Annotated in this window: 109 protein-coding genes (2 of these 109 running past the window's edge); 57 read left to right on the top strand and 52 right to left on the bottom strand. The window is 49.4% G+C overall.

Annotated features, from left to right (window positions below):
- Positions 1-260, bottom strand: the 5' end (the start) of a protein-coding gene (locus ACYVI9_RS02050) for a UDP-3-O-(3-hydroxymyristoyl)glucosamine N-acyltransferase (RefSeq protein WP_460759969.1). Its footprint begins 703 nt before the window's first position; only the first 260 of its 963 coding nucleotides appear in the window; its start codon is at positions 258-260; the stop codon falls past the left edge of the window.
- A gap of 637 nt (positions 261-897) precedes the next feature.
- Here ACYVI9_RS02050 and ACYVI9_RS02055 point away from each other — a divergent pair.
- The 5 genes from ACYVI9_RS02055 (at position 898) to ACYVI9_RS02075 (ending at position 4,981) form a co-directional block, all read left to right on the top strand.
- Positions 898-1,773, top strand: a complete 876-nt coding sequence (locus ACYVI9_RS02055; RefSeq protein WP_460759973.1) for a YicC/YloC family endoribonuclease — start codon at positions 898-900, stop codon at positions 1,771-1,773.
- Between the two features lie 73 nt (positions 1,774-1,846).
- A complete protein-coding gene (locus tag ACYVI9_RS02060; protein WP_460759975.1) occupies positions 1,847-2,299 on the top strand; it encodes a gliding motility lipoprotein GldH family protein in 453 nt (150 codons plus the stop codon).
- Positions 2,289-3,275, top strand: coding sequence for a sensor histidine kinase (locus tag ACYVI9_RS02065; protein WP_460759978.1), 987 nt, complete (start codon positions 2,289-2,291; stop codon positions 3,273-3,275). The genes ACYVI9_RS02060 and ACYVI9_RS02065 overlap by 11 nt, the downstream gene beginning before the upstream one ends.
- A 28-nt stretch (positions 3,276-3,303) precedes the next feature.
- Positions 3,304-4,014, top strand: a complete 711-nt coding sequence (locus ACYVI9_RS02070) for a response regulator transcription factor (protein ID WP_460759980.1) — start codon at positions 3,304-3,306, stop codon at positions 4,012-4,014.
- Between the two features lie 73 nt (positions 4,015-4,087).
- Positions 4,088-4,981, top strand: a complete 894-nt coding sequence (locus tag ACYVI9_RS02075) for a hypothetical protein (RefSeq protein ID WP_460759983.1) — start codon at positions 4,088-4,090, stop codon at positions 4,979-4,981.
- 13 nt (positions 4,982-4,994) lie between these two features.
- On the opposite strand, the gene ACYVI9_RS02080 is transcribed toward ACYVI9_RS02075, so the two are convergent.
- Positions 4,995-6,635 (bottom strand): amidohydrolase, encoded by a 1,641-nt coding sequence (locus ACYVI9_RS02080; RefSeq protein WP_460759985.1) that lies wholly within the window; start codon positions 6,633-6,635, stop codon positions 4,995-4,997.
- A gap of 205 nt (positions 6,636-6,840) precedes the next feature.
- On the opposite strand from ACYVI9_RS02080, the gene gnd reads away from it, so the two are divergent.
- Entirely contained in the window at positions 6,841-8,295 is a 1,455-nt protein-coding gene (gene gnd, locus ACYVI9_RS02085; protein ID WP_460759988.1) for a decarboxylating NADP(+)-dependent phosphogluconate dehydrogenase, read from the top strand.
- Between the two features lie 85 nt (positions 8,296-8,380).
- On the opposite strand, the gene ACYVI9_RS02090 is transcribed toward gnd, so the two are convergent.
- The 4 genes from ACYVI9_RS02090 to alaS form a co-directional block, all read right to left on the bottom strand.
- Positions 8,381-8,902, bottom strand: coding sequence for a glutathione peroxidase (locus ACYVI9_RS02090; protein ID WP_460759991.1), 522 nt, complete (start codon positions 8,900-8,902; stop codon positions 8,381-8,383).
- Positions 8,903-9,192: 290 nt separating this feature from the next.
- Positions 9,193-10,188, bottom strand: coding sequence for a PDZ domain-containing protein (locus ACYVI9_RS02095; protein WP_460759993.1), 996 nt, complete (start codon positions 10,186-10,188; stop codon positions 9,193-9,195).
- Between the two features lie 136 nt (positions 10,189-10,324).
- Complete coding sequence (locus ACYVI9_RS02100; RefSeq protein WP_460759996.1) at positions 10,325-11,257, bottom strand: ion transporter; 933 nt, start codon at positions 11,255-11,257, stop codon at positions 10,325-10,327.
- 55 nt (positions 11,258-11,312) lie between these two features.
- Positions 11,313-13,949, bottom strand: coding sequence for an alanine--tRNA ligase (gene alaS, locus ACYVI9_RS02105; RefSeq protein ID WP_460759999.1), 2,637 nt, complete (start codon positions 13,947-13,949; stop codon positions 11,313-11,315).
- A gap of 185 nt (positions 13,950-14,134) precedes the next feature.
- Between alaS and ACYVI9_RS02110 the strand changes: the two genes are divergently transcribed.
- The 3 genes from ACYVI9_RS02110 to ACYVI9_RS02120 all read left to right on the top strand — a co-directional run bounded on the left by ACYVI9_RS02110 (position 14,135) and on the right by ACYVI9_RS02120 (position 18,128).
- Complete coding sequence (locus ACYVI9_RS02110; RefSeq protein ID WP_460760001.1) at positions 14,135-16,669, top strand: zinc-dependent metalloprotease; 2,535 nt, start codon at positions 14,135-14,137, stop codon at positions 16,667-16,669.
- 164 nt (positions 16,670-16,833) lie between these two features.
- Positions 16,834-17,526 carry a MerR family transcriptional regulator gene (locus ACYVI9_RS02115; protein WP_460760004.1) on the top strand — a complete coding sequence of 231 codons (693 nt, stop codon included), beginning with the start codon at positions 16,834-16,836 and terminating at the stop codon, positions 17,524-17,526.
- Between the two features lie 83 nt (positions 17,527-17,609).
- Positions 17,610-18,128, top strand: a complete 519-nt coding sequence (locus tag ACYVI9_RS02120; protein WP_460760007.1) for a thioredoxin family protein — start codon at positions 17,610-17,612, stop codon at positions 18,126-18,128.
- Here the strand turns inward: ACYVI9_RS02120 and ACYVI9_RS02125 are convergent.
- Positions 18,073-19,218, bottom strand: a complete 1,146-nt coding sequence (locus ACYVI9_RS02125; RefSeq protein WP_460760010.1) for a mechanosensitive ion channel family protein — start codon at positions 19,216-19,218, stop codon at positions 18,073-18,075. The two genes, ACYVI9_RS02120 and ACYVI9_RS02125, sit on opposite strands and share 56 nt — an antisense overlap.
- Positions 19,219-19,311: 93 nt before the next feature.
- Here ACYVI9_RS02125 and ACYVI9_RS02130 point away from each other — a divergent pair, with 93 nt between their 5' ends.
- From ACYVI9_RS02130 to ACYVI9_RS02175, 10 genes are all read left to right on the top strand, one after another.
- Entirely contained in the window at positions 19,312-20,187 is an 876-nt protein-coding gene (locus ACYVI9_RS02130) for an LpxL/LpxP family acyltransferase (protein WP_460760012.1), read from the top strand.
- 62 nt (positions 20,188-20,249) lie between these two features.
- Positions 20,250-20,669 (top strand): 3-hydroxyacyl-ACP dehydratase, encoded by a 420-nt coding sequence (locus tag ACYVI9_RS02135; RefSeq protein WP_460760015.1) that lies wholly within the window; start codon positions 20,250-20,252, stop codon positions 20,667-20,669.
- Positions 20,669-21,091, top strand: a complete 423-nt coding sequence (locus ACYVI9_RS02140; RefSeq protein WP_460760018.1) for an acyl-CoA thioesterase — start codon at positions 20,669-20,671, stop codon at positions 21,089-21,091. The genes ACYVI9_RS02135 and ACYVI9_RS02140 overlap by 1 nt, the downstream gene beginning before the upstream one ends.
- Positions 21,092-21,095: 4 nt before the next feature.
- The gene (locus ACYVI9_RS02145) at positions 21,096-22,223 is read left to right on the top strand and encodes a beta-ketoacyl synthase N-terminal-like domain-containing protein (protein WP_460760020.1); all 1,128 of its coding nucleotides are present in this window, start codon (positions 21,096-21,098) and stop codon (positions 22,221-22,223) included.
- Between the two features lie 52 nt (positions 22,224-22,275).
- A complete protein-coding gene (locus tag ACYVI9_RS02150; RefSeq protein ID WP_460760023.1) occupies positions 22,276-23,349 on the top strand; it encodes a methyltransferase in 1,074 nt (357 codons plus the stop codon).
- A gap of 75 nt (positions 23,350-23,424) precedes the next feature.
- Positions 23,425-24,696, top strand: a complete 1,272-nt coding sequence (locus tag ACYVI9_RS02155) for an NAD(P)/FAD-dependent oxidoreductase (protein ID WP_460760025.1) — start codon at positions 23,425-23,427, stop codon at positions 24,694-24,696.
- A gap of 3 nt (positions 24,697-24,699) precedes the next feature.
- Positions 24,700-25,305 carry a hypothetical protein gene (locus tag ACYVI9_RS02160; RefSeq protein ID WP_460760027.1) on the top strand — a complete coding sequence of 202 codons (606 nt, stop codon included), beginning with the start codon at positions 24,700-24,702 and terminating at the stop codon, positions 25,303-25,305.
- Positions 25,306-25,308: 3 nt separating this feature from the next.
- Positions 25,309-25,581 (top strand): phosphopantetheine-binding protein, encoded by a 273-nt coding sequence (locus ACYVI9_RS02165; RefSeq protein WP_460760030.1) that lies wholly within the window; start codon positions 25,309-25,311, stop codon positions 25,579-25,581.
- 32 nt (positions 25,582-25,613) lie between these two features.
- A complete protein-coding gene (locus tag ACYVI9_RS02170) occupies positions 25,614-26,855 on the top strand; it encodes a beta-ketoacyl-[acyl-carrier-protein] synthase family protein (protein ID WP_460760032.1) in 1,242 nt (413 codons plus the stop codon).
- A gap of 165 nt (positions 26,856-27,020) precedes the next feature.
- Positions 27,021-29,105, top strand: coding sequence for a family 10 glycosylhydrolase (locus tag ACYVI9_RS02175; RefSeq protein WP_460760035.1), 2,085 nt, complete (start codon positions 27,021-27,023; stop codon positions 29,103-29,105).
- Positions 29,106-29,107: 2 nt separating this feature from the next.
- On the opposite strand, the gene ACYVI9_RS02180 is transcribed toward ACYVI9_RS02175, so the two are convergent.
- The gene (locus ACYVI9_RS02180; protein ID WP_460760037.1) at positions 29,108-30,472 is read right to left on the bottom strand and encodes a TrpB-like pyridoxal phosphate-dependent enzyme; all 1,365 of its coding nucleotides are present in this window, start codon (positions 30,470-30,472) and stop codon (positions 29,108-29,110) included.
- Between the two features lie 337 nt (positions 30,473-30,809).
- On the opposite strand from ACYVI9_RS02180, the gene ACYVI9_RS02185 reads away from it, so the two are divergent.
- The 4 genes from ACYVI9_RS02185 to ACYVI9_RS02200 all read left to right on the top strand — a co-directional run bounded on the left by ACYVI9_RS02185 (position 30,810) and on the right by ACYVI9_RS02200 (position 34,377).
- Entirely contained in the window at positions 30,810-32,087 is a 1,278-nt protein-coding gene (locus tag ACYVI9_RS02185) for a Gfo/Idh/MocA family protein (RefSeq protein WP_460760040.1), read from the top strand.
- An 85-nt stretch (positions 32,088-32,172) separates the two neighbouring features.
- Positions 32,173-33,249, top strand: coding sequence for a beta-ketoacyl synthase chain length factor (locus ACYVI9_RS02190; protein WP_460760042.1), 1,077 nt, complete (start codon positions 32,173-32,175; stop codon positions 33,247-33,249).
- Positions 33,250-33,266: 17 nt separating this feature from the next.
- Positions 33,267-34,016 carry a polysaccharide deacetylase family protein gene (locus ACYVI9_RS02195; RefSeq protein ID WP_460760045.1) on the top strand — a complete coding sequence of 250 codons (750 nt, stop codon included), beginning with the start codon at positions 33,267-33,269 and terminating at the stop codon, positions 34,014-34,016.
- Positions 34,006-34,377, top strand: a complete 372-nt coding sequence (locus ACYVI9_RS02200; protein WP_460760047.1) for a 3-hydroxyacyl-ACP dehydratase — start codon at positions 34,006-34,008, stop codon at positions 34,375-34,377. Before ACYVI9_RS02195 ends, ACYVI9_RS02200 begins: the two co-directional genes overlap by 11 nt.
- Before the next feature lie 40 nt (positions 34,378-34,417).
- Here the strand turns inward: ACYVI9_RS02200 and ACYVI9_RS02205 are convergent, their stop codons facing one another.
- The 4 genes from ACYVI9_RS02205 to ACYVI9_RS02220 all read right to left on the bottom strand — a co-directional run bounded on the left by ACYVI9_RS02205 (position 34,418) and on the right by ACYVI9_RS02220 (position 37,977).
- Entirely contained in the window at positions 34,418-35,005 is a 588-nt protein-coding gene (locus ACYVI9_RS02205) for a TetR/AcrR family transcriptional regulator (protein WP_460760050.1), read from the bottom strand.
- 187 nt (positions 35,006-35,192) lie between these two features.
- The gene (locus tag ACYVI9_RS02210) at positions 35,193-35,705 is read right to left on the bottom strand and encodes a hypothetical protein (RefSeq protein WP_460760052.1); all 513 of its coding nucleotides are present in this window, start codon (positions 35,703-35,705) and stop codon (positions 35,193-35,195) included.
- A gap of 176 nt (positions 35,706-35,881) precedes the next feature.
- Positions 35,882-36,898, bottom strand: a complete 1,017-nt coding sequence (locus ACYVI9_RS02215; RefSeq protein ID WP_460760055.1) for a zinc-binding alcohol dehydrogenase family protein — start codon at positions 36,896-36,898, stop codon at positions 35,882-35,884.
- A gap of 65 nt (positions 36,899-36,963) precedes the next feature.
- Entirely contained in the window at positions 36,964-37,977 is a 1,014-nt protein-coding gene (locus ACYVI9_RS02220) for an aldo/keto reductase (RefSeq protein ID WP_460760058.1), read from the bottom strand.
- A 462-nt stretch (positions 37,978-38,439) separates the two neighbouring features.
- Here ACYVI9_RS02220 and ACYVI9_RS02225 point away from each other — a divergent pair, with 462 nt between their 5' ends.
- Together ACYVI9_RS02225 and ACYVI9_RS02230 are read left to right on the top strand one after the other, a co-directional pair.
- The gene (locus tag ACYVI9_RS02225) at positions 38,440-38,652 is read left to right on the top strand and encodes a hypothetical protein (protein ID WP_460760061.1); all 213 of its coding nucleotides are present in this window, start codon (positions 38,440-38,442) and stop codon (positions 38,650-38,652) included.
- A gap of 55 nt (positions 38,653-38,707) precedes the next feature.
- Positions 38,708-39,796, top strand: a complete 1,089-nt coding sequence (locus ACYVI9_RS02230) for a metallophosphoesterase (RefSeq protein ID WP_460760063.1) — start codon at positions 38,708-38,710, stop codon at positions 39,794-39,796.
- A gap of 4 nt (positions 39,797-39,800) precedes the next feature.
- Here the strand turns inward: ACYVI9_RS02230 and ACYVI9_RS02235 are convergent, their stop codons facing one another.
- The 9 genes from ACYVI9_RS02235 to ACYVI9_RS02275 all read right to left on the bottom strand — a co-directional run bounded on the left by ACYVI9_RS02235 (position 39,801) and on the right by ACYVI9_RS02275 (position 48,701).
- Complete coding sequence (locus ACYVI9_RS02235) at positions 39,801-40,388, bottom strand: hypothetical protein (protein ID WP_460760066.1); 588 nt, start codon at positions 40,386-40,388, stop codon at positions 39,801-39,803.
- A 170-nt stretch (positions 40,389-40,558) separates the two neighbouring features.
- Complete coding sequence (locus tag ACYVI9_RS02240; protein WP_460760068.1) at positions 40,559-41,593, bottom strand: beta-ketoacyl synthase chain length factor; 1,035 nt, start codon at positions 41,591-41,593, stop codon at positions 40,559-40,561.
- Positions 41,593-42,789: a beta-ketoacyl-[acyl-carrier-protein] synthase family protein gene (locus ACYVI9_RS02245; protein ID WP_460760070.1), complete on the bottom strand. Its 1,197-nt coding sequence runs from the start codon at positions 42,787-42,789 to the stop codon at positions 41,593-41,595. The genes ACYVI9_RS02240 and ACYVI9_RS02245 overlap by 1 nt, the downstream gene beginning before the upstream one ends.
- A 9-nt stretch (positions 42,790-42,798) precedes the next feature.
- Positions 42,799-43,068 carry a phosphopantetheine-binding protein gene (locus tag ACYVI9_RS02250; protein WP_460760072.1) on the bottom strand — a complete coding sequence of 90 codons (270 nt, stop codon included), beginning with the start codon at positions 43,066-43,068 and terminating at the stop codon, positions 42,799-42,801.
- Between the two features lie 82 nt (positions 43,069-43,150).
- Entirely contained in the window at positions 43,151-43,615 is a 465-nt protein-coding gene (locus ACYVI9_RS02255; protein WP_460760075.1) for a response regulator, read from the bottom strand.
- Entirely contained in the window at positions 43,602-44,708 is a 1,107-nt protein-coding gene (locus ACYVI9_RS02260) for a hybrid sensor histidine kinase/response regulator (RefSeq protein ID WP_460760077.1), read from the bottom strand. Before ACYVI9_RS02260 ends, ACYVI9_RS02255 begins: the two co-directional genes overlap by 14 nt.
- A gap of 22 nt (positions 44,709-44,730) precedes the next feature.
- Positions 44,731-46,836, bottom strand: a complete 2,106-nt coding sequence (locus ACYVI9_RS02265; RefSeq protein ID WP_460760080.1) for a sensor histidine kinase — start codon at positions 46,834-46,836, stop codon at positions 44,731-44,733.
- A gap of 18 nt (positions 46,837-46,854) precedes the next feature.
- Entirely contained in the window at positions 46,855-47,559 is a 705-nt protein-coding gene (locus ACYVI9_RS02270) for a hypothetical protein (protein ID WP_460760083.1), read from the bottom strand.
- A gap of 20 nt (positions 47,560-47,579) precedes the next feature.
- A complete protein-coding gene (locus ACYVI9_RS02275) occupies positions 47,580-48,701 on the bottom strand; it encodes a ThiF family adenylyltransferase (RefSeq protein ID WP_460760086.1) in 1,122 nt (373 codons plus the stop codon).
- A 73-nt stretch (positions 48,702-48,774) separates the two neighbouring features.
- Between ACYVI9_RS02275 and ACYVI9_RS02280 the strand changes: the two genes are divergently transcribed.
- Positions 48,775-49,245 carry a response regulator gene (locus tag ACYVI9_RS02280; RefSeq protein ID WP_460760089.1) on the top strand — a complete coding sequence of 157 codons (471 nt, stop codon included), beginning with the start codon at positions 48,775-48,777 and terminating at the stop codon, positions 49,243-49,245.
- Positions 49,246-49,454: 209 nt separating this feature from the next.
- Entirely contained in the window at positions 49,455-49,670 is a 216-nt protein-coding gene (locus ACYVI9_RS02285) for a YtxH domain-containing protein (protein ID WP_460760092.1), read from the top strand.
- A gap of 307 nt (positions 49,671-49,977) precedes the next feature.
- Here ACYVI9_RS02285 and ACYVI9_RS02290 read toward each other — a convergent pair whose 3' ends face one another.
- Positions 49,978-50,670 carry a zinc metallopeptidase gene (locus tag ACYVI9_RS02290; RefSeq protein WP_460760095.1) on the bottom strand — a complete coding sequence of 231 codons (693 nt, stop codon included), beginning with the start codon at positions 50,668-50,670 and terminating at the stop codon, positions 49,978-49,980.
- 484 nt (positions 50,671-51,154) lie between these two features.
- On the opposite strand from ACYVI9_RS02290, the gene radA reads away from it, so the two are divergent.
- The 4 genes from radA (at position 51,155) to ACYVI9_RS02310 (ending at position 57,341) form a co-directional block, all read left to right on the top strand.
- A complete protein-coding gene (gene radA, locus ACYVI9_RS02295; protein ID WP_460760097.1) occupies positions 51,155-52,537 on the top strand; it encodes a DNA repair protein RadA in 1,383 nt (460 codons plus the stop codon).
- Between the two features lie 91 nt (positions 52,538-52,628).
- Positions 52,629-54,110, top strand: coding sequence for an Asp-tRNA(Asn)/Glu-tRNA(Gln) amidotransferase subunit GatB (gene gatB / locus ACYVI9_RS02300; RefSeq protein WP_460760100.1), 1,482 nt, complete (start codon positions 52,629-52,631; stop codon positions 54,108-54,110).
- An 85-nt stretch (positions 54,111-54,195) separates the two neighbouring features.
- Entirely contained in the window at positions 54,196-55,371 is a 1,176-nt protein-coding gene (locus tag ACYVI9_RS02305; protein ID WP_460760103.1) for a redoxin domain-containing protein, read from the top strand.
- Between the two features lie 122 nt (positions 55,372-55,493).
- A complete protein-coding gene (locus tag ACYVI9_RS02310) occupies positions 55,494-57,341 on the top strand; it encodes an amidophosphoribosyltransferase (protein ID WP_460760105.1) in 1,848 nt (615 codons plus the stop codon).
- A 94-nt stretch (positions 57,342-57,435) separates the two neighbouring features.
- Here ACYVI9_RS02310 and ACYVI9_RS02315 read toward each other — a convergent pair whose 3' ends face one another.
- The gene (locus tag ACYVI9_RS02315) at positions 57,436-59,151 is read right to left on the bottom strand and encodes a RagB/SusD family nutrient uptake outer membrane protein (RefSeq protein WP_460760108.1); all 1,716 of its coding nucleotides are present in this window, start codon (positions 59,149-59,151) and stop codon (positions 57,436-57,438) included.
- A gap of 102 nt (positions 59,152-59,253) precedes the next feature.
- Positions 59,254-62,448 (bottom strand): SusC/RagA family TonB-linked outer membrane protein, encoded by a 3,195-nt coding sequence (locus tag ACYVI9_RS02320; protein ID WP_460760111.1) that lies wholly within the window; start codon positions 62,446-62,448, stop codon positions 59,254-59,256.
- A 520-nt stretch (positions 62,449-62,968) separates the two neighbouring features.
- Between ACYVI9_RS02320 and ACYVI9_RS02325 the strand changes: the two genes are divergently transcribed.
- From ACYVI9_RS02325 to ACYVI9_RS02350, 6 genes are read left to right on the top strand one after another with little or no spacing between them, the layout of a single operon-like run.
- Complete coding sequence (locus ACYVI9_RS02325; RefSeq protein WP_460760114.1) at positions 62,969-63,457, top strand: SixA phosphatase family protein; 489 nt, start codon at positions 62,969-62,971, stop codon at positions 63,455-63,457.
- Between the two features lie 35 nt (positions 63,458-63,492).
- Positions 63,493-64,203 carry a tRNA (guanosine(46)-N7)-methyltransferase TrmB gene (gene trmB / locus ACYVI9_RS02330; RefSeq protein ID WP_460760116.1) on the top strand — a complete coding sequence of 237 codons (711 nt, stop codon included), beginning with the start codon at positions 63,493-63,495 and terminating at the stop codon, positions 64,201-64,203.
- Positions 64,184-64,411, top strand: a complete 228-nt coding sequence (locus ACYVI9_RS02335; RefSeq protein WP_460760119.1) for a DUF5522 domain-containing protein — start codon at positions 64,184-64,186, stop codon at positions 64,409-64,411. Before trmB ends, ACYVI9_RS02335 begins: the two co-directional genes overlap by 20 nt.
- On the top strand, positions 64,347-64,733 hold the full coding sequence (locus ACYVI9_RS02340) for an MGMT family protein (protein ID WP_460760121.1): 387 nt from the start codon (positions 64,347-64,349) through the stop codon (positions 64,731-64,733). The genes ACYVI9_RS02335 and ACYVI9_RS02340 overlap by 65 nt, the downstream gene beginning before the upstream one ends.
- Positions 64,734-64,749: 16 nt before the next feature.
- The gene (locus ACYVI9_RS02345) at positions 64,750-65,157 is read left to right on the top strand and encodes a hypothetical protein (protein ID WP_460760124.1); all 408 of its coding nucleotides are present in this window, start codon (positions 64,750-64,752) and stop codon (positions 65,155-65,157) included.
- A 9-nt stretch (positions 65,158-65,166) separates the two neighbouring features.
- The gene (locus ACYVI9_RS02350; protein WP_460760127.1) at positions 65,167-67,077 is read left to right on the top strand and encodes a TonB-dependent receptor plug domain-containing protein; all 1,911 of its coding nucleotides are present in this window, start codon (positions 65,167-65,169) and stop codon (positions 67,075-67,077) included.
- A gap of 106 nt (positions 67,078-67,183) precedes the next feature.
- Here the strand turns inward: ACYVI9_RS02350 and ACYVI9_RS02355 are convergent, their stop codons facing one another.
- Complete coding sequence (locus ACYVI9_RS02355) at positions 67,184-67,648, bottom strand: Lrp/AsnC ligand binding domain-containing protein (RefSeq protein WP_460760130.1); 465 nt, start codon at positions 67,646-67,648, stop codon at positions 67,184-67,186.
- A 642-nt stretch (positions 67,649-68,290) separates the two neighbouring features.
- Here ACYVI9_RS02355 and ACYVI9_RS02360 point away from each other — a divergent pair.
- On the top strand, positions 68,291-69,220 hold the full coding sequence (locus ACYVI9_RS02360; RefSeq protein WP_460760133.1) for a DUF3078 domain-containing protein: 930 nt from the start codon (positions 68,291-68,293) through the stop codon (positions 69,218-69,220).
- 10 nt (positions 69,221-69,230) lie between these two features.
- Here ACYVI9_RS02360 and ACYVI9_RS02365 read toward each other — a convergent pair whose 3' ends face one another.
- Positions 69,231-70,349, bottom strand: coding sequence for a glycosyltransferase (locus tag ACYVI9_RS02365; protein WP_460760136.1), 1,119 nt, complete (start codon positions 70,347-70,349; stop codon positions 69,231-69,233).
- Positions 70,350-70,457: 108 nt separating this feature from the next.
- Here ACYVI9_RS02365 and ACYVI9_RS02370 point away from each other — a divergent pair, with 108 nt between their 5' ends.
- On the top strand, positions 70,458-70,712 hold the full coding sequence (locus ACYVI9_RS02370) for a hypothetical protein (protein WP_460760139.1): 255 nt from the start codon (positions 70,458-70,460) through the stop codon (positions 70,710-70,712).
- Positions 70,713-70,730: 18 nt separating this feature from the next.
- Here the strand turns inward: ACYVI9_RS02370 and ACYVI9_RS02375 are convergent, their stop codons facing one another.
- The 8 genes from ACYVI9_RS02375 to ACYVI9_RS02410 all read right to left on the bottom strand — a co-directional run bounded on the left by ACYVI9_RS02375 (position 70,731) and on the right by ACYVI9_RS02410 (position 79,605).
- On the bottom strand, positions 70,731-71,480 hold the full coding sequence (locus ACYVI9_RS02375) for an outer membrane beta-barrel protein (RefSeq protein ID WP_460760142.1): 750 nt from the start codon (positions 71,478-71,480) through the stop codon (positions 70,731-70,733).
- A gap of 149 nt (positions 71,481-71,629) precedes the next feature.
- The gene (locus ACYVI9_RS02380; protein WP_460760144.1) at positions 71,630-71,977 is read right to left on the bottom strand and encodes a cupin domain-containing protein; all 348 of its coding nucleotides are present in this window, start codon (positions 71,975-71,977) and stop codon (positions 71,630-71,632) included.
- A 2-nt stretch (positions 71,978-71,979) separates the two neighbouring features.
- Complete coding sequence (locus ACYVI9_RS02385) at positions 71,980-72,594, bottom strand: alpha/beta hydrolase (protein WP_460760147.1); 615 nt, start codon at positions 72,592-72,594, stop codon at positions 71,980-71,982.
- Positions 72,594-73,553 (bottom strand): VOC family protein, encoded by a 960-nt coding sequence (locus tag ACYVI9_RS02390; protein WP_460760150.1) that lies wholly within the window; start codon positions 73,551-73,553, stop codon positions 72,594-72,596. Before ACYVI9_RS02390 ends, ACYVI9_RS02385 begins: the two co-directional genes overlap by 1 nt.
- A 75-nt stretch (positions 73,554-73,628) precedes the next feature.
- A complete protein-coding gene (locus ACYVI9_RS02395) occupies positions 73,629-73,922 on the bottom strand; it encodes a GNAT family N-acetyltransferase (protein WP_460760153.1) in 294 nt (97 codons plus the stop codon).
- Positions 73,923-73,939: 17 nt separating this feature from the next.
- Positions 73,940-74,875 (bottom strand): ring-cleaving dioxygenase, encoded by a 936-nt coding sequence (locus tag ACYVI9_RS02400; protein ID WP_460760156.1) that lies wholly within the window; start codon positions 74,873-74,875, stop codon positions 73,940-73,942.
- A 172-nt stretch (positions 74,876-75,047) separates the two neighbouring features.
- Complete coding sequence (locus ACYVI9_RS02405) at positions 75,048-77,231, bottom strand: S9 family peptidase (RefSeq protein WP_460760159.1); 2,184 nt, start codon at positions 77,229-77,231, stop codon at positions 75,048-75,050.
- A gap of 79 nt (positions 77,232-77,310) precedes the next feature.
- Positions 77,311-79,605, bottom strand: coding sequence for a GH92 family glycosyl hydrolase (locus ACYVI9_RS02410; RefSeq protein WP_460760162.1), 2,295 nt, complete (start codon positions 79,603-79,605; stop codon positions 77,311-77,313).
- 204 nt (positions 79,606-79,809) lie between these two features.
- On the opposite strand from ACYVI9_RS02410, the gene ACYVI9_RS02415 reads away from it, so the two are divergent.
- On the top strand, positions 79,810-80,499 hold the full coding sequence (locus tag ACYVI9_RS02415) for an aspartate/glutamate racemase family protein (RefSeq protein ID WP_460760165.1): 690 nt from the start codon (positions 79,810-79,812) through the stop codon (positions 80,497-80,499).
- Positions 80,500-80,517: 18 nt separating this feature from the next.
- The gene (purH, locus tag ACYVI9_RS02420; RefSeq protein ID WP_460760168.1) at positions 80,518-82,041 is read left to right on the top strand and encodes a bifunctional phosphoribosylaminoimidazolecarboxamide formyltransferase/IMP cyclohydrolase; all 1,524 of its coding nucleotides are present in this window, start codon (positions 80,518-80,520) and stop codon (positions 82,039-82,041) included.
- Positions 82,042-82,085: 44 nt separating this feature from the next.
- On the opposite strand, the gene ACYVI9_RS02425 is transcribed toward purH, so the two are convergent.
- The gene (locus ACYVI9_RS02425) at positions 82,086-83,411 is read right to left on the bottom strand and encodes a polysaccharide deacetylase family protein (RefSeq protein WP_460760171.1); all 1,326 of its coding nucleotides are present in this window, start codon (positions 83,409-83,411) and stop codon (positions 82,086-82,088) included.
- A gap of 166 nt (positions 83,412-83,577) precedes the next feature.
- On the opposite strand from ACYVI9_RS02425, the gene ACYVI9_RS02430 reads away from it, so the two are divergent.
- Complete coding sequence (locus ACYVI9_RS02430; RefSeq protein ID WP_460760174.1) at positions 83,578-84,636, top strand: DUF4421 family protein; 1,059 nt, start codon at positions 83,578-83,580, stop codon at positions 84,634-84,636.
- Positions 84,637-84,645: 9 nt separating this feature from the next.
- Here ACYVI9_RS02430 and ACYVI9_RS02435 read toward each other — a convergent pair whose 3' ends face one another.
- On the bottom strand, positions 84,646-85,920 hold the full coding sequence (locus ACYVI9_RS02435; RefSeq protein WP_460760177.1) for a M16 family metallopeptidase: 1,275 nt from the start codon (positions 85,918-85,920) through the stop codon (positions 84,646-84,648).
- 213 nt (positions 85,921-86,133) lie between these two features.
- On the opposite strand from ACYVI9_RS02435, the gene ACYVI9_RS02440 reads away from it, so the two are divergent.
- On the top strand, positions 86,134-87,603 hold the full coding sequence (locus tag ACYVI9_RS02440) for a sensor histidine kinase (protein ID WP_460760180.1): 1,470 nt from the start codon (positions 86,134-86,136) through the stop codon (positions 87,601-87,603).
- A gap of 14 nt (positions 87,604-87,617) precedes the next feature.
- Positions 87,618-88,286: a LytR/AlgR family response regulator transcription factor gene (locus tag ACYVI9_RS02445; protein ID WP_460760182.1), complete on the top strand. Its 669-nt coding sequence runs from the start codon at positions 87,618-87,620 to the stop codon at positions 88,284-88,286.
- On the opposite strand, the gene ACYVI9_RS02450 is transcribed toward ACYVI9_RS02445, so the two are convergent.
- Together ACYVI9_RS02450 and ACYVI9_RS02455 are read right to left on the bottom strand one after the other, a co-directional pair.
- Positions 88,268-89,536: a M16 family metallopeptidase gene (locus ACYVI9_RS02450; protein WP_460760185.1), complete on the bottom strand. Its 1,269-nt coding sequence runs from the start codon at positions 89,534-89,536 to the stop codon at positions 88,268-88,270. The genes ACYVI9_RS02445 and ACYVI9_RS02450 overlap by 19 nt on opposite strands.
- Positions 89,537-89,577: 41 nt before the next feature.
- On the bottom strand, positions 89,578-90,843 hold the full coding sequence (locus ACYVI9_RS02455; RefSeq protein ID WP_460760188.1) for a retropepsin-like aspartic protease: 1,266 nt from the start codon (positions 90,841-90,843) through the stop codon (positions 89,578-89,580).
- Positions 90,844-91,068: 225 nt separating this feature from the next.
- Here ACYVI9_RS02455 and mqnC point away from each other — a divergent pair, with 225 nt between their 5' ends.
- The 6 genes from mqnC to ACYVI9_RS02485 all read left to right on the top strand — a co-directional run bounded on the left by mqnC (position 91,069) and on the right by ACYVI9_RS02485 (position 96,720).
- Positions 91,069-92,208 (top strand): cyclic dehypoxanthinyl futalosine synthase, encoded by a 1,140-nt coding sequence (mqnC, locus tag ACYVI9_RS02460; RefSeq protein ID WP_460760191.1) that lies wholly within the window; start codon positions 91,069-91,071, stop codon positions 92,206-92,208.
- 52 nt (positions 92,209-92,260) lie between these two features.
- Entirely contained in the window at positions 92,261-92,695 is a 435-nt protein-coding gene (locus tag ACYVI9_RS02465; protein WP_460760194.1) for a carboxymuconolactone decarboxylase family protein, read from the top strand.
- A gap of 17 nt (positions 92,696-92,712) precedes the next feature.
- On the top strand, positions 92,713-93,993 hold the full coding sequence (locus tag ACYVI9_RS02470; protein WP_460760196.1) for an NAD(P)/FAD-dependent oxidoreductase: 1,281 nt from the start codon (positions 92,713-92,715) through the stop codon (positions 93,991-93,993).
- A 27-nt stretch (positions 93,994-94,020) separates the two neighbouring features.
- Positions 94,021-94,590, top strand: coding sequence for a pentapeptide repeat-containing protein (locus tag ACYVI9_RS02475; protein ID WP_460760199.1), 570 nt, complete (start codon positions 94,021-94,023; stop codon positions 94,588-94,590).
- Between the two features lie 76 nt (positions 94,591-94,666).
- Entirely contained in the window at positions 94,667-95,155 is a 489-nt protein-coding gene (locus tag ACYVI9_RS02480) for an asparaginase domain-containing protein (protein WP_460760201.1), read from the top strand.
- 293 nt (positions 95,156-95,448) lie between these two features.
- Complete coding sequence (locus ACYVI9_RS02485) at positions 95,449-96,720, top strand: TCR/Tet family MFS transporter (RefSeq protein ID WP_460760204.1); 1,272 nt, start codon at positions 95,449-95,451, stop codon at positions 96,718-96,720.
- A gap of 13 nt (positions 96,721-96,733) precedes the next feature.
- Here ACYVI9_RS02485 and ACYVI9_RS02490 read toward each other — a convergent pair whose 3' ends face one another.
- Positions 96,734-97,102 carry an arsenate reductase family protein gene (locus tag ACYVI9_RS02490; RefSeq protein ID WP_460760206.1) on the bottom strand — a complete coding sequence of 123 codons (369 nt, stop codon included), beginning with the start codon at positions 97,100-97,102 and terminating at the stop codon, positions 96,734-96,736.
- A gap of 151 nt (positions 97,103-97,253) precedes the next feature.
- On the opposite strand from ACYVI9_RS02490, the gene ACYVI9_RS02495 reads away from it, so the two are divergent.
- From ACYVI9_RS02495 to ACYVI9_RS02510, 4 genes are all read left to right on the top strand, one after another.
- Positions 97,254-97,850: a NifU family protein gene (locus ACYVI9_RS02495; protein WP_460760209.1), complete on the top strand. Its 597-nt coding sequence runs from the start codon at positions 97,254-97,256 to the stop codon at positions 97,848-97,850.
- Between the two features lie 63 nt (positions 97,851-97,913).
- A complete protein-coding gene (locus tag ACYVI9_RS02500; RefSeq protein WP_460760212.1) occupies positions 97,914-98,546 on the top strand; it encodes a M23 family metallopeptidase in 633 nt (210 codons plus the stop codon).
- A gap of 39 nt (positions 98,547-98,585) precedes the next feature.
- The gene (pnuC, locus tag ACYVI9_RS02505) at positions 98,586-99,224 is read left to right on the top strand and encodes a nicotinamide riboside transporter PnuC (RefSeq protein ID WP_460760215.1); all 639 of its coding nucleotides are present in this window, start codon (positions 98,586-98,588) and stop codon (positions 99,222-99,224) included.
- On the top strand, positions 99,217-99,771 hold the full coding sequence (locus ACYVI9_RS02510) for an AAA family ATPase (RefSeq protein ID WP_460760217.1): 555 nt from the start codon (positions 99,217-99,219) through the stop codon (positions 99,769-99,771). The genes pnuC and ACYVI9_RS02510 overlap by 8 nt, the downstream gene beginning before the upstream one ends.
- Here ACYVI9_RS02510 and ACYVI9_RS02515 read toward each other — a convergent pair.
- The 9 genes from ACYVI9_RS02515 to ACYVI9_RS02555 all read right to left on the bottom strand — a co-directional run bounded on the left by ACYVI9_RS02515 (position 99,745) and on the right by ACYVI9_RS02555 (position 108,531).
- Entirely contained in the window at positions 99,745-100,248 is a 504-nt protein-coding gene (locus tag ACYVI9_RS02515) for a hypothetical protein (RefSeq protein ID WP_460760220.1), read from the bottom strand. The genes ACYVI9_RS02510 and ACYVI9_RS02515 overlap by 27 nt on opposite strands.
- Positions 100,249-100,288: 40 nt before the next feature.
- Positions 100,289-101,881: an ABC-F family ATP-binding cassette domain-containing protein gene (locus ACYVI9_RS02520; RefSeq protein WP_460760223.1), complete on the bottom strand. Its 1,593-nt coding sequence runs from the start codon at positions 101,879-101,881 to the stop codon at positions 100,289-100,291.
- A gap of 179 nt (positions 101,882-102,060) precedes the next feature.
- Entirely contained in the window at positions 102,061-102,840 is a 780-nt protein-coding gene (locus ACYVI9_RS02525; RefSeq protein ID WP_460760226.1) for a hypothetical protein, read from the bottom strand.
- An 11-nt stretch (positions 102,841-102,851) separates the two neighbouring features.
- Positions 102,852-104,249 (bottom strand): MBL fold metallo-hydrolase, encoded by a 1,398-nt coding sequence (locus ACYVI9_RS02530; protein WP_460760229.1) that lies wholly within the window; start codon positions 104,247-104,249, stop codon positions 102,852-102,854.
- Between the two features lie 58 nt (positions 104,250-104,307).
- Positions 104,308-105,015, bottom strand: coding sequence for a monofunctional biosynthetic peptidoglycan transglycosylase (mtgA, locus tag ACYVI9_RS02535; protein WP_460760231.1), 708 nt, complete (start codon positions 105,013-105,015; stop codon positions 104,308-104,310).
- 49 nt (positions 105,016-105,064) lie between these two features.
- On the bottom strand, positions 105,065-105,703 hold the full coding sequence (locus tag ACYVI9_RS02540) for a LysE family translocator (RefSeq protein ID WP_460760234.1): 639 nt from the start codon (positions 105,701-105,703) through the stop codon (positions 105,065-105,067).
- A 39-nt stretch (positions 105,704-105,742) separates the two neighbouring features.
- Positions 105,743-107,275, bottom strand: coding sequence for a GH3 family acyl-acid amido synthetase (locus tag ACYVI9_RS02545; protein ID WP_460760237.1), 1,533 nt, complete (start codon positions 107,273-107,275; stop codon positions 105,743-105,745).
- Positions 107,276-107,360: 85 nt separating this feature from the next.
- Entirely contained in the window at positions 107,361-108,239 is an 879-nt protein-coding gene (locus ACYVI9_RS02550; RefSeq protein WP_460760239.1) for a glycosyltransferase family 2 protein, read from the bottom strand.
- A gap of 73 nt (positions 108,240-108,312) precedes the next feature.
- Positions 108,313-108,531 (bottom strand): hypothetical protein, encoded by a 219-nt coding sequence (locus ACYVI9_RS02555; protein ID WP_460760241.1) that lies wholly within the window; start codon positions 108,529-108,531, stop codon positions 108,313-108,315.
- A gap of 136 nt (positions 108,532-108,667) precedes the next feature.
- On the opposite strand from ACYVI9_RS02555, the gene ACYVI9_RS02560 reads away from it, so the two are divergent.
- The 3 genes from ACYVI9_RS02560 to ACYVI9_RS02570 all read left to right on the top strand — a co-directional run bounded on the left by ACYVI9_RS02560 (position 108,668) and on the right by ACYVI9_RS02570 (position 112,119).
- Complete coding sequence (locus tag ACYVI9_RS02560) at positions 108,668-109,462, top strand: inositol monophosphatase family protein (RefSeq protein ID WP_460760244.1); 795 nt, start codon at positions 108,668-108,670, stop codon at positions 109,460-109,462.
- Positions 109,463-109,529: 67 nt separating this feature from the next.
- Complete coding sequence (gene thiL / locus ACYVI9_RS02565; RefSeq protein WP_460760246.1) at positions 109,530-110,561, top strand: thiamine-phosphate kinase; 1,032 nt, start codon at positions 109,530-109,532, stop codon at positions 110,559-110,561.
- Complete coding sequence (locus tag ACYVI9_RS02570; protein ID WP_460760249.1) at positions 110,524-112,119, top strand: S41 family peptidase; 1,596 nt, start codon at positions 110,524-110,526, stop codon at positions 112,117-112,119. Before thiL ends, ACYVI9_RS02570 begins: the two co-directional genes overlap by 38 nt.
- 86 nt (positions 112,120-112,205) lie before the next feature.
- Here ACYVI9_RS02570 and ACYVI9_RS02575 read toward each other — a convergent pair whose 3' ends face one another.
- The 4 genes in view from ACYVI9_RS02575 to ACYVI9_RS02590 are tightly spaced (at most 46 nt apart) and all read right to left on the bottom strand, a layout consistent with a single transcriptional unit that may run on beyond the window.
- Positions 112,206-113,024 carry a nitrilase family protein gene (locus ACYVI9_RS02575; RefSeq protein WP_460760251.1) on the bottom strand — a complete coding sequence of 273 codons (819 nt, stop codon included), beginning with the start codon at positions 113,022-113,024 and terminating at the stop codon, positions 112,206-112,208.
- Between the two features lie 46 nt (positions 113,025-113,070).
- Positions 113,071-113,541 (bottom strand): regulatory protein RecX, encoded by a 471-nt coding sequence (locus tag ACYVI9_RS02580; RefSeq protein WP_460760253.1) that lies wholly within the window; start codon positions 113,539-113,541, stop codon positions 113,071-113,073.
- 34 nt (positions 113,542-113,575) lie between these two features.
- Positions 113,576-114,679 carry a trypsin-like peptidase domain-containing protein gene (locus ACYVI9_RS02585; RefSeq protein ID WP_460760256.1) on the bottom strand — a complete coding sequence of 368 codons (1,104 nt, stop codon included), beginning with the start codon at positions 114,677-114,679 and terminating at the stop codon, positions 113,576-113,578.
- Positions 114,680-114,700: 21 nt separating this feature from the next.
- Positions 114,701-115,343 carry the end of a type III secretion system chaperone family protein gene (locus ACYVI9_RS02590; RefSeq protein ID WP_460760258.1) on the bottom strand. Its footprint extends 683 nt past the window's final position, so only the last 643 of its 1,326 coding nucleotides appear in the window; its start codon lies off the right edge, out of view; its stop codon occupies positions 114,701-114,703.

Below are 115,343 nucleotides of genomic sequence, written 5' to 3' on the forward strand. Positions count from 1 at the left end.
AGATACGCTTCAAAGGGTGCGTCCACTACCAGCAATGCCTTGCCTTGGGGAAATTCAACCTCCTGATTGATTATAATAAAACTGGCAGCCGATTGAATACATTTCTCGTAATATTTAGGATGATCCACAAAGGCGAGATCTCCTTCCTCCACCACATGGATTTCATTGATCCCGCTGGCCGCAGCATCAACCCTGCCTATCAATTTTGCGTCTATCAATTGCGCGATTTCCCTTAACGGAATGGGACGATCAAATTTCATAATAAAAAATTTCAGTTCAAAAATACACAATGCTTTCATCTAAAAAGCAGCGGCTGGAAAGGAATCATGATTAATAGATCGCGACCGCAGCTGGAACAGCAGCAAACTTATTACTGTTGGACCCTCAGCGCTACGCCTGTTTTTACTTGCACAAACCAATTTTTTCTGGTTTTGGACAAAAAAATTTACACATTGTTTTTCTCTTTTTTTTTATCCTTTTTTCGGCAAGCGCCTTCAATTTTTACAGGTAACATGGCCATCAAAATAACAGAACATTCGATGTTCTAAAAATTAAAGAGAATTCTGTAAGCTTCTTCAACAAAGGGTTTCAATGGAATCGCATTTTTCAATTGGAATAATTCACTTGCAACAAACTGCTTTTTAATCTGCGAAATAGAGTGTGATTAGCGGCTGATATCCACAAGTTGATTTTTTATTTGTTAATAAATTTTATCGTAATTTATTTTTATATCGATGAAATAATAATTAATATTGTGATGGGAAATTTATTTTCCCGTACTTACTAACCCATTTATATAAAAATAATCCCTTCCGATACGAAGGGATTTTTTTATGCCCGGCAAAAAATAAAACGCTTGGCCCTGGCTAAACATTAACTTTACACAAAAGAGTTTGCATGTTAAAATCAATGACAGGATTCGGCAGGGCCGAAAGTACCATCGGCAAGAAAACATTTTTAGTCGATATAAAATCTTTAAACGGAAAACAGTTCGATCTGTCATTACGGCTACCCGCAATTGTAAAACCTTTTGAATTTGATATCAGAAAAACAGTAGCAGAAGGGTTGAGTCGCGGCAGTATTGACTGCAATATCAGCCTGAAAGATGCCGGAGACACAAAACCGGTCACCATCAACACCGACCTGGCCCGAACTTATTATCAGACCTTGTTGCAGCTGACGGAAGAACTTAATATTGAAAGGTCGAATATTTTAAATGCATTGTTAAAATTGCCAGAAGTCATTACCCCCTCCAGTGATGTGCTCAGCGACGCGGACTGGCAGCAATTACAAAACCTGATACGTGAAGCGGTTGCGGACCTGAATGGACACCGCGAGAACGAGGGCGCGGTACTGGAGCAGGAGCTCCAGCACCGAATCGACAATATCGTAGCGCTTCAAAAACAAGTTATTGCATTGGATGGTCAGCGACAGCAGGGTATCCGGGATGGGCTTTTGAAATTACTTGAAGATCGTGTTGGGAAGGAGAATTATGATGAAAACCGCCTCGAACAGGAACTGATATACTATATTGAGAAAATTGACATCACAGAAGAAACCGTTCGCTTAAAAAATCATTGCGATTATTTCACCAGCATTCTGAAGGAAGACGGCAGCCTGAAAGGCAAAAAGCTCTCTTTCATCTTACAGGAAGTGGGTCGGGAAATCAATACAACTGGCTCCAAGGCCTATAACTCCGAAATTCAGAAACTGGTGGTCATGATGAAAGACGAACTGGAAAAGGCAAAAGAACAGGTATTGAATGTGTTGTAAGACGAAAGATGCGGCTGCCTGTTAAACTTGGCTTACCTTTGCCGCAAATCGTTTCCTATTGTATCTCTCACGAATGATAGTCGTTTTTTTAGTGCTGGCCGTATCCTGCGGTCAGATTGAACTGAATGAACGGATGGTGGATATGCCCCGGCATGAATGGCGGGCCAGCCAGTTGGCTGTACTACGCTTTGAAGTAAGGGACAGCGGTTACCAACAACTTTATTTTGTATTGCGGCACAATGACCGGTTCGAATTCGATAAAATCAGCGCCCGCCTCATTATTCAGGATACCGCCAAACACCCACTACAACAAATTGATTTTGTAGCTGCGCTTACAGACAGCGCCGGCAATTGGAATGGCACCGCCATGGACGACCTCTATTATGCCAAATTGCCCATAGGTGCTCCGGTTCTATTGCAACCCGGCGTATACCGGTTTGCACTGCAGCATCTCATGAAGGACGACCCGCTGCAACATCTGCTGGATGTGGGCGTCGCTATAGAAAAAGCAGGCAATGGAAAATAATATTAAATCCAGGCTCAGGAAGACCACCACTATTTTCTGGCTATTACTCATCTATATTGTAGCCGCACTTATCTGGTGGTTTATCTCTCTGGAAAAACAGAATGATCAGCTTTACACGGCATACAGGGAGCAATTGACCACCCTTACTGTAAACGACAGCACTGCAGACTTGGCAAATGCGCGTATGGGGCAACTGACCAGGAACTACAATATGAACCGCTTTAAATATGCAGGGGAGGGTATTGTATTTCTGATCGTTATGCTGGTGGGTGCCGTTTTTATCATCCGTTCGGTAAGGCAACAAATAAAAATGCAGCAGCAGCAGCAGAACTTTATGATGGCTGTAACGCATGAACTCAAAACACCTATTGCCGTAACCCGGCTGAACCTGGAAACACTGTTAAAACATCGCTTGGAGGAACAACAACAGAAAAAACTTCTGGAAAGAACTCTTGACGAGGCATCCCGGCTCAATTTCCTGACCAATAATATCCTGGTTTCGTCTCAGTTGGAAGGAAGTGCCTATCAGATGAATTTTGAAGATCTGGATCTCTCCAACCTGCTACAGGACCGGATTGAGGAGTTTAAAAAGCGATTTCCTTCCCGAAACTTCCAAATAAACGCAGAAGAGGATGCCGATGTACGGGGTGACGCCTTTTTACTGCAGATTCTCATCAACAATCTCCTGGAGAATGCCATAAAATATTCGGAAAAAGACCAGCCGGTCCATGCCCTCCTGAAAAAGGAGGGTGGTCGGGTTGTCTTATCGGTGATCGATGAGGGCAAGGGCATCCCGGCTGAGGAAAAACAGCGTATTTTCTCCAAATTCTACCGGATCGGCAACGAGGCGACGCGTACCAAACAGGGTACGGGCCTGGGGCTCTATCTTGTTAAAAAAATCGCGGAAGACCATAATGCAGACATTTCAGTGACAGACAATACACCCACAGGAAGTATTTTTGCAATCAGTTTTTAGAATCGCAAATTAATGTACGGTTGAAATCATGAGTAAGGCAGCACAAGAAGCAAGTATTTTACTGGTTGAGGATGAAGAGAATCTCCATGAAGCACTAAGACTGAACCTGGAACTGGAAGGCTATCAGGTAACTTCCGCCTTCGACGGCAACAAGGCCCTGGATGCCGTTAAAAACGAATATTTTGATCTGATTATCCTGGACGTCATGCTGCCCGAAGTTGATGGGATTGCAGTCGCAGAATCCATACGACTGGGCAATAACGAAGTGCCCATACTCATGCTAAGTGCCAAAAACACCAGTTCCGACAAAGTGCTGGGCCTCAAAAAAGGCGCCGATGATTACCTGACCAAACCATTTAACCTCGAAGAACTGTTACTCCGGGTTCGTAAACTCATCGATAAAAATCAGAAACTCCAGGACAAAACCACCCTGGGGAATTCCTATAGTTTCGGGGGCAATCTCATCGATTTTAAAGCTCAGGAAGCCACGACCAGGTATGCCGGCCGGGTCCAATTAAGCAAGAAAGAAAGCATGCTGTTAAAGCTGCTGATTGAAAACAAGAATGAAGTCGTACCCCGGGAAAAAATACTGCAGGCCGTCTGGGGCTATAATGTCTATCCCACGACCCGGACGATTGACAATTTTATTCTCAACTTCCGTAAATATTTCGAAAAAGACAGCCGCAATCCCAAATACTTTCATTCTGTCAGGGGCGTCGGATATAAATACAGCGAGTAAGCCATCGCCATTCGCCCGTCAATACCTAATTTTAACCTACAGCACCGGTCAAAACCGGCCGCCTGCCCTGACTATGCGACATTATTTTCTCTTTCTGGCGGTTCTTTTCTGGCTGATGGGATTGTCGACATCCGGATATTGCCAGACAGACCAGGGTGTCCGGCTGCATTTTTCCACGGCTTATAACAGAACCGATTTGCGCTGGTCTATCGCCGGTGATATCCACGGCGCCGATCCCAATATACTTTCTGAACTAATTTGGCGCCGTCAGACGGGACCGGTGTCCGAGCTCGGACTCAGTATACCACTTAACCGTAAACTTGAAACGGCGGCGACATTCAGTTACCAACCCATCCTCTCCGGAAATGCGGTGGATATCGATTACCTCAATAACAACCGCCAGGGAGAAGTATATCATGCGGACCTGAATGCCAACCGGGGACACCAGCTTTCCGCAAGTCTCCAGGCCCGATATACCGCGACGGCAAACAGGACGTTTTCCTGGAAATTGCTGACCGGATTTGATTATCGGCAACAAATGCTCTGGTTATTAGGCGACCGGCCCGAAACAGCGGGTGTGGAAAGCTCTTACCGTAACTATTGGATAGGTGGTCTGGCAGGCATGGATTTCAATTGGCTGTTTCATCGATACGACCTCCTGCTACATGGCGACGGAAGACTTTACAGTTATCAGGCCAAAGCGCAATGGAATCAGATAGAAGTCTTTGAGCAACCGGTCAGCTTCCGGCATTTTACCGGAGCCTATGCCCTGTCGGGCCGCCTGGAAGCCGGATACCGGCTCCTGGGCCAGCTCCGTCTGTATGGGTTTTCGGAACTGTATCATGCCGATGGCTGGAAAGGATTGGACCGGGCCTATTATACCGACCAAACCACCTTTGATACCCGGCTGAACTGGGTAACCACCACCAGCCTCAGTCTGGGACTGGGCCTGAACTATCAATTTTGAACTTCTTTTCCTATCAGGGTGCAGCGTAGACCTGTTGGCCGCCGAGATAAGTTCTGAGGGTTTTGGCAGCCAGCAATTCCGACTCGGGTGCCTGCATCAGGTCCCGGTCCAATACGATGAAATCCGCAAATTTGCCGGGTTCCAGGCTCCCCTTTTCCGCTTCTTCAAATGCTGCTTTGGCCGCCCAGATGGTCATCCCCCTCAGGGCCTGTTCCCTGCTCAATGCATTTTCCATTTGAAAGCCTGCCTCAGGAAAACCAGAAGCGTCACGGCGCACTACTGCCGCATAAAAAGTCTTAAACGGTGATATATCTTCCACCGGGAAATCGGTACCAAGAGGAATCCAGCCATTCTGTTGCAATAATTGCTGGTAAGCATAAGCACCTTTCAGCCTTTCAGCACCCAGCCGGTCACCGGCCCAGTACATATCAGAACTGGCATGAGTGGGTTGTACAGATGGCACAATGCCGTATTGTTTAAAAGCATCGAAATCTCCGGCCTGAACCACTTGCGCATGTTCAATTCTCCAGCGCAGGTCATTGCCCGGAGGCAGGTGACGGCCATAAATTTTCAGCAGTAGCCGGTTGGCGCTATCACCGATGGCATGGGTACACATTTGCCACTGGTGGCTGGCAATCAACCCGGCAACTGAATCCAGGTGCGCCGCCTTATTCAATAAAAAACCTTTCCAGCCCCGTTGGTCTGTATAATCTTCCAACAGGCAGGCACCACGGGACCCCAGGGCACCGTCTGCAAATAGTTTAAATCCGCGCACATGCATGGATGCCGTCTTAATAATTCCCTGTTTGGCCAGAAAGGCATAGTTCGGTGGCGCATCACTTAACATTACATACAGCCGGATTTTCAATGCGCCGCTGTCCTGTAGACTGCGCAACTGGTTGACGGTCTGATAATTCAGGCCACAGTCCTGCAACGAAGTCAGCCCCTGGGCAAAACAGCGTTCTTGCGCATGTAATAGTGCCGTTTTTAACACTTCATCGGAAAGCGCCGGAATCCTTGCAGCTACTTTATCCATGGCATTATCGATCAATACACCCGTCAGTTTTTCGTTGCGGGTAAGGTAGGCTCCTCCAGATATGGTATCCGTCGGCCGGATACCGGCGATTGCCAGGGCCCGGTCGTTAGCAATGGCGGCATGGCCATCTATGCGAACCAGATATACCGGTCGGTCCGGAAACAGCTCATTGAGGGCTTCATTATCAGGAAAATGCTTCTGGGGCCAGTCGTTCTGATCCCAACCGCGACCGATGACCCAGCTTCCCGGGGCAGCCGGCAATAATTTAAAAGCGGCTAATTTTTCCATGATGGCAGACCAGCTTTCCGTACCGGTCAGATCGAGTTCCGTCAGGCCTTTGGCGTAATTCACAAAATGCGCGTGGGCGTCTATCAATCCCGGATAAATAAATTTTCCTTCCGCGTTAAGGCTGTCCTTACAGTCATAAGCTTCCAGCAGGGAATCCTTGCTGCCGGTAGCCAGAATTTTACCATCAGCGATTGTCATCGCATCGACAACACGGAATTCGGAGTCCACGGTGTAGATGGTCGCATTATAAACTATCAGATCGGCAGGCTTTTTAAAAGAGCAGGAACTCATAAAGGCAACCATTGTTAATAAGTATATGATTGGGCGCATAATTAGAATTTCAGAACGAAAGTAAAAAAATAAGCCCTTACCCAGGCACCAGGCCCGGATTTTTGTAAGCGCCGGGTTGGATATCCGGGTCTTACCATTTGAGGTCAGGTTCCTTTAAAATTGAGGCGGTTCTTGTTTTTGATTGCCAGGAAAACTAAATTTGGATCAATTTTTAAAAACTACTTAAAATCAAACCTCGTAAATCATGAGTGAACTATCAGATATTGGCGTTATCGGACTGGCCGTTATGGGCGAAAACCTGATTTTGAATATGGAAAGCAAAGGCTTTCAGGTAACCGCCTATAACCGTACAACAGACAAAGTGGATCAATTTATAAATGGTCGGGCCAAAGGAAAAAAAATTCTGGGCGTCCATTCTGTTGAAGAACTGGTGGCCTCGCTACAATCACCCCGGAAAATAATGCTGATGGTGAAAGCCGGCCAGCCGGTGGATGATTTTATTGAATTGCTTTTACCGCACCTGGATCAGGGTGATATAATTATTGACGGTGGGAATTCCCATTTTCCCGATACCGAGCGCCGAGTAAAATATGTCGAAAGCAAGGGCTTGCTTTATATCGGCACCGGTGTATCCGGAGGTGAGGAAGGTGCCCTGCTGGGACCATCGATTATGCCGGGCGGATCCAGCAAAGCCTGGCCGGAAGTCAAACCCATCTTTCAGGGCATCGCAGCAAAAGTAGACGATGGTACCCCCTGCTGTGACTGGGTGGGCAGCGGCGGTGCCGGCCATTTTGTAAAAATGGTACATAATGGTATTGAATACGGAGACATGCAACTGATATGTGAAGTATACCAGATCATGAAGGACCTGCTGGGTATGACGGCCGATGAGATGCATGAAGTCTTTAAAACCTGGAATGAAGGGGAACTGGACAGCTATCTGATCGAGATCACCCGTGATATTCTGGCATATAAGGAAAACGGACAACCATTGATCGATCAAATTCTGGATACCGCCGGTCAAAAAGGTACCGGTAAATGGACCGGAACGGTAGCACTGGACCTGGGCATTCCTTTGACCCTGATTACCGAGTCGGTTTTTGCGAGGTGTCTCTCTGCGCTTAAAGACGAACGGGTGGCGGCATCCAAAGTTCTGAAAGCCGGCCCCAAACCCGGCTTCGAATTTGACAGAAAAGAATTTCTGTCCGAACTGCACGATGCGCTTTATGCCGCAAAACTGATTTCCTATGCACAGGGCTACCAGATGATGCGCGCAGCTGCCGCAGAATTCGGATGGGATCTCAATTATGGCAATATCGCCCTGATGTGGCGCGGTGGCTGTATCATACGCTCCCGCTTTTTAGGTAATATTAAAACGGCTTTTGACAATAATCCGGATCTGGTCAATTTATTACTGGACCCCTATTTTGCAGATAAAGTCCAGCAGTGTCAGCAAGGATTGCGTCAGGTGGTGGCCACGGCTGCCCTGAATGGCATCGCCGTACCCTGTTTGAGTGCAGGTATAAACTACTACGATGGCTACCGTTCCGAAAGATTGCCCGCCAATCTTTTACAGGCCCAGCGGGATTATTTCGGTGCCCACACTTATGAAAGACTGGATCAGCCCAGAGGAAAATTCTTCCACACGAACTGGACCGGCCGTGGTGGTGATACGGCATCCACTACCTACGACGTTTAAAATTTCTTTTGATGCATAACAAATAAAGCAGCCATGAGGCTGCTTTATTTGTTATCGTCACTCAGGAAAGGTATCCCGGCATCAACTAGTTCATGTATTTGAGAATCTCTGCACTCATTGGCAGGGTTTTGGGCGAGAAAGTAGCGATCAGTTCGCCTTTTTCATCAATCAGAAATTTTCCAAAATTCCAGGTAACCGGATTGTCCAGATGCTTCTTGTCCGCCTCTGCCTTCAGGTACTTATAAATCGGCGCCACATCCTTTCCCTTAACAGAGACCTTAGCCGCCATTGGGAAAGTTACCCCGTAATTCTTTTTACAAAATTCGGCAATGTCTTCATTGCTGCCGGGTTCCTGTCCCATGAAATTATTAGCAGGAAAGCCAACAATGACCAGCCGGTCCTGGTATTTGTTATACAGGGCCTCCAGATCTTCGTATTGCGGTGTATTACCGCATTTGCTGGCTGTATTGACTACCAGAATTTTTTTACCTTTAAAATCAGCAAAATTAATCTGGCCCCCGGTTAGTCCGTCCACTTTAAATTGATAGATCGGTCCGGCTGCCATCATGCTGCCAGCCACCAACAGCGAGAGTAATAAAATTTTCATCAGTTTATTTTTTTAATATTTTCCTAATTGGATGTCCTGAAACTGCTCCGTCGCTTTGCGTCGCTAAATTTACGGATTTAACGTAGAATAATTTTGGTACCGATGACAAACACCAGGTTGATTAAAAAAGCCGAAAGCAAAAATTACTTCCGGCTTGCCTAAACCCTAAATCACAAAACTAAAAAGCTACATTACCAGATCAAGTTAGAATCTACATACATAACAATCCCTTGGTTGCTTTTGTTTAATGCGAAGTGATTCGGTAATAATCAATAACTTACCAATATACTTTACAGGTCGGCCGTTTTCAGTTTCCGGGACAGTTCTACTGTGATCTGGCGGTCTTTATCCTGACGGCGGATACCCAGTTTCAGGGTATCACCTGCCTTCGCTTCAGCCAGTTGTTCCTGTAGCGCTTCCGTAGTGCTGACGGCCTTACAATTGACCTCCCGGACGAGGTCTCCTACTTCCAGGCCCGCTTTCTCTGCATCTGAACCGGATTCCACTTTCAACACTTTGATGCCCTTGCCTTCGGCATCATCCTGCACCCGGAGACCCAGCCTGGGGCCGGAATCATCTGAATGAAACCAATTGGGAGCATCCAGACGGTAGCGCCGCATCTGACCATTATTCAGCGGACCACCGGGCAGATCCCCCAGGAGTTCCCGAAGGTCAAAATTGCCGTCGTTGAACCGCTGCACATCACCGTTAAAACCAAAATCCTGTGGCCCCTTCCATTCGGTAAGTGCTGCCGTAGTCGTTTGGGTTTTACCATCGCGGAGATAGGTTATCTTGACCTTATCCCCGGGCTTCTTGTCTTTTAATGCTTCGGCGAGCTCACGGGGGCTGCCGATTCCGGAATCGTCAACCTGGGTGATGATATCATCTGTTTTCAAACCGGCCTTTTCAGCAGCAGTGCCGGAAGTCACCTGGGTGATTCTGGCACCCTTGTCATCAGGGCCGGTCAACACACCCAACATCGCTTTATTCGGTGCGCGGTTGATGCCTTGCCAAGCGCCATCGCGAGCGTCCGGAGCAGGCCAGGCTGAAAAATTATCCAGGTCTTTGATTTTCATCCGGCGCACATTCACTGTAGCGTCTTCATCATCTGTTGCGGGCTTTCCATTGACAGTGATCTTGTCGCCATCCACCGTGATATTTAATTTTTCATCCGTATTTCCTTTGCGGGTGATAATGATTCGCTCTGCTTCCTGGTGCTCCTTTGCCTCCTGGGCTCCTAAAAAGGCGGGTAAAAAAACTGTGGCTAACAGTATATATTTTTTCATAATTAATTGATTTGAAATCATAAAATGCCAGACTGGATCACCATCAGGCCGATCAGCCGGATCAACTACGTTAAGTTTCGTAGTTCAAAGATAAGCGGAATACCATTGGGATCAACGTAAGTTTTTTGTTAAATTATCAAAGAAAAGTGGTCTGGCCGGAAGGCGGTACGGGTGCCGGTACATCTTTTCCCGGTACCGGCAGGGCCCGGCCACATTTCTTGCAGAAGAGCGCATCACTGGCGTGGTTCCGGTTACCGCAGCCTTCGCAGCTGATGTCCGGGTTGTCCATATCCCGGTAGCGGGAGACCAGGGAGGCCGACATAATCCCCGTAGGCACCGCAATGATGGCATACCCCAGGATCATTATAAAAGAAGCGATCATTTTTCCGACTGCCGTGACAGGAGCCAGGTCGCCATACCCAACCGTAGTAATCGTCACGATGGCCCAGTAAATGCTTTGGGGAATGCTGCTGAAGCCCGGGTTATGGGGGTACTCGATCACATACATCAGCGAACCGAGAAAAACAGTTAGCAGGACCACAAAGATCAGAAAGACCATAATTTTATGAAAACTGCGCAGCAAGGCCAGCATCATATAACGGCTTTCATCCAGCAGACTCACCATTCTGAAAATACGGAAAATCCGAAGCAGGCGGAAGGAACGGATGATCATCAGCATATGCCAGTGTGGCAAAACAAATTCCAGGTAGGAGGGCAGGATCGCCAACAGGTCAATAATCCCGTAAAAACTCAGGGCGAAGCGTCTGGCTTTTTTGACACAATAAAGTCGCAGCAGGTACTCAATGGTAAAGACCGCCATGAATACATAATCCAGCACCCGAAACATTCGTTCATAGGCAAGGGCAATAGACGCCACCGATTCCAGAATCAACAGGAAAACATTCAACAAAATAATCAGGATCAGCCCCTTGTTGAATAATTTCCCCCATGTTGTATTGTTCTGAAAAATAGTAACGTACAGCCAGTACCGGAACCGCTGCGTTTCATCCGGCGCATTGTGATCCTGTAATACATCGTGCTTGTCAGGTATAATCCTAAAAAGAGACATGGATGCGTACTGTGTCGTTTAATTCCCGGGTAATCTGATTTCTGTCAGCCAGCTGCTAAAGTAGGCCTTTTATCGTTTCTATTACCTGACGCAGGTTTCCGGCTTCCTGTCCGCCCGCTGTGGCCAGGGTTTTCTGACCACCGCCGCCTCCTTTGATCAGGGGTGCTACCTGCTTTTTGATCAGCTGACCTGCGTCCAGGCTTCTGGCGGCTACTACATTCTCGGCTATGCTGACAGCCACGGCCGCCTTGCCTCCGATATTCGCACAGAGTACGATTACAAAATCCTTGAGGTGATTTTTCAGATCCCCACATAATCGCTTCAGGGCATCGGGATGGCTTACTTCTACAATCGCGCCGATAAAATTAATTTCGTTGATGATCTCATCTGCGTTCAGCAATTGGTTGCGAATGCCCACGAGCTCCCGGGCCTGCAGTCTTTCTACCTGTTTTTCAAGACTGGTTTTCTCCTGCAGGAGTTTATCGACTGCCTTAATGGGGTCCTGGGTCTTCAGCAATTCGCTCAGCGCCTTATGCTGGTTCAGACGTTCATATATATATTGGAGGGCGGCGGGACCTGTGAGGGCTTCAATCCTGCGCACGCCTGCGGCTACAGCCGATTCTGCGGTAATCACAAATAATCCAATCATGCCGGTATGCCCGACATGGGTTCCCCCACATAATTCAATCGAAAAAGCCGGATCGATGGTCACCACCCGCACTGCATCACCGTATTTTTCTCCAAACAGCGCCATAGCGCCCAGTTGAAGGGCGGCTTCCTTGGACATTTGCTGGATGTCTACTGCAATATTCTCGCGTATCTTTTCATTGACAATCTGTTCGGTTTCCCGTATCTGTTCCTCAGTGATTTTGGCAAAATGCGAAACGTCAAACCGCAGGATATCAGGTGAAACCAGCGAACCTTTCTGATTCACATGATTACCCAGTACCTGTTTAAGTGCGGCATGCAACAGATGCGTTGCGGTATGATTATAGGTCGTGTAAATTCTTTGGGTAGCATCAACTATTGCCCGGAGCGGCTGCTGCGGACGATCCGGCAGCCGATCGCTTACATGGATAATCAGGTCATTTTCCTTTCGGGTATCGGTGATCGTGATTACCTGTCCGTCTTCCAGCACCAGTTTACCCCGGTCGCCCACCTGGCCGCCGCTTTCCGGATAAAATGGCGTGGTTTCCAAAACCAATTGGTACTGTGTTTTATTCTTGACTGCCACTTTACGGTAGCGGATAATCCGGGTACCCACATTCAGGTCCTCATAGCCCACAAATTTTACAGGCTGTTCCGGTCCGGTCAATACCCAGTCTTCCGCATCGATTACGGTGGCAGCCCGGGACCGTTGTTTCTGTTCCTGAAGGGCCTGCTCAAAACCCTTTTCATCTATTGTAAACTGATTTTCTGCTGCAATGAGTCGGGTCAGATCAATAGGAAATCCAAATGTATCGTAGAGTTCAAAGGCATCATTACCGTCAAAAACACCGCGTTCCCGGTGTTTGTCGATCAATACATCGATGCGTTTCAATCCCTTCTCCAATGTCCTTAAAAAAGCGTCCTCCTCTTCTTTTATGACTTTTGCAACAAAGGATTCCTGTTGTTGCAGTTCCGGAAATACGCTTGTAAACTGATCCGCAATGACAGCAACCAACTGATACAGTAAGGGTGCTTTATATTCCAGGTTCGAATAGTAATATCGGACAGCACGACGCAGGATTCTGCGGATCACATAACCGGCACCGGTACTGGAAGGTAATTGTCCGTCTGCAATGGTAAAACTTATGGCCCGGATATGATCAGCCAGCACACGGAAGGCAATATCTGCTTTACTGTCACTGCGACCATAGGTCTTGCCGGTAAGTTGTTCAATAGCGCTGATCGTTCCTGAAAATATATCGGTATCATAGTTACTTTCCTTTTCCTGTAACACGCGTACCAGCCGCTCAAAACCCATTCCGGTATCCACATGCTTTGCAGGCAGGGGCTCCAGGCTGCCATCTTTTTTTCGGTTGTACTGAATAAATACATTATTCCAGATTTCGATAACCTGCGGATGGTCGGCATTGACCAGGCTGCTTCCTGCAACCGCCTGCCGCTGCGCATCGGGCCGGCAGTCTACATGAATTTCAGAACAGGGACCGCAAGGTCCGGCATCGCCCATTTCCCAGAAATTGTCCTTTTTGTTGCCCCGAAGAATCCTGTCGGGCGCAATCCAGCGGGCCCACTGATCATAAGCTTCCTGGTCGAAGGCCAGTCCTTCGGAGGTATCGCCTTCAAAAACCGTGACATAGAGTCTGTCCTTGTCAATACCAAAACGAGCGGTTAATAGTTCCCAGCTCCAGGCAATTGCTTCCTTTTTAAAATACCCCGCATCAGAACCGGCCTGTCCAAAACTCCAGTTGCCCAGCATTTCAAACATGGTATGGTGATAGGTATCTACCCCCACTTCTTCAAGATCATTGTGTTTGCCGCTGACCCGCAGGCATTTCTGGGTATCCGCCACCCGGGCAAAAGGACTTTTCCGGTTGCCCAGAAAATAATCCTTGAATTGATTCATACCGGCATTCGTAAACATCAGGGTGGGGTCATTTTTCACTACGATAGGTGCAGAAGGCAGGATCTCATGGCCTTTGCTCCTGAAAAACTCAAAAAACTGCTCTCTTATTTCGCTGCTTGTCATCAGATGATTTTAGGGGTGCAAAGATAGAAAGAACTCATCAAGTCCTGACGCCCGCCGGAATCGGTACTGCCGGTTGATTCTTTTTAAAAAAATAACCGTTCATCCAATATCGCTGATTTATAGGAGGCAGCACCCTAAATTCGCAGATCAATCTTAATCTTATACTAAAACAAGCTTTTTCAGGTATGCAAAAATTATGGATGATTGTCTTGCTGGCCCTGTTCGGCCTGCAGGCCACAGATGCCTCAGCTCAGAGAAGAAAAAAACACCGGCAGCCGGCACCGGTAGCTAAAGCCGATACAGCCAAAAAAACGGCGGTAGGACCTGCCGGGACACCCAAACCTTATAAAGAGGTTATTACTTCAAAAGCGATTTCCACCAAAGGGATGTTTACCGTACACCAGCTGGACGATAAATATTATGTGGAAATTCCGGGACCCATGTTCGGCAGGGACATCCTGGTAGTAGCCCGGTTATCAAAAGCTGCAGCTGGTTTCAGAACCGGTGCCAGCTATGCGGGTGACCAGATTAACTCCAACACCATCCGGTTTGAAAAAGGGCCTGGGAACCGGGTCTATCTTAAAAGACTTTCCTTCCAGGAAATCGGACGGGACAGCACCGAAGGCATGTACCGGAATGTGATGAACAGTAATATTCAGCCAATTGGCGCTTCTTTCGAAGTCAAGGCATGGTCACCCGATTCTGCGGGTGCCGTCATCGATATTACCGAATATGTAAAAGGTGATAATGATTATTTCTTCTTTTCACCAGTCATGAAAAAATACCTGGGGATCGGACAGCTCCAGTCTGATAAGTCCTATATCCTGTCGGCCAGGACTTATCCCTCCAACCTGGAGCTTAAAACAGTAAAGACCTATAGTTTTACACCCCCCAACAACCCCGGTAGTCCACCGAACCCCTACGCTGTCGCCACACCGGTGACATTTGAATTGAATACTTCGCTGGTACTGTTGCCGGAACGCCCTATGCGGCCCCGCTATTTCGACGATCGGGTTGGGTTTTTTACCACCCAGACCATCACCGATTTTGATGTGAACCCCCAGGGTATTGACCGCTATCGCTATATTGCCCGCTATCGGCTGGAGCCCAAACCGGAAGATGTCGAAAAATACAAAAGGGGAGAACTGGTAGAACCGCAGAAACAGATCGTATACTATATCGATCCCACCACGCCTAAAAAATGGATCCCCTACCTGATTCAGGGCGTGAATGACTGGCAGGTAGCTTTTGAGCAGGCGGGATTTAAAAACGCTATTGTGGGCAAACTGGCACCGACCTATGAACAGGACAGCAGTTTCAGTCTGGAAGATGCCCGTAACAGTGTCATCATCTACAAACCCTCCGATATTCCGAATGCCAGTGGTCCCAACGTACACGATCCCCGATCGGGAGAGATCATGGAAAGCCATATTAACTGGTACCATAATGTGATGAGCCTGGTCCGCAACTGGTATATGGTTCAGACGGCTGCGGTGGATCCAAGGGCACGCAAAATGGTCTTCGACGATGAACTGATGGGGCAGCTCATTCGTTTCGTGAGCAGTCATGAGGTTGGACATACACTGGGCCTGCGGCATAATTTCGGCTCCTCTTCCACCGTTCCGGTGGAAAAACTGCGGGATAAGGCATGGGTAGAAGCCCACGGACATACCCCTTCCATTATGGACTATGCCCGATTTAACTATGTCGCCCAGCCGGAGGACCAGATATCCGAAAAAGGGTTATTCCCCCGCATCGGCGATTATGATAAATGGGCAATTGAATGGGGCTATCGCTGGTACTCTGAGCTGAAGAGCGCAGATGCTGAAGTAGCGCCGCTAAATAAATTCACCAGTGAGCAACTTAAAAATCCACGCCTTTGGTGGGGGGATGGCGAAAGTAATCGTACGGATCCCAGAAGTCAGACGGAAGACCTCGGCAATGATGCCATGAAAGCCAGCGATTACGGGATCAAAAACCTCCGACGTATCATTGTGAACCTGCCGCAGTATACCTATCAGGCCAACCGCGACTATAGTAATCTGGCAACGCTGTACAATGAGGTCATCGGACAATTCATCCGCTATACCGGACATGTAAGCCGCAATATCGGTGGTATTGAAAAAACACCCAAGCGGCTGGAGCAGGAAGGCAATGTGTATGGCTTCACGGAGACTGCCATTCAAAAAAAGGCAATGAGCTGGTTGAAAACCAATGTATTTACCACACCCCGCTGGGTGATTCAGGAACAGTATGCGGCACAGACCGGACAAACGCCACTTAGTGTGGTAGCCCGCATACAGCAGAAAGCCATCGATGAGTTGGTCAACCCAGCCACGCTGGGTCGGCTGATCCAGTATGAAGCCGTCAGCGGAGCGGCCGCTTATAGTCCGGCTGAGATGCTGAATGATTTGCGCCAATCGGTATTTTCCGAAATCAAAAGCCGTAAGGCGATCGATATTTATCGTCGGCAATTACAAAAGGCTTACGTGGTAAAACTGCTGGAAATGGTTCAACCCTCCAAACAGGAACTGGAGCAAATGTCAAGGGCTGCAGGTATGAATGCGGCCACCAGCGATATTATTTCAGTGGTCAAAGGCCAACTTCGGCTACTGGCCAGCAGTTTAAAAGCTGCGGCAGGGGCTTATGGGGACAGGGTTTCCAAAAACCATTTACTGGATTTACAGGACCGCATCAAACAAGGACTGGAACCCAAATAATACTGCGCCGACAATAATTCTTAAAAGCAACGGTAATCTCGCCGTTGCTTTTTTTTGCACTGCATACTACAGGCGCCAGGTACTGCGTTCTACTTATATATAAATAATTTCCTTAACATTTCATTGGTAAGGTTATTCCTGTCAATATTATTAGATTTGTAACTATGGCAAAATCCACATCACAAGGCGCATTTTCCTTTCTGGATGAAGTAGAGAAAACGACACCACTACCGAAACCCAAAAAGAACACGTTGAAACCACCTTCTCAGATTGTCGCTGAGGAAACGCCAACTGTGCCACAGGCAATTCCGGCCGAACCACCGCAGGACAGTACCGACATCGCAGCGGTAGATATTACGGACAGGAAGGCGGTTCTGGAAGAAGCCGTCCTGGAGTCAGCGGAACCGGAAAACGAAACGGAAAACCCTGGGGTAACCGCTGTGGCGCCAAAGCCCGTCGAAAAGAAAAATACCCGGGGCCGTAAATCAGTTAAGGAACATAGCCTGGCAGCCGAAAACATTGAAATTCCGGACGAGGAAACCCTGTTTTCCAAGCGCTATTATAGTATGGGGGAAGTCACTGCCATGTTTAAGGAGAACCATTCCCTGATCCGCTACTGGGAAAGTGAATTTGACCTGTTGAAACCCAAAAAGAATGGCAAGGGCGACCGGTTTTTTCGGCCGGAAGATGTAAAAAACCTGTACCTGATCTATGATTTGCTGCGTCGGCGAAAATTTACCATTGAAGGCGCCCGGGAATACCTAAGAAATAATAAGAAAGCAGATGAAAAATTTGCCGCCATACAATCCCTGGAAAAAATGAAAACCTTTTTTCTGGAATTGAAAGCCAGTCTGTAACCACAATCGCCCAGAACAGCCGGCCGGGACGTCCCGGCACGCTCCCGGCGCAATTCCGTATTTTGCGCCTTTCAATTGAAATCATGAAGTATCTACTACTAAGTTCCTTGTTCCTGTTACAACTCACAGCGATCCGGGCTCAAAGTTTTGAATCCGTAAGGGATCGTACCGGAAAACAGTTATTAAAAGGTTTTGTAACCGACAGCATCCTGCAGGCGGACACCGTCAACTTTGGCTGGTACGGCGCGCACCATCAGGCCTATCAACCTGCAGACAGCATTGTAAAAGCGTTTTCGGAAAATAAAGATAAGCTCAGGTTTCTCGTATTTTTCGGTACCTGGTGCGCTGATTCCCATTATGTTCTTCCCCGTTTTTATAAAATTGTAGAAGCAGCAGGTATTGACAAAAAGCATATCACCCTTTTTGCACTGGACCGGACCAAGAAAGATGCGGCCCGGTTTGCCGAGAATCTGAATATACTTCATGTTCCGACCATCATCTTACTCAGGGATGGAAAAGAAACGGGACGGGTGGTAGAATATGGCGTTACAGGTCGCTTTGATCAGGAGCTGGCGAACCTGGCTTTGGCGGAACATCCGTAACTGGTTGCGAATTGACAAGGCTGATATTGGTCATTGTCCCCGTCAGGTTGATCCCTGCAGATTCCAAATATTCCAGAATCTCCAGATTTATCGTCTGCCGGAGCTTCGTATAATCGGCATAAGGAATGGGTCCCGTAAAATATATAACGGTAACCTGCAGTGCCCCTGGACGGATATCATTCAGAAATAAGGTTGTATTCTGTACCTGCCGGCCCTCCAGGATCGCCCGGATTCGATCCAGGAGTTCACGAATCTGACCGGATTTTGTATCGGCTTCCAGTTCCAGTTTCAAATCCGTACGACGTTGGGTCAGGTTGCTATGATTGTCTACCACACTGTCCACCATTTTTTTGTTGGGTACAGTGAGATAGGTTTTGGCATCGGTTCTCAACCGGGTACTGCGCAAACCAATTTTTTCAATATTACCCGCAAAATCACTTCCTTTCACATAGTCGCCGGTGGCAAATGGCTTGTCAAAAAAGATAATAAAGGAAGCGATCAGATTCTCCAGGCTTTCTTTCAGCGCAAGTGCGACTGCGGCGCCTACAATACTCAGTCCCGTTAGCAGCCCTTTGATATCATACCGAAAAACATACTTGAGCAGCAACAGGGTACCAATAATGCCGATGAGTACCTTAATAAAATCTTTGAAGAAGAAAACCAGCTGATGGCTGCCCATCTGGTCGTCCTGAATATAGCGTTCCCTGATCAGCAGAACGGCAAAATCAATACAACGGATCAAAAACCGGAAAAAAGTGAAAATCAGCGCTGCCGTGGCAAGCATCCTGAACAGTTCCTTGAGTTTCAGGTGATAAATACTGAAATCAAGGGCGCGGGGGAAATTGAGCTGATCCAGGGTAACCACCATGATCAGTACGGCAATAAAAAGTCCCAGTGGCCTTGCTACCAGCTTTTTAAAGGATGCAATGTCCAGTTGTTTGTACCTTTTGGTCAGCAACAGGAAAAAGAATTCTACTGTTGAATGGGCCAGGTATTTCTTTAACAGGAATCCCAGCAAAATGACACCCGCTACGATCAGATAACGCTGTACCGTATTATCCCAGATAATCTGACTTAACAGTTCCTCCATTGGTCTTGTTTTTCGAATAGTAAAATTAAAAAATTAACCCCAACAGCAAAGCCTGCATTGATTTACCTTTAAAGCCGAAAATCAAGTCAGTACATGCCGGATTGGGAAGGTAAATCTAAGGGAAATAAAACCGGATACGGAATCTTCATCCGAATCCTTAAAATGGTGGGGGTAGGTCCCGCATATCTGTTGCTGGTATTTGTGGCGGCTTACTACTACCTGTTCAGCCGGAAGTCTTCCAAAGCCATCTGGCAGCTCTACCGTAAAAGACTGGGTTTTTCCGCCGGCAAGTCACTGGTGAAACTGTACCAGAATTATTACCGTTTCGGCCAGGCCATTATCGACCGAATTGCCATGATGGCGGGCATTAAAAACCGTTTTAGTTTTGATTTTGACGGTGAGGAGCACCTGCACAGGATGGTGGCCCAGGGCCGCGGCGGATTGCTGCTAAGCGCGCATATCGGGAACTGGGAGATCGCTGGTCATCTGCTTCAACGTCTCAATACGCCCATTCATATTGTAATGTTTGACGGCGAGCAGGCCCAGCTGAAAGCTTATCTGGAAGCTACTACCGGTCCCAGGAATGCCCATATTATCGTTATCCGGGACAACCTCTCCCATATCTATGAGATTACCCAGGCCCTCCAGCGTAACGAATTGGTTTGCATGCATTCTGACCGTTTTTTACCCGGCAATAAAACGCTGGAGACACCATTGCTCGGCCGGAATGCCCGGTTTCCCCAGGGGCCTTTTGTACTGGCCTCCCGGCTGGAAGTGCCGGTATCCTTCGTATTTGCCCTGAAGGAGACCCTGTTCCATTATCATTTCTTTGCCAGTGAATCTGTCGTTTTTAAAAACAGCAGTTCCGGCAATCCCCAGGCCATCCTGGAAGCATTTGCTGCAGCCATGGAAGCGAAAGTCCGGTCTTATCCTACCCAATGGTACAATTATTATAATTTCTGGAATTAGCCAACAATTGGGGTTGCGGCAAAGTTTCCTTACTTTTAGCGCCCGGCCTGCCGGGTATTTTAATGAGCCTCGTACAGGACATATTAACTGTTATTCCCCAGCGGTCACCCTTTGTTATGGTCGACAGCCTGGAGCATAGTGACGCCCTGGGTGCCGACAGCAGTTTCCTGGTGAAAGCCGGCCATATTTTTGTGGAAGACGGGGTGTTGGGCGAACCGGCATTGATCGAAAACATAGCGCAAACGGCAGCCGCGCATACCGGATATCTTTGCCAGCAGGAAGGTAGGCCGGTACCCGCAGGATTTATCGGCGCCGTTCAGCAATTACGCATTGAAAAAAATCCGGTGGTAGGGGAGTCCCTGCGCACCCGCATACGGGTACGGCACCAGGTTTTTAATGCCACTATTATTGAAGGCGATATTTCGGTAAATGGCCGGAAAATCGCTTCCTGTGAAATGAAGATATTTGTTGCATCCCAGTAATGAAGACGCTCACCCATACGACTGAAGTGCTGATACGTTTCAATGAAGCGGATCCGCTGGGCATTGTCTGGCATGGTCATTATATCCGTTATTTCGAGGACGGCCGGGAGGCTTTCGGCAAAGAATACGGCATCGGTTATATGGATTTCTTCCGTCAGGATATCATCGTACCCATTGTGCATGCCGAATGTAATTATAAACGCCAGCTTAAGTTTGGGGAAAGCGTAAAAGTAGAAAGCATTTATAAGGCGACGGATGCCGCCAAGATCGTCTTTGATTATCGTCTTTATAAATCGATAGACGGGCAACTGGTAGCCACAGGGACTACCACACAGGTATTTCTGGAAAAAGACAGCCAAAACCTGCTCCTGAATAATCCGCCCTTCTTTGAAGCCTGGAAAAAGAAATTTGGATTAGTGTAGCAAGATGCAGGACCCCTATATTATAGCCGACAATATTTATGCACCACTGGGTAGCACGACAGCCGAGAATTTCACGCGGGTCTGTCAGGGTGATTCCGGCCTCCGCCTGCACCATGATCCGGGCAGGAGCCCGGTTCCTTTTTATGCAGCAGTTTTTGAAAAAATTCAGACGGAGGGAGAGCTGACCGCTTTTGAGCAGTTGTTGAAAAACTCCATTCTGGCCGCTACCGGCGGACTGACCGGAATATTGGAGTCAGGCGATACCCTGTTGATCCTGTCTTCTACCAAGGGCAATATCAGCCTGCTGGAAAATCAACCGGTTGATAGGGCGTTAAAAGGCCGGATTGCACTCAGCAGTTCCGCCCGGCAACTACAACAGGTGCTGAAATTGGCACATACGCCCCTGGTTATTTCCAATGCCTGTATCTCTGGTGTACTGGCCATTATCACCGCCCGTCGGCTGCTGGCCGCCGGAAAGTACCGCCATATAATTGTCAGTGGCGCGGACCTGATTACCCGTTTCATCCTTTCGGGCTTCCAGTCCTTTCATGCTGTCAGTGATGAACTTTGCCGGCCATTCGACGCGCAACGGAAAGGCATCAATCTGGGAGAGGCCGCTGCCACCCTTGTCCTGTCTGCCGAAAAACCTGACACCAACGATCCCCTGATCCGATGTGCCGGCGGTGCGGTATCCGGGGATGCCAATCATATTTCCGGCCCTTCCAGAACTGGCGCTGAACTGGCCCAGGCGATGCAGGCGACCATGCAGCAGGCAGGCCACTCTGCTGCTGCCATTGATTTTATTTCTGCCCATGGTACGGCAACCGTCTATAATGATGACATGGAAAGCCGGGCCATAGGTCTCAATGGTCTGGATGCTGTACCGGTCAATAGCCTCAAAGGTTATTACGGCCATACCCTGGGAGCAGCAGGCATTCTGGAAACAGTGATCAGCCTGGAATCACTGCGTCGTAACATTATTGTCCCGACCAGAGGTTTCCAGCAGTCCGGTACAGTTGTACCGATCCATGTCTGTAGTACCCTGTTACATCGCGAGCTCCGCAACTGCCTGAAAACAGCGTCCGGATTCGGAGGTTGTAATGCTGCCATTCTGCTGGAAAAATCAGAATAGATCCGAAAGTAAACTGATATACATTAAATTGAATTCCTAATTTTCACTTTACATGAATTTATATAACAAAGACAAAAAAACTGCACTGGAAGCCAAGCATTATGCCCAGGTGATCGCTCACGGGCCAATCCTGTTTCAGGCTGCCCGTCTACTGCGGGATAAAGGCATTCTCCAGGCTATCGAGGACGCCAGACATGGTATTACCCTTGAAGAAATCGTAGCACGAACCGGACTGCCGGAATACGGCGCCCGGGTATTGTTAGAAGCCGGACTGGGTATGGAGCTTTTAATCATTGATGATACGGACAAATATCTGCTGGCCCGTACCGGATATTTCATGTTGCATGATCCGCTGACCAATGTCAATATGAACTTTGTGCAGGATATCTGCTATAAGGGGATGTATCATCTTGAAGCCTCCATCGATACCGGCAAGCCTGTCGGATTAAAAGAGCTGGGGCAATGGAACACGGTCTATGAAGGCCTTTCTCAACTCAATCAACAACAGCAAAAAAGCTGGTTCGAGTACGATCATTATTTCTCGGATATCGCTTTTCCCGCCGTACTCAGGCATGTCTACAAACCCGAAAATAAGCTGCACCGCTTGTTGGAAATCGGTGGCAATACCGGTAAATGGGCCCTGGCTTCGACCCGATTCGATCCGGATGTAAGTATTACGATTGTAGACCTGCCCGGTCAGGCGGCGATGGCCAAAAAAAATATTGAAGAACTGGGTCTGTCTGAAAGGGTAGACTTCTACCCCGCCAATGTGCTGGATGAAAACGTGCAATTCCCTACCGGTTATGACGGGGTCTGGATGAGCCAGTTTCTGGATTGCTTCTCCGAAGATGAAATCGTCAGTATCCTGCAGCGTTGTGGTAAAGCCATCCATGATCAGGGCGCCATTTATATTCTGGAAGCATTCTGGGACAACCAGCGTTTTGAGACTTCTGCTTTCTGTATCCAGCAACTTTCGCTGTATTTTACGGCGATTGCCAACGGCAACAGCCAGATGTACGACAGCCGGGTATTTAAAAAATGTATTACCAAAGCCGGATTTGAGGTGGTCGAGGAAACCGTAGGCGTCGGACTGGGTCATACCCTGCTGAAGTGCCGCAAAATCTAGGAGCGGGGGATACGGCGCTTTGCAAGAAGCGAATCCTTACCTTTAAAGAACTGTAAAATTTTCAAATTTTTTTTCATGGATACGATTCAAACTGATGTATTGGTCATAGGTGCCGGACCTGCCGGTACCGTTGCCGGGGCAATTGTTAATAAGGCCGGATTTAAAGTCCAGGTCGTCGAAAAAATGAAGTTTCCCCGTTTTGTTATTGGCGAAAGTCTCCTGCCCCGCTGTATGGAAGCGCTGGAGGAAGCCGGGCTGCTGGACAGTGTGCTCCAACAGGGATTCCAGCGGAAAACGGGTGCCAAATTTGTCCGTGATGGCAAGATTTGTGATTATTCTTTTTCGGACCAGTTTACCCAGGGCTGGGATCATGCCTATCAGGTCACCCGTGCCGATTTTGATAAGGCCCTGGCAGACGGCCTGCAGGCGCAGGGCGTACCGATACATTATGAAACGACTGTTACAGGAATCCGATTCGAAGCTGACGGATCTTCCGTTACCACGATAACCGATGCAGATGGCAGGGAAAGCCAGATTGCCGCGCGTTTTATCATCGATGGCAGCGGTTATGGCCGGGTCATTCCCCGCTTATTTGGACTGGACAAACCATCCAATCTGCCGCCACGTAAAGCACAGTTCGTACATATCAAGGACCTCAACCGGCAGATGGATGATGAACCCGACCGCATTACGATCGTCGTACACAAACCCGATGTATGGGTTTGGATTATCCCTTTCGCCACCGGTATAACCTCGGTAGGATTTGTCGGAAATCCGGAATTTTTTGAAAAATACAAGGGAAGTCCTGAAGAGCAAATGCGGGCGCTGATTGCCGATGAGCCCTATATTGCCAAAAGAATGGAAGCCGCGGAATATTTATGGGAACCAAGAATCCTGCAGTCCTGGTCTTCGACCACCGAAAAATTCTATGGGAACGGTTTCGTACTCACCGGAAATGTTACCGAGTTCCTCGACCCCGTCTTCTCTTCAGGGGTAACCCTGGCTACCGTTTCCAGCCAGATTGCCGGTAAACTCGTAGTCCGGCAGCTCCGTGGCGAAACAGTCGACTGGGAAAAAGAATATAGTCTTGAAATGATGCAGGGCGTCAATACTTTCCGTAGCTATGTAATGGGCTGGTATGATACAACCCTGCATACGATCTTCTTCGCCGATAACCAGGACGCAGATATCAAAAGAAAAATCTGCTCGGTTCTGGCGGGATATGTCTGGGATACATCCAATGAATACGTCGACCGGCATGACACGGCCCTCAGAAAACTGGCCAAGACCATCCATCTCCGGGATAGTATTGCGTATATAGACAATGGTTTTAAGGACCCTAAATAGCCGATGACAGCCAATTATTATATTACCGCACACAGCCGGATCGTCGACCGGCAATTATGGTCCGGAGACCGGCTGGTTTTCGAAACAACAGCCGCAGGTCTGGATTGGCTGCATGCGGCCTACGATGCGCTGGAAGTCGGTTATCCCAAATTTTATAAAATGGATCTGCTCTGTAAATCGGGTATGATTGCCTGCGATGTTGTTTTTAAAGAGCAGACACCGGCATTTCCGGAGCAGACGGGACTGGTGTTGTCCAACCATAGCGGGAGTATAGAGGCCGATATAAATTACTATAAATCAGTGGCGGAAATCCCCAGTCCGGCACTTTTTGTCTATACCCTGCCCAATATACTGATTGGTGAGATCAGCATCCGGTATCAATTGAAAGGTGAAAATGCCTTTTTTGTTCAGGAAGCCTTCAATGCGTCCTGGCTGCATGAATATATCACCGGACTCCTGGAAAACCAGGGTATGCAGGCCTGTTTGGGCGGCTGGGTGGAGGTCGAAGATCAACAACCGGAGGCTTTTATTTTCTATGTCGAAAAGGTAAAGCGGCCGGGAAGCCTTAATTTTACCCCTCAGAATTTAGATCATTTGTACAGCAAGTAAATTATGGAAAAGCAAGTACTGGTTCAGGAGTTAAAAGAAAAGATCATCAAGCAGTTGAAACTGGAAGACAAAAAGCCGGAAGATATTGGTGATGATGACCCGCTGTTTGTGGAAGGTCTCGGTCTGGATTCCATCGACGCGCTCGAGCTGATCGTTTTATTGCAGCAGGAATACGACGTCAAACTTAAAAATGCGGAAGAGGGACAGGACGTGTTCCGTTCCGTTAACACCATGGCCGATTATATTCTGGAGCACCAGGTTGGTGCAGCAAATTAATCCCTTCAGCATTCACACGCGATTTTAAAAGCATGGCGGCATCACCCCTTTCCTCAGCGGTTCAGCAAGACCCGCAAGGCCCCCCGGTTTATATTGCAGGTATGGGCGTGATCTCGGCCATTGGCAGGGATTGTGCCGAAAACCTGAGCAGCCTGAAAAACGGAAAGGCCGGTATCCGGCCACTTGAGGGTCTGTCTTCCATTCATACAGGAATTTTGCCGGTTGGGGAAGTGCCTTTCAGCAATAAAGAACTTGCCGCCATGGCGGGCCTGTCTGAAGAAATTTCCCGCACGGCATTGCTGTCGACCATTGCAGCCCGCCAGGCCCTAAACAGTTCGGGACTGGATCCTGCCGCCTGGCGTACAGGTTTTATATCCGCCAACTCCGTCGGCGGCATGGATAAAACAGAAAATTTTTACCCGGAATTTCTACAGGATGCCGGGGCGGGCCGGCTCCGTGAAGTCGTGCATCATGAATGTGGCGCTGTCACCGAAATTACCGCCCGCGCACTCGGCATCCGCGATTTTGTAACTACCGTAAGTACCGCCTGTTCCTCATCGGCCAACAGTATTTTTCTGGCCGCGCGGCTGATTCGTCAGGGCCTGCTGGATATGGCGATCGCCGGTGGTGCGGACGCCCTGACCCGGTTTACCCTCAATGGATTCAATACCCTGATGATCCTGGATCAGGAGCCCTGCCAGCCCTTCGATGAACACCGCAGGGGGCTGAATCTGGGTGAAGGAGCCGGTTATCTGGTGCTGGTCTCTGAAACGCTGGCTGCCAGGATGGCCGAAAGACCGCAGATACAACTGAGCGGCTGGGCCAATGCCAATGATGCGCACCACCAAACTGCTTCCTCGCCGGAAGGAACCGGCAACCTGCTCGCCATGTCAGCAGCGCTGAAAAAAGCAGGTCTCCGACCCGCCGATATCAGCTATATCAACCTTCATGGAACCGGTACCCTTAATAACGATATTGCGGAGGGCAGTGCCATTCGAACATTATTTGAAGGAGCTTACCCCCCTTTGAGCTCCACCAAGTCCTTTACCGGCCATACCCTGGGCGCCAGTGGTGGTATCGAAGCTGTATACGCGGTACTGGCCCTGCAGCAGGGACTGATCTTTCCCAACCTCCGTTTCCAGACGCCCATGAAGGAATTACCCTTCCAACCTGTCACCAGTCTACAACCGCAGGTCCTGCGGCATGTACTTTCCAACTCTTTTGGTTTTGGCGGCAACTGCAGCGCCCTGGTTTTCAGCCGCGTTCCGGATTAGCGCATTTTTTGTATTTTCAAGGTCGCAGGAAGCTTTGCCATATGAGCTGCAGGCAAAAAGGGAATGATTTTGTCCGGCCCTCAATTCACCAGGATAGGTTTTTCGTCCAGGAAGCTTCACTTATTCTTATTGGACCGCCCGCTTGCGCGACATAAAAATATAGACATGCATAAAAGATTTCAGATAGGCATTTACCGGCTCTTACAATTTTCCGAAGCCCTCGCTGTTGCAGGTATACTGGTGTTTTTCAGCCAATGTACAGGTCAGCAGAAAATAGCCGACAATCCCCCGACATTACAGGTATCGACCAGCCCCCTGCCTGAAGTGCGCCGGGAGTTTCGGGCGGCCTGGGTAGCTACCGTGGCCAATATCAACTGGCCGAGTCAGCCCGGCCTGTCCACTGACCGACAACAGGACGAGGCCATCAGACTGCTGGACTTCCTGCAGGCACACCATTTTAACGCCGTCATTTTTCAGGTAAGACCTCAGGCCGATGCCCTCTACCAGAGCGACCTGGAACCCTGGTCTTATTTTCTGACCGGAAAGCAGGGTCAGGCGCCAGATCCCTATTACGATCCCCTGCAGTTCTGGGTCCGGGCGGCCCATCAACGTGGACTGGAACTGCATGTCTGGCTCAATCCATATCGGGCGCATCATGTATCGGGAGGGCCGGTTACCGACAGCTCTGTGGTAAAAAAAATGCCCGGGCTGGTGCACAGGCTGCAGGAAGGTTACTGGTGGTTTGATCCTTCCCTGAAAGCAACACGCGATCATGGCTTGCATGTGATCCGGGACATTGTCAAACGTTATGATATTGACGGTGTTCATTTTGACGATTATTTTTATCCCTATCCTTCCTACAACGGTAATGCCGATTTTCCCGATAGTAGTAGTTGGAACCAGTACCTAAAAAACGGCGGTCGGCTGACACGCAGTGACTGGCGCCGGGAGGCTGTCAATCAATTTATTGAGCAGGTATACAAGGTTATCAAAACAGAAAAAAAGCAAGTCCGTTTTGGACTCAGCCCCTTTGGCATCTGGCGTCCCGGCCACCCGGCTGCTGTTACCGGTTTTGATCAGTATGAACAATTGTACGCCGACGCCAAATACTGGCTGAACCAGGGCTGGGTCGACTACTTTTCACCACAGCTTTACTGGCCCATTGACCGGCAGGGACAGAGTTTTCCTGTATTGCTGGGCTGGTGGTCCACCGAAAATACCCACCACCGTCATTTATGGCCCGGTATCAGCATCGGCCGCGACAGCAGTAAGGCCAATATCAGGGAAGTCATCAACAAAATCATGATCACCAGAGGGATGCTGCCCCAAAGCCCCGGATTGGTACACTGGAGCATCTCCTCCCTGACCCGTAACCCGCCCCTGGCCAGGGCACTGCTCGAAGGGCCCTATCAGCAGCAGGCACTGGTCCCAGCCAGTACCTGGCTGGATCCGGACCCACCCGCCGCACCGGCATTGAAAATCAGCAGGAAGGATGACAGCCTACGAATCAGCTGGACCGATAGCCAACCCGCGGATGTATTCCACAGGGTCCTGTACTACCAGTATGGAGATCAATGGCAATACCGGATTTTCAACAACGGAGAACAACAGGTGACTATAGCGCTCGAACAGTCTGGTCGGCAACTGGTGCAGCTGGCGGGATCCTCGGTGGATCGTTGTGGAAATGAAAGTGCTAAAACTATTATCGCAGCTGGTGTCGCTACGAAACCGGCCATCCTGCCCCGAAGCAGCTGGCAGGCAGCGACTGCCCGGCCGTATAAGCCGCAGCAACCGGTTCGTATTACGATACACCATGAAGGAGGCAGGGTGCTGGCTGACACCGCAAATGCAGCTTTGCGGTTAAAAAACCTGCAGGCCTGGTGTATGGGGCCTGATCGTAACTGGACAGATATCCCCTATCATTTCCTGATCGCGCCGGACGGCACTATTTTCGAAGGCCGCGATCCGGCAACTGTGGGAGAGACCTATACTGAATATGATCCGGAGGGACATTTACTGATCTGTCTGCTGGGCAACTACGAAAAACAGGAGCTGGGTCCGGCGGCCCGCAATAGTCTTGCCCGGCTGATTGCCTATTGTTGTCAGCAGTATGGTATCGATCCCGGCAGTATCGCCTGCCATCGGGATTACTGTAAAAACACCGATTGCCCGGGAAAAAATATTTATCCCTATGTTAAGGACGGAACCCTGCTTCAGCATGTCCGGGCCCTGATGGCCCGCGGCGACTGATTTCAATTAATCAGCGGCGTATCCAGTTCTGCGAGTGATGCCTGAATCTGTTGATCGGTAAGTTCATGTCGGTGGATCCGGCCCTCAAAATAATCCTGGTAGGCTTTCATGTCAAAATTACCATGCCCGCAAAGATTGAATAAAATCGTTTCGGAGCGGCCTTCACGTTTACAGCGCTCCGCCTCTCTGATCGCTGTGGCAATGCCATGCGTTGCTTCGGGTGCCGGGATAATTCCCTCCGTTCTGGCAAATGTGATGCCGGCTTCAAAGACTTCGAGATTGTCATGGGCGCTGGCTTCGATCAGTCCGTCTTTGAGGAGCTGACTGACAATGGCACCGGCACCATGGTAGCGCAGGCCACCGGCATGTATGGGTGCAGGCACGAAATTATGCCCCAAGGTGTACATGGGTAAAAGCGGGGTCATCCCTACGGTATCGCCAAAATCATAACGAAAGACGCCACGGGTTAATTTGGGGCAGGAGGTCGGTTCACTGGCAATACATCGGATTTTCTTGCCCGTCTCAAAATTCAGGCGCAGGAAGGGGAATGAAAGGCCGGCAAAATTAGAACCACCGCCAAAGGGAGCAATCACTACGTCGGGCAGGTCGCCGGCTTTCTCCAGTTGCTTATATGCTTCCAGGCCAATGATGGTCTGGTGCAGGAGTACATGGTTTAATACACTTCCCAGCGCGTACTTGGTATCCTCCCGCTGCGCGGCGACTTCTACGGCTTCAGAAATAGCGATGCCCAGGGAGCCTGGACTATTGGGATCTGCTGCCAGGATTTTTCTGCCTGCCTCGGTCGTATTACTGGGTGAAGCAATGACCTGGGCGCCCCAGGTATTCATCATTACTTTACGGTAAGGTTTGTGCTCATATGAAATCTTCACCATAAAAACTTCGCACTCAATATCAAAGAGGTTGCAGGCAAAACTCAGCGCACTGCCCCACTGGCCGGCGCCGGTTTCTGTTGCTATGCGCTTCACCCCTTCCTTCTTGTTATAATAGGCCTGAGGGACAGCGGTATTGGGTTTATGTGATCCTGCCGGACTGACGCCCTCATATTTATAATAAATTTTGGCCGGCGTATCCAGTGCTTTCTCCAATTCATAGGCCCGGTACATGGGCGTAGGCCGCCAGAGGCTGTAGATATCCCGCACTTCCTCGGGTATGTTGATCCATTTCTCTGTGGAAACTTCCTGTTCAATCAGCGCCTGTGGAAAAAGCGGGGCCAGGGCCTCAGGACCGATGGGTTCCCTGGTACCCGGGTGCAGGGGTGGTAAGGGTTTGTTCGGCATATCGGCCACAATATTGTACCATTGTTCCGGTATCTCCTGTTCGCTGAGGGTGATTTTTCTTGCTTTCATCTATTTATTATTTTTTTTTGGTTCAGGTAAAGCTGCTGCATCGAAAATCTCATCAGCAGGCAATTCGTTACTGCGTGTAGTCGTTTAAAAATCCTTTGGTGCGTATTTCAAATATATCTGATATTCCGGATATCTGATACATCGCGGACAAACAGTTTAGTGTCGGAATAATTACGGAGCCATCCCCGCGGGCTTTCACCTGAAAGAGGTTATATTTGGAAGTATATAATGATCCCCGGATCAGTGAACCCGTCAATAACAACGAAACAGGAGCTTGCAGTACAACGGTAGTTCCTCCTGCAATCCGGTTTTGCCATTAACCATTAAATAGTCAAGAATGAAGCGCAGAAATTTTATCCAACAGTCCGCCATGGGCGCCCTGGCTTTCACCATTGTTCCCCGTTCCGTATTGGGAGGCACCGGCTATATTGCCCCCAACGACCGGATTAATCTGGGTTATATCGGTGTTGGAAAACAGTCCCATGGACTGGTTAATGCCATTAATGTGCCCAAAGAAACCCTGGTCGTCGCAGCGAGCGACGTTTACCGTCAGAAACTTGAGCAGTTTATCGGTCTGGCCAGAAAAGCCAATGCGGAAAAAGTGGCTACTGAAATCAAGGGGTATGAGGATTACAGGGAGCTGTTGGAAAGAAAAGATATAGATGCTGTGGTCGTCGCGACACCCGACCATTGGCATGCCCAGGTTGTCATTGACGCCGCTAAGGCAGGAAAAGACATCATGTGCGAAAAACCGCTTTCTCTGACGATTGCTGAAGGCCGGGCCATGGTCGACGCGGTGAGAAAATACAAAAGAGTCCTGCAAACCGGCAGTATGCAACGCTCTCAATACAATTTTCGACAAGCCGCAGAGCTGGTCGTCAACGGCTATATCGGGAAAATAACCGAGATCAACGTTTCCGTCGGGGAGCCGGTAAAACAATGTGATTTACCCACGCAGCCGGTGCCTGAAGGACTGAACTGGGATCGTTGGGTCGGCCCTTCCCTGTACCGCGGTTTTAACGAAATTCTGGCCCCAGCCCCCGATGCCAGGCAATGGGCCTGGTGGCGGGGATACCGCGGCTTTGGAGGCGGGTATATCACCGATTGGGGTGCTCATATGTTTGATATTGTACAATGGGCGCTGGATATGGATGGTTCCGGACCCGTCAAATTCAGTCCACCTAAAAAACCGGAAGCCACCAGCGGCCTGTCCTTTAAATACGCCAACGGTGTAACCGTAAACCATAAAAAATGGGGCGAGGGTAACGCCATCCAGTTCATCGGCGAAAAAGGAAAGATTGAAGTCAGTCGCAGTTTTCTGCGCACGGAACCCGCTAACTTGGCAAAGTTTACTTTCAGTAGCAAGGACAAGAGGCTCTATTATAGTGAGAACCATTATCAGGACTGGATAAATGCCATTAAGAAACGTTCGCGTCCGATTTGTGATGTGGAAATCGGCCATCGGAGCGCTACTGTCTGCAATGCCGTTAATATCGCTTACGAACTGCAGCAGGACCTGGATTGGGATCCCGTCAGGGAACGTTTCGGTCAGGACAGTGCCAATCTGATGCTGGGACGCCCCTATCGGGGTCAATGGGATTTCAGGAAATTCTAAAGATGGTCCTTCCGGAACGATTGCCGCCTGCTGCAAAATATTGTGGTAAAACGCATCCGTTCATTTAATTTCGCCAGTTTCAGTTATGATGCCGGATATACTATCAGATACCCACGCAGGCAGTTCCCAGAGGAAGGTCCTGGGTTTTATCCGGAGTACGGGTGCCGTATCTCCACAGACTTCTTATGAGCAGCTGATCCGGGAGCCCGCCCGCTATAGTGGCGAACAGCTGACCTGTATTGAACCGGACTACACCCAATTTATCGACCCCAGGTTGATCAGACGCATGAGCCGCATCATCAAAATGGGCATGGCTGCTGCCATGCAATGCCTTCGGGATGCCGGCCTGGACGAACCTGATGCGATCATTACCGGAACGGCTTATGGTTGTCTGGCGGATACAAATGTCTTTCTGACGCGGATGGTAGAATTTAAAGAGACTTTGTTGTCGCCCACCGCATTTATCCAAAGCACCCACAATACCGTAGGCGCCCAGATCGCGTTGCAATTAAAATGTCATCAATATAATAATACCTATGTCCATCGGGGCGCTTCCTTTGAATCTGCGATGATGGACGCCATTTCCCTGCTGGCAGAAGGTGCTGCCCAACACCTGCTGGTAGGCGCGGCAGATGAAATCACAGAAAATAGTCATGCCATCCTCCGGCGCTTCGGTAATTACCGGGAGGCAGGCGACTCCCGGTATCTGGCAGAAAACCCCGCCACCGGCACCATGGCGGGAGAAGGCGCGGCTTTTTTTACCCTTACCCGACAACCGGTTCCAGGTTCCCTGGCAGCCCTTGAAGGCATGCAGATCCGTTTTGAACCGACAGCCGACCCCGGCAAAATGATTACCGCTTTTATGCAACAGCTGCAAATAGACCCCGATCAGATCGACCTGGTGTTGCTGGGCATCAATGGTGACCGTCAGGACGCTGCACATTACCAACAGGCAACCATGGGCCTTTTTGACCACAGCAAGATCAGGACCTATAAGAATTATTGCGGTGAGTACCCGAGTTCCGCGGCTTTTGCACTTTGGCTGGCCGTTAATATGCTTCAGGATGCCAGTACCGCCAACGGGAAGCCTCCGCAACGTATCCTGATTTATAATAATTATAAATTGCAGTATCCGGCGCTTTACCTGCTTGCAGCATGTTAAGATTTAAAAAGGCCAATATGATATTCGGGCTCCTGCTGGGCCTGCTGATGGTGTGGGATCTGCTGTTGCCCCTCCCGGTTATTTTTTATATTTTGACTGCCCTCGCTTATCTGTCATTGCTGTTCTATGGAAGCTATTCGATCCGGTCCGGGTTCTACCTGCGGGCAAATTGCCGGGCGGTCACCGAAGAAAAGCAGATTGCCCTCAGTTTTGATGACGGTCCGGGTCAGTTTACGAAGCAGATTCTGGAAGTACTGGATCGCTACCAGGTACCGGCCACTTTTTTTTGCATCGGTCGCCGGATCGAAAACGATCCGGTCGGATTGAAAAAAATCTTCGAAGCTGGGCATAGTATAGGGAATCACTCCTATCACCACAGCCCTGCTTTCGATTTCTGGACCACGGCAAAAGTCCGGGCAGATCTGCAGCGGACCAGCACCCTGATCCGGCAAGTCACGGGACGAAGCCCGGCCTGGTTCCGTCCGCCCTATGGCGTGACCAATCCCCGTATTGCCAAAGCCGTCCATCAACTGGGTTATCAGGTAATGGGCTGGAGCGTCCGTTCCCTGGATACCCAGGCCAGAAACCCGGAAAAACTTTTGAACAACACGCTTAACCGCCTGCATCCCGGGGCCATTGTATTGTTCCATGATACTATGGCGCTTACGCTTGAAATACTGCCGCGTTTTATTCAACTGGCACAGGAAAGGGGCTATGAAATTGTTGCAATGGATAAACTATTAAATTTGCCGGCCTATGCTGATTGATCATCTTTTTATTATCCAATCTTTTGAAACTGCCACAGGCAGGGTCCGGGCCCTGGTGGGTATACAGCCGGAGCATCCGATTTTTGAAGGTCATTTTCCGGGTCAGCCTGTACTACCGGGTGTTTGCCAGTTACAGCTTATCAAAGAACTCCTGGAAAAAACGCTTGATAAAAAGCTTTTTTTGCAGGAGGCAGCACAGTGCAAGTTCCTCCAGATGGTGGATCCCCGACAAACGAATCAGCTGGAAGTGGAAATCAGTTTTGATGATTCAACACCAGGAAGCGTTTCAGTTCAGGGGCAGCTCCGAAGTGCATCCAACGTATTTTTAAAAATGAACGGCTCCTATCTGATCAGGAATTGAAGGGGTCGGTAACGAAGGGCGAACTGCAGGCTGGCTTTGATCATTTCTTAATGCCACCGATCAGGTGAATCACCATGTTTTCTTCCATATCCTTGGCAGCATGGGTCTTGGTACTGCGGTGCCAGAATTCCAGCCCGCGCACAGCTGAAAGTATATTGAGCACTACCACATAAGGCATCAGGGATTTGAGCTCTCCGCTTTGAATGCCTTTGTCCACAATGGTTTCCATCCTTCTCACATAATCTCTTCTGTCAGCGGCAAAACGGGCCAGTTTATCACCTTCCAGGTGCATCCATTCACTGACCATCACCGAATACTCCTCAAAGCGACTGAGCATCATATTGGTATGAAAGCGGATCAGGGATTCTATTTTTTCAAGGTTGGAACTACGGCTGACTTCGAGCTGATCCAGGTGTTTTCTGCAATCCTCGGCTACGCCCCAGATGATTTCCTCCAGTATCTGGGATTTGGAAGAAATATGATTGTAGAGGCTGGCTGCCTCAATACCTATTTTTTCTGCAAGATCACGCATGGAGCTGGCTGCATAGCCCCGCTCTCTGAACATGGCAGCAGCAGTAGTTATGATCAACTCTTTTTTTGCAGACTTTTTACGCGCAATCGACCCCATGTTCCAAAACTATGCATTTTTCTATTAATCCGGTAGAAATTTATTCGGCCTTACCGGCCGGGAATATGCAGGACAGCTGACCACCCAACTTTAACACTTTCAAATAGTTAGAGACACACAACCTGTCCTTACAAGCACTGATTTCAGGAGCAGGTTGCGCTATCAGCCCGGCTGAAATCCCCTGGCATTATTCTGTGCTTTCAATCAGGATACGGTCCGAATCCTCGAGATGCAGGGCGGCATCCAGTTTCAGGCTATCAACCCGGGCCGTTCCCGCTGTCCCTGTCAGGCGCCGGGTGACCCGGCCCAGTTCCTGCGCTTGTTTATCGAGTATACGGATCCGGATCTCAGTATCGATATTCTTATTAAAAATCCAGTAACATTCCAGGCTGTCATGGCCCAGACGTTTGACGGTACCCAGTTGCAGCCCCAGCTCCCGGATAGCAGGAGACAGCACCAATTTACCGTTCAATACCGTTCCCGCACCTTCTACAGCGGACGACCCGAATGCCGCAGTGGCCGACCCGGCCAGTTTACCGGCTTCAGCTGCGCCATTGACGATCCATTGATCGGCTTTTTTAATGGTATTATAGGATTTTCGAACCGCCTGATAAATCGTATAGCCTGCAAGTCCCATTGTTGCCAGAAGGCTAAGGATCAGCGGCATTCGATAGTTCATTTTCTTTCTGACCGCTAACATGTACAAATTGTACAGGAAGTATAAAAAGACAAGCCCTGAAATTACTACCAGTAGAATTAATTTAAGCATCGTATATTTTTAAAAAAACAGGTGCACAAGCAGCAGGTTTAGTTGTCGGATCCGTCAAGCTGCGCACCCGATGGATCCGGCAACCGATTTTGTACTCGTAAATATACTTAATCCAATTGAACCATCGCTTTTATCACACCTGTTTCGGGCATTAGCCAGGACTCAAACTCGGCTTTAACCTGATCGAAAGAAACCGTATGGGTTATATAGGTGGCTGGATTGATCCATCCTTTTTTCATACACCGGATCACATGATCAAAATCTTCGCGCGTGGCATTGCGACTACTCATCAGCGTGGTTTCCCGTTTGTGAAATTCGGGATGACTAAACGAAAAAGCTTCCTTCTGCAGACCAATCAATACATAGTTCCCTCCATGTGCCAGGTAATCAATGCCCTGATTAATAGCCCTCAGATTACCGGTAGCATCAATGACGGCCGTAGGCATGTCTCCTCCTGTTAACTGCATCAGTTGCTGAGGCAGATCGTGGTCCATTGCATTTACGGTAGCAAAGACGGATAAATGTCGCCGGCAAAAATCCAGGCGTTGCGCATTTACGTCCATGGCGATTACCCGGGCACCTGCGATTCGGGCAAACTCCATTGTGCCCAGTCCAATGGGGCCGGCCCCGATGACCAGTACATAGTCGCCAGGCTGCACTCCGGCCCGCCGCACGCCATGTGCGCCTATCGCCAATGGTTCTGTAAGTGCCAGTTCTTCAAAACTGAGTCCCCGGCCTTTTACCAGCGAACCAACCGGCACGGAAATAAATTCTTTCATACCCCCATCGATATGAACGCCGAATACGTCGATTTTCGCGCAGCAATTGGATTTGCCTCTTTTACAGGCAACGCATTTACCACAACTGAAATAGGGCAGCAGGGTCACTTTATCCCCTGTTTTAAAGCCGGGTACAGGATCTATATCTGCTATTTCTCCGGAGAGTTCATGGCCCAGAATCCGCGGATAACTGAAAAAGGGCTGGGTTCCCTGGAATGCATGCAGGTCCGTGCCGCAGATACCGATGCGTCGCACCCGGATAATGGCATGCCCCTTTTTGCGGACCGGCTTCCTGATTTCGGCGTATTCAAAAGATCCTGGCAGGGTACATATTAAGGTCTTCATTTTTTTGTTTTTTAATTGTTCTGACAGCTGTTATCCCACGGCGCTGCGCTGCTGGACGACGACACTTACAAATAAGGATAATCTGGTGCAATCAAAGCTTCATTCTTCAGCCTTTGCCAAAAGCTTTCCGGAATAGGCGTATTGGCCATCGCCATATTCTTGCTGACCCGGCTCGGATGGCTGCTGTTCAATGCAATACTCTTCACGCCCGGGACATGCCTTCCGAAGTAAATCGCTGGCGCAGCCGGATCCAGTCCAAATTCCCGGCAAATACCATAATAGCGTTCGCGCCACTGGAAAAAAGGCTGGTCAGCAGGCTTTTGCGGATCCAGTGCTACATAATTAAAGAAATTACCACCCGTCAGAAAACCGCCGTGAAATACCGCAGAGTTAATGACGGTAATGCCCTGCCCGTGCAGGGTTGCTATAAACCGGATCAGTTCCGGCGGATGCTGATAAATGGTATAGCTGTTGGCGATCATCACCCAGTCAAGGGTCACATCGCGGGAAATCAGTTCAATCGAACGCCAGTCTTTCGCACCGATACCTACGGCCTTAATGATTCCCCGGGATTTTAATTCCAGCAGGGCCCGGTAGGCTTCCATTATATCTTCATACCGTTTGCGGTAATCCGATTCGTCTATTGCCTGCGCCAGATACTCATCCGGATCATGTACGGAGGCGAACTGCGTCTGATACGCTCCAAGTAATTCATTACCATTTTCAAAACACTGCAGGATGCCTTCGTAGCTGATTTTCTGCTCGGCATCATGGCTAAGGTTATGCCAGATGCCTTTTTCAAAAGTCGGTTCAGGCGTGCGCAATGGCTTTCGGACCCAGGCCAGTTTATTACTGATAAATACCCGATCGGGCTGAATATTCAGATCGGCCAGGCAACGGCCCAGTACTTCCAGGGCCAGACCCGCACCATACTTTCCTGCAGAATCGAACATGGGAATACCTTCCACTTCATCGATATAGGCTTTAACGATCGCCTTTTTATCTTCATAAGGTATTTCTTTATATAGATTACCCAGCAGGCTGGTTCCGGAAATAACATTTGGTAATTGGATGTGCATGTAAATAAATGATCGTCTTTAATAGTTACCGGCCCGAAAACCGGAGGCCATAAAGATAATAGCTATATTTTTTTTGCGGTGATTTTTTAAGACAGGACCCGGTGGATATCCCGGATATACAACGAATAGAAGTTGTTAAGTTTACGTTATTTCGGCGAACGACATGGGGGCCTGGTCCCTTGGTTTCCCCAACCCGCCCCCAGCCGGGTTTAGAAGGCAGAAACGGCTCCTGGCCCCGCATTTCAATTTAATGTAAAATCTGAAAAAGCCGGTCTTAAATCCATGGATTGAAAAACTTTTTTAATTAAATTTGTTATACTTCTAAATACCTGAATCATTGTGCCCGGTTTTTTAAATAGAAGTTGATTCAAAAAATTTACGGAAAGGCATACATCAGTGGAAACTAAGATCAGCAGCAAGATAGCGGATGGCCATTTCAGTTATCATCAATAATATGCAGGAATGAAAAATACAAACAAGTTGATTGGATGGATAGTACTGGGTGTTGTTGCGGCAACAGCTGCCAGCCTGGTCGTTGAATTGAGGCGACGTCATTCATTAAATCGGCTTTCTACAGCTGCAGATGAAGGTTATGAAACGGCGCATGATATTATTTATCCCGAAAAACATTCTGCACCGCATAATAAAAAACTGCGTTATGGACCGGTGTTCTGACCGGCCATTGCTTCATTTTAGACATTCATTCTACAGGTATCGCTATTTTTGACCTATGCGCAAACTGCTCCAGCGTCTGTTAAGAAGTCCCATCCTTTGGATTGCTGAACGTTTTTCATCCCGACCAGATAAGGACCGAATCTATGAAGCCCTGAGCAGGCTTTATGAACGTATTGCTGCGGAAGGCAGTAAGAAAGGACCGGTCATTCCCATGGAAGATTTTGAAGGCCGGTTTATCATCTTTTCTGATCAGCATAAAGGCAATAGAAACGGCGCTGATGACTTCATGACCTGTGAAGCCAATTACCTGGCGGCTCTGGACTACTACAACAGGGAACAGTTCTGTTTTATTAACCTGGGAGATGGCGAAGAGCTTTGGGAAAACACCCTGCCCCAGATCAAAAAAGCCAACAAAGCGGCCTTCCAGGCTGAGGCGGCATTTCTGAATCGAAATGCTTTTGTTAAAGTTTTTGGCAATCACGATTTATACTGGGCCAATGATCCGCTTGCCGCATTTGAACTGGAAGCAGTGTACGGACGCAAACTGAAAGTGCGGGAAGGCGTATTGCTTACTTCGATGATCCGTGGTCGGCCGCTGAATATCTTCTGTACCCATGGCCATCAGGGCGACGCGAACAGTGATGGGAACTGGCTGACCAAATTCTTTATCGCCCGGATCTGGGGGCCTTTGCAGGCCTATTTACAGATCAATCCCAATGAGCCCTCCAACGATGTTTTCAAGAAGACGATACACAATGAAATCATGTATGAATGGAGTGCCACACAACGGGACCTGATCCTGATTACCGGTCATACCCATCAACCGGTTTTTGAATCCCTGACCCATATTGAACGGCTGCACCGTCAGCTGAAACTGGCCCGGACTGAAAACGACGAAAAACTCATGGCCTCGATCAACGATGAGGTAAAAACCTATAGGAAGCGATTTGATACCCTGAATGCGGATTATAGTAAAATCCTGCCGACCTATTTCAATACAGGTTGTTGCTGCTTTTCAGACGGCGATATCACCGGTATCGAAATACAGGGTGGTTTTATCCGTTTGATAAAATGGCACCGCAAAACAGGTCAGCCTTCCCGAATGGTACTGGAGGAAAGGAGTTTTGAAGATCTGCTGGCCTAGACCCTTATTTTTGTTTTTCCAGATAGCGTGCCAGGGCCTTCCCGGCTTTGGCATAAGCTTCAGAAATTCGCCAGCTGGTATCAAAATCCACCCCCATGACATCCCTGCCAGGAGATTTCTCAATCTGAATGACTGCCAGTTTTTTGGCCGGATCCGCACTGGACACCAGGGTGACTTCCGCATCGATATAGGCGTTTTTTCTCCAGGCACCTACATTAAATCCAGGCTCAATAAAAGTTGTATGAAATATCAGGGTATAAGGAGCGGTCTTGTCATTTTTCAAACCGGTTTTCTCTTCAAATTGTTCCAGGAATTGTGGTTCATAGGCCCGCTGCCGATCTGCAATCCAGGCTTCAGCCCACTTATCACCTTTTCCTGCTTCCTTTTTATTGTAATCCTGTTTTTTCTTTTCAATATAATCGGATTCCCTACTAAATTTTCCCACGGCGAGCCCCTCGTAATTGAAAACCACGTTAACGGACTGCTGGTCTTTAAAAAAATTGAGATCCCCTTCGGTGGTTTTGATTTTCTGTGCGAATACAGCCGTTGTCATCAGACAGGCGCTTAAAAACAAAAGCGGTTTTTTGTTCATTGGTGTGTCATTTAAATTATTAATTCATGTTACGGCGAAAGCGGCCGGTTCAGCCCATCGCTGAACGCCTCCTTTTGCCGGGCCGTTTTCACCCTCATCTGCGATTTTTACAGGTTGCCCGGAATACGAAACTAAAGAAGTTTACCGGATCCCCGGCTCACTGAAAACCGCTAATTTTCAGTGGCTACCCGCACGCGAATAAAACTATGTTGCTGACCCTGGTATTGGTTGTACAGGATGAGTTCTTCGGTACCGGTAATCAGGGTTCCGCCTTTTAACGAGGATTGAGGTAGTATGCGCTTCTCCGCCCATAGACAGGCCAGCCAGAGACCAAAGCTTACGGCTGTTGGATATTCCCCTGTCAGGTGTTTAAAACGTAAAACGGGGGTTGCGGCAGGCAGGAGGTGCTCCACGGCCTCATAATACGACCGGTGGCGTATGTCTCCGTTTTCTCCGCTAATCAACAGCATCTTTTCATCACTACACCGACTTATAAATGCCTCAAATCGTTGCCGAACGGTATCAACGCTGCTACTATGAAACATCTCGATATCGCGAACGGCAGCTACGGCACCAACTGGCTGATCATTTACCAGAAACATGGCCGCACCTTCGCCAGCGATGGTGGCCGGCAGACCGGCTTCATAGAGGCGCTGGTTATCGAGGTCCTTATCGTACCATCCGGCCAGGTAATCAATATTGTAATTATAGGTGGAAATTTCATCCACACCGCCCACCAGAAAGTTGCTGCCCGGATGTTCGCTGACCAGCATTTCCGCATCCATCAGGGCGTTTTCAAAAGCCAGCCCCTTATGAACATGCGTGGCATTATAGCCGTGGTTACCGGTGATTAAACTGAGTTGACCCGCAATGGCATTGGGCGTACTCTGTACAAAGTTCCCGGGCGTTAATAAACCTTCTTCATAATCTACAATCTGATTTAGAAATTTAATACAGTCCTCCATTCCGCCGTTGGCCGTTCCGATGATGATGCCGTCCACTTTCTGCCGGCGAAGCAGGGGCAGGCCGGCACCCAGACCCATCCGGACGGCCTTACTCATCCGGCGGAGCATGGAAGCAGGCACCCCCTCAAGTAGAGGTTCCAGCGCAAGAAGTTTGCCGGCCGCCGACATCTGCGGCTCTAGCAGATCCGTCCCGGGTCCGGTCGGCATCGGTGCCACTGCGATATGTTGGTGGAGATACATCAGGGCATATATTTTGAGAAAATCAGCGAGCTGCAATTACCCCCAAAACCAAAGGAATTGCTCATCACGTGCCGGCAGTCGAAGCGACTATACGCGGTCTGTGGCAGCAAACCGGTTTCGGGAATCGGCCGGTTGAAATTCAGGGAAGGGTAAATTTCCTGATGCTGCAGGTTTAGCATACTGAAAATCGCTTCCACAGCACCTGCGGCACCCAGTGTATGGCCGGTATAAGATTTGGTACTCGCAAAAGCCGGTTGCCGGTCGAACAGGCGCTGCATGGCGATGGACTCGGTGAGATCATTGTTTTCGGTCGCCGTTCCGTGGGCGTTAATAAAATCAATATCTCCGGGCTGCATGCCAGCTACTTCCAGCGCCCGCAACATGCTTAAATACGGGCCTGCGCCGTCAGCAGAAGTCGAAGAGGGATGAAAAGCGTCATTGCTATTGCCATAACCTGAAAGTTCTGCATATACATGACGACCTGCTGCATCTTCCGCCTTTTCCAGCACCAGGAAGGCGGCTCCTTCTCCCAGATTCAACCCTTTTCTTGCCGCATCAAAAGGCCGGCAGGGACTGTCTGATAGAATCATCAGGGCATTGAAGCCATTTACCGTGAACTTCGACAGTGCATCCGCACCGCCTACGATAGCCCGGCGGGCCTTCCCCTGACGAATCAGTCTGGCGCCATATATAATGGCATTGGTCGACGAAGAGCAGGCGGTATTAAACGTGTTGACAATGCCACCCGTCTGAAATTGCCGCTGTAAAAAAAAACTCACGGCGCTGCCCGAATAGGCATTGATGAATGCGGATCCCGGCGGTTCGGCTTTATTGGCATCCCGGTACATTTCGTCCGTCAGACACATCCCTCCCACCGTACTGGCCCCGATCAGCGCCGTATCCGGCAGCTGTAGCTGCTCCGGTTCGCATCCTGCATCAGCGATCGCTTCACGGCAGGCTTTTAGTGCGATCAATTCCGTTCGGGTAACCCCTGGTTCGGTAATGGCTAAGGTTTCGGAAAGTGTCCCGTTTGTATGTGGTATTTCCGCGAAGGGTAACAATCGGGTATACCTGGAATGAAAGTTACCGGCACTTCCGATCCCGCTATGGCCCTCCTGGAGGGATTGCCGGTGCGCAGCTGCAGAATCGCCGATGGCAGTGATGATTCCTATGCCTGTAACTACAATCCGGGTCAAATCAACAATTTATTTGGTTCGGTGGGCTTCAATATAGTCCACCATCGTATTGATATTGGTCAGAATTTTCCGCCCTTCTTTGGGGTCCTGTATATTAATACCGTATTCCCGGGAAAGCATCACAATCAGTTCGATAGAATCGATGGAATCCAGTCCGAGCCCTTCACCAAATAAAGGCTCATCATCCTTAATATCGGCAGGGTTCACGGTGTTCAGGTTCAGAAACTTAACAATCTGTTCTTTTACCTGCTGCTTCAAGGCGTCTTTTTCCATTTGCATAATCCAAAAATATTATCGCCAAAAATAATAACTTAAAAACGAAAACAGCCAGGAATCTGTAAGTAAAAGTATATTCAGGCGCTTATCGGCCGTCGGGGCGCTGAAACTGGTAGTATTCCTCGGCAATATTATATAAATCGCCGATCTGCAGGGGTTTTTTTAACAATTGCAGGACAAAAGGATTGGCTTCAGCTCTGGAAATATCGGTCAGATCATCGGTAGAAGACAACATGGCCACCAGGCTCCTTTTTTTAAAGTTCTCCGGCAGCTTCGCGTATTTTTCCAGGAATTCAAAACCATCCATAACCGGCATCTGTATGTCCAGCAGGATGAAATGCGGGTAGATGGCTTCCTCATCGAGGTGGTCCACGAAAAAATCCAGCGCCAGCTGTCCTGAAGAGAAGGTCAGGATCTTTCTGAAAATATTCGCATACGCCGCAATTCTGGAAGTTATTTTGAGATCAAAAGGGCTGTCATCAATAATAACCAACAGGTTGGGCGCACGGGCAGGTATATGCTGTTCCGGTAGAGCTTTATTGGTCATCATCCTTATACGCGTTAGGTAGGCGAATGGTAAAAGTTGTCCCTTGGTTGACAACTGACTGAACCGAAATATCGCCGTTTAGTTTCGTAAGCGCTTCTCTGACGATAAACAGTCCCAGTCCCGTGCCGATTTGGTTTTTGCCTTTGAAAAACTGGGTAAATATCTTGCTCAGGTGTTCATTCAGAATACCTACACCATTGTCTATTATCTTAATAATCACTTCCAACTGGGTCACCTTGATATCAATCTGAATCCATTTATGCGCCTCTTCCAGGCGCTGATATTTGATCGCATTGGAAATCAGGTTGCCAAGAATGACTTCAACACGGAATAAATCGCTGTGAAATGGCAGCTGCTGATCCACGTTGACTTTGATATCTATTTCTTCCTGAATATTGTTCGCTCTTTTATGCAGTACAATCAGGCTTTGTGTTAACTCAGTAAAATCCACCGGTTCATTGATTTGCCGGTACCGGCTGTTCTTATAATACTGCAGGGTGTTGGTGATATTATAGTCCAGCTTGTTACAGCACTCTTCCATCAAAGCCCAGTATTCATGACTTTTCTCTGATTCAGTGTACACCCGTTCCAGCTTGGCCAGGTTGATAACACCCAGCGCAGAAGCCAGTGGTGCACGAAGCTCATGAGAGATACTATATATAAAACGATTGAGCTCGTCGTTGGTCTTCTGCAGTTCAACAACCTTCTCCTTGAGTTCAGTTCTGGTCCGGTACACATCAAACGCATTTCTAATACTGTTGTTCAGTTCCAGTTCTGACCAGGGTTTATTGATGTACCTGTAAATATCTCCTTCATTGACCGCATCCGCCAGGGCTTCAATATCTGAATATCCTGTAAGCAATATTCGGATGGGGTTGGGGTGCAGTATTTTTACTTTTCTGAAAAATTCCACGCCCGTCATCCCCGGCATTCGCTGGTCAGAGATGATCACATGTATTTCAGTATGATCCAGAATCGACAAAGCCTTATCGGCAGCGCTGGCTGTATATATCTCATATTGTCTCCTGAAATTGGCTTTAAAGGAGGACAGATTATGAACTTCATCATCGACATAGAGAACCTTAATCGTTGTCATAAATCTACTTGGCGTGCAGTTATCAGGCTTGATAAAATCTGGATAAAGTTATAATAAATTCGGTTCCTGCCCCAAATTTTGAAACAATATCAATTTTTCCATGGTGATTGTCAATAATATTCTTAACGATTGACATCCCCAGCCCGGTACCCTGCCCTACTGGTTTAGTTGTATAAAAAGGGTCAAATATTTTCTGCTGTGTTTCAGTACTCATTCCCATACCATTGTCCTTTATCGAGATCACCACCTGTTCGTCCTGATGAAAGGTCCGGATGGTCAGTACGCCTGCCTGGCCGGTACGCTCCTGGTTTTCTGAGATGGCCTGAGCGGCATTGGTAATAATATTCATAAAGACCTGATTGATTTTTCCCGGATTGCATTCTACTTCCGGAATCGGCCCCAGCTCTTTTATCAAGGTCATATCGGTGGGAAAGGAGCTCTTTATCAGCCGCAGGGTAGCTTCCAATCCCTGATTCAGATCCACCATCTTCAAATTATCCTCATCGACGCGAACGAAACTTTTCAGGTTGCTTACGATTTCTGCCGTGCGTTGTGCACCTTCCTTAATGCCCGCCAGCAACATGTTTATTTCTTCGTTGATGTACCCGATATTCAGTTCCTCCTTGTGCGCATTGATGGCCGCCAACTGTTCGGCAAGGCTTTCATCGGGCTTCAGGGTATCATATTTATCAATCAGGGAAATAAGATCCTGTATATCCAACTCCAGCGGTTTTACATTTGAAGCTACAAAATTTATCGGGTTATTGATTTCGTGTGCGATACCGGCTGTCAACTGACCCAGCGATGCCATTTTTTCGGTTTCTACCAGTTTCATCTGCGTTTGCTTCAACTGAGATAGTGCCTGACTGAGATGACCATTGGCCTCCTGCAATTCAGAAGTACGTTCGTTGACCTGACGTTCCAGGATAATATTTTGTTCACGAACCAGCCGTTCATTTTCCTCGGAAGCTTCGAGGGCTTCCTTTTTAGCCTTTACCTGTTCAGCCCGGTAGATATTGATCTTGTCGGCAAGGGCAAATGAAAGTAAGAGAATCTGAATGGTAGAACCAATTTCCAGAATATACTCTGTAAATACATTAAACGGAATAACATTAATGGTCCGGAGCACGTAGATCATGACTGCGACCAGAAAAACAGAAAAGGCCAGCAGAAAGAATTTGGCTTCCCGATAGCCTTTCCTGCTGAGTACCAATCCCGTCAGGATGGCGATCACAGAACCCACGCCAGCGACCAGATTGATGATATTGAATGCGATATACTCGCTGATCAGGAAGGTAACTACCAGTGCGATCAGGTAGGTAAAAATTAACAAATTAAAAACCCGGTGCAGCCGGGGCGCGACAGTTCTGGTATTTAAAAACACCTGTGAAAACAATGCGGTAGCCACGCCTGAGCAAATGCCGCTCAGGTTAAAACTGTGTATGGAAAGCCAGATATTGTTCGGCCAGAAATATTTAAAGGCGAATCCGCTGAGCACAAGCTGGGCGATCCCGACTGTAAAAATGTAGAGGATGTAATATATATAACTTTTATCCCTTACCGTAAAATAGACGAAAAGGTTGTAGAAGATCATGATGACAATAATGCCCAAATAAACCCCCATCAACAGAAAAGAATTCAGACTATCCCTGGTTACCGCTGTCGAAGTTCCAACATACATGGGTACATGTACCGGTGTATCGGATACCGCCCGAATGAAAACCGTGACCGAGGAAGCTCCGTTAAAATAGACGGGATAAATAAAATTAGGCGACTGGAAAGGTCGGGTCTTGAAAGGCATTCCTCGACCGGTATTCAGGGTGTTATAGATCCGCCCCCCCGCCACACTGTAGAAACGCAGGTCTTCAAATAAAGGATTTTTAATTTCCAGGTAAACGGGATCGACGCCCAGGTTATTGGATACCCTGAGCCTGATCCAGTTGACGCTATGGGGACGTAGCTCTTGGGTTTTAAATTCCTGCGGATGCATCCGGATGATTTCTTCGACCGGCCGGCGGTTCTCCTGATCAATAAATACGGTAAAATTTTCTACAGGAATAATCTGATCAGACTGAGGCAGCAAAGCAAAAAGAAACAAACAGAACTTTATTATACTCAGTTGAATCATTGATTGGATATTTCGCGCTTATACGGTTATGGGATCCAGCTGGATTTCATATAATACCTGAAAGTCGCCCTTGGGACCACGTTCCCAGCGCGTCTGTTGTGTATTCTCTCTAAGAAAAAGAATCTGATCCTTTTCCCGTTCTTTTGCCAGGCTAAGGTCAAAAATATCTCTTAACTGCATAACAGTTGCTATAAAATCATCCTTAGGATAATAAAATGTACCGTTATTGCCCAGACTGGTGACGACCACCAGGCCCATTTTATAGGCCATCCCTACGGTAGCCGGCGCACAGAGCACATACATGCTGCTGACATTCAACTGCTCGGTAATCGCAATACCTACCATCGAAAGAATCCGGCTGCCAATTCCCATACCCGCCACTTCTTTGGAATTCCACAATCCACAGATTTCACAAGTGCCCCCGCTCATCCGGCTTTCCCGGATATGTTCATAGACGGCCGGGTCATATTTGGAAATCGCCTGCTCCAATGGCAGATGGACTGCCTCGGAAGCAATCTGTACCCGGGCCCCGCCATATACTTTTCCGGTTTCAATATCTTCTGCCACGATCACAATGCAAAGCGGATCAGCCATCCATTCGGTATTGTCGGAAGTGATCTTAATGATACCATAATACACCTCAAGAATTTTCCTGTGGCCATATACAAATTTCTCACATGTCTCTCTGTCCTGCGGTGCCCTGAATGCTCTGATGCGTATCATGTTTAATTATCCGTATGACATTAATTGATCAATTCTTTAAAATCTATAAAGTACCGCCCGGAACGGTTCATCTGCTGCAGCAGGATACGTCTGCAGGTGTCTGTAATCAGGGCTCCGCCCAAAACTACCGCCGACGACAACTGTGGCCAGCCGGTAATTGTCTTACGAATCTCGCCCAGAGAATACTTCATTTCCTCCGAAACATTCTCAAAACCAATAACCTGTGTGATTAAGCCGATTTTCTCATGGGGACTCAGGGTCTGGAGTTTATAGAGTACCTCCTGTAAAGATAAGCTTTCCAGTTCTTTTAAAGCGCCGTGGAACAAGGGCCGGCGGGGTTCCAGATCAAACCGTTCGATATCCAGCATGCCCCGGTCATTGGTGTCCATGATAACAGGAATTCCCATTTCCCGGGCTTTTAAACGGCTTAATATCTTGATTTCTATACTATCACATTCTTCAATCAATAGGTCCAGCCCCTGGTCTCCGCCCAGGAAATCCTCAATATTGTCGGGCGTAATTCCGTCCCGCCAGACTACTACTTTCAGAAAAGGGTCCAGTTCGGCGATTTTACGTGCCGTCGCAATCACTTTAGGTGTACCGAGATCATATACGGAGCTGTAACTCAGCCGGTTCATATTACCCAGCTCAATACGGTCAAAATCCGCCAGCCGGATTTCTCCGCAGATCCTTTCCGTCGCGATGGTCATGGCAATCGTCTGGCCCACGGACAGGCCAATAATGCCAAGACGCTTATGACGCAATTGTTCCTGCTCCTCCGGCGTGATTTTATACAGATTCCGATTGGTGCGGATACGTACAAAATCTTTTTCGTCCAGTAAATGGACCAATTTGGCCGCCCAGGGATAATACACCCATACCCCGATGTCGGATAGTGGGGCGCCCTTGGTATATTCGGCAACAAAGGCCTCCTGCGCTTCAGGAGTCAGGGGCGCTGCCGGAAATATTATTTTTGATAATTCCGACAGTTGGCTTCCAATTGTGTCGTAGATTTGTATAGAATCATTTTTTTTTAAAATTTCTTCTATTTTCTTCTTACCTTCTGTTTTATTTGGTTTCAATACGACAGGTTGGTAATCCAAAAAGGAATCATAACGGGTATCAGGCTGTTTAAAAAGCATTCACATTTGTTATTTGGTCGGAGTTAGAATCGTTTCGTAAATATAGGCTAGTTTTTCTAATAAAAGATAAGCAGTGGAGCAGACAAAAGCATATAATAACATATTATACCTTGATGATGAGGTACATAACTTAAATTCTTTTCGGGCAATTTTCAGAAGAACGTATAAAATTTTTACTGCTAACACTGCCGAGGAAGCCCGAAAAATTCTGAACGAAAATGAGATTCACCTGATCATTACGGACCAGCGGATGCCACAGGTCACCGGAATAGAATTTCTGGAATCCATTATTCCCCAGTTTCCCAATATCCCCAGAATCCTGCTAACGGGATTCACGGACATCAATGCCGTGATCGATGCCATTAACCGGGGCTCCGTTTTTAAATATGTGCAGAAACCCTGGAAAGAAGAGGAACTCCGGGAAACCATCGATGCTGCCCTGCAGATTTTTTCAGCACATAAAAACCGGGACCACCTGACAGAAAAACTGGTTACCACCAATGAACAGCTTGAATTTCTATTGCGCCAGAACCTGCTGTCCTAAACCTTTACAAGTACGGTTTTTAGTCAAACCGAACACAGCTTTTCGGTAAGAAGTCCGATGCGGCGGCCGTCGGCTGTAGTTTCGCTTTTTTGCGTTTTTCTACCCCAGATTTCTGACCGGGATAATTTTATGACAGCCTTACCGCTGGTTTGGCAAATTATTTGTAGCTTCATTGGAAGAACCGTTCAAATACTTAAAATACTACAGTTATGAATAAACTACTTACCGGATTTGCACTTGGGTTGATCGTTGGTGTGCTGTATGCTCCGGATAAAGGCACTTATACCCGACAACGGATCAGTGACAAAAGCAATGATTTAAAAAATCAGTTTGCCGATTTTGTGGATAATCTGGCCAATAAATTTGAAGATACTGCTGACGAGCTGGAAGACTATGCAGAAGAAACGGCAGCGGTACAGCCCTGAGTACCTAATAACTATTAAACCCCGATAACAATATAAAAGCCGCTCGAAGCGGCTTTTATATTAAGTGAACTACCCATTTACTAAAGACCAATGGGCTTCGTGCTTCACCGCAATTTGCTTACCGCTCCGAAAAGCTATAAGTCTTATTATCGCTCCACACCTGTGCGCGCAAGTCCCTTATGAGGTTTTTACATCTTATACGGATATTGTATCGATACTGCAAAAAATGGCTCCTGACTTAGATCCCAGAAGCTAAAACCTTTTGGGTTTTACGGACTGTTTTATAAAATTAAGAAAACATGGAAGCCTAGTCATCGCGGCGACCGCCCAGATAGATCATGATATACTGGACCAGGGTTACCACAGCTGCCAAAGCGGCTACAACATAAGTCGTTGCCGCCCATTTCAAGGCGTCTTTGGCCTTGGGATATTCATCGGTATTGGTAATATTGGTGGTATTTAGCCAGGCCAGAGCCCTCTTACTGGCATCAAACTCCACAGGAAGGGTAATCAGACTGAACAGGACTGTGATGGCCATTAGGATAATACCGATCAGTAGCAAGGTTGTATGGCCGGAAGCGGCCAGTACGACGCCGGCCAGCAACACCCAGTTGACCAGGGAAGAACTAAATTGCACAGCAGGCACCAGCTTACTACGCATCTCCAGGGGGCCGTAGGCTGTGGCGTGTTGTACGGCATGTCCGCATTCATGGGCTGCTACCGCCGCCGCCGCAATGCTTCGCCCCTCAAACACATCCGGACTGAGGTTCACCGTCTTGTTGGCCGGATTATAGTGATCGGAAAGAAACCCGGGGGTGGATGTTACCTGCACGTCATAGATTCCGTTTTCCCGCAGCATTTTCTCTGCCACTTCCTTTCCACTCATTCCATTTGCCAGGGGCACCTGCGCATATTTCTTGAATTTACTTTTCAGGACCATTGATACCAGCATGCTGATACCTACAAAAATCATGGATACAATAAAAATTCCGGGTGTCATTATATGTGTTTAATTTTTACAATAATATATCAAATCTCTGTCCAATCATCGTACCCTGTCATTTTGTGCCTTTTTGTCATGTAGATAAGTAATTGATATTTTTTTCCTAAAGACTGCATTTATAAAATATATTGAAAATCAAACAAATAAGATCGAAACCAATGGGTTTTTACGATAATTTAACCCGGTTTAAAAGAATTTCATTTTTTACTTTTAAACCCAATTTGTACCTTAGTAGCAGAATTTAATGGGTTAGTAAGTAAAAGGGCCGATCGCAAGAGAGGCCTTTTTGCTTTTTGTAAATAACTGTTTCAATTAGTTTTATATAACGGTTCTTGTTGCTAAATCCTGAAAATCTGCTAAATCCTGCCGCTGAAGTTTCTACAATCAAACAGCCTGCCAGTCTTTGGCTGCCATCGCAAATTTCCCCCTGACAGAACGGTCGAATGCTTTAGTTTTACAAAATTCAATCTGATCTAGATATATGGGTAAGGCTAAAAAATCTTTTTTCTGTCAGCAATGCGGTTATGAAAGTGTCAAGTGGGTGGGCCAGTGCCCATCCTGTGGCCAATGGAACAGTTTTGTAGAAGAAATCATCCAAAAAGGGAATGGCAAACTGAATTGGGCGGATTATTCACCTGCGGAGAAAACCACGGGCAAAGCCATTGCACTGGCAGCGGTCAGCGGAGGAGAAGAAGAACGCATCATCAGCCCTGATGCAGAATTGAACAGGGTTTTAGGGGGCGGCATCGTCAGCGGCAGCCTCATTCTTGTAGCCGGAGAACCCGGCATTGGCAAAAGCACTTTGTTCCTGCAGAACGGACTGCAATTGCAGGATCAAAAGGTTTTATACATTAGTGGTGAAGAAAGTGCACAGCAAATCAAAATGCGTGCAGACCGACTCAATGCAACCGGTAAAGGGCTCAACAGCAACCAGTTTTTTCTGTTGACGGAAACTTCGGTTCAAACCATTTTTCAGGAAATAAAAAAATTAAAACCTGATATCGTCATCGTGGATTCCGTACAAACCCTCCAATCCGATTTTATTGATGCCTCACAGGGCAGTGTATCACAGATTCGGGAATCGGCCGGAGAATTCCAGCGCTATGCCAAAGAAACCAATACGCCTGTATTTTTAATCGGTCATATTACGAAAGAGGGCGGTATTGCCGGCCCCAAGATTCTGGAACATATGGTGGATGTGGTGCTACAATTTGAAGGCGACCGCCATTATGCCTACCGGATTCTGCGGACGCTCAAAAACCGATTCGGCAGTAATAGTGAACTTGGAATTTATGAAATGACCGACAGTGGCATGCGGGGCGTCGCTAATCCCAGTGAACTGCTGATCACCCAGAAAGAAGAACCCTTAAGTGGTATCAGCATCGCGGCTACCCTGGAAGGAGTCCGACCCTTATTAATTGAAGTTCAATCTCTTGTAACACAGTCTGTCTACGGCACGCCCCAACGAACCGTTTCCGGCTTTGACCTGAGGCGCCTGCAGTTGCTCCTGGCCGTGCTGGAAAAAAGAAGCGGCTTTCATTTCGGGGTTAAAGATGTGTTCCTGAATATCGCCGGCGGTCTGAAAGTGGAAGACCCTTCGATTGACCTGGCGGTGCTTTGTGCCCTCTTGTCCTCTTACGAAGACATTCCCCTGCCACAACAGGTCTGTTTTGCAGGAGAAGTGGGCCTCAGCGGTGAAATCCGTGCGGTAAACAAAATCGACCAGCGCATCGCGGAAGCCGAAAAACTGGGCTTCGAAAAGATATTTGTCTCCCGGTACAACCAGTCCCTCCGGCAGGATAAATACCGTATCGAAATCATTCAGGTGAGCCGCGTCGAACAGGTCTACGAGAAACTGTTCTGAGCTGTATAAATAGCCCGCCAGACCCCGGACTGCCGGCGCCGAATAAATCCTTCCGTTTTAATGACTGAACCGGCTTATTTTTGCAGCTTTCATGAATACCCAAACGGAACCATACGAAATCGTCATCGGGCTGGAAGTTCACGCACAGCTGCTTACCGAAAGCAAATTATTCTGCGCCGACAGCATCGCTTTTGGAGCGGCCCCCAATACCCATATCAGCCCCATTACGCTGGCGCATCCAGGCACCTTGCCCAAAATGAACCGCAAGGCCATTGGTCATGCCATTAAGATGGGGTTGGCCTGTCACTGCGATATTGAGAAGAGAAACTATTTCGCCCGAAAGAATTATTTTTATCCGGATCTGCCGAAGGGCTATCAGATATCCCAGCATACCACCCCCATCTGCAAGAACGGGTATGTAGACATCAGGACCAGTGAGGGGATTAAGAATATCCGGCTCAACCGGATACATATGGAAGAAGATGCGGGGAAAAGCCTTCACGATGTTAACGCAGCAAATACAGCTATTGACTATAACCGGGCAGGTACGCCATTGATCGAGATTGTCACTGAACCTGATCTGCGTTCCAGCGAAGAAGCTTTTGCTTATGTCAGCGAACTGCGCAAGCTACTGCGCTATCTGGAAGTCTGTGACGGTAATATGGAAGAGGGTAGCATGCGATGTGATGCCAATATCTCGGTACGCTTAAAAGGCAGTACCGTATTGGGTACCAAAGTGGAGGTCAAGAACCTGAACTCCATCCGAAATGTGAAACGGGCCATAGATTTTGAAGCCAACAGACTGATTCAACTGCAGGAATCCGGTGAAACCATCCGGCAGCAGACCCGTAGTTTCGACGCGGCTACCGGTACCACTTTCGCTATCCGGGACAAGGAAGATGCCGAAGATTACCGGTATTTTCCAGACCCTGATCTCACCCCCTTCGATCTCAAAGAGGAATTTATCGAAGCCATCCGTAGCAGTATACCAGCCCTGCCGGCAGAAAGAATGAAACGCTACAGCGACGATTACGGACTTCCGGCCTATGATGCTCAGGTACTTACAGAAGAAAAGCAGACCGCCGACTATTTTGAGTCTGTTCTTGATAAATTGTCCGCTGCAGGGCCGGAGGGCCGGCTTCCAGCCAGTCGGGCCAAGGCAGCCGCCAACTGGATGCTGGGACCGGTTAAAAACTGGATGAACGAACAGCATGCATCCATTGATGATTTTCCGCTACAGCCGGGAAGTATCGCTGGTCTGGTTCTCTGTGTAGAATCGGGTCAATTAAGCTTTTCAGTAGCTTCCACCCGACTATTCAGTCTCCTGTTGGCTGATCCGGGCGCCGAGCCTGCTGCACTGGCGGAAACCCACCAGTTGGTTCAGCAATCTGATACCGCAGCGCTGGAACCGGTCATCGATGCCGTATTGGAACAATTGGCAGACAAAGTTGTTGCTTATAAAAAAGGTAAAAAGGGGTTGCTGGCTTTATTTGTAGGTGCTGTGATGAAGCGCACGCAGGGTAAGGCCGATCCGAAAAAGACAAATGAACTTCTCCTTCAAAAATTAAAATAAATATACGGAACAGCAGGGCGGCCTGCCGGTTGGGGTGGAACACCGTATGTCATCCCATCCGAATCCCCTAAAAGATAATCCCAATATGAAACAACTATTTCTGTTTACCCTGATCAGCCTCAGCCTGGCCGCCTGCCAACAAAAAGACGATGGCCATTTTACGATCAAAGGCAATATTTCCGGCAACCCGGGTAAATTGGTTTATCTCGAAGAAGTTCCGGTAGGCACGATGCGACCGGTGATCGTGGATTCTGCCGCCCTGGATGCCCAGGGTCGCTTTACTGTGAAGACCGTCATGGGCGAACCGGCTATTTATAATCTCCGGGTCGATCAGTCCTCATTTCCGGCCGCATCAGTGATTAATGATGTCCCGAATCTGGAGCTTAAGGTTAAGATGAATGAAAGCAACAGTCAGTTTCTGGAAGATTATGAGGTGAAGGGATCTCCAGCGAGCCTGTCGCTGAAAAAATTCATTACCAGGTTCAATCAGGACATGCAGTCCATCTTTATCAACCTGATGAAGGCCGACAGCCTGCAGAACGCCGGACAGCCGGACAGTACCATTACCCCCTGGTATCAGGCCAATAAGCAAACGGCGGATTCCCTGAAACAATTCACGCTGGCGGAAATGGACCGTTCGGGAAATGCAGCCCTGACATTGTTCGAGCTCGGTTATTACCAATCCTCAGCCAATAACCCCAATGCGGGTCTGGAACCTTTCAGTAATTCCGAAGTCGATGTCACCATTGACCGGCTGGTTAAGCGCTATCCCGAGCATAAAGGCATTGCCCAGTTGCAAAAGGACCTGAAAGCACAGCTGGATGCCGCCGAAGCCGCCAATCTGGTGGGCAAGCCGGCACCGGATTTTACCCTGCCGGATCTGAATGGCAAACCAGTGGCCCTGAGTTCTTTGCGGGGCAAATATGTGCTGGTGGATTTCTGGGCCAGCTGGTGCAAACCCTGTCGCATGGAAAATCCGAATATCGTGGCTGCCTACCAGCAATTTAAAGACCGCAATTTCACCATATTAGGTGTTTCTCTGGACCAGACCCGCGACAGCTGGGCCAAGGCCGTACAAACTGATGGCCTGAACTGGACCCAGGTCAGCGATCTGAAGTTCTGGGACTCCGTAGTGGTGGGTCTCTATGGTTTTGATGGCATTCCCTTCAATGTGCTCGTGGACCCTGAAGGCAAAGTAATCGCTCAGGGGCTGCACGGCAGCCAGCTGGCCGCGAAACTGGCATCGCTGCTTCCCGGATAGGGCGGTTGGGGCGGTTCATTGCTAAAGCGTCCGTCGCAGCAGGTTTTGGAAGGTCTTTTCTTAAGGCAGATTAATTTATTCCAATAATTTAATACCGTAACTTTGCGCCTTCTTTTATAGCTATGAGCGATCCAATTAAACATGAATGTGGCCTGGCCTTCATTCGACTTCGGAAAAGTTTTTCCCATTACCTGAAAGCCTACGGAACGGTTATGTGGGGACTGAACAAGCTGTACCTCCTAATGGAAAAGCAGCACAACCGGGGTCAGGACGGTGCGGGTTTTGCCGCCGTGAAGCTCAATGTAGAGCCCGGACATCCTTTTATGCACCGGATCAGAAGCGCCCAGCCACAGGCGATTGCATCCCTGTTTCAACAGGTGGCAGAAGAAGTCAATGAGCTGGCGCAGTACAATCCGGATGTCACCAACCATCCCGGTTTGATGAAAGGTCATGTGAAATACCTGGGTGAACTCCTGCTGGGACATCTCCGGTATGGCACCCAGGGCAAGAACAATGAAGCGTTTTGCCATCCCTTTATCAAACGAAATACAATTACAACCCGCAACCTGGCCTTAGCGGGTAATTTTAATCTTGTCAATACCGAAGAACTTTTTCAGAAACTGAATATCGAGCCCGGTCCCTTTCAACGCCAGAGTGACCTGGCCGCGATGATGGAACTGATTCATAAATACCTGGTGGATGCCGATGAAGCCGCCCCTGCCAAACCGGATATCAAGCACCTGCTGGAAGAAGTTATCCCCCTGTTTGACGGTGGTTTTACGGTAGGCGGGCTGACCGGTGATGGCGTAGGATTTGTTTTCCGGGACCCCCATGGCATCCGGCCCTGTTATTATTATATCGATGACGAAGTGATTGTTTCCGCATCTGAGCGGGCCGCCATCCGTACGACTTTCAATGTAGGGGAAAACGAAGTGAAGGAACTGATGCCCGGACATGCCCTGATTGTACAATCAGACGGAACTTATGAAATCTCCCAGGTCGTAACGCCACAGCCGCGAAAAGCCTGCAGTTTTGAAAGGATTTATTTTTCCCGCGGCAGTGATGAAAAAATTTATAAGGAACGCAAAGCCCTGGGTTATAACCTGAGTGAACAGGTACTGAATGCCATTGATTTTGATTTAAAAAATACCATATTCTCCTATATACCCAATACTGCCGAAGTGGCTTTTCTCGGTCTGCAGAAAGGTATGCAGATGTACCTGAATCGTGTCAAGACGGAAAGGATCCTGGGCTGGGGCAAGGATTATGACGAGGAAATGTTGTCAGAAATGATCAACAGGCGCATCCGGGTCGGCAAAATTGCAATCAAGGACGTCAAAATGCGGACCTTTATTACAGAAGATGCCAACCGGAATGAAATGGTGCAACACGTATATGATGTCACTTACGGCACGGTACGCCCCGGTATTGATACCATTGTCGTCATCGATGATTCCATTGTACGGGGAACCACACTGAAGCAAAGTATCATTAAGATGCTGGCCCGCCTAAAGCCAAAAAAGATCCTGATCCTTTCTTCAGCACCGCAAATCCGTTACCCGGACTGCTACGGTATCGATATGAGTAAGATGGGTGATTTCATTGCTTTTAATGCCGCTGTGGAACTCCTCAGGGACCATGGTCGGGCGGAACTGTTACAGGACTTATGGGATCAGTGTAAACAGCGGAAAGCCGAAGGCAGCCTGGACCAGGAAAACCTGGTTAAACAGATTTACAAAAGCAGTACGGCTGTTGAAATCTCCAATAAAATTGCCGAAATGATCACCCCCAAAGATCTGCAGATTCCGGTACAGGTGATTTTTCAAAGCATAGAAGACCTGCACCGGGCCTGCCCCAATAACCTGGGAGACTGGTATTTTACCGGCAATTACCCCACCCGCGGCGGCAATCGGGTGGTTAATCAGGCTTTCATGAATTATATGGAAGGAAAGAACGAAAGAGGCTATTAAGCTCCGGCTCACTGCGGCACTACCGTTTTTTAAATACAAGGGCCCGTCGAAATTATTCTTCGACGGGCCCTAGCTATTATGGGAGCAACCCCAGTTACTGGTTCTGAGTCAGCGCACCGCCACTGCGGTCGATCTGTTCCTGTGGAATGGGGAAATAATTATCTTTCTCCTCAAAATTCAGCCCACTGTAAGCGCTGATCAGACCGCCTTCAAAAACTGAATAAGCATCCAGTGCCTGTTTGGCAATCCCCCAACGCACCAGGTCGAAGAACCGGTGCCCTTCCAGGGCCAGTTCCAGCCTTCGCTCAAAACGAATGGCGTTTAATGCATAATCTTTATTGGCAAAACCCGGATAGGGATTGATCTTATAAGCCGCCGCATTACTGCCGCCTATTTTCTTGAAGGGCAATTTAGCTGCCCGATTGCGCACATTATTGACCCGGGCCAGGGCATAAGCCAGGTCATTGTTTTCAGCAGCACATTCCGCCGCCATCAGATAAACATCTGAGAGCCGGATGATATTGACATTTAGTGCGGTAATCGAGGGGGTACCGGTCACGATATTGCCGGCAAAGTCTGCCTGATCAATCATGTGTTTATAGCCCACAAAAGGACCGCCAAAGGAAGGATCCCGCATCCAGCCGTCTCCCGCCATTGCACCCCAGTCGTGATAGGGAACACCCCGGCGGCCCACGGTATAATCCAAGCGCGGATCAAAAGCCAGTGCCGTGATACCGGTATAATTTTTCTTGGCGTCTCCGGTAAGGCCGAAATCGGATTTAAAGGGATTGGTCCGATAGGAATTGTCCAACATCGGGAGACCCGCCGCCGTCACCCGGTAGGAATTGACCAGGTCGAAACTGGGATTGAAGAATCCGCAACAGGAGACAGGTGCACTGCCGTAAAGTCCCCCCAGCATATCTCCTACATTCGCGTTATCGCCACCACCGTCAGGATTTATGGCATGCTGGACGGCAAAAATGGATTCCGGGCCATTCTCCGTATTCACATCAAAATTGTCCAGGAAATTCAGGGTCTCCAGACTGGGCCTTGAACTTATCACATCCTTGAACAGTACCAGGGCTTCGGTAAATTTCTTTTGATAAAGCAGAACTTTGCCCAGGTAAGCCTTGGCCGCGATCAGGTTCACCCGTCCCTCTTCACCCAGTGGCGGATCTTCTTCAAGGTTATCGACCGCAAATTGAAAATCGGCCTGAATCAGCGGCAGGACATCGACATTATTCGGCACTTTGGCAGCATCGGCCGTGCTAACGGTCTCGTCAATATAGGGTATATTTTTAAAGACCCTCCAGAGATAGAAATAATAATGGCCCCTTAACATCCGGGCTTCGGCTTCAATTTCAGTTGCCCTTTGACTGGTAAATACATCGGCCGTGCCGGATTCCTGTACCAGTTTCAATTGCCTTAAGGTCGTATTACAACGGGTAACACCTTCATAATAATTATTCCACATGGTGGAGAGGTGTTCATTGACACTGATGGCGGAATGCTTTTCAATGTCCAGCATGGTTGCCTGGTCGCCGGCTTCACTGCCTTTATGCGCATTATCAGCTGCCACATCACCAAAAAGCCACTGGCTGGGGGCGGAAGCATAATTCCCCCAGGTACCGCTTCTGTTACCATTCATCAGGCCATAGGCGCCGATCAGCAGGTATTCCACCGCCTTGGTATTCGTCACCTGTTCATCGGTAAGTTGCCCCTGGGGTTTTCGATCCAGGAAGCTTTTTCCGCAGGCTAGTCCGATCATCATCACCAGGACTATTAAGCTAAATTGATATATTCTTTTCATGTTACTATCTTTTTATGTTTTAAAGGTCTTTCTTCGTCTGTCTTCGTTTCCGGGTTGCAGTGACAGCAGGGTTAAGACCGTACTAATGGTAATTTTCGGATACTAGAAAGTAATATTTAAACCCAGCAGGAACTGACGGGGAACAGGGTAAACACCCATATCCACACCAGGTGCCGTAAAGGTGGAAGAATATTGACTGACTTCAGGATCCATCCCACTGTACTTGGTAATAAGAAACAGGTTGGTCACTGTACCATAGACGCGCAATCCGGAAACATAGCCTCCAAACATTTTCTCGGCGGGGAAGGTATAGCCCAGCTGCAGGTTGCGCATCCTGAAGAAACTACCATCCTGCACATAATAGCTGGAAGACTGATACTCGATTGTAGGTGCTTTGGAGCTCGCAGAGGGCATCATACTGTTGGGGTTGCTGGTGGGATCCCAGGCATCCAGGGTGCGAACGCTTACCGCTCCCGGAAAAGCATAGAAATCGGTGTACTGACGGGTCAGATCAAACAGATCATTTCCCTGGGAGCCGTTGAAGAACATGCTCAGATCAAAGCGCTTGTAGCTGGCATTAAAACTCAGCGAATAGATAAAGTCAGGGTGTGGGTTGCCGATCACGGTCCGGTCCGTACCATCGATCACACCGTCGGGCACCCCATCCGGTCCGGAAATATCTGCAAACTTAAAGCCGCCGACCCTTGCATCCGCATAGGACGGGCTATTGGCAATATCTGTGGCATCCTGGTAAATACCTACTACTTTATATCCGTAGAATGCGCCCAGTGGTGCGCCTTCCTTCATCACGGAAGTTGTCACCCCCCGAAGGGTCAGATAAGGCTGCTCGTGAACGGTGGGTGCCAGTTGGTTGATGATATTGGTATACTTGGATATATACGCACCAATATCAAACTGGAAGGGATTTTCACCGGTAGGGGCCGTATAGTGGTAATTGACATTGAACTCGATGCCTTTGTTCTCAATATCCCCGGAATTAATAAAGGGGGAACTACCCATGCCCACGGCCGCTGCCGGCTGCGGTACAGGATAAAGTACGCCGCTGGTTTTGCGGTTGAACCAATCAATTGAACCATCAATTTTATGATTCAGCAGGGCAAAATCCAGACCGATATTCAGGGCTTTGGCTTCCTCCCATTTTACCGCCTGGTTGTCATAATTACTGGTCCATAAGCCACTGGCCAGATCATTACCGCCTGCAATAGGATAGAAAGCATTGTTCTGGGAAGAGGCATATCTTCTGAGATACTGGAAACTGGGGATCCGCTGATTACCGGTGACCCCATAGCCGGCCCGGAACTTCAGATCATTGATCCAGGATGCCGATTGCATAAAGGCTTCGTTGGAAATTCTCCAGGCCACACTGGCCGCAGGGAACAGGCCGTAGCGGTTGTCCGGGCCAAAATTGGAAGAGCCATCCCGCCGCAGGGTGGCCGACACCAGGTACCGGTCCATATAGCCATAATCTGCCCTGCCGAATATAGAGAACAGGGCGCCTTCGGAACCGGAGCTGCCTGCACTGGTAGTTGCAGCTGTATTTAAATAATAGTAGTTCAGGTCACCGGCAATAAAAAAATCATTTCCACTGCCATTGAGTTCGTGCCATTTGGATTCCACGGCTTCGGTACCTGCCAGTAAAGTGAGGTCATGGGCATTGCCGAAGCGGTTCTTATAAGTCAGGGTATTGGACCAGGTCCATTCGGCATTATTGCCCTGGTATTCGCTCAGGGTATTGGTGGTAAAACTACCCTCTGAGCGCTCCGGATTCGGATAGCCGATGGATTTGCCGTTATAGGTCTCATACCGTACCCCATAAGTGCTGCGGAAGTTCAGGCCTTTGGCAAATTCTATATCGGCAAAGGCAGAACCAAAGAACTGGCCGCTGTTATTGATATTGTCTTTGGCTCGATACAATACCGCCAGTGGGTTATCGGCATTGCCCAGTTTATCGCCCCGGGTACCGGCAAAATTGCCCATGATATCATATACCGGCACAATGGTCTGTATCCGGTAGGCCCAACCGATGGGCGAGCCTTCTCCCTGATAGCTACCCGCCGTATTGACATTGACGCCAAAGCCATTTCCCTTGGTATAGGAATACTGCATATTCTCTCCGATCGTCACTTTGTCGTTCAGGAATTTAAAACTGGTATTACTACGAATGGTATACCTTTCAAAACCGGTATATTTAAAAGTACCCTCCTGTTTGAAATAACCACCACTCAGGGCATAATTGGAGTTTTCGCCACCACCCAATACACTGATCTGATAATTCTGCATGGGGGCATTCCGGGTGATCTCTTCAAACCAATTGGTCCCTGCCTGATTGGCGCGGGTAATCTGATAATATTTTGCCTGATCCATCACATAATTGTATTTGGCCGGATCGGCGTCAGCCGCGGTGATATTCTGACCAAACACGCTGCCTGCTACCAGGTATTCCGGCAGGCTGGGATGATCCGGGTCGGTCCCATAGTTGGCGCCTGTATTGGCGGCCTGACCCGGGGTCTCACCGGCATTCTTGAACCGCTTGTAAACATATTCGCCATACTGCATCGGCGTTAAGAATTCAGGAAATCTGGAACGATTGGGACTCTGGATGCCATAATACATATCCAGCGATACCCGGGGAGCGCCTTTCACACCTTTTTTGGTGGTGATAATCACAACGCCGTTATTGGCCCTTGCTCCGTAAATAGAAGCCGCCGATGCGTCTTTGAGCACCTGCATACTTTCTATGTCATTGGCATTCAACCAACTCAATTTCCCCTCATAAGGCATACCGTCAATGATATAAAGCGGGTCGTTGTTATTGATCGTACTGAAACCTCTGATACGTATCTGGGGCGTTGCGCCGGGCGCACCGTCATTGATAATCTGGACCCCCGTGGCTTTCCCCTGCAAAGCTTCGATGGGGCTGGCAGCCGGCTGCTTCTTGAGATCCTTCATGTCGACTACTGCTACCGACCCCGTCAGGTCCTTTTTTCGGGCAGTACCATAGCCGATGACCACGACATCGGTCAGGCTTTCTGCCTGTGAGACCAAGACCACATTTGTGCTGCCGCCATCGGCGACAGTGATGGTGGCTGGCTGGTAACCCACACTGGTAAATTCAATCACATCTCCGTTTTTGGCCGAGATGGAATACTGACCATCGACATCGGTGGTGACACCGGTCGAACCGCCCCGTATCACTACCGAAACATTCGCCAGCGGATTATCATTACCGTCGGTCACTTTTCCCGTAATGGTCTTGGTTTGGGCCTTTGTGTGCAACGTACACAAAATAAAAATTAGGCAAAGCAAACTGCCTAGCGAGCCTGTTTTTTTCATACGACGTGTTTTTTGTTTATGATGAGCAATAAATACGCAATCTCAGGCACACGGGTTCCGGGGCGGCCACAGCAACGGGCGCAATCGATCAATTAGCTAGACCCTGCGTTCAGAAACGCGAGCATATGCAGACGATAAGGATTCATGTAAACAAACAAAGCAAAATGGTTTTTTCCAAAGACAATTTTTATCTCTTTTATATGACAAGCTTTTCTTACATTCTCGTTCAGAGCACCTATCCAAACCTAGTACTTTATTTTATTAATTCCTGAAAAACTATTTCTTTTTTTTGCTTCCCCAAAAAAAATTTTTGTAAATCAGTCATTTAGCAAATGTATCTGCGTTTCTCCTTTTCTCAAAAGGAGCCAGGAGCGGGAACGCGGAAATCGGGAATAGGCCTCCGGCTTCAGCAATTAAAGTTGGCTGGTTTGCATTTCCGAAACTTCATTTATTTTTGAGGCCGATGAAGACATTAATTATAATCCGCCACGCCAAGGCAGTGCAAAGTTTTGGTCCGGACAGTCAGCGCAAATTGACCCCACAGGGTCATAAAAATGCCTTGAAAATGGCAGAACATCTAAAGGCCGCAGGCTATCAGATCAATAAAATTTTCTCGAGCCCTGCACTGCGTACCAAAGAAACCACCGCCATCTTTGCAGAGGTGCTGGATATCGGCGAAAAGGATATTAAATATTTCGACAACCTGTACCTGGGCGATACCCTGCAGATTACGGAAGCAGTGAACTGGCTGCAGGAAAATGTCCCTGTACTGGCCATCGTCGGACACAATCCAGGTGTCACGAATTTTACCAATGATGTCACTGGTTCCACCATCGAAGCCCTGCCTACCTGTGGCGTTGCCATCATCCAGGCTGAAACCGAGAACTGGCAGGATTTTGAAGAAGCGCAGAAAAAACTCGTTGAAGTGATCAGCCCCAAAGAACTGGACTAAAAGCAAAGCGGCCGGCACCGCATTAAAGAAAAATAATGGGACAAAAGAAACTCATCCGTTTTGCTGAACTGGAAACCTTTCCCAATGTATTACAGCATCCGGAAAATATGGCGGGTAACTGGCAGGAACATTTTTCCAATCAGCATCCGCTGGTCCTCGAACTGGCCTGTGGCAAGGGAGAATATGCCTTGGGCTTATCGCAACTATACCCGGATAAAAATTTTATCGGAGTAGACATTAAAGGCAACCGCCTGTGGGTGGGTGCAAAAAAGGCCCTGCAGCATCAATGGAACAATGTCGCTTTCCTGCGGGCGCAGATTGAACAACTGGATCAGTACTTTGCCGCAGGAGAAGTCGCAGAAATATGGATCACTTTCCCCGATCCGCAGTTGCGGTATTCCAAAGCCAAGAAAAGGCTGACCCATCCCCGGTTTTTGCGATTGTACCAGAAAATACTGAAGACCGGAGGACCCATTCACCTGAAAACCGACAGCCCCGATCTGTACCGGTTCACCCGTTTGGTGCTGGATATGTATGGTTGTGAATTACTTCAGGCTACCGATGATGTCTATAACCTGCCCCAACCGGATCCCGCCCTGGAAATAAAAACCCATTATGAGGCACTGGATATTGCAAAAAGTCAGCGCATTCATTATCTGCGTTTTACACTCCCGACGCAATTGGAGGGTCCGGCGCGGGACGAGCAGCTAAAAGAAGCCATCCATTATGAACTGGGTAGAGGGTGAACATTATTATCTGAATCAGGAAGGTAAAGTCGTCCTGACTGAAAAATATCATCTCTTACGTGGTTATTGTTGCAGCAATGGCTGTCTGCATTGCCCTTATGATTACGAAAATGTTCCAGAACCCAAAAGATCAGAAATCATTCATGAGCGGAAACAACAACAGCAAAAACAGTCGCCTGAAGAGCCTGAAACCTTCGGGACAACCTGACCTGAGTTTTTTTGAACAGGTATATGCCATTGCCCGTCAGATTCCAAAAGGACGGGTGACTTCCTACGGTGCCATTGCCCGTTGTATCGGAACCGGCAAATCTGCACGACTGGTAGGATGGGCCATGAGCAACAGCAGTACCGTCCGCCCCGGGGTTCCTGCCCACCGCGTCGTCAACAGCGCCGGACTGCTTTCGGGCAAACATGCATTTAATCCGCCTGAACGGATGCAGCAACTACTGGAAAAGGAAGGTCTGACCATTAAAAATGATAAGGTGGCTGATTTCAAAATTCATTTCTGGAATCCAATGGAAGAACTGTAATTTCGCGGCCGTTCTCATGTTACAGCAGGTACATAGAAATTCATCTTTTCGTTTCCGCCACTGGAAACGAAAAGCCTGGGCGGCCTTCAATAGCATTGGCCGGCATGTGACCATTGGTCAGTTGAAAGCGGTAGTTACCGATGTATTGCTGGGCAAGCAAACGGTGCTGCAACCAGGCTGTGCGCCAATTTGGGGGACGGAGGATACTGCAGCTACTGCCGCAACAGAAGATCCGCCGGAACCCGGCTGCCTTCCGGCTGCCGGATTGGGAATTGTCGCCCTGCATTCCTCTAAACTTTATGTCAAGGATGGTCCTGCGTCAACTGACGGAGAAGCTGCCATTCTGTGGCCTACATATAAAATTTTTATGGCTGGATACAAAAGTATCCGGCCATTTTTTTTATTAATTCAATTAAGCAGATAAACCAAAAAAATGAAGAAAGGAACTATTACGATGATCGCAGTGATGCAATTGACACTAGGATATGTCACCCAGGCCCAGCAACAGCCGGCGGACAGCATCGGTGATCAGAACATGCTGGAAACAGTCACAGTCCGGGAGAACCGGCTCCGCAGTTCAGCCCTGCAGCAAAACCGGAATATACAGATCCTGGACCAGCAGAAAATTGCTGCGCTCCCGGTTCACTCGGTCACAGAATTACTGGCTTATGTCTCCGGAGTAGACCTCCGTCAACGAGGAGCCTGGGGCACACAGGCCGACGTCAGTATTGATGGGGGCACTTTTGATCAAACCCTGGTGTTGGTGAATGGACTAAGGGTCACCGATCCACAGACCGGTCACAATATGATGAACCTGCCGCTGACATTGGACCTGATTGATCATATTGAAATCTTACGCGGATCCGCCGCCCGGGTCTATGGCATCAATGCTTTGACCGGCGCCATCAATATCGTTACCAGAACACCCGATAAGACCGGCGCAAAACTTACCGGCTATGGAGGGAGCAGTTTTGAAAAAAGTGAGACTTCATCAAACCTCTATAATAACTGGGGCGTCCGGCTTTCCGGTTCCCTGGCGGGTAAATCCGCGAGCCACCTGTTGAGTGCGAGTCATGATCTCAGCAATGGATACCGGTATAATACCGGATCCCGTAATGAAAAATTATTCTATCAGGGACAGTTCCGCACCAATAGCACCGATCAGTTGGAACTGATGGCGGGCTATGCCAATAACCGCTTTGCAGCCAGGGGATTCTACAGCCCTGCTGCCGACAGTACATCCTTTGAAATTACCCGGAATTTTCTATCTGCTGTAAGTTACCAGGCCCAATTGAGCCCCCAGTGGATTATGCGCCCCCGTGTCAGTTACAGTTTCCGGCAGGATGAGTACCAGATTCCCCAGTACAGTTACCGCAACCTGCATAAGAATCATATCCTGTCTGCAGAGATCAATAACAGCATTCAAACCAGCGCCGGCGATATCGGCATTGGTATCGAGGCCCGGCAGGAACGAATCGCCAGCACCAATCTTGGTGATCATCAACGAAACAATTACGGCCTTTCTGCAGAATACAAAACCAGTTTCAACAAGTGGCTGTTTACCGCAGGCGGGTACCTCAATTACAATTCAGACTACGGCTGGCAGTTTTTCCCGGGCATTGATGCAGGCTATCGGATTACTCCCAAACTAAAGCTATATGCCAATGCCGGTACTGCCCAGCGGATCCCCACTTTTACAGATCTCTATTACAGCGACCGTGCCAATCTCGGGAATCCCGGACTGGAGCCCGAACAGTCCCGGTATATAGAAACGGGTCTTAAATTTACGACTACCCGGTTCCATGCGACTGCCTCCTATTTTTTCCGGCGTGTCGATCACTTTATTGATTATATTAAATCAGCAGACAGCAGTCTGTACCCCAGCGCAGGAGATACCACCAAGGCCAGGGCCCAGAATTTCAGAACGGTGGATGTGCAGGGGTTCAGTCTGAATGCTGACTACCGCAGCCCCCGTAATGAAACAGCGGACCTGAACAACATCCTGCTGAGTTTAGGCTATACCTATCTGAAACCCCGCATCAGGGACCCGAAAACAAGCATCGCCTATAGTTCAAAATATGCCCTTAGCACCCTCCGCCACCAACTGCAGGCAACGATCGGTGCTGACTTTCTACGCCACTGGGCGCTAAGTGTCAGCGCCCGTTATATGGAACGGCTGGCCTACACAGATTATTTTCTGCTGGATGCGCATTTACACTGGGAACATACGCGTTTTAAACTATTTGTCGATGCGACCAATCTCACCGACCTGTACTATACCGAAGAAGGTGTCAGCCCGATGCCGGGCAGGTGGCTACAGGCAGGCTTAAGTCTGCGTCTCTGATGGGTACCAGTGAGGACCGGCGACTGTTTTGGGATTCACCTGAAACAGTCGCTTTTTTGTATAACCTGACGGCCGGATATAGGGCTACCACATTGGTCAGAACTGTCTAGAGGATTTTTACATTTCTGCGAAAACTTTCATCCAACGAAATAAAGGTTTCGGTTCTCTCGATGCCTTTGATTTTCTGGAGTTTTTCATGCAGTACTTCTCTGAGTTCAGAGATATCACGGCAGATAATTTCAGCAAACATGCTGTAATTCCCTGTGGTGTAATTGAGTCGTACGATTTCGTCAATTTTATGCAGTTCTTTGGCTACCGTATCATACAGGGAGCTTTCTTTCAGAAAAATCCCGATAAAGGCAATTACATCATAACCCATTAATTTGAGATCGGGGTGCAGCCGGGTACCTTTTACCACCCCGTCTTTCTGGAGTTTTTTTATCCGGACATGGATGGTGCCGCCGGACACAAAAAGTTTTTTACCCAGATCTGCATAGGAGATTTCGGCATCTTCCATCATATGCTCGATGATCTGCATATCCAGTTTGTCAAGATTCAATTTAGGACGCATAGTAAGCAGTTTGAATTAGAAATAATTAATTTCAACAACTAAATTATTGAATTTATTCTATATTTTAAAAAAGTTTATTAAAACATTTGGAATGATTACGCAATTTGTTTTACTTTTGTTTTAACAAGGCCGGCAGCGAAAAGTTAAAACAGCAGGCCTGAGTTCTTAAATATTGTGGGGTGATGAAATTTTTGGCAGACATGCCCTCTTGTCTCGAGGGTGAGGAATCCGGGATAAACACAACATAGAGCCGACCGTCAGGCCGACCAGGGTTGACCACTAACTTTGTGTTGATGCTAACTGCCTCGTGGAGGTTCGAGCCCTCCCCCTACAGCTTACTGAAACCTCCGTTCTGCGGAGGTTTTTTTGTTAAGCTGCCGCAACAGCAGAACCGACCGGCACCACACCGCTCTGAGGCCTGGAGTCATTCCCACATGATTTCAGGTAACATCCCGTTCGTTTCCAGACAGCTAACTACACTTTACAGTATAGTTTTCTTTGATGTCCGCCGCAGTTTCAGGTCCCTGCATTTTCCGTTAGTTGGCTGCTTTTTCCTTGCCGCTCCACCTCCTTCAAATATAGAATTATTTTGGAGACATTGATACAGAGAGCCTTATTTTTGCCCCTAAAACCTATACGAATATGAAAAAATTACTTTTTATTGTCGGAATTTTTTATTGCCTGAGCGGCTGGGCCCAGGATGAAGTGGTTACTGCACTAAAAAAAGATGCCGAAAGAACCATTACAAAAGACCCCGCAGACACCACGTCCAAAACCTGGAAAACAGGCGGTTTTTTTAATGTAAATGCTGCCCAGGGATCGTTAAGTAACTGGGCCGCGGGTGGCGATAAATTTTCCCTGGCGATCAATTCCAACCTGAGTACCTATGCATTTTATAAAAAAGGAAAACATAGTTGGGACAATACCCTCGATCTGAATCTAGGATATATCAATACCTCCACGCTGGGTACCCGCAAAAACGACGATCGGATCGATCTGGTATCCAAATACGGATATGCGCTTTCAGAAAAATTAAATATTGGCGCCCTGTTCAACTTTCGTTCACAGATGTTTAAGGGTTATATCTACGATGGGGACGGGAATCGGGAGTTCGCCTCCAACTTCCTCGCGCCGGCCTATGTATTGCTCAGCCCGGGCATTGAATGGAAACCGAACAAAGATTTTTCAGCTTTTCTGTCGCCGGCCACCGTCCGGTGGACCATTGTCACCAGCGACCTGCTGTCTTCCCAGGGCGCTTACGGGGTGGATACCGGCAGTCATGTAAAAACAGAATTCGGCGCCTTTGCTTCCCTGAATTACATGAAAGAAGTGAACAAAACCCTGAGCTTCAAAAGCCGGCTGGATTTGTTCAGCAATTATCTGCAAAATCCCCAAAATATCGATTTGTACTGGACCAATATGCTAAGTCTTAAGCTGAGTAAAGTCTTGTCGCTTACGTATAATCTGGACCTGATCTATGACGATGATGTGCGGCTGTTCGGACCGAACGGCGATGCGCCGCGAACGCAGCTCAAATCCATGCTGGGACTGGGTTTTATGGTCAAGTTCTGAGCACCGCATTTTAAGGAATATTTGCAGCAGGCCCCGGGCCTGCTTTTTTTATAGCGTCCAGTAATCCCCTGACCGCCTGTTGCAATAATTCCGGCTGCGGCGGGATAAATCCCCGATAAGGGCCTGTGGCCGCCCTGGCCAGCATTGTTCCCAGATCGAAATCCTCCTGCTCCGTAGCCAGGGTAAATCCCTGCCGGCTCAGGTAGGCCGCCAGATATTCCTGCTCTGACTGACCGGGTGTAGGAACCATGATGGATCGGGCCTGCACAGCATTGACATCCATAACCGACGAATAGCCACTGCGGCAAATGATATAGCTTGCCCGGTTGATTTCTGCGGTCATATCCGCCGGCGATAAATGGTCAAATACTTCTATGGGACCCGGAGGCTGCCGGACGCGGGCGCCGGGACGACCCAGTACCACCGTAGCCGTCCCGGTATGTGTGGTCAGTTGCCGGAAGATTAAACTTTCCAGATGACTGCGCTGCGGTTCCGGTCCCGAAATAATCACTAAAAGATGGCCTGGTTTCCGGGGCTGCCTTCCCGGCTGCAGCCGGGAAAGGGACCCAATATATAAACAGGGGATTTTAGGGAATACAGCGGGGTGTGAAAGCACACCACCCAGTTGCAACGGGCCTTCAAAATCAGGGATCCAACACTGGGAAAACTTCCCTAACAGGCGGAAATTCATCCGCTGCACCAGCCGCTTCAGCCAGCGTCCGCCGGGAACCTGAATCTCCAGCTGGTGGGTTAAAATTACGGTGGGGATCCGGGAATGGTAGAGACCGTACCGATTATCACTGATCACCGCGTCCGGCTGATATTCCCTGATGATCTGCTCCAACCAGCGGTGTTCCCGTCTTATGCTGTGGGCGATCCGTGGCAATTGCGCCAGCATCCTGGGAATAAATCCTTTTCTGCTATGGCTGTAACGAATATTATACCCCGCTAATGTTAAAAATTCTGCTTGAGGGAATATAGGGCACAATATCTTTTTCTGGATTTCATTACCGGCGAGCAGTATGTCGGCGCCTTGCGCAATTAATTCATTTACAACAGGAATACAGCGGGTCGTATGACCGAGTCCCCAGTCCAGGGGCGCTACAAGCACTCTAGGTTTTCTGTCCATAATATGCCTGGAATCAATTTTCTGGTTAAAAATTATACCAAACAGGCGGTTCTTGAATTAAATAATTTTTAAATTAGGTAAATTTACAATTATTCGCAAACCCGGACTGTGTCTTTTCCAATGAACAGGTATCGCAGAGATATTATACTCGTAATCAATGATGCTTCGGTAGCACAGGATGATATTGACATGCATCTGGAATATCTGCATGAAGTCATCGCTCAGGTGGATAATACCGATGGCTTTTGCCAGGCGCATGAACTGGTGAACCGCAACCGGATTACTGCCAACCGCCAAAAAATTCTGCAGGCAGTGAGCAAGGAGCAACTGAAGCCCTTCCGCTTTCTGCTCAACAAAAATTAATCTGGATTTCCGCGACTTTTACAGCCCTCCCAGGCTCAGGCCCAATGTAAAGGGTTTGAGTTCAGGCCCTACACCGGTCTTTAACAGATTGGTAAACTGATAGGTACCAAAAAGCGTAAAATGTCCCACACCAATGCGGGCCGTACCCACAATCCGGGTGGTATTGAAATAATTTTTGCTGGCTTCTTTCAACAAGTAATTAGACTGGGTTCCGGATTCCGTAATCCGGCTGCGTGTTCCCGCCTTGATCATCGTGCCTACTTTTACCCCTACGGCCATTTTAAAGCTTTTATCACTATGCTCGGGATCCGCGACAAAACGCAGTTCCACGGGCAATTCCAGATAACTGGTCACCAGTTTGGTTTTTTTCAGGGAAATACTGGCGGTATCGTTGAAACGTAAGGTATTGGTAGCCCCTTTCACATCGGCGAAATTGCCATCCAGGTAAACGTGATCAGAACCCACGCCCAGCCCCGCTGCAGCGCTTAACTGCGGTGAAGTCTTGAAGGGGAAATCAAACATAAAATAGGCATTGATACTACGGGAAAATCCTTTGGTATTGATGCTGTCGGGTGTATTCAGCCAATTGGTATAGCCCAGCTGCAACAGAAAATGATCATTTGCTCTGTTGGTTAAATTATATTTCTTTTTGGGCTTTTTTGGTGCCTCACTGACTACCAGTTCCTGATTACCCGGAAGTGTATCGATCTGAGCGAAACCGGTACCACAAACCAATAATGCAAAAGCAGCGAGTAAAATTTTATTCATAATAAATTCAGATTGGCGCAAATATATTTTTATTTCGGTTAAAATTAGGTTAATGAGTGGGCTTATGGCTAAAATTAAGAAGGTTATTGGCTTTTCATTCGCATTCAAACCGCGATAAGCCCGGACGCGGCAGCATTTCAGCTGTTGGACTACAAGGTGATAAAAACCGATTTTCTTTTACTGCGGGTGAGGTTGCGGGAACGATGCCCTTTGCCGGTGGTGTCTTCAGCCAAAATGATGTCGCCGCCCTTAAAAATACGCTTTTCCCCCAGTGAGGTTTCGATTTCTATGCTGCCATCCATCAGCAGGATATACTGTCGCTGGGGCGCGTTGTGAAAATCATAGTCATAATCTGCGGCAACTTCCCGCAGGACCATGGAATGCACCGGCAGGGGCGTTGAAAGCAGGCCAATAGCACCTTGGTCCTTCAACGATATTTCTAAGTCCTCAAACCGGGAATCTCCGTTTTCATCACTGTATATTCTGGTAATATGCATGATTATTTAAAAATTAATTGATTGGCCAGCCGAATTTCTTCTTCGGTAATGGTATGCCCCATTCCTGGATAGACTTTCTCGGTCAATGCCGCGCCCAGCTCCCGAAAGATATTACTGCTGGCATAAACCCTGGTGACCGGTACATGTGCGTCCGGATCACTGGTAGCAATCAAGACCGGGGTCTGCTGAAAATCGCCCCGGTAATTTTTCCGGTCCAGATTTTCTCCGATCAATCCGCCGGTAAAAGCCACCGCACCCCCATATCGACGCGCATGACGGGCCAGATATTCGAGGGCCAGGCAGGCACCCTGGGAAAAACCCAGAAAATAAAGATTTTCTTCCGGAATGCCGCGTTGCCGGGTCAGTCCGACGGTCTGATCCACCAGGTCGAGTGCGCTGTCCAGCCAGGGCTGGTTGGCAGTCACGGGCGCCATAAAGGACAGGGGATACCAACTATTGCCCGTCGCCTGGGGCGCCAGCAATAAAAAATCATCCACCTGCAAATGTGTGGCCAGCGACAGGATATCACCGGCTTCCCCGCCCCTGCCGTGTAAGAGGATCAGGGCTTTTGCGGCACCCGCGGTATTCCCGGCTTCCAGAATTTGCTTACTATGCATTATTTAAAATTTTTTAGATTGGGCGTCAACGGCGGCAATGCTTTTTCCAACGCCTCCCGGTCCGGCTCCATCCAGCCGGGCAGCATCAGACTGCTGCCGAGCGCTGAAGCCGATTCGTCCAGATCGAAGCCCGGTGTTGCTGTGGCCAGTTCGAACAATACACCTCCGGGTTCCCGAAAATAAACCGACTCAAAATATTTGCGGTCCATAACCGGCGTCAGATTATGGCCCTGCGTTATGAGCTTCTCCCGGACCTGCTGCAGGCTTTCCCGGTCCCGGGTGGCATACGCGAGATGATGCACCGTGCCACTTCCGGCCAGTCCCTTCAGGCTATCGGGCATGCAGATCAGGTCCACATAATGGCCCGGAATATCACGGACCGCATACCGGAACCGGTTGGATTTTTCTCCAATAAGCTGGTGGTCCATTGTACTGGTCAACAGCGCCGCCGTCCGCTCAAAACCCTCCAGCCATATTTCCACATTGTAAATCCCCTTAATCGCGAATGCTGCGGGTACGGGTCCCGCCGTGATGCCCGCACGTTGGTCTTTCTCATTAAAAACCAGTTCCAGCCCCAGACCGTCGGGGTCTTCGAAGTAAACTACAGCTTCACCTTTAAAACGTTCCTGTGGGTGCTTATGCGCTACCTTGAATTTTTTCAAACGTTCCAGCCAGTAATCCAATGCAGCGAGCGGTACGGAGAAAGCAGTTGTATTCAACATGCCTTTTCCCTGTCTTCCGCCGCGCAGGCCTTCATAGGGAAAAAAGGTCAGGATGCTGCCCGCCGCACCGATATCATTACCATAATAGAAATGATAGACGGAAGGTGCATCAAAATTAACCGTCTTTTTTACCAGGCGCAGGCCCAACAGGCCGGCATAAAATTCCAGGTTGGTCGTGGCGCCTGAACTGATGGCTGTCACATGGTGCAGACCGGTGATGAGGTTGGTATCATTCATAATTGCTGATTTTTTATAAACCGTGCCGTAATGAAGCATGAAGCATATTGGACTTTCGCCATTGGGTAGTTCACATTAATCACTACGCTGCCAGAGATCTGCGTATTGCTCCGGATGCCTTTTAAATTGCAGGAGAACATAGGGACAGAGCGGTTTGATTTTTAAATTTTGGCCGCGTGCATGGCGGGCCATTGCTTCCAGAAGCTGACGGCCATAACCCCGGCCTTCCGCCGCCGGCTGCACTTCGGTATGGTGGGCAGTAATGAGCCCTTCTTTGATGTCAACGACCAGCTCACCCAGCTTTTCACCGGATTCATACAGATTAAAAGCACCGCTGCCTTTTTCATCAAGTTCCAGTTTAATTTCCATGTCTTTAAAATTTGTTCTTACTGCAATGCCGGCAACAGACTTTCGATCTGTGCGCGGGCCGCTTCATATTGCTGGGGTAATTTTAAATGCTGACCCAGTTCTGCCAGCGGTTCATCCACGGTAAAACCCGGTGTATCGGTAGCGATTTCAAAAAGGACCCCGCCTGGCTCTCTAAAATACAGAGAATGAAAATAATCCCGATCAATTTGAGGGGTTATCTGCATGCCGGCGGCCAGGATTTTTTCACGGTAATAAAGCTGGCTGGCATCATCCGCTACCCGAAAAGCAATATGGTGGTTGGTACCGGCGGCATTATGCCCTACCGGCGCATCAGGATCCGTCAGGATATCGATTACTGCAGCAGTAGCTACCGCATCTGTTATGAAACGGGATCTACCCTGCTCCGTAGCACTGGCATGGTATCCCAGGATATCGGTAAGAATTTTTGCGGTAGGTCCCGGTTCACGGAGCGTCAAAGTCGTTCCCTGAAATCCTTTGATGGCATATGCTGCTTCCACACCGCCGCCAGTCCAGCCCTGCCGGGTATCGGAAGCAGGCGCTTCCACCAGGGCCAGCCGGAGTCCGTCCGGATCTGTAAACCGCAGGACAGCATCACCAAAACGCTGCGTCGGCGGCTCGGAAATAACCCCGGCCTGCCCCAGTCTTTTTTCCCAGAAATTAAGGCTGGCGGCGGGTACGGACCAGGCAATTTCAGTGGCCATGCCCGGACCATTACGTCCCGGGCCGATACCCTCCCATGGGAAGAAGGTCAGCAGGGTGCCCGGACTACCCGTTTCGTCGCCAAAATAAAAATGGTAGGTGCCCGGATCATCAAAATTCACGGTCTTTTTTACCAGACGCAGGCCGATTACTTTGGTATAAAAATCAAAATTTATACGGGCGTTACCGGCAATGGCGGTAATATGATGCAACCCTAATATTTGTTTGTCCATAATCGTTGATTGAATTTTATCGTAGATACAGGTACAAAGTTCCGCTATTCCCTGACAGGGTTCAATAACCTCCGTTAAGTTCCTCTATTAATCTGGATTAAGGCGCAGCCGGAAAATATTTTAACAAAAAGGCGGACATAAAAGTCCGCCTGGAATAGCTGGTCTGAAATAACTACCTGCCACCCGGAGGGCAATGCTGCCTCAGGTAGTTGGTAAACAAGGAGGACAGGTGTTCAAAAGTACCTGCGCCTTCAGAAATACTATGGGTTCGGTTCGGATAACTCATCATCTGAAACTGTTTGTTATAACGTATCAATTCATTGATCAGCATCTCGGCATTATTATAATGCACATTGTCATCACCGGTACCATGAATATACAATAGGTTGCCCCGAAGATTTTTGGCATAAGTCAGGGGTGAACCCTTGGTATAGGGTTCCGGATCCATCGAAGGCACGCCTGAATACCGCTCCTGGTAAATATTATCATAAGTAAGCTGATTGCCCACCGCCGCTATGGCGATTCCGGTCTTGTAAATCTCGGGATACTGGAACAGCAGATTCAGAGTAGTGGAGCCGCCGCCGCTCCAGCCCCAGACAGCCACCCGGCTACTGTCAATATAAGGCAGCTTTAGGATTTGTCTGGCAGCCATGGCCTGGTCATGAATATTTAAACGGCCGATCTGCTTGTAAATGGATTTGCGCCAATCGCGTCCTTTGGGTGCCGGCGTACCTCTGCCGTCCACCGAAACATAGATATAACCGTCGTTTACCAGCTGGGGATATAAAAAATTATGCCCTGCCGAAAGATTATCTTTTACGGTTTGTCCCGCCGGTTCTGTGTAAACATAGAAAACCACGGGGTATTTTTTAGCCGGATCAAAATCAGGGGGACGGGCCATCCAGGCGTCCATGGTTATCCCTTCTTCGGTGGTAATTTTCAGAAACGATACCTGAGAGGCTGCGGAATCCGCTGCTGCCAGGGCATCGCCAACTTTATGGCTGCCGTTCAGTCCCTGGTGACCAGGCAGGCTGATCCACTCGGAAACCGGCCGGATATAATGGTTGCTGAAATTGTGCAGGGCAAAGCGGCCATCCGGACTCAATTGATACCGGTGATTGCCGGGCTGGGCGGCAGGCGTCAGCCGCTGGGCGGTTCCTTTGCCATTCAGCGCCGTACGATACAGATACTGCTGGGTGGCATTCTCAGGAGAAGCATGAAAATACACCCAGCCTCCGGCTTCATCCACGGCTGCGATATCCATAACATCATAGGCGCCCTTGGTCACCAGGGTTTCTTTTTTCCCGTCCCGCGAAATTCGGTACAAATGCCGCCAGCCATCCTTCTCACTGGCCCAGAGAAATTCCCTGCCATCCCGCAGCCAGTCCCAGCCGCCATTCTCATAATCATGGTCCCAGGCAGGCAGTATATCGATCCAGGCAGCATCCTGCTCTGTATATATATTCTTCACCGATCCGGTTTTGGTCTGGCATAACAGGAGCCGGCTCTCATTCTGCTGCCGGTTGAGTTGCTGCAGGATCAGCTCCGCGTTATTGGCGGCCCATTCCATCCGGGGCAGGTAACTGCCCCATTGGGGATCATCGGCAATCTCCATCCAGCGAACCGATCCGTCTTCCACCGATACCACACCGATTTTATAGGCAGAGGGCTTTTCTCCGGCCACGGGGTATTCAATCGGGATGATTTTCGGATAAATGGAATCCGTGTTATTGACCATATTATAGACTTTGATATCGCCCGTAATTATTTTCCAGAACGCAATCTGTTTGGAATCCGACGCCCAGCGGAATCCATCACGACAGCTGAATTCTTCCTCATAGGCCCAGTCAAAAGTCCCGTAAATATTTTTCCGGTCGCCATCCTTGCTCAGGGCCCGGATCTCGCCGCTGGACAGATCTTCCACATAGAGATTGTACTGACTGACATAGGCGGCCTTGGTTCCGTCGGGAGAAAGTTTGGCAAACATCAGGGAAGCCTCCGGAAGGGTTTTTCCCAGTTGTTTCAATTGTTCCGTCTGGCGGTCATACACCCAGTAATCGCCCCGGGTTTCATAGCGCCATACCTTACGGGTATTGGTGAAGATCAACAGTTTACTGGCATCTTCAGCCACTGAAAACTGTTTAATGGTGATCGGTTTGCCGGCGCCCTCTGGTATCAGTTTTTGGGAATCAAACAGGGTTTTGCTGTCGGAGGTAGCCAGGTTCTGCTGCACAATACTGCCCGCTTCCACCCGGTAATATCCCGAACCATCCGGGGTCCATTGCAGTCGTTGTGCCTGAATTGTCCCCGTGGTAAGCAGGGTCAGCAGCAGCCAGCCATATAAATATCTGAGCATACAGGGTAATTTAGTTGTTTCACGAATTTACAGGCATCCGGCGGGCCGGCTGCCGAAAATGGGATGAGCGGCAGCCAACTCACGGTTTTTTATTGGGTTGGCCGGACATATAAAACTGCAGGCGGCCTCCGTTGATGATATCATGGTGCTGTAACTGCCGGTTGGTAATCGGCTTTCCATTGAGCAGGACTTTCTGTACATATACGTTTTTAGGACCCTGATTCACCGCCTCAACGGTAAAGGTTTTACCGTTTTCCAGATGAAGGACCGCTTTTTCCACCAGAGGGCTGCCCAGGCTATAGGACCCGCCGCCCGGCGCCAGGGGATAGAATCCCATGGCGGAGAACATATACCAGGCACTCATCTGGCCGCAGTCGTCGTTCCCGCCCAGACCATCAGGTGTCGGCTTGTACTGATGGTTCAGGATCATCCGAATGGTGGACTGGGCTTTCCAGGGCTCGGTACTCCAGTTATAAAGATAGGCTACATGATGGGCCGGTTCATTCCCATGGACATAGCCGCCGATGATGCCTTCGCGTGTGATATCTTCCGTATGGGCAAAAAAAGCATCCGGCAGGTGCATGGAGAACAAACTGTCCAGCTTGGCAGCAAACCGTTGGGGACCGCCCATAGCGGTGGCCAGGGCAGCAGGATCCTGCGGCACGAAAAAGCTGTAATTCCAGCTATTTCCTTCAATAAATCCCTGGCCCTCTGTACTTTGGACATCAAAGTTTTTCCTAAAACTGCCATCTGCTTTGCGGGGTCGCATAAAACCTGTCGCATCGTCAAAGACCTGCTTCCAGTTGCGGGAACGCTTCATGAACTGCGCATAGATATCCTGACGGTTCAGGTGCCGGGCCAGTTGGGCAATGGCCCAGTCATCATAGGCATACTCCAGTGTATTGGATACCGATACCCTGCTTTCTTCATCTGCAATATAGCCCCGGTCCATATAGGAGCCAATACCTTCATAATTTCGATGGGAAGCCGTCTTTACACAGGCTTCCAGTGCCTGCTGTGCATCGCCCGTATACACGCCCTTGATGATCGCATCTGCAATTACGGTTACACTGTGATATCCGCTCATACACCAGTTATCATTGGCATAATGCGACCAGACCGGCAGCATTTTCAGCACACTTTGCCGATAATGTGCCATCATAGAATGTACCATATCATTATTTCTGGACGGCTGTATGAGATTAAAAAAAGGATGCAGGGCCCGGTAAGTATCCCACAAAGAAAAAGTGGTATAATTGGTGAAGCCCTCCGCCTGGTGGATTTCCTGATCGAGTCCCTTATAGCTGCCATCTGCATCTGTATAGATGGTGGGGCTGATAAAGCTATGGTAGAGTGCCGTATAAAAATTGACTTTCTCATCAGGGGCCGCCGTAATCTGAATCTTGCTCAGTTCTTTTTCCCATTGCTGTTGGGTGCGGGCCCGGATGGCATCAAAATCCCAGTCAGGTGTTTCCTGACGCAGGTTCTCCAGGGCATTGGACTGACTGACCGGAGAGATTGCCAGCTGAATGCCCAGGCTGCTGTCCGTGGTCATATCATATTCAAAATGCATGCGAATATTATGACCGGCGATATCGGGAAAATTATGTTGCTGATCGAATTTTCTCCAGAAGCCGCGGTAGGCTTGTGGAGGATCGTACTGCCGGGCTCCGTAACTGCGGAAAGGTCTTGAAAAACGCATGGCAAAATAAACAGTGCGGGTCCGGGCCCAGCCGTGGGTCTGACGATAGCCCGTAACCAGGCTGTCGTTGACCACCCGTACAAATGTCCATACGTTCTTGCCTTCGTAATTATAAATACCCGATGTGAGATCGAAAATGATATGTGCCTGGTCGGTAGCGGGGAAATGGTAGCGATGTACACCCACCCGGGTGGTAGCCGTCAGTTCGGCCCGTATCCTGTCGTCCTGCAAGCGTACACTGTAATAACCGGGTTCCGCGATTTCATCGGCATGGGAATACCGCGAACGGTAGCCGGATTCGGGATGATCTGCCGTCCCGGGATTCAGCTGCAGGGCGCCCGTCGTAGGCATAATCAGGAAGTCCCCCAGATCCGAATGTCCGGTTCCACTGAAATGGGTATGACTAAAACCCACGATGGTGGGATCTTCATAGCGATAACCTGCACAGTATTTGTAAACCTGTCCATTATACTTACCATCGACTTCATAAGGAATGGTATCGGTATCGGGACTGAGCTGTACCGATCCGAACGGTGCGGTCGCACCCGGATAGGTATGACCCATTTTCTCGGTGCCGATCAGGGGGTTGACGTAACGGATCAATTCCGTTTGCGCCTGCAGACCGCTGCCCGCCAGTAACAGCAGCCCCAATAATATGCTATGTTGCTTCATGCTGCTAAGTTATTCATTCAGGCTTTTAAATAGGGCAGGAATTCCGGACAAAGGCTTTCTGCCAATTCCTTTCGGTTGCCTTTCCGGGTCGAAGCCTGCCGGGGCAGGGACCGTTCAGGTCCCTACCCCGGAGCGTCCGCTTTGAAATCCATCCACATTAACCTAACTTTGCGCTTCTTTTCAGAAGCTTTCAATCATTAATACATGCGGAAATTAGGACTTGTTGGTGGTATTAGCTGGGTCTCGACCGCTGATTACTACAAGTATATCAATACCGGGATTAATGCCCGTTTGGGGGGGCTGAATTTTGCAGAATGCCTTATTTATTCCCTGAATTTTCAGGAGATTCATGACAACAATCAGCGGGGTGACTGGGAAAGCACTTTCGCATTGCTGCTGCAGGCTGCTGATGCCCTGAAAGCCGCCGGTGCTGAAGGTCTGGTGCTCTGCGCCAATACCATGCACCTGCTGGCCGACCGTTTGCAGGCCCGGACCGAGCTGCCCCTGATCAATATCCTGACAGCCACCTGTAATGTCCTGCGCAAACAAGGGCTGAAAAAAGTAGGTTTGCTGGGTACCCGTTTTACAATGCAGGAAGATTTCTTTAAAGACGCCCTGCGCCAGGCAGGCATCACACCCCTGATTCCCGAAGGGGAAGATTTTGATGCGGTAGTGAAGATTCTGGATGAAGAACTCCATCTGGGGATCGTTACCGCTGCCAGCAAAGCCCGCTACCTGGATGTAATAGAGCATCTGGCGCAGCGGGGCGCCGAAGGCGTCATCCTGGGCTGCACGGAAATCCCGCTGCTGATACAGCAGGAAGATCTGGAACTCCCGGTTTTTGACACCACTAAAATCCATGCGGCGGCCGCCGTTGAATTCGCATTAAGTTAAATTATCTATACATCACTTATGGACAAAAAAATACAATCAGCGCTGATCTCTGTTTTTTACAAAGACGGCCTGGAGCCGATCGTTAAGGAACTGGACCGGCTGGGCATTACCATCTATTCTACCGGCGGAACGCAGCAATTTATCGAAGCACTCGGCATCAAGGTCACGCCGGTGGAATCCCTGACCAGCTATCCCTCCATCCTGGGCGGTCGGGTAAAAACATTGCATCCCGGCGTATTTGGTGGTATCCTGGGCCGCCGCGACCTGGATACTGATCTTCAGGAAATGCAACAGTATAAAATCCCTGAAATCGATCTGGTGATTGTGGACCTTTATCCCTTCGAGGAAACCCTTGCTGCAACGGACGACCAGAAAGCCATTATAGAAAAAATCGATATTGGCGGCCCCTCGATGATCCGGGCTGCTGCCAAGAACTTTAAGGATGTACTGGTGGTCGCTGCCAAAAAAGACTATGCGGCAATTACTGAAATACTGGCATCCGGTCAGGGCAACACCAGCCTGGAACAGCGCCGGCTGTTTGCCGCCAAGGCCTTTGAAATTGTGGCCCACTATGATGTGGCCATTTCTAATTATTTCAATGCAGGCAACCTGCAATCTGAATATTTCCTGTTTTCTGCAACCCATCCCAAAGCCATGCGTTATGGCGAGAACCCCCACCAGCCCGGTGTGTTTTACGGGGATCTGACGCAACGCTTTGATCAGCTCAACGGAAAAGAGTTATCCTACAACAACCTGGTTGACGTGGATGCAGCCATACAACTGATTACCGAATTCGAGCCTAAGCCCACCGCATTTGCCATCATTAAACATACCAATGTTTGCGGTGTCGCCCTCAGAGAGACGGTAAGTGAAGCCTGGACCGCGGCCCTGGCGGGCGATCCTGAAAGTGCATTTGGAGGCGTGCTGGTGACCAATGGAACGATTGATGCGACCACCGCCCATGCCATCAACGAGCTTTTCTTTGAAGTGCTGATCGCGCCGGCATTTGACGCCGAGGCCCTGGAGATATTAAAAAGCAAAAAGAACCGTATTCTGTTACAACTCAAGACACAGCCCGCGGCAGGACAGCAATTTTCTTCCCTGCTGAACGGTGTCCTGGTACAGGCTACAGACGAAGGCAATTATCAGGACTGGAAAGAAGTGGGCGGTCGCCAGACAAGTCCGGCCGAGCAGGATGACCTCCGTTTTGCCAATATCGTCTGCAAACACCTTAAATCCAATGCCATTGCCCTGGTGAAAGACCGCCAGCTGGTAGGAAAGGGTTGTGGCCAGACCAGCCGAATCGATTCCTTGCGGCATGCGATTGAGAAAGCAAAACAGTTTCAGTTCAACCTCGAAGGCGCCGTACTGGCCAGTGATGCCTTTTTCCCGTTCAATGACTGTGTGCGCATGAGTCACGAAGCCGGCATTCAGGCCTTTATCCAGCCTGGCGGTTCCATCCGGGATAAGGACTCCATTGATTACTGTTTGCAAAATGGATTGGCAATGGTAATGACCGGCATGCGGCATTTCAGACACTAAATCCGCCCTGCTTCGGCATCAGCGATATCATTGAAAACCGGCGATTACCATTGCCGGTTTTTTATGGCACTGATCAGGCGGGAATGTGCTGCATCCCAGCCTTCGGCTTCAGGTTGCCGGCCCAGTAGGTCATTATGCCAGATGCCACAAAACAAGCCGTTGACCGCTGCCACTTCGCGGGCTAGGGCCAGCGAGGTTTCAAACGCCTGTTCCGGTCCGTATTTTTCGTAATAAATGGCGGTGGCATCCATATAACAGAAAGGATAAATTTTCAGCGGTGTAATGGTTTCACCCGGCAGATCGTACCAGAAAAAGGGACGGGCGACCGAAGCCCGGAACCCGCTGGCACCCGCGTAGCCCATGGAGTAATCTTCCCCGATACCGGCGGCGATTAACTGCCGGTAGGTCAAAGGCAATTGAAGTCGCAGGTAATGCTGGCGGGAAGCGTTCACCGGAATACCTGTAATCGATTCCAGCAGCTCTTGTTCTTCTGTCAGGCCCGAAGCCCGGTCGCCACTTTGCCAGGAAGGGTGCAGGCCCCAGTCCCGGCGCCGGCTGAGCCGACGGATTAATGCCTGCATTTCCGGATGACGGGGATGAATGTTCTTGTCCTTTGCTCCCCTGCGTGGCGCCACCAGAAAAAAATAGCGGGGCTGTATGGCTGCTTCGGTATGCAGCTGCTCCAGCTGATCGAACGTATCAAAAGGATCCTGGCTGTTGCCCGAGAGTACGGCTGCCCGGTTCAGCAGGGCGTGGAATCGACCCTGGACCAGATCACCGAGGGCCCCACCGGCGTTACGCAGCCAGCCCTTATGGCGGTAAGACCAGGCCATATCGATATCATAAGTAGGTAAAAATGAAAAAGAAGCCGAAGCGAAATGAATCCCGGTATATATTGCCCTGAGCCGGTTCTTCAGCGCCTCCATCCATTGATTGATCAGGGGTTGCCGCAAAAAACCCTCCCGGTAGGCCAGCGAAGCCCGGTGATCAAAGCGCCCGTAACGATCCGTAGGTTGGGGCAGATACTCCTCATAGCGGCTGAGCAGGTAGAACAGGGCTGCCGGCAGGTCAAAGCCCAAGCCGGCTTCCGATTGAAAAAAAACCGGCAATCCCTCCCATAAACTGCAAGTGATCGGCAGCTGCCGGATACCGGTTTCCCGTAACAGGCCCTGGGGCAGAATCTGCAAACAGGTGCCTTCAAATGACTGATGGCTGTAATTGATCCGGGGACCGGAAGCCTGGTTAAAGCGATCCGCATCGCTGGTTAATTCCCAGGGGCCACTACCCGTCAATGCCGCACAGCAATCCATGCTGTATTGCAGTCGGGCACTCAGGAAATCGCTATAAACCAGTATACCTGTCTGTTTCATGGGGCGGGAATAATCTGGTGACCAAAGTTAGAAGTTTTGGGGACAATTTTCCCAGGTGCAGCCGGCGCCGGCCAAACCAAGCCTGACGCTGCAATACAGCCAGCCGAAAGATCGGTGGATCTGAGATCCATTCTTTAATTTAGCTGAAGATTATATGGCTCACTTTATGAAATATCTCCTGCTGCTGCTGCTGATAATCACCAGCCGTCCCTTATGGGGCCAGTATCGGGCGGAACGCTATGATACCAGTTATTACGTGTCCTACCGGGACAAGCTCACACTGGGTGCGCTTTTTACCAAGAAGTCCACGGCTTTTAAGATGAATGCCCCCGATGCGGCCCATGCCCTGAAGTACCTGTCCAACAGTCCCGGTCGATTTGGTTTTTCCGTGGGCCATGATTTTATCAACCTGTCCGGTACGGTCGGCCTCGGAAAACTCGACCCTTCCTATGCTGCAGAAAAGGGTACCACCAAACAATTGAACCTGCAACTGAGCCTTACGGGTAAAAAAGTACTGGCCGATATTTATTTTCAGCAATACAGGGGACTCTATCTCGCGCCCCAGCCAGCCTTGCAAAGTCAGGCTGGCCATTTTTATACCCGGCCTGATATCCAGACCCGCCTCTATGGCAGTACAGTGACCCTGATCCGCAATGACCGGAAATTTACCGCTCAGGCGCCATTTCTGCTGGATGGTCAACAAAAAAAGTCAGCGGGCTCCCTGCTGTATGGCGGCGAAGCTTTCTTCGGTTCCGTTCTTGCTGACAGTGCTTTTATCCCATCCCGGCTGGCAGATGCCTATCCCCATGCCGATGTCCGCCGGATGCATTTTATCAGTTTCGGACCGGGAGCGGGCTATGGCTACAGTCTGGTCTTCCGACAGCATTTTTTTATTACCGCCCTGGCCAGTCTGAACGCCGATCTGAGTTATATAAGGGAATGGGATACACAGGGGGCGGCCGAAACCGTCTGGCGGTTTAATCCCAACCTGAAAGGCAAGGCGGCCCTGGGTTATAATGGACCACATTGGGGGCTGGGTCTCTCCTATACCTCCAACCGGCTTTTCTTCAAGGCTACCGAACTGGACGGCCGCTACCTGAATTATAATGATAATTATAAACTACTCTATGTAAGAAGACTGGATGCCGGCCGGACCATTCCAAAAATTACGGGCTGGGCCCAGAAACTAATCAACCGGATCGGACTGGGATTCCTGGTCAACTGAGCCTGAAACTCAGGTTACAATTAATTCATAAAAATCCTCCGGCACCAGGTACCTGGAAGCCGTCTCCTGCAGGGTAGCGGCCTGGATGGATTTGATATTTGCTACAGAACGTTGAAAATAGTCCGCATCCAGTTCATTGAGAATGATGGTTTTCCAGCGGTTCATAATCTGAAAGGGACCATCCAGATCACCCAGAATCGAGCCCATCATAAAATTCTTTACCAGCATCAGCTCCTGCGCTGGTACCGGGGTTTCGCGGAGCCGCTGCATTTCTTTATACACTTCATCGATGGCAGCTTCACAGACATCACGGCCGGCTTCTGTAGAAATCATCCAGCCATTTTCGGACTTGTTACCCATCAGAAAACTATGGATCCCGTAAGTATAACCCTTGTCTTCGCGGATATTGGCCATCAGCCGGCTGCCAAAAAATCCACCGAAAAGCACATTCAGCACCTGTGCATTCATAAAATCTTCGTGCTTCCGGTTGCCAAAGGGGCGGGCGAGCCGGATGGATCCCTGGGAACTGGCAGTATCGTTGACAATACGGTGGCTTCGGGTTTCGGCCGGTTGACCCGGATGCGCAACCTGCACCGGCAGGCCCTGTTGCAGATCTCCAAAATACCGGTTCATCAGGACTTCCAGATTGGAAGGCAGTTTACCGGCCACAAATATTTTAAAGCTTCCGGAACGGTAATACTGATCATAAAACGCCGTGATGTCCTCCCGGGTAATGGCATCAAAATCTTCATGACTGCTGAACCTCCCGTAGGGATGGCCCGCACCGAACAGGTAAGTATCCATCAGTCGGCCGGCTACAAAACTGCTTTTCTTCAGGTTCACATCCAGTTTCTGTTTCATATTCTGCACGGCGATTTCCAGTTCGGAAGCCGGCATAACGGACTCCGTAATAATTTCCCGGACTGCGGGCAGCAGTAGCTCGGTATGTTTATTCAGGCAATGCAGGCTGATATTGGCAAATTCAGCGCCACTGTTACGGTTCAGGTAGGCCCCATAATATTCAAAATGCTCATTGAGTTCAAAAGCGGATTTGCCGGCTGTGCCGTTTTTCAGCAGAAAGTTGGTAACAGCAGCTACCAGATTCTTTTCCTCATACCAGTTGCCGGCATCAAAAACCCATTCGATCAACAGGACTTCTTCCGTACCGGCATCCAGTGCATACACTTCGACACCGTTCCGGAGGACGTATTTCTGATAGGGCTGCAGTTTCAGATTAAAATCCACTGCATCCACAATGGGGGGCGCTGTTTTCCTGTTCAACATGCATTTAAAAATTAGGCGGCAAATATAGTGCAATGCCTGCCAAATCAGATTTCATCCCTTTTTAGCGGCATTTCGTCCCCCGACCGACGGGTGATCTGCTGCTTTGTATTAATCTTGCAGCAGCGTTCCACATGAGGCCAGCGGTATTCATCACAACGAAACTGCACCCATCTGCAGGCCGGTGACCAGGATCGTAAAACAAAAAAATACACGATGACTTTAAAAGCAAAATACAATAAGATAGAATTCTGGATCCTGACCCTGGTCGCTGCCGCCCTGATCCTCTCCCTGCTGGCCATGAGCAAGGATGCGGGCCACCAGAACGTGCACGAGTTTAATGCATACGGGATCCGGTTTCATTTCTGGAAACATCTGTTTCTGCCCTATCTGGCGCAGGTCTTTATCTATTACCTGGCTTATCTGTCATTACCCACACTGATCGGCGAAGGCAAAGACAATTGGGCAAAAACCGGCGGCATTTTCGGATTGTATCTGTTGGTGGCGACTGCGGTTTCGGTCAGCAATACTTACGCACAGGGCTGGAAATTCGGGAAGTTCAGCGACCGGGATGCGTTTTATACGGATGTTTTTATCGACAGCTTTACCACGGTGGCGATCGTTTTCCTGATTTGTGCAGCCTATTTTATCCTCAAGGACTGGATATTTCAATTGATTCAATCAACCCGGATCAGCAAAAAGAAACGTAACCGGACGGTAAGCATCCTCTGCGGAGTGATTGTCTGGGCCCTGCTCTTGCTTATCTTCGGCTCCAATGGTATCATGGGCGGAGTGGTATTTACCCTGATTATCATTCCTTATATCCTGATCATTGTCCTGCTGCATGTCAGTTACCTGATCCCGGTTGCCGCTCAGAAAGGACCGCGCAGCCTCAGTTATATCTGGCAGACGCTGGTCCTCGTCTTTGTACTCAGCTTGCTGGCAGCGGCACTGATTGCCGCCATGACAAATGACCATGTGTTCCTTCCGGCATTTTTTCTGATCTTCTTCCCCAGCCTGCTGGTCCTGCTGCCCCTGATCTGGTTTTTCTTCAAAAACAGCTCCGAAAAACAACAGCTTCAGACTGCCCTGGGTTCCTCCGAGGCCAACCTGGAACTGCTGCGGGCACAAATCAATCCGCATTTTTTGTTTAATGCCCTCAATACCCTCTATGGTACCGCCCTCCAGGAGGAAGCCATCCGCACCGGTGAGGGGATCCAGAAACTGGGCGATATGATGCGTTTCATGCTGCATGAAAACCTGCAGCACCGGATCGGACTGGCCCGGGAGGTCGACTATTTAAAAAACTATATCGACCTGCAGCAACTGCGCACGGCAACATCGCCCCAAATCCAGATACAAACCCAGATAGAGGAACAGCTGGAACCGCTGGAAATCTCACCCATGCTGTTGATTCCCTTTGTCGAAAATGCCTTTAAACACGGCATCAGTCTGCAGCAGCCTTCCTTTATCAAAACCAGCCTGCATACCCGTGACAAAGTGTTGTATTTTGACGTACATAACAGCGTGCATCCCAAAAATATACAGGATCCGGAAAAAGGGAATAACGGTATCGGTCTCAATAATGTGCAGCGCCGGCTGGAACTACTCTATCCCGGGCAACATGAGCTGATAATCCGCGAGACCAGCCGGGAATTTTTTGTACATTTAACCATCCGCTTGTAACGAATACCTGAATTGTGATAACCATCGCCATAGATGATGAACCCATCGCCCTGGAAGTGATAAAAAATCATGCTTCCAAAGTACCCTTCCTGGAACTCAAAGGATGCTTTACGAATGCATTTGAAGCAGCACAGTATCTACAGCAGGAGCCGGTGGATCTGATCCTCCTGGATATTAAAATGCCGGATATCAGCGGCATTGAATTTTTTAAATCCCTGACCCGGCCGCCGATGGTGATCTTTACCACGGCCTATAGTGAACATGCTGTGGAAGGTTTTGAAGTTGACGCCGTGGATTACCTGCTGAAGCCCTTTTCGCTGGCAAGGTTCCTAAAAGCCTGCAACCGCGCCCGGGAACTGATGCTCCTGAAAACCACCCAGGAACCCGAGGACTTCCTGTTTTTGAAGGACGGGTACCAGCAGGTGAAAGTGTTTTTCGAAGAAATATACTATGTGGAAGCTGCCGGCAATTACAGCAGTCTGCTACTCGAAAATAACCGCAAACTGCTGACCCGCGCCTCGATTACTGAAATGGAGTCCCTGCTGCCCAGCCGGTTATTTACCCGAATCCATCGCAGTTATATCGTAGCCAATCAGAAAGTAGACCGTTACAGCAAGCAGGTGGTGCTGATCGGGCTCCGGGAATTACCTATCGGCAATACCTATCAGTTTGAAGTCGGCTGATCGGCTACGTGGTTGGCTGCGCTCAGGTAATAGAGCGTAGAACTGTTGGTTTCTGTAAAAATTTCCCGGGCGGCCTCCTGAATCTGTTCCCGGCGCACAGCGGCATATTTTTCCAGTTCGGTATTCATCAGCGAAGCATCTCCCAGCAGCTCATAAAAAGCCAGACTGGTAGCGCGATTCAGCACGCTCATATCTTCGAAAGCCATGATACTCTCCGTCTTGTTCTTTACTTTCTGCAGTTCGGCCTCAGCGACCAGGTTGCTTTTAAAATCCTCCAGAATCGCCTGCACCGCCGCCTCTGCCGTCCGGATATCAGTGCCTTTCGCCAACTTGCCTTCGATACAGATCAGGCCGGGATCCAGACTGCCAAAATGATAACACTGGATATAGACAAAGAGCTGCTGCTCCTTGACCAGTTGCTGGTAGAGCCTGGAAGAGGCACCCCCGCCCAACAGATCGGTCAGCAGGTCAGCGGCATGATAGCCTTCGCTGGTCCTTCCGCCAATATGCCAGCATTTATAAAATGCATCCAGGGGCACATCGGCTTTCAGCTCTATCCGCCGGGCTTCCGTCTGTTGCGGCTCCTGCGGTAAACGGCGCTCGTAAGGCGCACCTGCCGGAATTGCTCCGAACCATTTTTCTGCCAGCGCACGAACCGTGGGGATCTCCACATCGCCGGCGACGACCAAAATGGCATTATTGGGCCGGTAAAACCTGAAAAAGAAATTACGGACATCTTCCAGCCGGGCTGTTTCTATATGGGCCAATTCTTTTCCGATAGTCATCCATCTATAGGGATGCTCCTTGTAGACCAGCTCCCGCAGCCTGAACCAGGCGTCGCCATAGGGCTTGTCGATATAATGTTCCTTGAACTCCTCACAAACGACCTTACGCTGGACTTCAAGGCTTTTCTCACTGAATGCCAGCGAAAGCATCCGGTCGCTTTCCAACCAGAAAGCGGTTTCCAGATTGGCTGCCGGCAACTGGATATAATAATTGGTGAGATCGTTGGTCGTATAGGCATTATTTTCGCCCCCGGCCATCTGCAGGGGTTCGTCATAGACATCTATGTTTACGGATCCGCCGAACATCAGGTGTTCAAATAAATGCGCAAATCCTGTCTGCCGGGGATCTTCATCGCGGGCACCCACATCATAGAGTACATTCATCACCGCCATAGGTGTGGAACGGTCCTGGTGCACGATCACCCGCAATCCGTTTGCCAGTTCAAATTTTTCAAACTCAACCATGCTGCGAAAGTAAGCGGATTTGACTTATCCGGCAACAAGGTTTACTCGTTGCGGAAAGGGCCTGTGGTGGCGTCTGAATAGGTCCGGATCCGGATGCTGTTTCGGAATGTATTTCCGATACTCTGATTGGATATCGCCTTGCCACTGAGAATATTGATGACTTTCATGCGCTTCTCCAGCAGCTGCTCGCCCCTTTTTACAATCAGGTCCACCGGGCCATAAGTGGATTGCAGGGCCTGTTTGTATTCATTGAGGGGTTGTCCGAAACGCCGGTTGACCGAAAGGACTTCATCTCCTGCTTTCAGTCCTGCCTTATCAGCAGGCGAGCCCTTGGGAATATCACCAATCAGTACCCGGCCATCGATCATATAAAGTTCTACGCCCGAATAGGCATAGTCAAAGGGGTCCCGGAAAAACTTGTTCGGCGTAATAAAAATCTGACGTTTGGGATAGTTCAGAATGCAATTGAACCGTCTGAAAATATCATTGCCGATCAGACCGCCCAGTACCGGATAGGAGGTTACATTGTACTGGTCGTCAAATATATTAATGGGCACATTTTTAAACTTATAATTGCCGATTTTGAGTTCCCGGATCACACTGAGTTCAAAGATGACTTTACCGCCCAATCCTTCACCCTGTTTCAGGTATTTTTTCCGCTTCTTTTTCAGCAGCAAACTGTCCTGTACATAATCTTCTGAAAAAAGAACCGTCAAACCGGCACCGATATCAAATAGGAAATTAAACGGATAGCGATCGGCATCTTTAACGCTTCCCGAGAGAAAGGGCAGGGTAGTCAGCCGGGGCCTCAGAAGCAGCCCCCCTTTGGGATAGCGGATGGAACCGCTGCTGCAGAAAATAAGTTCCCTGGTTTCGTAATCTATCTTAAGGATATAGCGACTGAGCACCGAATACCCAATGATGCCGTCGATCTTCTGACCATAGAGTGTCGAAAGAATTCCATAATCGATGATATGAAAATTCAGCGAGTCGATCACCAGGTCGTTCACCCTGAGACGCTTGTTTTTCAGAAAGCCTACTTTGCGGATCCCACCCACACCGCGGATCAGGCGTTCCGGTTCTGAGGGTTGTAATCCCAGACTAAGCACGGTGCTGGAATCTAGCGAGATGCCGCCACTGCCGGTATCCAGTATAAAATTCAGGGTGTCCTTATGATCCTCCAACAGCGCTTGCAGCACCACGACGCCACCGGTATACTGCGTAAAGGGAATGCGGGTAAGTTCCACACTGGGCGGATCCACAAATTCCTCCTGTCCGGTTGCCCGACCGGTAATTACTATTAACAATATACAAGCAATGATTTTCATGCGCCGGATGCAGGGTATGAACGGATTTACAGTTCCCTGAACGGGTTTCCGGTCTTCAAGTTAGTTCATTTAACAAAAAAACGGGTGGCTTTTTGTATAAACGGTGAAATCCCGCTGAAACAGGGGTCCATCCGGTGCCGGCAGGTAGAAACACAATGAAGCCGCCGGCTTTTTTGTACCTTTACCCATAATTTAAGTTCGACTATGAACCTCAGTGATCTCTATAAGAAAGCCGCCGCTTTTGAAAGCCTTAGTGTGGAAGAAGGCGTATATCTCTATCATAAAGCGCCTTTAAGTGATTTAATGTATCTGGCAGATGAGTTGCGCAAGCAACAGGTACCGCATGGAAAAGTTACCTGGCAGATCGACCGCAATGTCAATACGACGAATGTATGCATCGCCAACTGTAAATTCTGTAATTTTTTCCGGATACCAGGCCATCCCGAAGCCTATATCACCGATATGGATACTTATCGGAAAAAAATTACCGAAACCATCCGTTATGGCGGGGACCAGTTACTCCTGCAGGGGGGCCACCATCCCGAGCTCGGCCTGCAGTTTTACGTGGATACCTTCAGTGCCATCAAGGCCGAATTTCCGGACATCCGGCTGCATGCGCTGGGTCCGCCCGAAGTCGCACATATCACCAAACTGGAAAGACGCCAGAACAGCAGTATTACGCACCATGAGGTACTCAGGGCCCTGAAAGAAGCCGGTATGGATTCCCTGCCCGGCGCAGGCGCTGAGATCCTGATAGACCGGGTACGCCGTTTGATCAGCAAAGGAAAATGTGGCGCCCAGGAATGGCTGGACATCATGCACGAAGCCCATAAACTGGACATTACAACCTCCGCCACCATGATGTTCGGACATGTGGAGACCATTGAAGAACGATTCGAACATCTGGTGAAAATCAGGGAAGTGCAGGGACGGCGCCCCGGCAGCACCAATGGTTTTCTGGCCTTTATACCCTGGACTTTCCAGGATGTAGATACCCTGCTGACCCGTATCCGGGGTGTACACAACCTGACCACAGCAGATGAATACATCCGCATGATTGCCCTGAGCCGGATCATGTTGCCCAATATAAAAAATATTCAGGCCAGCTGGCTTACCGTAGGCAAGGCGACCGCACAGCTATGTCTGCATAGTGGCGCCAATGATTTTGGCAGCATCATGATTGAAGAAAATGTGGTCAGTGCGGCGGGTGCACCGCACCGGTTTACCTATAAGTCGATTCAGGAAGCCATCCGGCAGGCAGGGTTTGAACCCCAGCTTCGCAATCAGCTTTATGAATGGCGGGTCATTCCGGAGACCATTGAAGAACAGGTGGTCAACTATTGACCCCCTGAACTTGTTGAAAGACAAAAGCCCTGATCCCTGTAAAATTCAAACAATGCGAATCGATTATAGTAAAACAGCGCCGGAGGGTTATAAGGCCCTTTTATCCATGTATGGATACCTGAAGACCAGTACCCTGGCTTCGGACCTCCTGCACCTGGTTTACCTGAGGGTATCCCAGATCAATGGCTGTCCCTATTGCGTGGACCTCCATTTCAGGGATGCCGTCGCCGGCGGTGCCAACCCCCGTCAGCTGAATGCGGTGGTCATCTTCAGACAAATGCCTTTTTTTTCCGAAAAGGAAAGGGCGGCCCTGGAACTGGCAGAAGCCATGACCCTGCTCCGTGACCAGGAAGTGCCGGAAGCCGTCTTTACCGAAGCACTGCGTGTTTTTGGTGAGAAGGACCTGACGGACCTGAGTCTGGCAATTGCGCATATGAATATGCTCAACCGGGTGGCGATCACTTTTCACAAAGTCCCCGCATTATAAAACCTAAAGAAGCGGAAATGGAAAAAGAAATTAAAAAACTGGTCATCATTGGTGGCGGATTTGCAGGTGTGAACCTGGTCAAGAAACTCGCGGGCAACCGGCAATACAGGATTACGCTGGTGGACACCAATAATTATAACTTTTTCCCTCCCCTGCTTTATCAGGTGGCGACAGGTTTTCTGGAACCTTCCAGTATCAGCTATCCGTTCCGCAAGTTCCTGAGAAACAAATCAACCGTAAGGTTCCGGATGGGTAGCCTGGAAAAAATACTTCCTTCCGAAAACAGGGTCCAGTTGACCACCGGTACCGTCGACTATGATATCCTGGTGCTGGCAACAGGTGCGGTCACCAATTATTTCGGGATGGAGAATGTAAAAAAATATGCCATTCCGATGAAGACCCTGAGCGATGCGCTGGCCATGCGCAACCTCTTACTCAAAAGACTGGAAGAAGCCTCCCGGACCCGGGACCTGGATATCAAAAGAAAGCTCCTGACTTTTGTCATCGCGGGCGCCGGCCCCACAGGCGTGGAAGTCTCAGGAATGTTCGGAGAAATGCGGCAGAGTATTATTGCCAAGGATTATCCTGAACTGGGCAAGGGCCTGGGAGAAATCATCCTGGTGGACGGCGGCGATGCTGTGTTGGGCCCGATGTCTGCCGGTTCCCAGCAATATTCCCAAAAATCCCTGGAACGGCTGGGCGTTAAAGTAATGCTCAATACCCGGGTCAAAGATTACGATGGTGAAAAAGTCCAGTTTATTGATGATGGATTTATCCTTACCAAAAACCTGATCTGGGCTGCCGGGGTTTCAGCGGTGCCGTTTGAGGGCATTCCCGCCGAAAGTATCGGACCCGGCAAACGCACGCTGGTAGATGCCTTTAACCAGGTGCTCGGCACTGAAAATATCTATGCAATTGGAGATACCTGTCTGCAAACCACCGACCCGGGATTTCCCAAAGGCCACCCACAAGTAGCACAGGTGGCCATCCAGCAGGGAAAGCGTCTGGCCCGCAACCTTTCGCATCCGGATCGGCGACAACCCTTTAATTATCAGGACCGCGGATCCATGGCCATTATTGGCCGGAATAAAGCAGTGGCCGATATACCCAGGCCGAAACTGCATTTCAACGGATTTATCGCCTGGGCAGTATGGCTGTTCATCCATGTCATGAGTCTGCTGACGGTAAAGAACCGACTGCGGACCCTGGGTAATTGGGTCATCGCCTACTTCAGTAAAGACCAGTCCTTTCGTATGATCATCCGACCGGAAGACAAGGATCAGCAAATCATCAGTTAAACAGTACCACCGGAAATCCTTCCGTTTATGGATCATTATTTTGAAGATCAGATTTTTGACGCCACTATGGCACCGGCCGGCGTTTTCGCCTCCGGCACTTATGAGGGCTGTCAGTTTACAGGTATGGACTGGACGGGTGCAGATCTGAGCGGTTTTGCCTTTATCGACTGCCGGTTCGAAAAATGCAACCTGAGCAATACGGCCCTGGTACAGACCCGGATCAGCGGCTGCAATTTTACGCAATGCAAATGCATCGGCACTTATTTTGACAAATGCAGCCCTGCGATCTTCAGTGCGTTTTTTACGGATACGGTCCTCAACCTGTCGGGTTTCCATGGACTGAACCTCAAAAGCTGCCGGTTCCTTAAATGCAGTTTACAGGAAGTTGATTTCAGCGAAGCCAACCTGAGCGGCCTGCAGCTGGAGGATTGTAATCTCGCCGGTGCGCTGTTCGATCACAGCCGACTGGAGGGCACCGACTTCAGTACTGCTTATGATTACCGTATCGATCCCGCACAAAACAGTATTAAAAAAGCCATTTTTACGACCGCCGGACTGGCCGGATTACTATATCCTTACGATATTGTTATCAAATGAGCTGGGTGCCCAGCCTGTCCGCAACCAGGTCCGCCTGCCCAAATATGATTATTTTTGAGCCTTAAACAATGAACCCATGTCGATCAGAATTTTTATTACAGGCGGCACTTTTGACAAGGAATACAATATGCTGAACGGTACCCTGTATTTCAAGGATACCCATATGCAGGAACTGTTGGAAAAAGGCAGGAACAAAGTGCCCGTACAAATCCGCACCCTGATGATGATCGACTCCCTTGAAATGACCGATGAAGATCGCGAACTGATTGCTTACCAATGTGAACAGTGCGCAGAAGAACGGATCATTATCACTCATGGTACCGATACCATGGCCCAAACAGCTGCGGTGCTGGCCGGGGCAATTAAAAACAAAACCATTGTACTGACCGGCGCCATGATCCCCATAAAATTTGGTAGTTCCGATGGATTGTTTAATCTGGGTAGTGCTCTGGCTTTCGCCCAGACCCTGCCCCATGGCGTTTATGTAGCCATGAACGGCGGCTATTTCAACTGGGATAATGTACGCAAGAACCGGACTTCGGGCGTATTCGAAACCCTGAAGTGAACTACCCATTGGCTAAAGACCAATGTGCTACGTGCTTCACAGCGATTTGCTTACTGCTCCGAGGAGTTAGAAGTCTTACGATCACTCCACAGGTGTACGCGCAAGTCCCTTACGAGGTTTTTACATCTTATACTGATGTTGCAAATATCAGTATTATACAAGAAAACAATTTTGTGCCTTAGATCCCAAAAGCTAAAGACTTTTGGGTTTTACGGCACGGTTTATAAAACAGTTGCTTTCCTTTCCTGTCCTGACCGGAAAATTTCTCCATCTTTGCAGCCTTATTTTCAACTATGAAGGCTTCAAAGAACGCAGCTATTGGCTTTATCTTTATTACCCTGACCATTGATGTTATTGGCTGGGGATTGATTATTCCGGTAATGCCCCGGCTGCTGGCAGAACTGAAACAGGTACCCATCAACGAGACCAGCAAATGGGGCGGCGACCTGATCGTGGCTTTTGCGGTGATGCAGTTTCTCTGTGCGCCGCTGATGGGCAGCCTCAGTGATCGTTTTGGGCGCAGACCCGTCATCCTGCTATCCCTGCTGGGTTTTTGTTTTGACTATATCATTCTGGCCCTGGCCCATAATTATACCCTGCTTTTTGTCGGCCGGATACTCTCCGGTATCACCGGCGCCAGCTTTACAGCCGCCAGCGCCTATATTGCCGATATCAGTACCGATGAGAACCGGGCCAAGAATTTCGGGCTGATTGGTGCCGCTTTCGGATTGGGCTTTATTCTGGGACCCGGTCTGGGGGGGCTGCTGGCTTCCTGGGGCATCCGGGCACCCTTCTACGCGGCCGCCATCCTTTGTTTTATCAATTTTCTTTACGGTTATTTTGTCCTGCCTGAATCCCTGAAACCCGAGAACCGGCGCGCCTTTGACTGGAAGAAGGCCAACCCTGTGGGATCCTTACAGTTTTTTCTCAAAAACAGGCAGATTACCGGTCTGGTACTCGCTTTTGGATGTATCTACCTGGCGGCCCATGCCGTTCAAAGCAACTGGAGCTATTTCACCATGTATGTATTCAACTGGACCGAGCGCCAGGTCGGTATTTCGCTGACCATCGTCGGTGTGTTGGTGGGACTGGTCCAGGGCGGCCTGATCCGGGTCGTCAATCCCCGGCTGGGCGACGCCCGCAGCACTTACCTGGGCCTCCTGCTCTATACCGTGGGTCTGGTCTTATTTGCCTTTGCCAGTGCTGGCTGGATGATGTATGTATTTCTGATCCCCTATTGTCTGGGAGGTATTGCCGGGCCGGCGCTACAGTCCCTGATTACCCGGTATATTCCGGCCAACCAGCAGGGGATTCTTCAGGGTAGTCTGACGAGTCTGATGAGCCTGACTTCTATCATCGGCCCTTTTATCATGACCCGGCTGTTTTATTATGCCACCCTGGAAGACAGCCGCTGGCATTTTCCCGGGGCGCCCTTCTTACTGGGCGCGCTGCTGATGTTGATCAGTACGGTAATTTCCTATCGTTTTCTGAGTCGCAGAAGCCAGTTATTGCAACCGGCGACCAAATCCCGGTCTGCGGCAACAGCAACGGATCAGGCCACTTAGCCTGTGCCGGGGCCTATTTCAGTTCCTTAAGGGCCTGGGCCAGCGCCTCGACGGTCTTTTTCTCTGATCCGGCAAAAAGCCGGTTGCCAATAATCACGGCTGGCCTTTTCAGAAAGGTATATTCCTGAAGCAGGAGTTGCTTATAATCGGACTCCGTAAGTGGTTGGTCCTTAAGGCCCATTTCACGGTATTTTATCGATCGGCGGTTGAACAGGGCCTCGTAGCTGCCGGCCAGGGCCTTTAGCTGCTCCAGCTGTCGGGTGGTTACCGGCGCGGTTTTCAGGTCCTGTAATTCCAGCCCCGGCCGGGGCTTCGCCAGGCCCAGCTCCGATAAAATCCTTTTACAGGTATCACAGGTAGAGAGATAATACAGTTTTATCATATAATACATTTCTTTAAATACAAAGGCCTCCTGGTCAGAAACGGTCAGGCGCCAAAGATAGGAAAGCCGGCTGCCCCTCCGTCTCCGTTTGGCAGCTCAGAACCTTTTTCCAACCAGATTTGTTATCTTTGCGTATTAATTTATCAAGAACATGATTAAAACCGGCAACCCAGTAATTAGTATCTATACGGAAATGACACCCAATCCGGAAACCATGAAGTTTGTGGCCAACAAGCTGCTCTATCCGGGTAAAAGCATTGATTTTCCGGATGCTGAAAGTGCCCAGCCTTCACCGCTGGCCACTGAACTGTTTGGTTTTCCATTTATCCGCGCGGTATTTATCGCCAGTAATTTTGTGACCCTGACCAAAACGCCTGATGCGGAATGGATGGATGTCACACCCTCAATCCGGCAGTTTTTAAAAGACTACCTGGAGGAAGGAAAACCGGTCATCAACGAAGACGAAGTTGTGGAAGTGAAAAAAGAAAGTAGTAATGAAGTCTCGGCGGATGATGACGATGTCGTAAAACGTATTAAGGAACTGCTGGAAAACTATGTAAAACCGGCCGTCGAAATGGACGGTGGCGCCATCCAATTTAAAAGCTATGATGACGGTGTCGTGAACCTGATGATGCAGGGAAGCTGTAGTGGTTGTCCTTCTTCAATGATTACCCTGAAAGCGGGCATCGAAGGCATGATGAAAAGGATGATCCCGGAAGTAAAAGAAGTGGTTGCTGAATCTGAGTAAAATTAAGATTATAATAAAGTTTTAAACGTCATCTTTGGATGGCGTTTTTTATTTTCGGCAAGGATGCGTCAGTTCGTTGCGCAAATATTGTTGGTACTGGGGCTGTTTTCTTTACCTGCCTGCGCCTATATGCACAACCCCATGCGTCGGGAAACCCATTTGCTGCAAAGAGGTATCACGATCGACACGACGAGTTTCATCTACCATCTGCCCTACCCCCCTGGCGTCCGCCATACACTGGTGCAGGGATATTTCACCCAGTTTACCCACAAACGGCGGGCAGCATTGGATTTTAAAATGCCTCGGGGTTCTGTTATCTGCGCTGCCAGGGGCGGCGTCGTTGTCCGGGTCAAAGAAGATGGCAGCAAGGGCGGCATCGGTAAAAACAGTCGCCGTCATGCCAATTACCTGATCATTCAGCATGCCGACAGTACCCGGGCCGGTTACTGGCATCTCAGCCATAAAGGGGCCCTGGTGCAGCCCGGTGACAGTGTGCAGGCCGGTCAGCCCATTGCCTTAAGCGGCAATACCGGTTATACCTATTTTCCGCATCTGCATTTTATTGTCTGGGGCCGCAACAGCCAGGGGGGCTGGATCCAGATTCCGACCCGCTTTTATACAGCGGATGGCGTCCGGTACCTGAAGGCCATAAAATCCTATCAGCATCCTGTAGACCAGGCAGAAGCAGGCCGTTGATACAAATTTTTTCCGTAGGTTTATCGAAAACCGTTCCTGTTGGACTTACAGCAAATAGTGGAGGCTTTCATCCGGGGAATGCGCCAGACCGGCTGGGCAGAATACCTGGCTGTTTTTGCGGGCATTGCCAGCGTCTGGTACAGTCGGAAGGAAAATATCCTGGTATATCCCACCGGACTGCTCAATACGATTATTTACATTTTCCTGAGTTTTAAATACCATCTTTTCGGGGAAGCTACCGTTAATTTTTACTATACGGTCATGAATGTATATGGCTGGATTCTCTGGACGCGGAAGGACCAGTCGCAGCAGTTGAGGGTCCGGGTACAGTTTTCAACGGCAAGACAGTGGGGACAGCAACTCCTTTTTTTCGGCTTTTTTTACTGCCTGATTTTCATAGCCCTGAGCTATCTGAAACAGGAATTTGCGCCAGGCGCCATCCCCTGGGCGGACAGTCTGGCTTCGGCCAGTGCCTTTACCGGTATGTGGCTGATGACCCGAAAGAAAGTAGAAAGCTGGTACTGGTGGATCCTTACCAATATCAGCGCCATACCGCTATATTTTGTCAAAGGTCTGGTTTTCACCAGCGTCTATTATCTGGTATTGCTGGTACTGGCCGTTGGAGGGCTAAGGGACTGGCGCCGCAGTGCCGCTCTAGTAAAATCGACACATGATTAAGAAAATTGTCATTATTGGACCGGAAAGTACCGGCAAAAGCACCCTTGCCGGTCAGCTGGCTGCCCATTACCAGACCCAATGGTGTGCTGAATATGCCCGTCAGTATCTATTGGAAAATGGCACTGATTACAGTTTTGAGGACCTGGCTGAAATTGCCCGGGGCCAGCTGGCACTGGAAGATCGTTATACTGCTGCGACTCTTGCGGGAAACGGCCCACCGCTACTGATTATTGATACCGATATGTATGTGATGAAAGTCTGGTGTGAGTTTGTTTTCGGCCGTTGCCATCCGTTTATCCTCGAGGAAATCGTCCGACGCCCCTATGATCTTTACCTTTTATGCAATACCGACCTACCCTGGACCCGTGATGAACTACGGGAATATCCCGATCTGAAAACCCGCGAAACCCTGTTTAAAATTTACAAGGACCTGCTCATCAACCAGGCTACACCCTGGGTGGAAATCAAAGGACGGGAGCAGCAACGGTTGAAGACCGCGACGGAAGCGGTAGACCGCTTACTAAACAGGAGGTCTGAGGTCCAGTAACTGCAGCCGGTACCGATTGCCGATGGGGTAATATTTACGGCGGATCAACCAGGTCATCTTATTCCAGATATACCGGATCAGCAGTGGCCCATAGCCAATGACCACCCCAGCCAGTGCCGCCTGTTTAAAGCTGGCCTGATCACTTAATGTCAGGCCGGCAGTCGTCAGCGCTGCCCCGCCGGTTATCAATAACAGGGTATAGGTATCGGGTACCCAGGATTTGTCCCGCACATTCTTCAATACACGGCCTACCTGGCCGGTACTGAGCTGGCGGTCTTCTGTCAGATAGATGGTGTCGCCTTCCAGCAGCTTAATCCGGCCGTCCATCCTGAAACCATCGGTGGTTACGAGCCGGATCGGATCCCCCTGCACAAAAATGGCTTTTTTGCGTCCTCCCTTTTTGACAAACAGAAAGGCCTGCTGACAGATAGCACCAAAGGGTAACAGTATCAGGAATATCGGCCAGGCTGCTCTCATGGTACAAACCTAAGCAACCGGCTGTTGCTGCTTTGTTAAATCACAGCACGATTTCCCGATTGATATCCAGGGCCGACCGAAAATGGGCATCATGGCTGATTAACAGCAGGGTGCCCTGATAGTCCCTCAGGGCCTCATGCAGGATTTCCATATTGGTAATGTCCAGGTTGTTCGTCGGTTCGTCCAGCACCAGGATGTCGGGCGCCTGACGATGCATCTGCAGGCAGCAAAGCATCAGCCGCATCCGTTCCCCACCGCTTAGGCTGGCACAGGATTTATCCCAGTCTCCGGGGCCAAACAGAAAGCGGTGGAGTCTGCTGTTCACTTCATGCTCCTGCAGGGGTTCCGAGCCGGAGTTGAACCGACCTGCCTGCTCAATAACCCGCAGCCGGTTATCGATCAGCTGATAATCCTGATCAATATACCGATACTGTTGAAAAGCGCGGGTAATACTGCCGGAAGTGGGCTCCAGGTTGCCCAGCAGCAATCGGACCAGGGATGTCTTCCCGGATCCGTTGGCACCCCGGATCAGCCAGCGCTCTCCGCTTCGCAGCTCTATATCCAGCGGTTCCGCCCAAAGGTTCCTGCCGGCAAAATTCAGGTTTACCGCACGGGCTTCTACCAGCAGTTTGCCGCGGTGCAGACCTGAATTGTCTAAATCCAGTCGCATCTGCCCGGTGGTCGGCTGGGCAGCCCGCAACCGTTCCAGATCCTGGGTCAGTTGCTCCAGTTTCTGGTCGTGAACCGCGGTGGTTTTGGCGGTACTCCTTTCGGCCTGATTTTTCAGGGTATTCATCATGATACGCGCTGTCCCTGCCTTGGTTTGTTTACGACTGCCGCGGGCATCCTGCTTCTGTTGCCTTTCCATTGTTTTGCGGCGCAGGATAGCCGCCTTCTTTAAGGTCTTATCGGCATGAAGCAAGTCCCGGGCCAGCGAGGCTGAGGCCAGTTCCTGCTGGGTTTCAAAAAATGCATAATTCCCTCCATAGAGCCGCAGACCACCTGCATGCAGTTCGGCCACCGGGTTCAGCATGTTTAACAATCCCCGGTCATGACTGGCGAGGATCAGGGTCTGGTTACTGGTTTCGATAAAAGTCAACAACTGACTGCGTGCCTTTTCATCGAGGTGGTTACTGGGTTCATCCAGCAAAATCAATTCGGGGCGGTGCAAATGTATTCCGGAAAGCAATAGCCGGGTCTGTTCACCACCGCTGAGTTCTGAGAGCCGCTGTTCGGGATCCAGGGCCGGCAATTGCCATTGCGATAAAGCCGACTGGATGCGTTCTTCCAGATCCCAGTCGTTTTCTAGCAGTTCCATATTGGCTTCGGTAACCCGGCCGGACTGCATTTCAGTCAGTGCCTGCCATTTGGCTGCTATCCCCAGTACACCTGCGACGGTCTGGTTACCAAACTGTCCGAAATTCTGCGGTATATAATAAGGGGGGCTGCTGTAATGAATCTTACCGCCGGATGGCTCCAGCATTCCTGCCATTACCCGGAGCAGGGTGGATTTTCCGGATCCGTTCGGACCTACCAGCGCCCATTTTTCACGGGACTGTACCTGCCATTGTATATTTTCAAAAAGGGGTTCCTGATCCGGATGCCGGTAGGACAATTCTTGTAATTGTAACATCATTTCGGGGTTTGCTATTGAAATATGCCAGGAAATCCTTCCTGATCTGTCAAAACCGTGTCGAAATGATCTACTACATGTTAATGATAACTGATGGAGGGCAAAGATAGGTAAATTTTCTAACCCTGTTTTAGATGAATCCCGCTTTGTAGTTTTGGTCAGCCCTGCCTGGAGGGCGCTTAGTTTGCGGCAGGCTTGGTCATAATTTTCTGTACCTGCAGGACATTTTCGCGTTTTCCATCCTGATAGTATTCCACAAATTCCCTGCCGTCCAGGTATTTCAGGGTCCTGGTTTTTAGCGCTCCCGAGGGCGCAAATGCTTCCTTAATCGACGCGATACCTTCCGGAAGATTTTTATACTGTTCGCGTGATTGCAGGATTTTACTGCCCTGGAAACTATAGGCGGTAACGCCGTTGATCTGATCGTCCAGGCGCCAGTATCCGGTCGCATCAATCGCCCAACTGTACAAAATTTCTCCTTCAAGGACCTTATAGAGCCCGGAAAGGCTACCGTCGGTAAAATAACTGCGGAGATTCAGGGTATCGCCATCGAAGTGAAAATTTTCCACCTTGACGCCGTTCCGGCAGCTGGTGAGTGCCTGCACCCGGCCTTCACAAAACAGTGCGGTTTTCAGTATCCTTTCTTTTGGTACCTGAAATACAAGGCTTCCTTCCACCAGGCCGCCTGCGCCGACCTGCAGTCGGTAGTTGCATTCCTTGAATACCGAGCCGGTGGCACCGACTTCCAGGCGTTCAACAATCTGATAATCTCCCTGCGGCAATGGGTCTCCGCTACGGGACACCAACGCCAGCCTGGTCTTTTTACCCCGCTGCCAGTTCCTGTCTATGTACTCCAGGGTATCTGCATCTACCCGCTGCTGTGCATTACCCGGCGAACTGACCAGGAGCAGCAGACTGGTAAGCAGCTTTATGTGCTTATAGCGATAGTGATTTTTCATAGAATTTCCCGCTAGCTTTTCGCAGTGGCTTCCAGCGGCAACCCTGTAGATTTGATGGAACCAAACCCTCCTTCGACTTCGGAAAAATTCCGGTAGCCCCGGGCCTGCAGAATACTGGCCGCAATCATACTGCGATAGCCGCCTGCACAATGGACGAAAAAATGTTCTTTGGGGTCCAGGCCGCGGATCCAGTCATTGATCGCAGCCAGCGGTTGGTTTTCTGCATCCTTTACATGTTCCGGTTCGAATTCGGATTCCTTTCTGATATCGATTACGGGTGCCGGCTGCTCCTGTTGCCGGCGGGCAAAATCGGAAGCGCTGATCCGGTTGACCGAGTCGGTTTGCCTGCCCGACTGCTGCCAGCTGTTAAAACCACCCTTCAGGTGGCCCAGTACCTGATCAAAACCGACCCGGCTCAGGCGGGTAACGGCTTCCTGTTCCGTACCCGGTTCAGTGACCAGCAGGATGGGTTGGGTCACATCGCCAAGCAGCGCGCCCACCCAGGGTGCAAAATCTCCTTCCAGACCGATATTAACCGATTGTGGGATAAAGCCCCGGGCAAAATCGGCATTGCCGCGGGTATCCAGGATCAGGGCACCGCTGGATGCGGCAACCCTTTCAAAGGCCGACGGGTCCAGTTCCTGCATGCCCTGCCTTAATACGGCATCAAAACTATCATACCCCTTCTTATTCATGGCTACATTCATTCCGAAATAGGCCGGCGGTGCCTGCAGTCCATCTGTCACCGCCTGGATAAACGCCGCCTTATCAGGCTGGTTCAATGCGTAGTTGACCTGCTTCTGATTGCCCAGACTGTCCAGGGTCTCTTTCATCATGTTCTTACCACAGGCGGAACCTGCCCCGTGGGCAGGATAAACGGTAATTTCATCCGGCAGGGCCAGGATCTTGTTGTACAGGCTGTCATACAGCATGCCGGCCAGGTCTTCAGTGCTCAGATTGCCTGATTTCTGGGCCAGATCCGGACGACCTACATCGCCCAGAAAAAGCGTATCCCCGCTAAACAGGGCCACGGGTTCCTGCTGCTCGTTATGTAACAGATAACAGGTACTCTCCATCGTATGGCCCGGGGTATGCATCACTTCGAAGCTGACTTTACCCAGTTCAAAAACCTGATGGTCCCTGGCAATAATGGCCTCAAACTCCGGCCTGGCGGTAGGACCATAGACAATGGGCGCGCCGGTCTTGCGGCTGAGATCCAGGTGCCCACTGACAAAATCCGCATGAAAATGGGTTTCAAAAATATACTTAAGCTGCACGCCGTCTTTTTGAAGGCGGTCAATATAGGGCTGGGTTTCCCTCAAAGGGTCGATGATGGCCGCATAGCCTTCGGAAACAATATAATAAGCGCCCTGCGCCAGACATCCGGTATAAATTTGCTCAACAGTCATTTTTTTCGGGTTTTTCGGGTGAACCATCCGCCACGAGTACCAGACAGGGGCAGACAGCTTATTTATTTTGGATCAGCGCCTGAATCTCCCGGTCTGGTTTCAGAAAATTCATTTGTTGCAGGATCTTCCTGGTCCTGCCCGAGACATAAGCCGAGGCGGGCTTCACCGTATACTTTTTAGGGTTGGGCAGGCAGGCGGCAATGGCAGCGGCCTCATAGGCCGACAGTTGTCTGGCCGGTCTTTTGAAATAATGCTGTGCGGCTGCTTCCACCCCGTAAATGCCCCGGCCCATTTCTGCCACGTTCAGGTAAACCTCCAGAATCCGCTTCTTGCCCCAGATCCTTTCGATCATAAAGGTAAAATAAGATTCCAGCCCTTTACGCACCCAGCTGCGGCCCTGCCATAAAAAAACATTTTTTGCCGTCTGCTGGCTGATGGTAGATCCACCCCGGATGCGACCGGGCTTTTTCTGATTGTATTCCATGGCCTTGGCAATGCTTTTCCAGTCAAACCCGTTATGATCCGGGAAAAGCTGGTCTTCGGAAGCAATTACCGCCAGTCTTGCATTCGATGAAATATCAGCGGCATCCTTCCATTCTTTTTGGAGCCCCTCGCCTTTTAGCCATCCTGCCACCTGGGTCAGCGTTATGGGGGGATTCACCCATTTCAGCAGTATGATATAGACCAGTTGGGCCACTAATAAAAAGAGCACCAGTCTTTTGAATCTTCTCCATATTTTAGCCAGTCGCTTCATTGCCGCTTGCAAGATAGGTAAGTTTCAGATTCCGGCGCCCGCTTTAACTTTTTAAGATTCCTTAATGATGATGGGATTCATAATAGATCAGGCCAATAATCAGGGCGATAGAAAATCCGATCAGTATGATACCATTGATCCGGTTGAGCAGTTGAATATTATGGGGTGTCAGCCGGTTCCTGATTTTTCCTGCCAGCATTACTTTGGTTATATCGGCACCGAGCACCAGCAGCAAACAGGTCAGGAAAATAATAATGCGCTCTTCGATCGTATGGCTGATAAAAGAAGTAGAGGCTGTGATCCAGAACAGAAAAACCGAAGGATTAAGGGTGTTCATAAAGTATCCGGAAACAAATATCTTGGCATAATCCCTTTTACGGTAGGTCTCTACTACCATTTTTCCCTGCTCGTTAATTTTCACTTTTTTAAAAAACAAAAAGTAAATGCCGATAATCATCAGAAAAACACTGCCGGTGATGCCGATCGCCTGGGTATGCTCGCTGATGGTTTCAAAAAGGGCGGAAAAAACATTACTGACAAATGCGAGGGTGAAATCGGAAGCTGATACGCCGGCGACAAATGCAAAACCCACCTTATGCCCGCCATTAATACTATGTTTAATAATGGAAAATAATACCGGTCCGACAGCTAAGCTTAGCAACAAACCAAGGGTAAGGCCTTTTATTATCGCTTCCGTCATATTGCCGGCAAGATTAATAAAGTTTTCCCAACTATCTGTCTATATTTTTCCTGTTGCAAGAAATTCATCCCAACTTTTGAGGAGCACACCCTTCATAACCCTGGGGAATTTATTCTGGCTGCCCAGTTTGCCATGCAGCTCCATAAATTTTAAAAATTTTTCTTCGGGCAATATCTCAATAAAAACATCTGTCAGGGCACTGGTACGTTCGGTGGCATAATCATCATTGATCGATTTGAGCTGTTCGTCGATAAATGCCAGCAATGCCGTTCCATCGGCAGCATCATCAGTTGCTATATACCATTTGTGTGCAAAGTAGTTTTTATAAGGGAACCCGACAACCGTATATTCGGGTATACTGATATTAAAATGGTTATTGGCCGCTTCGATGGCCTGGTTCATGTTTTCCACGCTCAGGTGTTCGCCGACCAGGCTCAGAAAATGCCGGGTGCGCCCGGTGATTACGACTTCGCAACGTTGTATGTTCAGAAACCGAATGGTGTCGCCGATCAGATAGCGCCAGGCACCGGCATTGGTATTGAGCAGGATGGCGTAATCCTTACCCGTCTGCACTTCATCAATCAGCAGACCCCGGGCCTCGGGCAGGATATTACCCTCGCTGTCAAAATTCTTATCATCAAAGGGAACAAACTCGAAAAAAATATTATTATTGGTAATCAGCTGCATGCCGGCAGCATGTTCCTTCATTTTATAACCGATAAACCCTTCGCTGGACAGGTAATTTTCTACATAGACAATCGGTTTACCCAACAGCTTTTCAAAGGACCGTTTATAGGGCTGAAAAGAAACCCCGCCGTGCACGAAAACACCGAAGTTTGGCCAGATTTCATGGATATGCTTCAATCCGTACCTTTCAATGACCATCTCCATACACATCTGACACCAGGCGGGTACCCCCACGATATAACCGATATCCCATTCCCGGGCATGATCCACAATTTCCTTCAGCTTCTGATTCCAGTCCTTCATTGCGGCAATCCGGCCCCCGGGCTTGTAAAAAGTCTGGAACCAGAAAGGTCTTTTCTTGGCCAGTATGCCACTCAGATCACCGGCATACCATCCCGCCTCTCCTTTCTGCAGATCGGTCGTGCCCCCGATGATCAAGAAACTTTTGGTCAGGGCTTTCTTATTGGCTTCCTGGTAATAGAAGACGCTGATCAGCTGTTTTATATAGTTGATGGTATTACTGCGCAGGAGATCCTTGGTTACCGGTATATACTTGCTGGAAGCCTCCGATGTCCCGGAGCTCAGCGCATAATATTCGATTTTACCCGGCCAGGTTACATCCGGTACGCCGTCCAGGGTTTTTTTCCACCAGCGGTCGTAGATACCGTTGTAGTCCTGGATGGGAACGGCTTCCTGAAATGCCTTTTCCACATTCTTGCTCAATAAAACTTTATCGAAGTGGTATTGCTGGCCAAACTCGGTAAAGCGGGCTTTCTTAAGCAGCTTCTTCAACACTTTGGACTGCTGATGTTTTGCATCGGCTTTTGGAAATCCAAATGCCTTCGCAATTGCCCCGGGTATCTTTATATCAATAATTGATGCCATAACTTGCCGCCACCAGACATATCTTTAAAAGATGCAATATACCATTTTTTAAAAAATGGAAGGGCTTATCTCCGGGGCACCCGACTTAAGGTGCAGGCAATCTGCGGATTGTAAATGGCAATGCCAGACCGGCCAGCAAAGCCCTGAAGGCAATAGCCGGAAAAAGCAATAATTTAAACAGGCCGGCGCGGCGACCGGTATAATGCTTATCAACAAAAAGCCACATGGCGCCGTAAAAGCGGCGGATATAACTGAAACTGGCTTTATTGGTACTCTCCCCTTTATAATGCAGGATGGTCGTATCCCCGCAATACAGAATCTTATACCCGGCCTGCTTTACGCGGTAACAGAGGTCAATATCTTCGCCGTACATAAAAAATGACTCATCGAATCCCTGCAGCTCCAGCAATAGGTCCCGGGGCATCAACATAAAGGCACCACAGAGTACTTCCACTTCATGTACGCCTGCTTCGGGAAGATGGCCCAAATAATAGCGGGCCCATACCGGCGAGCGGGGAAACAGGGCGGTCAGGCCACAAAGTTTATAAGCTGCTGTTAATGCATCGGGATTGCCCCTTTTCGATTCCTTCAGGTAGCGGCCCTTGCCGTCCAGCATCCGGACACCCAGGGCACCTATATTGGCGTCTGCCTGCAGGTGTTGCAGGCTGTGTCGGAGGCTATCCGGCTGCAATACGGTATCCGGATTCAAAAACAAAATATACCGCCCCCTGGCAAGGGCCAGCCCCTGGTTACAGGCTTTGGCAAACCCCGTATTCCGGGTATTGGCCACAAACTGCACCTGCGGAAACCTGGGCTTCAGATAGGCCAGGCTGCCATCAGTAGAATGATTGTCAATGACCAGTACTTCTCCTTCCAGCTGCTCCAGGGCAATGTTGAGGGAATGCAGGCAGGCTTCCAGCAGGAATTTTACATTATAATTGACAATGATTACCGATACCGTCATGATACGGTGGCAAAAATAGGACTAAAACCCTGGTTTGACCGCCGAAGCCGGGCGCGCCCTAAACGCAGCAGCTTCAACGATGGATGGGTTGCTGGAATTCCATCGGCAGGCATTCCATGGCGGTCCGCTCACCGGAGTGAAGCCTGGTACCGGGCGAGGCGGGCCGGTTCCATTCGCGGCGTCCTGTGTGAAAGCTGTGGTACTGGGGCTCCTGTTTCATTTTGTCAATAGCAGTTTGCAACCTGAAGGGTACCGGTTCATTTGTCAGAAAATTGATCATGGTGGTTGTCATAAAGAGAAGTTGAGGGTTAAAATCTGCTTCAAAAATAAGCTCCTGAAGGGGTCCCGTTTAGGGGTATTTTTCCCGTATTTTTTGAACAATCGCCAGCGGGGTAGCGGCAACCCAACTCCTTTACTATCTTTGTTGCATGTTAAAATCGGTTTTACACGAAGCGATTATGGCCGGCGGGGCACAGGTATCCCGTTATTTTAATCAAACCTTCGAGATCAAATACAAGGAAGGCCGCAATAATCTGGTAACTGCTGCCGACCATGCCTCCGAAGATGCGATATTGGAGGTCATCCGGAATAACTATCCGGATCATTATATTCTTACGGAGGAAACCGGGGCCCTGCCTCAGGATTCTGATTATAAATGGATCATCGATCCTATTGACGGCACCATAAATTTCGCTCATGGCATACCACTGAACTGCATTTCCATCGGCCTCGAGTTTCAGGGAGAAATCATCATGGGCATGGTTTACAACCCCCATATGAATGAACTGTTTTTTGCCGAAAAGGGCGAGGGCGCCAGCTTTAATGGTCAACCCATCCGGGTGAGCCAGGAGACCGATGTCCTGAAAAGCTGCCTGGTTACCGGCTTTCCTTATACCTATATCCAGCAGCATAATGGTCCCCTGGAAGTTTTTGAACGCTTTATCCGGGAAGGGGTACCCGTCCGGCGCTTGGGCGCAGCAGCGATCGATCTCTGCTGGGTAGCTGCCGGCCGGCTGGATGGCTTTTATGAGCACAAATTACAACCCTGGGATAGCGCCGCCGGCTTTCTGATTGCCACCGAGGCGGGTGGAAAGGTGACAGATTTTGACGGCAACCCGTACAGCCCCTACCAACCTAAAATCGTGGCCACCAACGGGCATATTCATTCCCAACTGCTCGAAGTCATCAATGACAGTCAGGAAGCCCGCAGTGAAAACCCTTAAATATCAACCAATCAAAGCAGCCCCGGCGCCTGGTCGGGTCTGATTTTTAAAATATGGCGCAGCAGTTATGAGCGAAGAAAGAACAGAAATAACACAGTTGGGGGAGTTCGGCCTGATCGATCACCTGACCCGGAATTTTGAAATTCAGCAGGCCGGTACCATCCTGGGCGTGGGTGATGATGCGGCAGTGCTGGATCATTTTGGCAAACAAACGGTCCTGACCACCGATCTGCTGATTGAAGGGGTGCATTTTGATCTGATGTACCATCCGCTCAAACATTTGGGTTACAAATCGGTCATTGTCAACCTCAGCGACGTGTATGCCATGAATGCCACGCCGGCACAAATTACCATGAGTATCGCGCTGAGCAACCGTTTCAGCCTCGAAGCCATCAGCGAGTTTTATGAGGGCGTTTATGCAGCCTGCCGGCAATATGGCGTTGATCTGGTGGGTGGAGATACCACGACTTCGCAGAAAGGATTTATTATTTCGGTCACCGCTGTCGGCGAAACAGCGCCGGATCGCTTCGTCAAAAGAAGTACGGCCCGTAAAGGCGACCTGCTTTGTGTAAGCGGCGATCTGGGGGCGGCTTATCTGGGTCTTTTATTTCTTGAAAGGGAAAAGAAAATTTTTCTGGAAAGTCCCGGTGTTCAGCCGGATCTGGAAGGCGAGGATTATGTGATCGGCCGGCTGTTAAAACCAGAAGCCCGTAAGGACATTATTGACTATTTTGCCAAGGCGGACTTATTGCCGACCGCGATGATGGACATCAGTGATGGCCTGAGCTCGGAGATCCTCCATATCTGCAAAGACAGCCAACTGGGTTGCGTCCTTTATGAAGATAAAATTCCGATTATGGAGAACACCCGGAATGCGGCTTTTAAATTTGAATTGGATCCCACAGCCTGCGCCCTGAGCGGCGGAGAGGATTATGAACTTCTTTTTACTGTGGATCAGCAGGATTACGACAAAATAAAAGATCATCCGGATATCAGCATTATCGGACATATGACCGAGACCGGGGAGGGCGCCCATATCATCACCAAATCAGGTAGTCGGCATGCCATCACCGCACAGGGATGGAACCCGCTCCAATAACAGGCCGGCGATGCGATTCGGTACACCGATTCACCGCGATATTCACCGTCACCCGACGATCCTGCTCCTATTACTGCTGCTCCTGGGTATCCTGAGCGCCTGCAGCAGCAGCCGGCAGGCTTACCGCCCTGATAAAAAGTACAGCCCTCGCCAATTACAGCACGATTTTGATATTTTTCGGGGGATCCTCGAACAGCGTCATCCCTCCCTGTACTGGTACAGCCCGAGGACGGTGATGGACAGTGCTTTTGATGCCGCCCGGCAGCAATTACAGGACAGCCTGACTGAATTTGAATTCCGGAAAATACTGGCGCCGGTTACTGCACTGATTCAATGCGGTCATACTTCCATTGGCCCGTCCCGGGCTTACAGCAAATACCTGGATACCCTGAGCCGCCGTAGTCATTTTCCGTTCAGTATCAAAACCTGGAACGACACGACGGTATTGGTCACCGGCAGGACGCCTGCCCTCAGGGATCGGCGCGGCCTGGTTATAGACTCCCTCAACGGTCACCGTATGGCCAGTCTACTGGACAGCCTGCGCCTGTATATTCCTGCCGATGGCGGTAACCGGATCGCGCAGGACCAGCTGCTCAGCACCGGATCCTATTTCGGAAACCTGTATACCGCTGTCTTTGGCTGGGAGCGATCCTACCGCCTGGCTTATCATGACAGTACCGGTGCGGCCGGCACCCTGCTGGTGCAACAGGCGCCGCCGGTCAGGGATTCCGCCCGGGCGCGCAGTAGCGGACGGCGGGATTCTTCCAGGTCTCGTCCGGTCCGGGAGCCCCGCCAGAAAATCAGGCAGCGGGAGCGCAGTTTTCAACTGCATCCCGAACAGGGCTATGCCCTGATGGAACTCAACAGCTTCGCCTCAAAACTGACGTTAAAACGCTTTTTCCGCCGCAGCTTCCGCAGCCTGGACCGGCAGAAAATTCCCCGCCTGATCATTGACCTGCGCCTGAATGGTGGCGGACGGGTAGACATTGCCAATGACCTGACCCGCTATCTGGCAGCCAGGTCCTACCGGATGGCCGACTCACTTTTTGCCGTCAGTCTCGGGTCCAGGTACAGCCGGTATATTGAATTTGATTTCTGGTCCCGGCTCTTTATCGGGCTGGTCACCCGGAAAAAAGAAGGCAGGTACCACTACCGTTACTACGAAAGGCACCGGTTCAAGCCCAGAAAACGGCATCATTTTGATGGTGAAATCTACCTGCTGAGTGGTGGCCGTAGTTATTCGGCTACGGTCCTGACCCTGGCTATCCTGAAAGGTCAGTCAAACGTCAGGATACTGGGGGAGCCTTCGGGCGGTGCTGCCTATGGAAGCAGTGCCTGGCTATTGCCAAAAGCCAGTCTGCCGGCAACCGGTATCCGGCTCCGGCTGCCCCTGTTCCGGCTGGTAATCGACCGGCAACAGCCCCATGACGGATCGGGCGTGCGCCCGGATATAAATGTCGGGCCTTCGGTAGAAGCCATCCGGGGGGGCCGGGATTATAAAATGGAAAAACTGATGCAACTGCTTAAACTGGCGCCGGTACCCGGGTCCCTGCGCTAGTGGAAAAAGGCGCGGTGGCAAGGCCAAAGCACTGCGGACGCCCGATAGCGCCTGCCAGTCATCTGCTTCCGGTATTCCAGGCTTCCCTAGAAAACCTTGAATTCATCAGCATCTTCCCAGAAAGGAAGCTGTTCTCTGGTTTGCTCCAGGACCGATTTTTCAAGGGTCAGGGTGGCGGTATCAGCCTTGCCATGCTGTTGATAGAGAATCGCTCCCTGAGGATCCACCACCATACTGTCGCCGCCATGGTAGATACCATTGCCGTCTGTGCCGACCCGGTTGACACCCACCACATAACACTGGTTTTCGATGGCGCGGGCCTGGAGCAGGGTTTTCCAGGCAGTACTGCGTTTCTCCGGCCAGTTGGCCACATAGATCAGCAGGTCGTAGAGCCCCCGCCAGTTTTCGCCGGTCATCCGGGGAATCTGCCGGGCCCATACCGGGAAACGTAAATCATAACATACCTGTAAATTGATTTTCCATTCATTAACCGAGGCAAAAAGTCTTTTCTGTCCGGGCGTATAGTAATCCTGCTCCCGGGCCAGGGTGAACAGATGCCGTTTGTTATAAATGCCGTACTGTCCGTTGGGCAGCATCCAGATCAGCCGGTTGTAAAACTGCATATGACCGGCTGCATCTTCCTCCCGGATGATCAGGCTACCGGTCAGCACTACTTTCTTGTAGGCAGACAAATCCCGCATCCAGGTCACAGTCGGACCATCCATGGTCTCCGCCAGTTCAGCCGCCCGCATACTGAAACCGGTAGAAAACATTTCCGGTAATATCACGATCTGACCAGGCTCCTGAATCTGTTCGATCTGTTGCTGGAACATTTCCAGATTGGCGGCTTTATCCTCCCAGACCAGATCAGCCTGAATCAAACTGAGGGTTAATTTGTCTTTCATCTTTTATTCATTTTTGTCCTGAGGCAGTCCGCTTCCAACTTCTTCATTAACGGTTGGTATCGAACAGCGCCTGTACCTGATCGGCTTCAAAACCTTTCTGCAATAGATAATCTCTGGTTTTTTTCATTCTAATAAACCGGTTGCGTTCCGTTTTAAGGCTGGCCCACTTGGCCTCGAACAGTTTTTGCAGGGTCTGTTGATAGTCGCCGGGATCAATTTCACCCATGGCTTTTTTCAGACAGTAGGCACTGATATTTTTCTGCAAGAGTGCTTTTCTGATTTTATTACGCCCCCATTGCTTCTGTCGGAAATGACCGCCGGCAAATGCCATGGCGAAACGCTCTTCATTCAAATAATCATCCTGGATCAGACTGGCGATAATTTCATCATGTTCCAGCCGCCGCACACCCAGCTCATAAAGCCGGCTGATCACATCGCTGTGACAGCGTTCGCTGTAGGCACAATAATGCCGCAGTTTCTGGAGCGCCTGCTCTTTGGTCAGGAAGGATCCGGGCATGTATCTGGGTTTTAAATATGAACAATAAACGGCGCTAGACTTCTTCGAGCCGGGCCAGACAGCCAAATTCATTTTTCAGGTAATCATCATAATAATCCGCCTGCTCAAACAGGTGCCGGAACTCCGCAATACCGCTTTCCCTGGTAATGTCCAGATCATAAATCAACCGGCTCAGGACGATGCTGTTTTTCACACAGCTCAACACCAGACCATTGGGTTTGTTGTTTTCCTGTAACAGGAACTGATACAGGGGTTTGATGCGGGCCAGATCCGAGGGCATCTGGCAGAGATAAGCGTCGCCCACAATAAAGAAATTGTCCGGATTATAACTGATCTTCACCTTTGCCGAACCGGCTTTGACACTCCATAGATTATGTCCATCCCGGGCCAGCCGAACATCCTTTCCCAGTGCCTTCAGGATTTCTTCTATCAGCTTGGCCACCCCCACCGGTTGCTGCGCGGTTTCAGGTAATTGCGGCAATAATACTTCCGAACCACAGCTGGGACAATATTTGGAACTGTCGATGGTATCGGCGGTAACCAGAAAATCACAGTTGGCGCAGCGGGTCGCCGGCGCTGCACGATGGGGCATATACAATTCCAGGGCTTCTTTCAAGGCAGCCACCGGAAGGGCAAAGCCCAGATTATCGCCACCACGGATGATAAATGAATTCACACCAATTACCATCCCTTCGTTATTCACCAACGGTCCGCCGCTATTACCCGGGTTGATGGCCGCATCGATCTGAATATACTTTTCACCGTCCCGGATCCGGTCCACTTTAGATATTACGCCCTGGGTCGCACTATAGTTCAACCCATAGGGGTGTCCGATGGCGATCACATGGTCTCCGTCTTTCAGGGATTCATAGCGTCCCAGCCGGATATCAGCGAGTTGCACGTCCGCGGGAGGTTCCAGAAAAGCCAGGTCGTGCTGGGCATCCGTATACCATACCTTGGCAAGGGTCTTCTCAAAACTTTTACCAGCAATGGTCACTTCCGGACTATCACTCACCACGTGATTATTGGTAACGATCAGATCGTACTGACTGAGATAAAAGCCCGTACCGGTACCCGTATTGGTGGCAATCTGGATAATGGCTTGCTGATACAATTGAATGATTTCCTGTGTATTCATGACAGGTGCTGCTATATTTGATTACTTATTGTTCATATTTAAGAGTGCCAGTTGAGCAGTAAAACGCTGATTAAATGCCATCAGGCTGCTAAAATCCAGTTGATCGGTGGCAAAATTCATGAGCGGATGCTTAGCGCGCCATTCCTGCTGTACCTGCCGGATGCGGCTGATAATCTCCGCCGTTTGAAAGGTGTTTTTTTCGGGATGGTACAGGGATTTTTCATACCCTAAATCCCGAAAGAAATCCGGATAATTGATTTCCATAAACAACTCCACCAGTTGACTGATGGCCCGTGGCAGGGAATAAGTATACTGACAATGGGTAAGTCCGTATTCAATAATTTTCAGGGCAAAATCCTCGTGCTGGTTGTCGCGGTACCATAACATATTCTCACCGGCCTCTTTGATCAGGTCGGCAATGACCTTATAGGGCTGGGGTGTCACGATGGAGAAAGTGTATTTGGACCGGAACAGGTTTTCAAATACAAAGTCCTGGGGCTGCGCCAGCAATTTTTCGAAAGCCACCGCCATATCCCGGTTTTTCTCGATCATCGGCGCTTCGTCCTTTTTGAAATAGATTCCCGAAATCTTCTCCAGTTCGTTCAACAGCCGACCCTCGGGGGCCAGCAGAAAGTCAATCCGGTACACCAGGCTGAGCAGCAGG

The sequence above is a fragment of the Niabella terrae genome (genome assembly GCF_054783135.1).

Excerpts from the sequence above, each read along its gene's own strand:
- ACYVI9_RS02285 (WP_460760092.1), top strand. The coding sequence starts at position 49,455 with ATGAATAAACTACTTACCGGATTTGCACTTGGGTTGATCGTTGGTGTG.
- ACYVI9_RS02520 (WP_460760223.1), bottom strand. The coding sequence starts at position 101,881 with ATGTTACAATTACAAGAATTGTCCTACCGGCATCCGGATCAGGAACCC.
- ACYVI9_RS02560 (WP_460760244.1), top strand. The coding sequence starts at position 108,668 with ATGTTAAAATCGGTTTTACACGAAGCGATTATGGCCGGCGGGGCACAG.
- ACYVI9_RS02075 (WP_460759983.1), top strand. The coding sequence starts at position 4,088 with ATGCGACATTATTTTCTCTTTCTGGCGGTTCTTTTCTGGCTGATGGGA.
- ACYVI9_RS02260 (WP_460760077.1), bottom strand. The coding sequence starts at position 44,708 with ATGACAACGATTAAGGTTCTCTATGTCGATGATGAAGTTCATAATCTG.
- ACYVI9_RS02210 (WP_460760052.1), bottom strand. The coding sequence starts at position 35,705 with ATGTTAGCGGTCAGAAAGAAAATGAACTATCGAATGCCGCTGATCCTT.
- ACYVI9_RS02340 (WP_460760121.1), top strand. The coding sequence starts at position 64,347 with ATGAGCGGAAACAACAACAGCAAAAACAGTCGCCTGAAGAGCCTGAAA.
- ACYVI9_RS02480 (WP_460760201.1), top strand. The coding sequence starts at position 94,667 with ATGTCGATCAGAATTTTTATTACAGGCGGCACTTTTGACAAGGAATAC.
- ACYVI9_RS02310 (WP_460760105.1), top strand. The coding sequence starts at position 55,494 with ATGAGCGATCCAATTAAACATGAATGTGGCCTGGCCTTCATTCGACTT.
- ACYVI9_RS02225 (WP_460760061.1), top strand. The coding sequence starts at position 38,440 with ATGAAAAATACAAACAAGTTGATTGGATGGATAGTACTGGGTGTTGTT.
- ACYVI9_RS02430 (WP_460760174.1), top strand. The coding sequence starts at position 83,578 with ATGAAATATCTCCTGCTGCTGCTGCTGATAATCACCAGCCGTCCCTTA.
- ACYVI9_RS02165 (WP_460760030.1), top strand. The coding sequence starts at position 25,309 with ATGGAAAAGCAAGTACTGGTTCAGGAGTTAAAAGAAAAGATCATCAAG.
- ACYVI9_RS02575 (WP_460760251.1), bottom strand. The coding sequence starts at position 113,024 with ATGAAAGACAAATTAACCCTCAGTTTGATTCAGGCTGATCTGGTCTGG.
- ACYVI9_RS02360 (WP_460760133.1), top strand. The coding sequence starts at position 68,291 with ATGAAAAAATTACTTTTTATTGTCGGAATTTTTTATTGCCTGAGCGGC.
- ACYVI9_RS02240 (WP_460760068.1), bottom strand. The coding sequence starts at position 41,593 with ATGTATCTCCACCAACATATCGCAGTGGCACCGATGCCGACCGGACCC.
- ACYVI9_RS02055 (WP_460759973.1), top strand. The coding sequence starts at position 898 with ATGTTAAAATCAATGACAGGATTCGGCAGGGCCGAAAGTACCATCGGC.
- ACYVI9_RS02490 (WP_460760206.1), bottom strand. The coding sequence starts at position 97,102 with ATGATAAAACTGTATTATCTCTCTACCTGTGATACCTGTAAAAGGATT.
- ACYVI9_RS02060 (WP_460759975.1), top strand. The coding sequence starts at position 1,847 with ATGATAGTCGTTTTTTTAGTGCTGGCCGTATCCTGCGGTCAGATTGAA.
- ACYVI9_RS02130 (WP_460760012.1), top strand. The coding sequence starts at position 19,312 with ATGCCGGATTGGGAAGGTAAATCTAAGGGAAATAAAACCGGATACGGA.
- ACYVI9_RS02475 (WP_460760199.1), top strand. The coding sequence starts at position 94,021 with ATGGATCATTATTTTGAAGATCAGATTTTTGACGCCACTATGGCACCG.
- ACYVI9_RS02415 (WP_460760165.1), top strand. The coding sequence starts at position 79,810 with ATGCGGAAATTAGGACTTGTTGGTGGTATTAGCTGGGTCTCGACCGCT.
- ACYVI9_RS02305 (WP_460760103.1), top strand. The coding sequence starts at position 54,196 with ATGAAACAACTATTTCTGTTTACCCTGATCAGCCTCAGCCTGGCCGCC.
- ACYVI9_RS02230 (WP_460760063.1), top strand. The coding sequence starts at position 38,708 with ATGCGCAAACTGCTCCAGCGTCTGTTAAGAAGTCCCATCCTTTGGATT.
- ACYVI9_RS02255 (WP_460760075.1), bottom strand. The coding sequence starts at position 43,615 with ATGATGACCAATAAAGCTCTACCGGAACAGCATATACCTGCCCGTGCG.
- ACYVI9_RS02325 (WP_460760114.1), top strand. The coding sequence starts at position 62,969 with ATGAAGACATTAATTATAATCCGCCACGCCAAGGCAGTGCAAAGTTTT.
- ACYVI9_RS02290 (WP_460760095.1), bottom strand. The coding sequence starts at position 50,670 with ATGACACCCGGAATTTTTATTGTATCCATGATTTTTGTAGGTATCAGC.
- ACYVI9_RS02335 (WP_460760119.1), top strand. The coding sequence starts at position 64,184 with ATGAACTGGGTAGAGGGTGAACATTATTATCTGAATCAGGAAGGTAAA.
- ACYVI9_RS02095 (WP_460759993.1), bottom strand. The coding sequence starts at position 10,188 with ATGAAAAAATATATACTGTTAGCCACAGTTTTTTTACCCGCCTTTTTA.
- ACYVI9_RS02540 (WP_460760234.1), bottom strand. The coding sequence starts at position 105,703 with ATGACGGAAGCGATAATAAAAGGCCTTACCCTTGGTTTGTTGCTAAGC.
- ACYVI9_RS02440 (WP_460760180.1), top strand. The coding sequence starts at position 86,134 with ATGACTTTAAAAGCAAAATACAATAAGATAGAATTCTGGATCCTGACC.
- ACYVI9_RS02100 (WP_460759996.1), bottom strand. The coding sequence starts at position 11,257 with ATGTCTCTTTTTAGGATTATACCTGACAAGCACGATGTATTACAGGAT.
- ACYVI9_RS02125 (WP_460760010.1), bottom strand. The coding sequence starts at position 19,218 with ATGGAGGAACTGTTAAGTCAGATTATCTGGGATAATACGGTACAGCGT.
- ACYVI9_RS02525 (WP_460760226.1), bottom strand. The coding sequence starts at position 102,840 with ATGAAAAATCACTATCGCTATAAGCACATAAAGCTGCTTACCAGTCTG.
- ACYVI9_RS02365 (WP_460760136.1), bottom strand. The coding sequence starts at position 70,349 with ATGGACAGAAAACCTAGAGTGCTTGTAGCGCCCCTGGACTGGGGACTC.
- ACYVI9_RS02120 (WP_460760007.1), top strand. The coding sequence starts at position 17,610 with ATGAAGTATCTACTACTAAGTTCCTTGTTCCTGTTACAACTCACAGCG.
- ACYVI9_RS02220 (WP_460760058.1), bottom strand. The coding sequence starts at position 37,977 with ATGCACATCCAATTACCAAATGTTATTTCCGGAACCAGCCTGCTGGGT.
- ACYVI9_RS02235 (WP_460760066.1), bottom strand. The coding sequence starts at position 40,388 with ATGAACAAAAAACCGCTTTTGTTTTTAAGCGCCTGTCTGATGACAACG.
- ACYVI9_RS02250 (WP_460760072.1), bottom strand. The coding sequence starts at position 43,068 with ATGCAAATGGAAAAAGACGCCTTGAAGCAGCAGGTAAAAGAACAGATT.
- gnd (WP_460759988.1), top strand. The coding sequence starts at position 6,841 with ATGAGTGAACTATCAGATATTGGCGTTATCGGACTGGCCGTTATGGGC.
- ACYVI9_RS02350 (WP_460760127.1), top strand. The coding sequence starts at position 65,167 with ATGAAGAAAGGAACTATTACGATGATCGCAGTGATGCAATTGACACTA.
- ACYVI9_RS02170 (WP_460760032.1), top strand. The coding sequence starts at position 25,614 with ATGGCGGCATCACCCCTTTCCTCAGCGGTTCAGCAAGACCCGCAAGGC.
- ACYVI9_RS02090 (WP_460759991.1), bottom strand. The coding sequence starts at position 8,902 with ATGAAAATTTTATTACTCTCGCTGTTGGTGGCTGGCAGCATGATGGCA.
- ACYVI9_RS02135 (WP_460760015.1), top strand. The coding sequence starts at position 20,250 with ATGAGCCTCGTACAGGACATATTAACTGTTATTCCCCAGCGGTCACCC.
- ACYVI9_RS02355 (WP_460760130.1), bottom strand. The coding sequence starts at position 67,648 with ATGCGTCCTAAATTGAATCTTGACAAACTGGATATGCAGATCATCGAG.
- ACYVI9_RS02195 (WP_460760045.1), top strand. The coding sequence starts at position 33,267 with ATGATATTCGGGCTCCTGCTGGGCCTGCTGATGGTGTGGGATCTGCTG.
- ACYVI9_RS02175 (WP_460760035.1), top strand. The coding sequence starts at position 27,021 with ATGCATAAAAGATTTCAGATAGGCATTTACCGGCTCTTACAATTTTCC.
- ACYVI9_RS02200 (WP_460760047.1), top strand. The coding sequence starts at position 34,006 with ATGCTGATTGATCATCTTTTTATTATCCAATCTTTTGAAACTGCCACA.
- ACYVI9_RS02470 (WP_460760196.1), top strand. The coding sequence starts at position 92,713 with ATGGAAAAAGAAATTAAAAAACTGGTCATCATTGGTGGCGGATTTGCA.
- ACYVI9_RS02585 (WP_460760256.1), bottom strand. The coding sequence starts at position 114,679 with ATGAATACACAGGAAATCATTCAATTGTATCAGCAAGCCATTATCCAG.
- ACYVI9_RS02150 (WP_460760023.1), top strand. The coding sequence starts at position 22,276 with ATGAATTTATATAACAAAGACAAAAAAACTGCACTGGAAGCCAAGCAT.
- ACYVI9_RS02180 (WP_460760037.1), bottom strand. The coding sequence starts at position 30,472 with ATGAAAGCAAGAAAAATCACCCTCAGCGAACAGGAGATACCGGAACAA.
- ACYVI9_RS02065 (WP_460759978.1), top strand. The coding sequence starts at position 2,289 with ATGGAAAATAATATTAAATCCAGGCTCAGGAAGACCACCACTATTTTC.
- ACYVI9_RS02410 (WP_460760162.1), bottom strand. The coding sequence starts at position 79,605 with ATGAAGCAACATAGCATATTATTGGGGCTGCTGTTACTGGCGGGCAGC.
- ACYVI9_RS02345 (WP_460760124.1), top strand. The coding sequence starts at position 64,750 with ATGTTACAGCAGGTACATAGAAATTCATCTTTTCGTTTCCGCCACTGG.
- ACYVI9_RS02580 (WP_460760253.1), bottom strand. The coding sequence starts at position 113,541 with ATGCCCGGATCCTTCCTGACCAAAGAGCAGGCGCTCCAGAAACTGCGG.
- ACYVI9_RS02530 (WP_460760229.1), bottom strand. The coding sequence starts at position 104,249 with ATGACTGTTGAGCAAATTTATACCGGATGTCTGGCGCAGGGCGCTTAT.
- ACYVI9_RS02450 (WP_460760185.1), bottom strand. The coding sequence starts at position 89,536 with ATGGTTGAGTTTGAAAAATTTGAACTGGCAAACGGATTGCGGGTGATC.
- ACYVI9_RS02550 (WP_460760239.1), bottom strand. The coding sequence starts at position 108,239 with ATGACGGTATCGGTAATCATTGTCAATTATAATGTAAAATTCCTGCTG.
- radA (WP_460760097.1), top strand. The coding sequence starts at position 51,155 with ATGGGTAAGGCTAAAAAATCTTTTTTCTGTCAGCAATGCGGTTATGAA.
- ACYVI9_RS02110 (WP_460760001.1), top strand. The coding sequence starts at position 14,135 with ATGCAAAAATTATGGATGATTGTCTTGCTGGCCCTGTTCGGCCTGCAG.
- ACYVI9_RS02545 (WP_460760237.1), bottom strand. The coding sequence starts at position 107,275 with ATGGCATCAATTATTGATATAAAGATACCCGGGGCAATTGCGAAGGCA.
- ACYVI9_RS02465 (WP_460760194.1), top strand. The coding sequence starts at position 92,261 with ATGCGAATCGATTATAGTAAAACAGCGCCGGAGGGTTATAAGGCCCTT.
- ACYVI9_RS02140 (WP_460760018.1), top strand. The coding sequence starts at position 20,669 with ATGAAGACGCTCACCCATACGACTGAAGTGCTGATACGTTTCAATGAA.
- ACYVI9_RS02395 (WP_460760153.1), bottom strand. The coding sequence starts at position 73,922 with ATGGAAATTAAACTGGAACTTGATGAAAAAGGCAGCGGTGCTTTTAAT.
- ACYVI9_RS02315 (WP_460760108.1), bottom strand. The coding sequence starts at position 59,151 with ATGAAAAGAATATATCAATTTAGCTTAATAGTCCTGGTGATGATGATC.
- ACYVI9_RS02080 (WP_460759985.1), bottom strand. The coding sequence starts at position 6,635 with ATGCGCCCAATCATATACTTATTAACAATGGTTGCCTTTATGAGTTCC.
- ACYVI9_RS02265 (WP_460760080.1), bottom strand. The coding sequence starts at position 46,836 with ATGATTCAACTGAGTATAATAAAGTTCTGTTTGTTTCTTTTTGCTTTG.
- ACYVI9_RS02390 (WP_460760150.1), bottom strand. The coding sequence starts at position 73,553 with ATGAATGATACCAACCTCATCACCGGTCTGCACCATGTGACAGCCATC.
- ACYVI9_RS02400 (WP_460760156.1), bottom strand. The coding sequence starts at position 74,875 with ATGGACAAACAAATATTAGGGTTGCATCATATTACCGCCATTGCCGGT.
- alaS (WP_460759999.1), bottom strand. The coding sequence starts at position 13,949 with ATGACAAGCAGCGAAATAAGAGAGCAGTTTTTTGAGTTTTTCAGGAGC.
- ACYVI9_RS02570 (WP_460760249.1), top strand. The coding sequence starts at position 110,524 with ATGCCATCACCGCACAGGGATGGAACCCGCTCCAATAACAGGCCGGCG.
- ACYVI9_RS02270 (WP_460760083.1), bottom strand. The coding sequence starts at position 47,559 with ATGATACGCATCAGAGCATTCAGGGCACCGCAGGACAGAGAGACATGT.
- thiL (WP_460760246.1), top strand. The coding sequence starts at position 109,530 with ATGAGCGAAGAAAGAACAGAAATAACACAGTTGGGGGAGTTCGGCCTG.
- ACYVI9_RS02160 (WP_460760027.1), top strand. The coding sequence starts at position 24,700 with ATGACAGCCAATTATTATATTACCGCACACAGCCGGATCGTCGACCGG.
- ACYVI9_RS02385 (WP_460760147.1), bottom strand. The coding sequence starts at position 72,594 with ATGCATAGTAAGCAAATTCTGGAAGCCGGGAATACCGCGGGTGCCGCA.
- ACYVI9_RS02215 (WP_460760055.1), bottom strand. The coding sequence starts at position 36,898 with ATGAAGACCTTAATATGTACCCTGCCAGGATCTTTTGAATACGCCGAA.
- ACYVI9_RS02500 (WP_460760212.1), top strand. The coding sequence starts at position 97,914 with ATGCGTCAGTTCGTTGCGCAAATATTGTTGGTACTGGGGCTGTTTTCT.
- ACYVI9_RS02515 (WP_460760220.1), bottom strand. The coding sequence starts at position 100,248 with ATGAGAGCAGCCTGGCCGATATTCCTGATACTGTTACCCTTTGGTGCT.
- ACYVI9_RS02435 (WP_460760177.1), bottom strand. The coding sequence starts at position 85,920 with ATGTTGAACAGGAAAACAGCGCCCCCCATTGTGGATGCAGTGGATTTT.
- ACYVI9_RS02275 (WP_460760086.1), bottom strand. The coding sequence starts at position 48,701 with ATGCTTTTTAAACAGCCTGATACCCGTTATGATTCCTTTTTGGATTAC.
- ACYVI9_RS02115 (WP_460760004.1), top strand. The coding sequence starts at position 16,834 with ATGGCAAAATCCACATCACAAGGCGCATTTTCCTTTCTGGATGAAGTA.
- ACYVI9_RS02485 (WP_460760204.1), top strand. The coding sequence starts at position 95,449 with ATGAAGGCTTCAAAGAACGCAGCTATTGGCTTTATCTTTATTACCCTG.
- purH (WP_460760168.1), top strand. The coding sequence starts at position 80,518 with ATGGACAAAAAAATACAATCAGCGCTGATCTCTGTTTTTTACAAAGAC.
- ACYVI9_RS02205 (WP_460760050.1), bottom strand. The coding sequence starts at position 35,005 with ATGGGGTCGATTGCGCGTAAAAAGTCTGCAAAAAAAGAGTTGATCATA.
- ACYVI9_RS02145 (WP_460760020.1), top strand. The coding sequence starts at position 21,096 with ATGCAGGACCCCTATATTATAGCCGACAATATTTATGCACCACTGGGT.
- trmB (WP_460760116.1), top strand. The coding sequence starts at position 63,493 with ATGGGACAAAAGAAACTCATCCGTTTTGCTGAACTGGAAACCTTTCCC.
- gatB (WP_460760100.1), top strand. The coding sequence starts at position 52,629 with ATGAATACCCAAACGGAACCATACGAAATCGTCATCGGGCTGGAAGTT.
- ACYVI9_RS02425 (WP_460760171.1), bottom strand. The coding sequence starts at position 83,411 with ATGAAACAGACAGGTATACTGGTTTATAGCGATTTCCTGAGTGCCCGA.
- ACYVI9_RS02375 (WP_460760142.1), bottom strand. The coding sequence starts at position 71,480 with ATGAATAAAATTTTACTCGCTGCTTTTGCATTATTGGTTTGTGGTACC.
- ACYVI9_RS02510 (WP_460760217.1), top strand. The coding sequence starts at position 99,217 with ATGATTAAGAAAATTGTCATTATTGGACCGGAAAGTACCGGCAAAAGC.
- ACYVI9_RS02185 (WP_460760040.1), top strand. The coding sequence starts at position 30,810 with ATGAAGCGCAGAAATTTTATCCAACAGTCCGCCATGGGCGCCCTGGCT.
- ACYVI9_RS02190 (WP_460760042.1), top strand. The coding sequence starts at position 32,173 with ATGATGCCGGATATACTATCAGATACCCACGCAGGCAGTTCCCAGAGG.
- ACYVI9_RS02555 (WP_460760241.1), bottom strand. The coding sequence starts at position 108,531 with ATGACAACCACCATGATCAATTTTCTGACAAATGAACCGGTACCCTTC.
- ACYVI9_RS02070 (WP_460759980.1), top strand. The coding sequence starts at position 3,304 with ATGAGTAAGGCAGCACAAGAAGCAAGTATTTTACTGGTTGAGGATGAA.
- ACYVI9_RS02405 (WP_460760159.1), bottom strand. The coding sequence starts at position 77,231 with ATGCTCAGATATTTATATGGCTGGCTGCTGCTGACCCTGCTTACCACG.
- ACYVI9_RS02495 (WP_460760209.1), top strand. The coding sequence starts at position 97,254 with ATGATTAAAACCGGCAACCCAGTAATTAGTATCTATACGGAAATGACA.
- ACYVI9_RS02380 (WP_460760144.1), bottom strand. The coding sequence starts at position 71,977 with ATGCATATTACCAGAATATACAGTGATGAAAACGGAGATTCCCGGTTT.
- ACYVI9_RS02155 (WP_460760025.1), top strand. The coding sequence starts at position 23,425 with ATGGATACGATTCAAACTGATGTATTGGTCATAGGTGCCGGACCTGCC.
- mqnC (WP_460760191.1), top strand. The coding sequence starts at position 91,069 with ATGAACCTCAGTGATCTCTATAAGAAAGCCGCCGCTTTTGAAAGCCTT.